Raw genomic sequence first — 114,588 nt, forward strand, 5'->3', positions numbered from 1 at the left:
CGTCGTGCGCGATCACGTCGACCTGTCCGCCGACGAGGCCGATCTTCAGCTCGCGCAGCGCGTCGATGTCGATGACGCGCGTCTCACCGGGGTGGATGATCCATTTCTCCATGACGAGTCTCCTCACTCGCGATATATCGCGTTGCACCCGAGTATCGCGATATATCGCGTTATCGTCAACCCTCCGTCGGTGCACGCCGTTCCGTGGCATCCGGTCCTCTTGTCAACCCCGCGGACGCGTGAGGATGCGCGCCCGTAGCGTCGGACTCCCGGCGGAAGGAGACGGTCATGCCCCAGGGACGAGGATCGAACAGCCTGAAGGACCCCGACCTCTACGAGGAGTTGCGCAAGCAGGGCGACTCGAAGGAGAAGGCGGCCCGCATCTCGAACGCCGCCGCCGCGCAGGGCCGCGACAAGGTGGGCGAGAAGGGCGGTCACGCCGAGAACTACGAGGACCGCACCGTCGACGAGCTGAAGAAGCGCGCGAAGGAGCTCGGGATCACCGGGTACTCCGGCAAGAAGAAGGCGGAGCTGATCGACCTGCTCCGCAACCACTGAGGCGATGCCGCGACTCATCCGTGTCCGGCCCTACGAGGATCCGGGCTACCGTCGCGTGCGCTCCGGGTCGGGCTTCCGCTTCGTCGACCACGCGGGCGACCCCGTCCCCGAGCGCGAGGCCGAGCGGGCGCGAGGACTGGTCATCCCGCCCGCGTGGCGCGAGGTGTGGATCGCGAAGGAACCGAACGCGCACATCCAGGCCGTCGGGACAGATGAGGCCGGACGGCGGCAGTACACGTACCACGCCGACTGGTCGAAGCGGCAGGACAAGGGCAAGTTCGCTCGCGCCCTGCAGCTCGCCGAGGCGCTGCCGCGGGCGCGCGCCCGCGTGACCCAATCGCTGCGGCGCGCCGAGAACGATCGCGAGCGGGTGCTCGCGGTATCGTTCCGCTTCCTCGACCTCGTCGCCCCGCGCGTGGGCAACGCCCGCTACTTCGTCACGAACGGCAGTCGCGGCCTCACCACGCTCCAGCGGAGGGATGCCACCGTCGAGGGCGACCTGATCCGCCTGTCGTTCCCGGCGAAGAGCGGCAAGCGCGCCGAGCTGTCGGTGCGCGACGGGGAGCTGGCATCCATCGTCGAGGAGCTCGCGCTCGGCCGCTCTCGCGCGGCGCTGCTGAGCTACCGTCGCGGCCGGCGACGCGTGCCGCTCACTCCCGGGGACGTCAACGGCTACGTGCGCTCGCTCACCGGAGGTCCCTTCAGCGCGAAGGACTTCCGGACGTTGCGCGGCACGATCCTCGCGGCCGAGTCGCTCGCGAAGGTCGGTGCGGTCGGCGGCAAGAACGAGCGCAAGAAGGCCGAGGTCGCGGCGGTCCGGGCGACCGCGGAGGCCCTCGGCAACACTCCCGCGGTCGCGCGCGCCAGCTACATCGACCCGCGGGTGTTCTCGCTGTACCGGCGGGGTCGCACGATGGAGCTGGGCGGGTCGAAGGACGCCGCGATCAGGCGCCTGATCCTGGGGGAATGACCGCCTCCACCACGTCGGGCAGCTCGGGGACCGGCACGATGACGACGTCCTGCACCTTCCAGTCGAGGGCGACGCACCCCTCGCGGGCGGCCTCGATCGCGGCGAGCGGCACGGTCTCGTCGCGGGGGACGACGAAGGCCTCGATGTGGAAGACATGTCCCTCGTCGCGGATGCGACTGCCGGCGCGGTCGACCCAGTCGAGTCCCGCGAGGTACTGGTCGACGCGGCCGGCGAGCGGGTGCGGCTGCCGGTCGTCGAACGTCGTCGCTCGCGCGTCCATGAGGTCGACGATCGCGGCGCGGAGGTTGCTCACGCCGTCGTGCACGATGCTCGCGGCGATGAAGATCGCCGCCGCGGCATCCATCCACCACAGGCCGACGCCGATGCCGAGCACACCGACGATGGTGCCGAGCGAGGTCATCCAGTCGGCCTTGTTCATGTCGGCGTCGGCGTAGAGGACCTTGTCGTGCAGCTCCCGCGCGAGTCCCAGCTTCATGCGGCCGACGATCACCGGCGGCACCGCGGTGACCGCCATCACCCCGATCATCAGCCACCCGAGCCAGACGGTGATGCCGAAGAGGTTCAGCGTCCCGATCGTGGGGTGCTCGGCCGTCACCAGGCCGATGCCCGAATCGACGATGAGGAAGAGGCCCATGGCCGTCAGCGCCACCGCCGCGACGAGGTGACCGACCGCGACGGAACGGTGCAGACCGTACGGGTGGCGCACCGTCGGCGGGCGCCGCGCGAGACGGACGGCGATGAGGAAGGCCAGGGGCGGGATGAACGACAGCAGGTCCTCGATCCACGCGGCCTTCATCGCCTGCGAGTTGCCCAGCACGAGAAAGACCAGCGTCGCCGTCACGACGAGGAAGCCGATCGTGATCCACTCGAGCCGGATCGCGCGCCGCAGCACCTCGACCTGCCGGTCGGGAAGCTGCGCGCGGCCGAAGCGCACCGACTCCGTCGTCATCGGGACGCCTCCTCGTCGGTGAGGAACGTCTCCAGCCGCGAGACGAAGGCGTTCTCGCCGAGCGGCACGAGCATGACGAGCTTCGCCGTCGACCCGTCCTCGAGCGTGGTCTCGGCGTAGGGCCGCGTCATCCCCGCCTTCTTCGTCCACGGGGTCTGGTCGGTGAGCCCCGCGGCGACGACGTCGAGGTCGCCCTCCTCGAGACCGCGCACGAGCGCCTCCTCCGAACCCACCGTCCACTCGACATCGGCGTCGAGCGATCGCGCGAACGCCGTCAGGGCGTCGATTTCGATCCCGGTCGGTTCGCCCTCGTCCCATCGCACCCACTCGCCATTGGGGGAGACCCCCGCCCGCAGCACGCCGCCCTCGACCGCGTCGAGCGTTCCATCGGGATCGGAGGGGATCCGGATGCCGCAGCCGGCGAGCATCAGCATGGTGACCGCCGCGGTGGTCACAGCCCACAGAAGCCTTCGCATGGTTGTCCCTTCCCGCCGCGATCCTGCGGCCTTTCGCGGTGCGGTGTCGCGGGGGTTGCGGAGCGGGGTCGGGTGCCCGTATTCAGTCGGCAGGTCTCTCTGGCCGAGGAGCGAAACGACGCGCCTGCGGGCGCTCCCCAGGCTGAGAGGATCGACGCGTGACGGATGATCTCTCGCGCTCCGACGAATCACGTTCGACGCGCGCTCGAAGCCGGGGAGAGCGGTCCGGCACCCACCTCTACAGCCTCCTGACCCCGGAGGCGCGTTCCCTGTACGAGGTCGTCCCCGGCGCGCAGGAGCTCTTCCGCCCCACCCACGCTTCGCAGGGAGCGGCGCGTCGGGGACTGCGCCAGGACGACGCCTTCCGCAACCTGCTCCGAGCGGCGATGCAGGGGTCGGCGGAGCCGCGCGGGTGGCAGCGCCACGAATGGTCCGACGAGGAGGTCGCTCGCGCGGCCGCCGACCCGCAGCTGCTCGCGACAGCCCGGGCGGTGTCGAAGAGAGACAACCCGATCGACTGGCGGGCGACCTGGAAGAAGCGCCGGCAGCGCGAGACGGCGGTGCTCGCGGTCTTCACGTACTCGTTCCTCGCCATCCCCGCGGCCTTTGTCATGAGCGTCCCGTGGCTCGCGCTCGTCGGCGCGGCGGGGGTGCTCGGAGTGGTGGCCTCCCTGATCCGGCGTCGCTACCGAGAGAACCGGCCGGGGCGTGAGCCGGAGCCCGCCGTGCGGAGGGAGAGCGCCCCGTCATCGGATGACGGCATCCCTCGGCCCCTCTTCGTCGTCGAGCGCGCCCCCTCTCAGCATCTGATCGCGCGCGGCACGGGCCTGGTGTTCCTGGCGGGCGCCGTCGTCCTCGCCGTCATGGAGCTCGTCGAGGGCGGCCCCCTCGCCGCCGTCGGTGTCACCGTGTGGTTGAGCACCCTCGGTGCTCTTGGTGCGGTCATCTTCGTCTGGGCCCTGGCCATCGGGCGTGCGCGCATCACCGGGTTCGACGACCACCTGGTCGTTCGCCCCGGATTCGGCCGCTCGCGGATCGTCCCCGCCTCGGAGATCGCGTCGCTCGCGTCTCTGTCCGCCGGGCGGCTGCGGGGCAGGGACGCGCGCGGCCGCACACTCTTCGAGGCGATGAGCGTCTACGACGACTTCCCCGACTTCGTCGCCTGGTTGGAGGCGAAGGCCCCGCAGCAATGGGCCGACCTGACGTGACACCGACGCGCGGCGGCGCCGGGCGTAGGGTGGCGCGGTGAGCATGTGGCGCGACGTCGTCCTCGTCGCCGTCGGTGGCGCGATCGGCACCGCGCTGCGGGCGGGCCTCTCCCTGGGTCTCGGTGACGACCTCGGTCCGGCTCTGGTGCCGCTGATCAACGTGGCCGGAGCGTTCGCCATCGGCATCCTGTTCGGATGGCGGGCCCGGATGCCGCACTCCTCGCGCCGGCAGCGGACGCAGCTGTTCCTCGGCACCGGGGTGCTGGGCGGCTTCACCACCTACAGCGCGCTCGCCGTGGAGTCCGCGGATCCGGGGCTGCTGTGGTGGGGTGCGGCGACCGTCCTGGTCGGGACGGCGGCGGCGTGGGCGGGCGTGCTGCTCGGCCGCGGAGGGCGTCCCGCGCGCTGACCCTTGTCGCACCCGGCGAGAAAGTGGTACAAATGTGCCACTTGCCGTCGTGGGTTCGCCACGCCGGTCACCCGACCCGGAGGTTCGTCGATGAACGCCGCCCCCTCGATCGTCACGCTCGGAGCCCATGTGCTCGACACGATCGTCCAGCCCGTCGATGAGATCCCCGAGGGACAGGGCTCGCTCCTCGTCGACGAGATCGTGATGTCCGCAGCGGGACCGGCCGGGGGCACAGCGCTGGTACTGAACAAACTCGGCGCGCGCGTGATCACGAGCGGGGCCGTGGGCGACGACGTCGCGGGACGCGTGCTGGTGGGCCTGCTCGGTGATGCCGGCATTGACGTGTCGAACCTGCGAACCGAGGAGCTGCCGACCTCGGCATCCGTCCTCCCCATCCGCTCCGACGGGTCGCGGCCGGCGCTCCATGTGGTCGGAGCCAACGCGCTCGCGGCCGACGTCGTGCCCTGGGACGCGCTCGCCGCCGCCGATCATGTGCACGTCGGAGCGCCCGAGCTGCTCGGCCCCGAGAACGTCATCGAGATCCTGGAGTACGCCCGTCGGCACGGGGCGACGACGTCGCTCGACTTCCTCATCGGCGGCGACCCCGCCTTCTACGCGCTCATCGAACCCCTGCTCGCGTACACCGACTACGTGCTCCCCAACGCCGAGCAGGCCATCGGGTGGACCGGCGCCGACGACCTGCCCACCGCCGCCCGCGCCCTGCACGCGGCGGGAGCGGCGGTCGTCGCGGTCACCAACGGCGGTGGCGACATCGTGGTGGTCGACGGCGGCGACCTCGAGCTCGTCCCCATCGTCCCCGCCGAACCCGTCGACACCAGCGGGGGTGGAGACGCGTTCTCTGCCGGCTTCGTCTTCGCCAAGCTCCGCGGGCAGTCGTCGCGCGACGCCGCGCGCTTCGGATCGGCCACCGCCGCGCAGGTCGTCGCGGGCGTCGGCACCGATCACGGCGCTTACGACGCGGCATCCATCGACGCTTTCCTCTCGGCGGGAGCGCTGTGATCGCGGGTGTGCGAGAAGCCGTGGCAGGCGCTTGCCGTGCGCTCGCCGCGCAGGGCCTGGTCAAGGGGACTGCGGGCAACGTCAGCGTGCGCGTGGACGGCGGGATCGCGATCACCGCGACCGGGGTGGTGTTCGCCGACGCGATCGCCGACGACGTCGTGATCGTCGACGACGAGAAGAAGGTCGTCGAGGGCGCGCTCGCTCCGAGCTCCGAGCTCGACCTGCACCGCGCGGCCTACGCCGACGAGGCCGTCGGGGCCGTCGTGCACACGCACGCCCCCGCGGCGATCGCCCTCTCCCTCGTCGCGGACCGGCTGCCGTGCGTGCACTACCAGCAGCTCGCCCTCGGGGGCGGGATCGAGGTGGTGCCGTTCTCGGTTTTCGGCTCCGCCGAGCTCGCCGCGGACACCGGGAACGCCCTCGCCGCGGCCAACGCCGCGATCCTCGCCCACCACGGCGCCGTCACCACGGGCCGAGACCTCGCCGATGCCGTGACGAACACCGCCCTGCTCGAGTGGGCCTGCGACATCTATCTGCGCGCACGAGCGGTGGCGGTTCCCGCCGAACTCAGCCCCGATCAGCAGGCTGCGGTGCTCACCGCCGCGGTGTCGACCGGGTACGGACACAAGCACGGAGCGTGACATGGATGCCGTGACCACCGACATTTTCGACTCGCTGAGCCCGCTCGATGGACGCGTCGTCGACACGTTCCCGGTACGCAGCCCCGCCGAGGTGGCATCAACGGTGGACCGTGCGCGGCGCGCGGCGCGCGGGTGGCGGTCCCTCGGCTTTGACGGGCGCCGGCGCGCGCTGCAGGCCTGGCGGCGCGACATCGTGGCGCACCTCGACGACCTCATCGCCGTGGTGCGCGCCGAGACCGGCAAGCCCCGTGGAGACGCCCGGCTCGAGATCATGCTCGCCCTCGACCACCTGGCCTGGGCGGCGACCCACGCGCGTCCGGTCCTTCGTCGGCGCCGTGTGGGCGCGGGCGTGCTCATGCTCAACCAGTCGGCGAGCGTCGGCTACACCCCGTACGGCGTGGTCGGGGTCATCGGCCCGTGGAACTACCCGGTCTTCACCCCCATGGGCTCGATCGCGTACGCGCTCGCCGCGGGCAACGCCGTGGTGTTCAAGCCCAGCGAGTACACCCCCGGCGTGGGCGTGTGGCTGCAGCGCTCCTTCGTGCGCGCGGGCGGGTCGGCCGATGTCTTCGCCGTGGTGACCGGTCTCGGACCCACCGGCGCCGCCCTCTGCCGCGCGGGTGTCGACAAGGTGGCCTTCACCGGCTCCACCGCGACGGGCAAGGCCGTCATGGCCGCGTGCGCCGAGAGCCTCACCCCGGTCGTGATCGAGGCGGGCGGTAAAGACGCCCTCCTCGTCGACGAGGACGCCGATCTCGCGGCGGCGGCCGAGGCGGCCGTGTGGGGCGCCTACTCGAACGCGGGTCAGACATGCATCGGCATCGAACGTGTCTACGCGCACGCGAAGATCTACGACCGCTTCGTCGAGGCCGTCGCCGAGCGCACGCGCGAGCTCCGCGCCGGCGCCGACGACGCCGCGACGCTCGGCCCGCTCACCATGCCGAGCCAGGCCGACGTGGTCCGGGCGCACGTCGCCGACGCGCTCATGCGGGGCGCGACGGCGCGCGTCGGATCGGCCCCGGCTTCCGGGACCACTCTGCAACCCGTCCTCCTCACCGACGTCGACGAGGAGGCGGATGCCGTGCGGGAAGAGACCTTCGGCCCGACCCTGGTCGTCAACCGCGTGGCATCCATGGACGAGGCCGTCGAGAAGGCCAACGCCGTGCGTTATGGACTGTCGGGGGCGGTGTTCTCCAAGAAGCGGGGGAGCGAGCTCGCCCTGCGTCTCCGGGGAGGCATGATCGCGATCAACTCGGTCATCTCGTTCGCCGCGGTCCCCGCCCTGCCCTTCGGCGGGGTGGGAGATTCCGGGTTCGGACGCATCCACGGGGCGGACGGCCTGCGCGAGTTCGCGTACCCGAAGGCGCTGACCCGCCAGCGCTTCCCGCTGCTGACGTTGACCACGATGCGGCGCACCGCGAAGGTCGACCGTCTCGTCGAGCGCATCATCCGGCTGCTCTACGGCTGAGCCGGAACGTCGCGGATGCCGCGGGCTTCCGGCATCCGTCGACGATCACCGCACCGAGCGCACCCGCATGATGATGACCGAACCCAGAAGGCCCGCCAGTCCGCTCGCGAGGAACAACCCAGAGAACCCGCCGAACAGTACGACCGCCCCCGCCCCGAGCAGGGGACCGAACGCCTGTGGGCCGGCGAGGGCGATGTTCATGATCCCGACGTCCTTGCCGCGCGTCTCGGCCGAGGGCAGCACCTGCGTGGCCAGGGCCTGGTCGACGGCGAAGAAGCAGCCCTGACCGAGCCCGAGCAGCACGGCCCCGATCACCGCGGTCGACTCGGCCGGGGCGACGGCGAGCAAGAGTGCGGAGACGGCTTGGGCGACTCCCGAGGCGAGCACGAACACCCGACGGCGCTGAACGACGTCGCTGAGCTTGCCGAGGGCGACGGAGGCCACGATCGTCACGGCCATGTAGATGACGGTCGTGAAGACGAGGAAGCCGGTCGGGTCGGCCACGCCGAGGGCGAAGGTGAAGAAGTACAGCAGCATCGTCGTGGCGATCGCGTTGCCGAGGTTGATGAGGACGCGGCTCGCGACGGTCCATGCGAAATCGGGGTGGCGTCGGGGGTCGACCCAGATCGAGGAGAGGATCGTCCGGACGGTGAGCGGGCCGAGCAGTGCCGCCTCGGACGCCGTCAGCGGAACGTCGCGCAGAACGAGCAGGAACGGCACGGCCAGGGCCACGCAGCACACGGCCAGCGCGAGGTAGCCCGACGCCGTCGTGGTGAACACCGCCGTCACGAGCACGATCCCGAGCAGGATGCCGATCGCGTTCGGCGCCGAGATCCATCCCGACACGAGCCCCCGCTGCCCCGCGGGCACGCAGTCGGCCATGACGGCGGTGAGGGCGGCCGACGCCATGCAGAAGCCGAGCATCACGAGAGTCCATGTGACCACCGTGCCCAGCGTCTCGGTCTGAATGCCGAGCAGGGCGAGCCCGACGGCCGCCAGCACGACACCGGCCGAGATCCAGGGGCGACGCCGCCCGAACCGCGACCGGGTGCGATCGCTCAGTGCCCCGACGATCGGGTACGCGATGATCACGAACGCGCCCGCCACGGCGCTGACCAGGCCGTACGCGACCAGCGAGACGAGCCAGTCGTCCGATGCGTGCTGGTAGGCGATCTGCAGGGGCAGCAGGACCTGTACGGGAACGAGTTGCGCCATCCACAGCCCGAGCCACACGCCGGCGAACGCCGCGATCCACCCCGCGCGGACGGGACGGGTGGGCTCGGCGTAGGCGGTCGGGGCGGCGGGCGTCGGGTCGGCGGTCATCGGACACCGCCCGTACGCCGCGCCGCCAGCGTCGCCACGGCCCACCGGCCGGCATCCGCCATGGCGTCGCGCGCGTCGCGCAGCGCTCCGCACGCGTTGAAGAATCCGTGGATCTGGCCGGTGTGGGTCACGAGATGCGTTGCGACGCCGGCGGCTTCGAGACGCTCGGCGTAGGCGACACCCTCGTCGCGGAGCACGTCGAAACCCGACACCGCGACGTATGCCGGGGCCAGGCGCGAGAGGTCCTCGGCCCGCAGGGGCGAGACCAGCGGATCATCGGCGCTTCCGCCGCCGCTCAGGTAGTGCGCTGCGTACCAGTCCATCTGCGCCTCCGTGAGGAAGAAGCCGTCGGCGAACAGCTCGTACGAGCGACGCTTGCGCGAGAGGTCGGTGACGGGACAGAACAGGATCTGGAACGCCGGCGCCCCCTCGGCATCGTCGCGCGTGACCGCGGCCACGACCGCCGAGAGGTTGCCGCCCGCGCTCTCGCCGCTTACACCGACCGCGTCAGCGGTTCCGCCGAATCGCGAGGCGTTGTCGCGGACCCACCGGAAGGCGTCGACGCTGTCGTGGAGCCCCGCCGGGAACGGCGCTTCGGGGGCCAGTCGGTAGCCGACCGACACCACCGTCATGCCCGAGGTCTTCGCGAGGGTGCGGCACGTGGCATCCGCGCTATCGACCGATCCGAGCACCCAGCCGCCGCCGTGGAAGTACACGATGATGCCGGATGCCGCTCGGTCGAGGCCCGCGCGATACACGCGCCCTGGAACCCGCCCGGCACGGGTGGGGATCTCGATGTCGTCCCTCTGCGCGAGCTTCGTCGTCCCGGCGAACGTCCACGCTTCGAGTTCGATGTGCGCGCGGGCCTCGTCGAGGGGGAGCCGCTCGAACCGGGCGCCGGGAGAGTCGTTCATCACGCGCAGAGACGTCTGCACCGCGGGGTGCAGGGTCTTGCCGTCGATCACGACGGGGCGGCCGTTCACCGCGCGGAGGACTGCGGGGGGAAGCGCCCCGAGGGCGCGCGCGCCCCAGCGGAGCAGGTGGTCCTGAGGACGGGGACGGAGCATGACGGAACCCTTCTGTCGATCACGGCGATGGGATCGACTATCGGGTCACTTTATTGCACACGCGTACCGTTTTATGTGACGAAAATGTGAACTTACTTCCCGAAGAAGGCGAAGGGCGCGAGAAACATGTACGTTTGTGCCAACTAAACGGGAGAACGATCTCCCTCGCCCAGCGAAGAGGTCGCAGCGAGGGTCACGAACCCCACGATGGCGGCGCGCAGGGCGTGCGCCAACGACTGGAACTGGACTTCTTCGGAACGGGCGATGCGATGCAGGGCGAAACCGTCGATCAGGGCGACGACTGCAGCGGCGGCGTGCGGATCGGCCACGCCGTTCGTCTGCAGGACGGCCGCCGCGAGCGCCCGCGTCTCGTCGAGGATCTTCTCGACGTGCACGCGCAGCGCGGGATGACGCGAGGCGAAGAGATAGATCTCGAACTGCGCGACCGTGTGATCCTGCGATTGGCTGCGCACGATCTCGACGAACTCGTCGATCGCCGCCCCGGGGCTGTTGGTGCCCGAGACGAGCACGGAGCGGAACTGCTCGAGCCGCTCGAGCTCGGCGGCCATCGCATGAGCGACGGCCTCGCCGATCATGTCGTCGAGCGAGTCGAAGAAGTAGGTCGTCGACGAGTGCGGCACTCCCGCCGCGGCCGCCACCGCCCTGTGAGTGACGGCCGCGATGCCGCCCTCGGCGATGATCGCGATCGTGGCATCCAGCAGCAGCTCGCGGCGCGCTCGACCGCGCGCCCGCATCGGCCGGCTCGTCGTCTCGCTCACGCTGTCCTCCTCGCCGACCGGCGTGGTCGGTGTCGCCTTCAGAACGGAGTAAGCCTATGACCGCCTCCTTGCCCCCCGCAGACCGAGTCCCGGCACCCGACGTCGACGTGGTCGTGGTCGGCGCCGGGCTGTCGGGCCTGACCGCCGCTCACCGTCTTCACCAGTTCGGTGCGACGGTAGCGGTATTCGAAGCGGCGCCGCGCGTGGGCGGACGCGTGTCGTCGGCGGAGGTGGCGGGGGTGCACGTCGACCTCGGGGGCACATTCGTCGGCCCCGGTCAGGATCGCATTCTGGCCCTCGCCGACGAAGTGGGCGTCTCGCGATATCGCACCTACGCCGCGGGGCGCAACGTCATCCGGTGGCGCGGCGAGCGCCGGCACTATCGCGGCACGGTGCCTCCGGTCGGCGCGAGCCTGCTCGACGTGGGGCGCATCCAGCTCACCCTCGACCGCCTGGCGCGCACCGTTCCCCGGGGGAACCCCGCCGCCGCCCCGCAGGCCGCGACCTGGGATGCCGAGAGCCTCGGCTCGTGGCTGCGTCGCTCGCACGCCTCTCCCGCGGCGCGAGAGCTGATCGCGATCGCCGGCCGGACGACGTGGGGGTGCGAGCCCGACGAGATCTCGTTCCTGCACGCTCTGCACTACATCCACCAAGCGGGTGGGCTGTCGTCGATGCTCGACACCGAGGGTGGCGCTCAGGAGGAGCATTTCGTCGAGGGGTCGCATGCGATCGCCGTGCGTCTCGCCGACGCGCTCGGGCAGGCGCTGCGGGTGAGTGCTCCGGTGCGACGCATCGAGACCGTCGCCGATGTGGTGCACGTGTCGACGGTCGATGAGACGGTGACCGCCCGCGCGGTCATCGTCGCCGTGCCGCCGGCGCTGCGCGGAAGAATCGATTTCGCACCGGCCCTTCCCCCCTTTCACGCCCAGATGGCCCAGCGCTGGCCGGCCGGGGTTCTGTCGAAGGCTTACGCCGTGTACGAACGGCCGTTCTGGCGCGACCACGACATGTCGGGTCAGGGGCTGTCCGACACCGGCCCGGTCTTCATCACCTTCGACGCCGGTCCCGCTCGCGCCGAAGCCCCGGGAGTGCTCCTCGGCTTCATCGGCGGGGTCTACGCCCGCGAGTGGGACGAGCTGGCGCCCGCCGAGCGCCGAGCGCGAGCGCTGTCGTCCTTCGCCGACCTGTTCGGCCCCCGGGCGATGGATGCCATCGGCTACATCGACCAGCGTTGGGGGGCCGAGTCCTGGGTGGGCGGCGGCCCCACCGCGGTTCCGGGGCCGGGAGCGGTCGTCGCCTATGCCGGTGCCCTGTCCGCCCCTGTCGGGTCGATCCTCTGGGCCGGTACCGAGACGGCCGATCGCTGGACCGGGTTCATGGACGGAGCTGTTCGCGCCGGTGAGCGCGCGGCGCTCCAGGCCCGCGGCATCCTGACATCCACTTCGACAGATCACGAACAGATGGGAGTCGCCCGATGACCTGGAGCCGCGAGTACACGCACCTCACCACCGCCACCACCGACGCGGTGTGGAAGAGGTGGACCACCCCCGAGGACTGGGCCGTCGACGATCCCGACCTGCGCGAGGCCATCTTCCTCGCGCCTCCGCGCGTCGGTGACTCCGGCCGCGTGGTCAACCACGGAACCCCCGCACAGCGCTTCACCTTTACCGAGTTGCAGCCGGGGGTCGCGATGAACTTCCGCATCGGGTTGCCGGGGGCTGTACTGTCGTTCCCGCACCGCATGCGCCAGACGCCGCACGGGCTGTCGGTGACGCACGCCGTGCAGATCTCCGGGCCCCTCGCCATGGTGCTCGGTCCCCTCGTCGGGCGCAAGATCGCCGCGGGACTGCCGGCCGTCGTCCGGCTAATGACGACGAACGCGCTCGCTGACATGGCGGATGCGCGCGAGGAGTAGTCGGTGTCGCTGTCGATGATGCTCACGACCGCGGCGATGTGGGTGAACGCGCGGCCGATCCGCCTTGCACTGACCCGTGACGACTACCTCGAGACGCTCGACCCGGGCCGGCGCCCGGCCGAGCCGCCCGCGCGCCTGCGCCGCTCAGGCCGTGTGGTCGTCTCGCGGCAGGACGGGCTGCCCGTCTATCGTTACGAGCCGGCTACGCGGACCCCCGGGCTCGAGCTGATGTACCTGCCCGGTGGGGGACTCGTGAATCCGCTCGTCACGGAGCACTGGTGGATCGTCGAGCGTCTTGCTCGGGCGACCGGGGCCGCGATCACCGTGGTCTGCTACCCCCTCGCGCCCGAGCGCGGGGCCGACGACACCCTCACCGTGATCGACGCGCACTACGAACGCCTCGCCGCGCGGGCGGGAACTTCCCGCCTCCTCGTGGCGGGAGACTCGGCGGGAGGGGCTGTGGCGGTGGGCCTCTCACTGCGCGCTGCGCGTCGACCCGACGGACTCGTGTTGTTCTCGCCGTGGCTCGACCTCGCTCTCACCAACCCGGCGATCGCTCGTCGGGTGTCGCGGGACCCCTCACTGCGTGTCCCCGGCCTGCGGGCGGGCGCGGAGGCATGGGTGGGTGACCGGGGGCTGGACGACCCGGCGTTGAATCCCGCGCGGATGGGGCTCGCCGGGTTGCCGCCGACCCTCGTGTTCCAGGGTGGTCGTGACATCTTCTTCGACGACGCCGTCGCCTTCTCGCGACGGGCGCGTGCCGAGCGGGCGTCGGCGCGTCTGGTGACCGGCGGGGCGGGGTTCCACGTCTACGCGGGGGCGTTCTGGACGCCAGAGGCGCGCGCGGCCTACGCGCTCGTGGGGGCTTTCTCGTGCGACCCCGCACGAGTGAGTCATAGTGGGACATATGTGCAATAATCTACCGAGGGCGCGACGGTGCGCCCCATTCAAGGAGGACCGATGACCGCTCGCTACGACCTCACCAAGATCAAGCTCGGCAAGCTCATGACCGACCCCGATGCCGAGGGCATCATCCTCGACGTCATCCCCGACCTCAAAGCGAGCCCCACCTACCTCGTGGCCCGCACGCTCACCGCGAGCGCTGCGCTCAAGCTCGCCGAGGCTCAGATCGGCGCCGAGAAGGCCGTCGAACTGCGTCGTCGCATCGAGGCGCTCGAGGCGTGAGTCGCCGACGCGGCGACGAGTAGATTGACGGCGTGACGCCGCTGCTCTTCCTCGCCGTGGCGCTCGCCGGCGGCGTCGGCGCGGCGCTGCGGTACCTCCTCGACGTCGCCGTGCGCCGCCGGACCGGGGAGCGCTTCCCGTGGGGGATCCTCGCCGTCAACCTCACCGGGGCGCTCGCGCTCGGCATCCTGAGCGCCCTTCCGACCGACGAGGCGTGGCGGGCGATCCTCGGTACGGGGCTGCTCGGCGGCTATACGACCTTCAGCGCGGTGGCGGTGACGACGGTGCTGCTGGCCGAGGAGGGGCGCACGCGCGCCGCCGTCGCCTACGCGGTCGCGTCGTTCGTCGGGTCGGTTCTCGCCGCCGTCCTCGGGCTGACTGTGGGTTCGCTGGTCTGAGCGCCAGCCCGGACTCCGCGGGCGGGGCGCATGGGATACTGGCGTTCGATACAGACTTGTATCCAACGGCCGCGTCGCGGCATCCACCCCCTGATCCCGGAGGGTCCTCCCGTGTCGTACCTGGCCGTCCTCAGTCTGAAGAACCGCGCGCTCATCGCGCTCGTCACGATCGTCGCGGCGGTCTTCGGCGGCCTCGCGCTGACGAGCCTCAAGCAGGAGCTCATCCCGTCGATCGAGTTTCCGCAGCTCGCCGTCGTGACGACGTACCCGGGCGCCTCTCCCGAGGTCGTCGAGGCCGACGTGTCGACCCCCATCGAGAACGCCATCCGCGGCGTCGAGGGGCTGGAGTCCACGACCGCGACCAGCACGACGAACTCCTCGATCGTGTCGGCGTCGTTCACCTACGGCACCGACCTCGCCGGTGCCCAGCAGAAGATCCTCGCCGCGATCGCGCGCATTGACGATCAGCTGCCCGACTCGGCCGACACGACCGTCGCCTCGGCGAGCATCGACGACTTTCCCGTCATCCAGCTCGCCGTCACGGGGTTCGCCGATGCCCAGGCGACGCAGTCGATCCTCGAGAACAGCGTCGTGCCCGACCTCGAAGACGTCGACGGCGTCAACGGCGCGCAGGTGGTCGGCGGCACCGGTCAGCGCGTCACCATCACCCCCGACTCGACGAAGCTCGCCGAGCGCGGCTTCAGCCAGCAGGCGATCACCGACGCCCTTGACGCGAACGGTGTGCTGTTCCCCGGCGGCTCGCTGACCGAGGGCGATCAGACCCTCACCGTGCAGACGGGGGCCAAGCTCACCAGCGTCGACGAGATCTCCGCCCTCCCGCTCGTGCCGACGGATGCCGCCCAGGCCCGGGTCGGCAACACCACCATCGCCGACGTCGCCTCCGTCGAGCTGCAGAGCGACCCCGTGACGACGCTGTCGCGCGTGAACGGCGAGCCGGCGCTCACCATCGCCGTCACGAAGCTCCCCGCCGCCAACACCGTCGACGTCTCGCGCGGCGTGCTCGCCGCGCTCCCGACGCTCGAATCCGACCTCGGCCAGGGCGCCACCTTCACGGTCGTGTTCGATCAGGCGCCGTTCGTGCAGCAGTCGATCGAAGCGCTCGCGCAGGAGGGCCTGCTCGGGCTCGTCTTCGCCGTGATCGTCATCCTCGTCTTCCTGCTGTCGGTGCGCTCGACGCTCGTCACCGCCATCTCGATCCCGACGAGCGTGCTCATCACCTTCGTCGGGCTGCAGGCCTTCGGGTACTCGCTCAACATCCTCACGCTGGGCGCGCTGACGATCGCGATCGGCCGCGTCGTCGACGACTCGATCGTGGTGATCGAGAACATCAAACGGCACTACGTGGGCGACGCCGACAAGATCCCCACTATCGTCCGGGCGGTGCGCGAGGTCGCGGCCGCGATCACGGCATCCACGATCACCTCGGTCGCGGTGTTCCTGCCGATCGCCTTCGTCGGCGACGTCACCGGGGAGCTGTTCCGCCCGTTCTCGCTCACCGTGACCATCGCTATGGCCGCCTCGCTCCTGGTGTCGCTGACGATCGTGCCGGTCCTGGCGTCGTGGTTCCTCAAGCCCGGGAAGGTCGTGCGGGATGCCGCGGGCGAACCGGTCGACCCCGAGGCGCCGGACGCGCCCCCCTCACGTCTGCAGAAGGCGTACGTCCCCATCCTCAGTTGGACGCTGAAGCACTCCTGGGTCACGCTGACCCTCGCGGTGCTCGTGCTCGGCGGGACGCTCGCCTCGGTGCCGCTGCTGAAGACGGACTTCCTCGGCGACTCCGGGCAGAACACGTTCACCGTGACCCAGAAGATCGGTGCGGCGCCCAGCCTCGACGCCGAGGATGCCGCCGCCCAGAAGGTCGAGGAGGTGCTGTTGAGCACCCCGGGCGTGCAGACCGTGCAGACCTCGATCGGCTCGAGCGGCTCCGCCCTGCGCGACGCCTTCTCGGGCGGCGGCACCGGGATCACGTACTCGATCACCTCCGACTCCGGCACCGACCAGGTCGACCTCCGCGAGCGCGTGCGCACGCAACTGGAGGGGCTGACGGATGCCGGCGAGATCGAGGTGGCCGCCTCCGGCGGAGGCTTCGGCTCCACCGACATCACCGTCGACGTCACCGCTCCCGACTCCCAGGCCCTGCAGCAGGCGAGCGATGCGGTCGTCGCGGGCCTCGAGGGACGCGACGGCGTCGGGCAGGTCACCAGCAGCCTCTCGGCATCCCTCCCCTTCGTCTCGGTGCGCGTCGACCGCGACGCCGCCGCCGAGCGCGGCCTTTCGGAGCGTGCGGTCGGTGCGCTCGTCTCCGGCGCGCAGCAGCCGCGCCAGGCAGGGACCGTCGAGCTCGACGGACGCGGCGTGACCGTGTACCTCGCGACCGCCAATCCGCCGGCCACGATCGACGACCTCCGCGCGCTGGAGATCCCGACCGCGAGCGGCGCCGTCCGCCTCGACGAGATCGCCACGGTCGAGCAGAGCCAGACGCCGCCGTCGATCACGACGTCGCGCGGCCTGCGCACGGCTTCCATCACCGTCACCCCCACCTCCGACGACCTCGGCAGCTCGTCGGCCACCGTCACCCAGGCGCTGCGCGACGTGCAGCTGCCCGACGGGGCGACCGCGGAGGTCGGCGGCGTGGTCACCGACCAGCAGGACGCGTTCGGCCAGCTCGGGTTGGCGCTTCTCGCGGCGATCCTCATCGTCTACGTCGTGATGGTGGCGACCTTCAAGTCGCTGCGTCAGCCGCTCGAGCTGCTCGTCTCGGTGCCCTTCGCCGCCACCGGCGCGATCCTCATGCTCCTGATCACGGGGGTGCCGCTGGGCGTCGCCGGCATGATCGGCGCGCTGATGCTCGTGGGCATCGTGGTGACGAACGCGATCGTGCTGATCGACCTCGTCAATCAGTACCGCGCGCGGGGGCTCAGCGTGCACGACGCCACGATCGTCGGCGGGGCGCGGCGTCTGCGGCCCATCCTCATGACGGCGCTCGCCGCGATCTTCGCGCTCGTGCCGATGGCCCTGGGCATCACCGGTCACGGCGGGTTCATCTCGCAGCCGCTCGCGGTCGTGGTGATCGGCGGTCTCGTGTCGTCGACGTTCCTGACCCTGCTGGTGCTGCCGACGCTCTACAACCTCATCGAAGGGGCGAGCGAGCGCCGTCGCGCGAAGCGGGCGGCGCGGCAGACCGACCCGGTCCCGACGTCGACCGACGACGGGCATCCGCTGAGCCGCCGCGAGCTGCGCGAGAAGCACTGACGAGCCCGCCCCGCCGTCGCGGCGGGCGACACGACGGGGCGTCGGCGCCACGCCGCCCGGCAGAGGTGCGCAGGAGCGGCGGAGCGACCGGTCGCGCGATCGGCGGCGCCGCTTCGGCTCGGCGTGCGCGGGGTCCCGAAGCGGTGGTCGCCGCGGGCGCGCGGAAGGCGCGGACCGGTGCGCCGGCCGTCGGGGGGATGCCGCCGCCCGAGCGGATCGACATGTTCGAGCCCTCGCCGGTCCGGGATGCGGGGGCGATGCGGGGACGCACCGACCGGGCACCCGCAAAAAGCTCGTACGGGTGGGTGGCAGCGGCGAGGGGAGTGCGGGAGGGGCGGGCGCTCAGCGGGCGCTGCGCGCTCACCGGCCGGGCAGCGCTCGAGCGGTGAGCGAGCAGCGGACGGCGGGCGCGGCGGGGCACCGCGTGGGCGGGGGCGGCGGGGGTCGCGGCATCCGTCGTGGTCGGCAGGGCCCGCGCGCGCAGGGTCCAGGTGAACACGCCGGACCACGCGAACATCGCCGAGCACGAGATGGTCTCGAAGAGGGCGAGGTTGATCGTGGCGGTCACGAAGAGCGCGATCGAGGCGACGAGCCAGGCGATCGCCACGACCGTGCAGAGGGTCATCTTGACGCCCAGCCGGTGGAACACGAACGGCGCGCACACGATGAGCGCGAGGAAGCCGAGCACCATCAGCGCGGCGACGCGGTCGTGGAGGTCCTTGTCGGTGTTGAGGGGGATGCAGCCGACGAGCGCGAGGTTGACGCCGACCATGCTGTAGCAGACGCCGGCCAGCGTCGCCGAGCCGCGGCGCGCCGGTCCGCGGCCCATCGCGCGCACGTCGCGGCGCACGCAGAACGCGAAGAACACCACAACCAGGCCGCTGACCTTGAGCGTGGAGTTGAAGACGGCGCTGGAGAAGTCGCCGAAGATCCCGAGCTGGCTGAAGTGCAGCTGCCACCACAGGGGGTCGCTCGTCGTCGCAATCGACAGCAGCAGCCCGCCCACCAGTAGCACCAGAGCGGCGGCGCCCGCGTGCAGCGAGGGCACGGCACCGAGGCGGCGGGTGAGGGCGGACGGTCGGGGCGCCGAGACGGAGAAGGGGGCGGCGGAGCGGAGCGCGGTGCTCATAGTGGGGGATCTTTCCTCGTGACGGAACGAGACTCCCCCCACAGAGCGGGACCCTCGGCCCCCGTCGGCTCATTCGGGTATCGACCGGAGGAGCCGTGGTCCTCGCCACCCCCGGCCTCGACGGAAACCGTCAGCGCACATGGTACCCTCCGTGGCCGAGCGAAAGGAAAGGGATTGCCTCGGCTTTCCCCAGGTCATACGCCCATTCGCTTGTCCCCCAAATGGGGGACAAGCGACCCCGGTTCAGTCGAAGTGCAGTCCCCATTCCCGAGACATCCCGACCCCCGGTTCGAGCACGTCGAGGTCGGTCCCCGTCGCAAACGCGTTCGCCGGAGCCGTCATCGGTTCGATCGCCACGGCCAGCTGCTGACCCGGATAACGGTCGGTGGTGAACACCTGCGCCCAGCGGAACCCCTCGTCCTGCCACAGCGTCAGGCGCCGGCCATCGGGGGCGGTGAGCGTGTGCCGCGCACGGCCGTCGGCATCCCGCTCCAGCCCTCGGTAGCCGTTGTCGAGTGCCGCGGCGCCGAGGCGCACGCCCCCGCGCAGGTCGGTGCGACCGTCGACCGGCACCTCGTCCACCGGGATATTGCGCTCGTCGAGCACCAGGGTGCTCGTGCCCGTCGAATGCAGGACGAGATCCTCGGTCGGCACCCCGCCGATCTGCAGGTACGGGTGGACGCCGAGGGCGAGCGGGGCCGCCTTCGCGCCGACGTTCTCGATGCGATGGGTCACGTGCAGGCCGTCGTCCTCGAGGGCGAACTCCACACGGGTGCGCAGGTGGAACGGGTACCCCGTCTGCGGCACGACGTCCGCGCCCAGCACCAGCCGGTCGTCGGTGTGCTCGACCGGCTGGTAGCTGCCGAAGCGCAGGAGCCCGTGGCTGGCGTTGCCGAACTTCGGCTCGCTGATCGCCAATTGCAGGTCTTCGCCGTCGAAGGTGTACTTCCCGTCGCGGATGCGGTTCGGCCACGGCACGAGCACGACCCCGGATGCCGCGGGAGTCGGCACGTCGTCGGGGTAACGCGGCACGAGGTCGACGCCGTCGACGGTGAGAGCGCGCAGCGCTGCGCCCACCTGGGCGATCTCGGCGGAGGAGCGGGGTCCGCGCAGGTGGAAGCGCTGACCGGTGAGATCGGCGGTCATGACGAGGCCTTTCGGGAACGGGGCGGACGCTGCAGCCACGGGCGCAGCAGGCGGGTGACCCACGGGAGCACCGCGTAGGTCATGACGGGGGTGAGCAGGAGCGTCGTCGCCAGCACCCGCAGCACCAGGGGCACCTCGGCGAAGCCGGGGAGGAAGCCCAGCAGCCACGACGCGAGCAGGTTCGTCGGGAAGAAGCCGACCCAGATCGTCACGGCCTGCTTCCACCGCGGCGGCGCGGGCGGCACGGGCTGCTGGATCGGCGAGGTGGTGGCACCCGCTCGCTCGACGACGGAACCGAATGCCGCGTCGAACCATCCCTCGATGCCGGTGCGCCGCTCGACGCGCTCCTCGCGGGCGAACGGGCGGCCCGAGTCCAGCCACCACTGCCGCTGCGACGAGGTCTCCCAACCCTCGAGCGTGGTCATGTCGCGGAAGCGGTACAGCATGTACCAGAGATCGCTCTCCTCGCCCGCGCGCACCCACCCCGAGCCGAGGAAGCCCGGGAAGGCGGTCGCGAGGTCGGTGCCGGCCTGCATCCAGGAGGTCGCTTCGGCGGTGCGCGTCGGGTCGATGCGCCGCTCGATCGCCACCGTGATGGGGTGGGCGTCGGTGTCTGCCATGCGTCTATCTTCCGTCCTCGCGCGTGCCCGCGTGGCGCGCGCGAGGGGCGCCTGCCGGGGTCGGACTGTGCATGTCCCACTTCGTGCTGCTCTGCTGCGTCGAACCTGCTCTGTGTGGGACACGGGTGTGGGTGTGTGGGCGTGGGGGTGGGGGGTGTCCCACTTCGTGCGATTCGGCGGCGGTGGAGTCGCACGGATGGGGACATGGATGCCATTCCCAGGCGTGCCCTGTAACGTGGGGCGGTCGGCTCTGGACACCGCGTGTGATGCGCGGATGGGTTTGTGAGTCCAAGGGGCCGATGGACAGGACGCGATCGCGGCCTCGACCATCATCAGTGAATGGCCCCCGGCCGACGACAGTCCGGGTTTCGCGCCGCTTCGATCGGCGCCGCTGTTTCGCGCGAACAGAACCCAGGAAGTCCCCCATGCCCAAGAACAAGAAGCCCGCCGGCGGCCGCGCCGCCAAGAACTTCGAGCCCCGCTACGGCGCCAAGACCTCGTTCCAGGACCGCAAGCGCCGCCCCGGCGCCGAGGCGCCCGCCAAGCCCGGCAGCAAAAGCCCGAACCACCGCGGCTACCGCCCCGAGACCGAGGCCGCGCCCGACAAGCGCCGCTGGAGCGCGTCGGACCGCGCCGGTCGCGACGAGGCCCGCAGCATCCGCACCTCGGCGCGCGACGACCGCTTCGGCCGTTCGGATCGGGATGCCAGCGCCGGCCGTCGCGACGACCGTCCGGCCCGTTCCTTCGGGGAGCGTCCGGCTCGTTCCTTCGACCGGACCGATCGTCCCGCCCGTTCGTTCGATCGTGACGATCGTCCGCGTCGGTCGTTCGAGGACCGTCCCGCGCGGTCGTTCGATCGCGACGAGCGTCCCCGCCGCGACGCCGGGGACCGTCCCGCCCGTTCGTTCGAGCGGAACGATCGCCCCGCGCGTTCGTTCGATCGTGACGAGCGTCCGCGTCGGTCGTTCGAGGACCGCCCCGCGCGGTCGTTCGACCGTAGCGAGCGTCCGGCCCGTTCGTTCGATCGCGACGAGCGCCCCCGCCGTGACGCCGGGCAGCGTCCCGCCCGTTCGTTCGAGCGGAACGACCGTCCCGCCCGTTCGTTCGATCGCACCGATCGCCCCGCGCGTTCGTTCGATCGTGACGAGCGTCCGCGTCGGTCGTTCGAGGACCGTCCGGCGCGTTCGTTCGATCGTGACGAGCGTCCGCGTCGGTCGTTCGAGGACCGTCCGGCGCGTTCGTTCGACCGTGACGATCGTCCGCGTCGGTCGTTCGAGGACCGTCCGGCTCGCTCGTTCGACCGAGACGACCGCCCGCGCCGCAACGACGGCCCGAGCCGCAGCGATTGGAACGGGGCTCCCCAGCGCTCCGCCGAGCACGAGCAGCGCGTCGACGTCGTCCACGAGCGTCTTCAGGCCGAGGCGGTCGATGCCGCGACCGTAACCGGCGCCGGCTTCGCCGAGCTGGGTCTGGGCGAAAACATCGTTCGCGCCCTCGCCGGTCTCGGCGCCGAGAAGCCCTTCCCGATCCAGGCGGCGACCGTCGCACCGATCCTCGAGGGTCGCGACGTCCTCGCCCGTGGCCGCACTGGCTCGGGCAAGACCATCGCCTTCGGCGCTCCGCTCGTCGAGAGCATCCTGCGCGCCCAGGCCGGCAAGCGGCGCGAGTTCGGTCGCGCCCCCAAGGCGCTGATCCTGGCTCCCACCCGTGAGCTCGCTCTGCAGATCGACCGCACCGTCCAGGTCATCGCCCGCAGCGTCGGCCTGTTCACCACCCAGGTCTACGGCGGCGTGCCGCAGGCCCGCCAGGTGGGCGCGTTGAAGAAGGGCGTAGACATCGTCATCGGCACCCCCGGCCGCATCGAGGACCTCCTCAACCAGGGCAAGCTCGACCTGTCCGATGTGCAGGTCGCCGTCCTCGACGAAGCCGACCACATGTGCGAGCTCGGATTCCTCGAGCCGGTGCAGCGCATCCTGCGCGCCACCGCCGAGGGCAGCCAGAAGCTCCTCTTCTCGGCCACGCTCGACCGCGAGGTGGCGGCGCTGGTCGACGAGTTCCTCGTCGACCCGGCCGTCTACGAGGTCGCCGGCGAGGACCAGGACTCCAGCACCATCGAGCACCGCGTCCTGGTGATCGAGCACCGCGACAAGGCGCAGATCCTCGACTCGCTCGTCGACCGCGAGGGCAAGACGCTCGTGTTCGCCCGCACCCGCGCCTACGCCGAGATGCTCGCCGAGCAGTTCGACGACGCCGGCATCGCCGCGGTCGCCCTGCACGGTGATCTCAACCAGCAGAAGCGCACCCGCAACCTTGAGAAGCTCACCTCGGGCCGCGTGAACGTGCTCGTCGCCACCGATGTCGCCGCTCGCGGCATCCACGTCGACGACATCGACCTCGTCATCCAGGCCGACGCCCCCGACGAGTACAAGACGTACCTGCACCGTTCGGGTCGCACGGGCCGCGCCGGCCGCAGCGGCACGGTCGTCACGCTGATCACCCGTCAGCGTCGCCGTCGCATGACCGAGCTGCTCGACCGTGCCGAGATCGAGGCGCCGTTCGAGGACACCCAGCTCGGCGACGACGTGCTCGAGGAGATCTCGGGCCGTCAGCTCGCGAACGTCGACGCGTAACCCCGGCCCCACAAGGCCCCCGCCCGCGATATCGCGGGCGGGGGCCTTTCACGTGCAGAGGATCGGGCCGTTGTCATCGCTCGAGCCTCAGAACAGCGTCGGCTCGCTTGCCGGGGCCACGCGGGGGCGGGCTGGTGCCGCGCCGCCGGTGCCGCGGACCGGTCCGAGGCTGCTCGTCGGCGGTGTCCGCGCCGCCAGCCCGGGCTGGGGGCGGCCGCGGGGGTGGTCGTCTTCGTCCCACCCGTCGAGGCGGTGCATGCGCAGCAGCGGCCGCATGCGCTTGCCGAGCCAGGCGCGATACGCCTTGGGCGCCTGAGTCGAGACGCCGGGGTACAGCCCGCGGTACGACGACAGGAGATGCGGGTGCTCGCGCTCCAGCCACTGCAAGAACCACTGCTTCGCGCCGGGGCGCAGGTGCAGCGCGCCGTAGACCACTCGCGCGGCGCCCGCCGCGCGGATGCGGCCGAGGGCGTCGTCGAGCACTGGAATCGAGTCGGTGAGGTGCGGCAGGATCGGCATGAGGAACACCGTGACGCGGAAGCCCGCGGCGGTCGCGGCGCGGACGGTCTCGAGTCGTGCTTCGGCGCTCGGGGTGCCGGGCTCGATGGAGTGCTGCAGAGCGTCGTCGAACACCGCGATCGACATCGCCAGCGTCACCTTGACCTGTGCGGCCGCCTCGGTCAGCAGCGGCAGATCCCGCCGCAGCAGAGTGCCCTTCGTGAGGATCGAGAACGGCGTTCCGGTATCGGTGAGCGCGCCGACGATGTCGGGCATGAGTCGATAGCGGCCTTCCGCCCGCTGGTACGGGTCGGTGTTGGTGCCGAGCATGACCGGTTCGCGCGCCCACGAGCCACGGCGCAATTCGGTCCGCAGCACCTCGGCGACGTTGACCTTGACGACGATCTGCGAATCGAAGTCGGCCCCGTAATCGAGGTCGAGGTACTCGTGGGTCTTCCGGGCGAAGCAGTTGTGGCTGACGACCCCGTTCGCGATGAAGTCCCCGGTTCCCGTCGTGATGTCGATCATGTCGATCTCGTGACCGACGTCATCGATCGCGACGACTCGGAGATCGGCGCTCGTTTTGACGGCGGCGCCTGTCACGGTGAGCTTTCGCGTGATGGCCGGACGAGCGATGTCGAAGAACCGTTGCCGCGCGGACAATCCACCGCGCAAACGGATCGACGCCACTCCGTTCAATTTCACCGGCTCGCGGACGGCGTGGAAACCGAGGGCGGCGAAAGCTTGTTCCGTCAGCGAAAGCAACTCTTCGTTCGCGTTGGCGATGCGGAGCACACCCCGCGAGCAGGAGCCTTCGGCGTCGAAGATGCCCCCGAGGAAGCCCGCGAACCATTCGCGTGATCGGTCATCCGGCGCCGCGATGTGCTGCTCGAGCCGTGCGATGTCGGCGCGTCGGGCCGTGTGGATGGCGGTCATCGGACGCCGACCCGCGGGGACGGCGAAGGGGCGAACCAGGGTTGGCACGCCGATCCCTTCCAGCAAGTTTCGCGAAAGCTCGAGAGCCTCGTGGTCGATGAGAGCGAGACGGAATCGGTGAACCTCACGGACGCGGATGCCGTCATCGTAGATCTTGTGCAGGATCATGCCGTCGCCACGGATCATCCCCGTCAGGTACCCGCGCCGCCAGTCGGGGCTCGCGCTCGCGTCGACGGATCGAGGGCCCGTGCCGAATCCTTGGAGACGATTAGACGTCGTCAGATGTGGGCGTCGCTCCCCCGCAACCGGGGAGTCGGTCACGTGCTTCCACCCGCGTTCCGTCAAGAAACGGTGGTCACCGCTCGCCTCGATCTCGGTGCCATCGGCGAGCGTTACACGATGCAGTCGCTTGCGGGTCGACCACTTGGCCTGCACCGTGGTTCGCACGTAGTGGCGGTAGGTCGCGCCCCTTTCAGTGCCGATGATCTCGTCGCCGATGCGGATCTCCGAAAGGGGGACCTGTCGACCATCGGCCCTCAGGATGAGAGTGTCGGGTGACAGGCAGTAAGAACACGCATGACTGCAGCCACGGTATGGGTTCACCGTCCAGTCGAACGGCATGGCGGAGGCGCCGGGAACGCGGTTGAGAGCGCTCTTGCACAGCACTTCGTGGAACGTCATGCCGGCGAATTCGGGCGTCGTGACCGATCGAACCAGGCCGTCCATCTGTTCGAGGCCGGGCAGGGCGTCAGGGTTGTCCACACCCAGCTGCTGACCCTGCCATCTCATGGCTACAGTCGAACACATGTTCTATGAAACATCAAGGCGTGCCGGCCTCGAGTCGATCATCGCAGCGATGCGGGCAGCCGCGGCCGCGTGCCGGAGACATCCGCTCGGCCCGACCCGCGCGCCGGGGGTCGACCCGCGTCGGGCCGCGGGCGAGAATGGGTCGAGTGATACCCGATCCCGAGCTCTCCCCCCGCCGCGCCGCGCGCGCGGAAGCGGAGCGGCTCGCGACCGCGGCGCTCACCCTCCCGCAGACGCCGGTGACGGAGCAGAGCACCCCCGCCCCGCCCACCCGACGCGCGCTCAGAGCGGCGTCGGCCCCCTCGACGCGAAGCATCCGCACCGCCCTCGCCGATACCGCCTCGAACCCGACCTTCCGTCGTCGCCGCCTCGGCGCGGTGGTGGCCGCGGCTCTCGTCATCGTTGCGGGCGGCGTCGCGATCGGGGCGGCGGCCTCGGGTGCCGGCGGTGAAGCGGCGACCTCCGCCGTCGCCGAAGAGGCCGTCGCGACCGTCGCCGGCCCCCCGGCCGTTCCCGACGCGGGTCTGCCGGTACCGCAGCTCGCCGCGGTGGCGGCGACGGCGACGCCATGCGACGACCCGACATTCACCGCCGCGCTCTCCGCGGGCGATGACGGTGCGGCGATCGCCGCCGCCGGTGGGGGGAGCGCTTTCCGCGAGGCGGTGGCATCCGGGATCGCGCCCTGCGTGTCGCTGTCCGACCCCGACCGTCAGTGGGTCGTGGTCAACAAGCAGCGGCCTCTCGACCCGATCGACTATCGTGCCGGCGACCTCGTCATGCCCGACGCCGTCCGTGCCCTGGAGCAGTCCGCGCTCCGACAGGCCGCCGCCGGCGCCCTCACGACGATGGTGCGCGCCGCCGCCGACGCGGGCGCGGGAGAGATCGGCTACCTCAGCGCGTTCCGCTCGTTCTCGACGCAGCAATCGACCTACGCCGGGCGCGTCGCGATCGGCGGCGTCGACGAGGCCGATCGCGAGAGCGCGCGGGCCGGGTACAGCGAGCACCAGACCGGACTCGCGGTCGACATCGTGCCGTGCGACGGCTCGTGCGCCACCCTCGACGACGTCGCCGGCTCCCGTCAGGGGGCGTGGGTGCGGGAGCACGCGTGGGAGTACGGCTTCATCACCCGTTATGCCGAGGGGCGCGAGAGCGTCAGCGGGTACGAACCCGAGGCGTGGCACCTGCGCTACATAGGCCCGGAACTGGCCCGCGCCTACCATGAGGGCGGGTACTCGACCCTCGAGGAGTTCTTCGGGCTCCCGGCGGCGCCCACCTACTGACGCCGCGTTCCCCCCCCGTCCCGGGGCGGGTCAGGACGGTGCCCTCGTCCGCGCTTTCCCCCGCGCCGAGGCGCGACGACGCGGCGCACGACATCCGCTCGTCCCTCCCGCGCCGGGGCGGGTCAGGACGGTGCCCTCGTGCGCCCTTTCCCCCGCGCAACGGCGGGGCGGGACGTGGACTCCGTCCAGATTGAGTGTTGGTGATGAATCTGCCCTGAGCTATGTTTGTGCAACGCGCGCCGCCGATGTCGCGCAGATCGCTCAAATCATCCCCCCGTTTGGAGCGCACGATGGGTCGAACCCTGCGTTCGGTCGCGGCCATTTCCCTGGCCGGACTGTTCACCGTTGCCGGAGCCACAGCCGTTCAGGCTGCCGACGTGGGCGAGGGGGTGACGCCTCCCACACCCATCGAGTCCGCCACCGGGCGGTACATCGTCGTCCTCGACGAGGCGCCCGTCGCCACCTATGCGGGCGGCGAGCCCGGTCTGGACGCCACGAAGTCCGACGACGCGCGTCTCGACACCGACTCCCCGCAGGCGCGCGAGTATTCGGCCTTCCTCGAGGAGCGGCAGCAGAACGTCGCCGAGGAGGCGGGCGTGCGCCCCGACGCGACGTACACGATCGCCGTCAACGGCTTCAGCGCGACCATGGACCCGAACCAGGCCGCCAAGCTTGCCGCGACGAAGGGTGTGCAGAAGGTCGTCCCCGACGAGATCCGCCACCCCCACGCCGTTCCGTCGACCCAGTTCCTCGGTCTCGAGGGAGACAACGGCGTGTGGCAGCGCGTCGGCGGGATCGACGCCGCGGGCGAGGGCGTCGTCGTCGGCGTGATCGACACCGGCATCGCCCCCGAGAACCCGGCGTTCGCGGGCGACCCGCTGGGCACCACCCCGGGAGCTGCGCCCTACCTCGACGGCAACGACGTCGTCTTCCGCAAGGGCGACGGCACCGACTTCCGCTCCACCCGTGTGGCCGAGGGCAACGGCTGGTCGCTGTCGGACTACTCGACCAAGCTCGTCGGCGCCCGCTACTTCGACCAGGGTGCCGCGGCCACCGGCTTCACGTTCGAGGCTGACTACGTCTCCCCGCGCGACGGCGACGCACACGGCTCGCACACCGCCAGCACGGCCGCCGGCAACAACGGCGTCGACGCCAGCGTCGAGGGCGTCGACTTCGGCGCCATCTCGGGTGTCGCGCCGGCCGCGAAGGTCGCCGCCTACAAGGCGTGCTGGGCCGGCCCCGACCCGCTCGTGACCACCGACGACGTCTGCGCCCTGAGCGACCTGCTGAGTGCCATCAACGGCGCCGTGTCCGACGGCGTCGACGTCATCAACTACTCGATCGGCGGCGGCGCGGCCACCTCGACCCTCGCCCTCGAGGACCAGGCGTTCTTCAACGCGGCCGCGGCCGGTGTCTTCGTCTCGGTCTCGGCCGGCAACTCCGGCCCCGGCGCCTCGACCGCCGACCACGCCTCGCCCTGGTACACCACGGTCGCCGCCTCCACGATCCCCACGTACGAGGGCACCGTGAAGCTGCCCGACGGCTTCGAGGCCGCCGGTGCGTCGGTGTCGGTGCCAGCCGGCCAGGAGGTCACCGCGCCCGTCGTCTACGCGGGTGACATCGCGGCATCCGGAACCGATCCCGCCAACGCGGCGCTGTGCCTCATCGGCTCGCTCGACGCGGCCAAGGCCGCGGGCAAGATCGTCGTCTGCGACCGCGGGCAGAACGCCCGCATCGAGAAGTCGCAGGCCGTGAAGGACGCCGGGGGCGTGGGCATGATCCTCGTCAACGTCACGCCCGCCTCGGTCGACAACGACTTCCACTCCGTGCCGACCGTGCACATCGACGCGCGCTACCGCGACGCCCTGCTCGCCTACGTCCGCGGAACGGCGGATGCCACCGCGACCCTCGTGGGCGAGAACGTCACGGGCGTCGAGACCCCGACGCCGCAGGTGGCGGGCTTCTCGAGCCGCGGACCGATGCTCGCCGACGGTAGCGACATCCTCAAGCCCGACATCTCGGCGCCAGGCGTGGCGATCCTCGCCGCCGCCGCCAACGCCCCCGGTGCCGACCCGACGTTCGAGTTCCTCTCGGGCACGTCGATGTCGTCGCCGCACATCGCGGGTCTGGCCGCGCTGTACCTCGGTGAGCGGCCGCTCGCGACGCCGGCCGAGGTGAAGTCGGCGATGATGACGACCGCCTACGACACCGTCGACGCCGAGGGTGATCCCGCTCAGGACCCGTTCGCGCAGGGCGCCGGTCACGTCGACCCGACGAAGTACTTCGACCCGGGTCTGCTGTACCTGAACGGCCCCGCCGACTGGGCGGCGTTCCTGCAGGGCAAGGGCCTCGCCGACTTCGGCGTCGCCCCCATCGATGGAAGCGATCTGAACCTCGCCTCCATCTCGATCGGTTCGCTGGCCAAGCCGCAGACCGTGACCCGCACGGTCACCGCCACGCAGGCGGGCACGTTCACGGCATCCGTCGACGTCCCCGGAGTGGATGCCACGGTCGAGCCGTCGACGCTCGAGTTCGGCGCGGCCGGCGAGCAGAAGACGTTCACCGTCACCTTCGCCCGGACCGACGCCGCCGCCGAGCAGTGGACGAGCGGTTTCCTCACGTGGGCGAACGGTTCGACGCAGGTGCGCTCGCCGATCGCGATCCGTCCCGCCACGGCCGAGGCTCCGGCCGAGGTGTCGGGCACGGGTCTGTCGGGATCGACGACCGTGGAGATCCTGCCCGGTGTCGGGGGCGAACTGCCGCTGACGCTGTCGGGGCTCGCGGCGCAGACGCTGCTGACCGACGCCGACAACCCCGTCGAGGGTCACACCGGCGATCAGGACTCCGGTGACGCCGACGGGTACGTCCGGTGGACGGTCGAGGTGCCCGAGGGGACGACGCTCTCGCGCTTCGACCTGAACTCCTCGGACGACATCGGCAGCGATCTCGACCTGTTCGTGTCGCGCGTAGTCAGCCCCGACGACCTGCGGTACTACGAGCGGTTCACCTCCGCGACGGCCTCGGCCGACGAGCGGGTGACGCTGTCGGACCCCACCCCGGGCACGTACCTCATCGAGGCGAACCTCTACTCGTTCACCGGTCCCTTCACGTGGGACATGACGTACGCCAACGTCGCACCCGGCGGCGACGGTTCGCTCACCGCGACACCGAACCCGCTCCCCGTGGAGCAGGGCGTGGCGACCTCGTACGAGCTGTCGTGGCAGGGTCTCGCGGCCCAGACGCGCTACCTCGGAGTGGTCCGCTACGGCGACTCCGACGTGCAGACGGTGCTCACGGTCGACTCGGGCGAGGCGGCTCCCGTCTCCGTGGAGGCCCCGACGGTGTCGGGCACCGCGAAGATCGGCCGCCTCCTCACGGCGACGACCGGCACGTGGGACCCGGCTGACGTGACCACGGCCACCCAGTGGCTGCGCGACGGGGAGCCGATTCCCGGGGCCACGGCATCCACCTACCGCATCCAGCGCGACGACGTCGGTCGCGTGCTGAGCGTGCGGGTCACCGCCACCGACGCGGCGACGGGGCTCACGGGCACCGCCGACAGCGCCGGGGTCGCGGTCGTCACCGCCTCGCGCACGACGGTCGCGGTGACGCCCCGGACCGGGACGAGCACCGACACGTTCACGGCCACCGTCACGGTGCGCCCGACGTACGGTCCCGCCGCGCAGGGCGAGGTCACGGTGACCGTCGGCGGCAAGGACTACACCGCGACCCTGCAGAACGGCACGGCCACGGTCACGCTCGATCCGCAGCAGCGCGGCTCGCAGCGGGTGAAGGCGGTGTACGGCGGAAGCACCACGGTGGAGGGCTCCGAGGGGAGCGCCACCCTCGTCGTGCGACGCTGATCCTCGCCGACACGCACGCGGCGCCCGGGCTTCGGCTCGGGCGCCGCGTCCGTTCGCAGGCCCGGCTTCAGCGCCGCCGACGCGGGGTCAGCCGTACCGCGGGCAGCGGGGGCGCGGGGATGCGCTCGGGGCCGTGGTCGACGACCGCGCCGAAGCGGTCGGCGTGCGCCTCCCACGCCTCGCGCGCCTCGACGATCTCGTCGTGGGTGCGGCCGACGAAGTTCCACCACATGACGATGTCGGCCTCGAACGGCTCTCCGCCCAGCAGGAAGAGGCGCGCGCCCTCGTCGCTGCGGACCACCACGTGGTCGCGGCCCTTGCCGAGGTAGACGAGCCGGGTGTGATCGACGGATGCCGTGTGCCCCGGCTCGATCGCGGGGGCGGAGCGTCGCGCGGCGTCGGCGTCGACGGCATCCATCCCCGTCTCCACGACGGCGACGCCGGTGATGCCGGACAGCGCGTACTCCCAGTGCGGGTGCAGGGGGAGGCGGACGTCGACGCCGGCGGGGAGGCGCAGCTCGGCGCCCACGATCGGGGTGTGGACGGTCGCGGGCGAGACGACCCCGCCCAGATCGCCCATCACCACGACGGCGTCGGCACCGTCGCCGAGGTCGAGCACGGGGAGGTCCTCGTGCCGTTCGAAGGCGGGGGAGCCGTGGCGGCGCGCCTCGGGGAGGGCGACCCACAGCTGAAGGGCATCCAGGGGGATCGGTCCCTCGCCGACCGAGTACTCCGAGTGGGCGATACCGGCACCGCTCGTCATGAGGTTCAGCGCCCCCGGCCGTACGACCACGTCACTGCCGACGGCATCCCGGTGACGCACCTCGCCGACGATCGGCCAGGTCACCGTCTGCAGCCCGATGTGCGGATGCGGCTCGACGCGCATGAGCGTGTCCTGCGGTCCGAAGCGGTCGAGGAAGCACCACGCGCCCACCATCGGCAGGGCACGGTGGGGGAGGGTGCGATGCACCTCCATCCCGCGGACCCCGCCGAGTGGGACCTCGCGCGCCTCCACGACGAGGGCGCGCGGTCCGTCGCAGGCGACCGGGCCCTCCGACTCCGGGGGCGCGACGTCCAGGCGGGTCACGACGGTTCGCCGGACCCCGCGGAGTCGGCGGCGTCGTCCTCGTCGGGCCACTCGACCACGAGCCCCGGCACGTCGTGCTCGCGGAGGTAGTGCGCGACGAACGGGCACGAGGGGATGACGCTGCCCCCGCGGCGCGCGAGATCCGACAGGGCCTCGCTCGCGAGCGTCGAGCCCAGGCCCCGCCCCTTGAAGGCCGGGTCGACCTCGGTGTGCGGGAGGTTGACGCGATCCTCGCCCGCGGGGCGGAACTCGAGGAATCCGCCGAGCTCGTCGCCCACGTGGATCTCGTAGCGGCGTTCCTCGTCGTTACGGGTCACGGTCAGTTCATCGGCCATCGGCGTCTCCTGTCGTCGGTCTCCACAGCAACGTAGGCGGGGCGCGCCGTGTTCCGCCATCCCCTGCGCGCTCCCGTGTCGAGCGGGTAGGACCGCTCGTCGCACCGATCGCGCCGCTCATCGCACGCGGGAGGGATGCCGCGGGCTCGGGGCTCGGCATCCGCTTAGCCTTCCCGAGTCCGCAGTGGCGCGAACAGGAGACACCATGAGCGCATCCGTCGACGACGACGTCGTCACCGACCCGAACCTCCCCCCGGTCGCCGTCCCACCCGAGAAGCTCCGCAGCAGGTGGACACCCGCGAAGATCGCCCTGTGGATCGGCATCGCTCTCCTGGGTGGTCTCGGCTGGACCATGCTCGCGATCGTGCGCGGCGAGACGGTGAACGCCATCTGGTTCGTCTTCGCCGCCGTCTGCACCTATCTGATCGGCTATCGCTTCTACTCGAAGGTCATCGAGCGCTACATCACGCGCCCCGACGACCGCCGGGCGACCCCCGCCGAGCGCAAGCAGGACGGCAAGGACTACGTCCCCACCGACCGGCGCGTGCTCTACGGCCACCACTTCGCCGCCATCGCCGGTGCCGGTCCTCTCGTCGGTCCCGTGCTCGCCGCGCAGATGGGCTACCTGCCGGGCACCATCTGGATCATCGTCGGCGTGATCCTCGCCGGCGCGGTGCAGGACTACCTCGTGCTCTTCTTCTCGATGCGCCGCGGCGGCCGCACGATCGGCCAGATGGCGCGCGACGAGCTCGGCAGGATCGGCGGCACCGCCGCGATCCTCGCGAGCCTGCTCATCATGCTGATCATCGTGGCGATCCTCGCGCTGGTGGTCGTCAACGCCCTCGGCGAGAGTCCGTGGGGCGTGTTCAGCGTGTCGATGACCATTCCGATCGCGCTGTTCATGGGCCTGTACCTGCGCTACATCCGCCCGGGCCGCATCACCGAGATCTCGATCATCGGCTTCGTCCTGCTGATCGCCGCGATCGTCGCCGGCGGCTGGGTCGCCTCGACCGAATGGGGTTACGCGGCCTTCCACCTCGACCGCACCGTGATCGCGTGGGGCATCATCATCTACGGCTTCGTCGCCGCCGTGCTGCCGGTGTGGCTGCTCCTCGCCCCGCGCGACTACCTGTCCACCTTCATGAAGGTCGGCGTGATCGTCATGCTCGCCGGGGCCATCGTGCTCGTGCGTCCCGAGATCTCGGTGCCCGCGTTCAGCGAGTTCGCCGGCGGGCAGACCGGACCGGTCTTCAGCGGCCCGATCTTCCCGTTCCTCTTCGTCACGATCGCGTGCGGCGCCCTGAGCGGGTTCCACGCGCTGATCGCCTCCGGGACGACCCCGAAGCTCGTCGAGAAGGAGCGTCAGACGCGCTTCATCGGTTACGGCGGCATGCTCATGGAGTCCTTCGTCGCGATCATGGCGCTGGTGGCGGCCCTGTCGATCGACCGCGGCATCTACTTCGCGATGAACTCCTCGCCCGCCGCGACCCTCGGCACCGTCGAGGGGGCCGTCGCCTTCGTGAACGGCCTGGGCCTGGCGGGCGTCAACCTCACGCCCGACATGCTCACCTCCACCGCCGCCGCGGTCGGCGAGAGCTCCATCGTCTCGCGCACCGGCGGCGCCCCGACCCTCGCGCTCGGTCTCGCGCACATCATGCAGCAGGCCCTCGGCGGTCAGGCGATGATGGCGTTCTGGTACCACTTCGCGATCATGTTCGAGGCCCTGTTCATCCTGACGGCGGTGGATGCCGGCACCCGCGTCGCCCGCTTCATGCTCCAGGACTCGATCGGCACCGTCCTCCCGAAGTTCAAGGACCTGTCGTGGCGGCCCGGCGCCTGGATCTGCACGGCGATCATGGTCGCCGGTTGGGGCTCGATCCTCATCCTCGGCGTGACCGACCCGCTCGGAGGCATCAACACCTTCTTCCCGCTGTTCGGCATCGCCAACCAGCTGCTCGCCGCGATCGCGCTCGCCGTGGTGCTCGCGATCGTCGCCAAGCGCGGCCGCTCGTACTTCCGCTGGCTCTGGATCGTCGCGGTGCCGCTCGCCTTCGCCGCGGTCGTGACGATCACGGCATCCATGTACAAGATCTTCTCGCCGGTCCCGGCGGTCGGATACTGGGCCAACCACTTCGCCTTCCGCGGCGCGTTGGCCGAGGGCAAGACCGAGTTCGGCACGGCGAAGAGCGTCGCGGCGATGGAGGCGGTCGTGCGCAACACCTTCGTGCAGGGCGTGCTGTCGGTGATCTTCGTGACCCTGGCGATCATCGTGATCGTCATGGCGGTGATCGTGACGGTCAAGGCGCTGCGCGCCGGAGGCGGCGACAACCTCGAGGACGCCCCGGTGCCCTCGCGCCGGTTCGCCGCCGCGGGCTTCCTCGCCACGGCGGAGGAGCGCGAGATCGAGAAGCAGTGGGAGGCCCTGCCCGCCGACCACCCCGACCGTCCGACCACCTCGGCGCACCACTGATGCAGCGCACGTCGATCCCGGATGCCACGGCCCCGCGCGCGCGGAAGAGCTTGGGGGCGCGCCTCGCGCGCGCGGGCCGCGGCGTCCGATGGTACGTCACCACCCTCATGGGCGATCGCGCCTACGACGTCTACGTCACGCACCTTCGGGCGCATCATCCGGAGGCCGAGCCCCTCACCGAGCGGCAGTTCTGGCGGCAGCGCGCCCGGGAGCAGGACCGCAACCCCGGCGCCCGCTGCTGCTGACTAGGCTTCCCCCATGCTCGATGCGCCGTTGCTCGCGGGAGCCGCGGGTGCGGTCGTCGGGGCCGCGGTGACGCTCGCTCTCGTGTTCGCGCGGCGCTACGCCCTGGGCTCACGCGATCTGGGGAGCGACGCCGAGCGGGCGACGCACCGTACGCTGCACGTCGCCGCCGCCGCCGCCGCGGCGCTGCGCGGCGGGCGCGACGAGCCAGACACCGCTCGCGCGGCCACGCACCTGCGCACGCTGCTCGCGGCGGATGCGGTGGCGATCGTGGAGTCGGCGGCCGACCGCGTGGCCCTCGACGGGCCCGAGGCGCTCGCAGGTGCCGCCCGGCGGGTGGCCGGACGAGTCTACGAGTCGGGACGGCGTCAGGTGTTCTCCGAGGCGGGCGGGGCGGCCGTCGGCGCACCGATCGTCGTCGACGGGCGGGTCTGGGGCGCGGTCGTCGCCTTCGCGGCCCAGGCTCGCGCCCCGCTCGTACGGGCCACCGGCGACGTCGCCGATTGGTGCGCCGCGCAGATCGAGCTCACCGGCCTCGACGCCTCGCGCGCGGCCCTCGCCGAGGCGGAGCTGAAGGCGCTGCGGGCCCAGATCAGCCCGCACTTCATCTACAACGCCCTCACCGCGATCGCGTCGTTCATCTCCACCGACCCTCCCCGGGCGCGCGACCTGGTCCTGGAGTTCGCGGACTTCACGCGCTACTCGTTCCGTCGGCAGGGGGAGTTCACGACCCTGTCGGAGGAGTTGCGCAGCATCCACTCGTACCTCGAGCTGGAGCGCGCGCGCTTCGGCGATCGACTCACGGTGCGCCTGCGCATCGCGCCCGAGACCCTGTCGACCGTCATCCCGTTCCTCTCGGTGCAGCCGCTGGTCGAGAACGCCGTGCGCCACGGTCTGGAACCCGGCGAGCGCGGCGGGGTGCTGACAGTGTCCTCGATCGACGACGGCACGCACACCGAGGTGATCGTCGACGACGACGGCGTCGGGATGGACCCCGAGCAGCTCGCGGCGCTGCTCGATCTCGACGCGCCCTCGCCGCACGTGGGGCTGCGCAACGTCGACGCCCGCCTCCGCCAGCTCTACGGCGCGGGCGGGGGTCTGGTGATCGACACCAACGTCGGCTCGGGGATGTCGGTCCGTGTGCGCGTCCCCAAATCGCAGCCCCGACACGAGACGGCGCGCGCGTGAGGGTCGAGGTGCTGGTCGCCGACGACGAGGCCCCGGCGCTGCGCGAGTTGTCGGCGTTGCTGTCGGCCGATCCGCGCGTCTCGGTCGTCCATGCGGCGAGCGGGGGAGCCGAGGCCCTGCGCGTTCTCGAGCGAGGCGGGGTGGCCGTCGCGTTCCTCGACATCCACATGCCCGGGCTCAGCGGTTTCGACCTCGCGCGCGCCCTGGGCGGTCTGCGCGTGCGTCCCGCGGTCGTGTTCGTCACGGCCGACGACTCCGGCGCCGTGCGCGCCTTCGATCTGGAGGCGGTCGACTACGTCTTGAAGCCCGTGCGCACCGAACGGCTGTACCGCGCGCTCGGCCGTGCCCTGGCGGCCGGGACCGACACCGCAGGCGACGAGACGATCCCCGTCACGGTCGGCTCGACCACCCGTCTCGTGCGGCGGGCCGAGGTGCGCTGGGTGCAGGCGAACGGCGACTACTCGCGGCTGTACACCGCCGGCGGCGACCACCTCGTGCGGGTCCCCCTGTCGGAGCTCGCGGACCGCTGGGCGGACGCCGGGTTCGTGCGCGTGCACCGCTCGTACCTCGTGCACCGCGACGCCGTCACGGAGGTGCGCCTGGCGGGGGCCGCGCCCACCGTCATGCTGGCCGAGATCGAGCTCCCGGTCAGCCGGCGACTGGTGTCGTCGGTCCGCGAGGCGCTGCTGCGGTGAGCGACGTCGACCCGGCGGCATCCGGATGCCACGATGGGATGCCATGACCCCGGAACCGCGTCCGCTGCCGCGCGTGCGGGTCACGGCATCCACCGCGGGGAGGGTGTCGCGACCGGCGACGCGGGGGCTCGCCCTGCCCGGCCGGGCGGCGGATGAGGCCGACGCGGTGTTCTCTAGGGGACTGGTGCGCGCGCAGCTGCGGTTGGCGGTGGGCTGCGTCTCGGCGTTCCTCGTGGTCGCGGGGGCGCTCACGGGTGTCATCGCGGCCCTGCCCGCGCTCGGCGACCCGGTGGTGGGGGCGGTGCCGCTGTCGTGGCTGCTGCACGCCTACGGCTTCTACCCGGTGATCCTCGCCTTCGGTCTGATCTACGCGCGCGCCGCGGCTCGCAACGAGCGGCGCTACCGTCAGCTGGCCGACCCGGGGAAGGGGCCGTGAACCCGCTGTTCGACCTCGCCGCGGTGGGGGCGCTCGTGGTGACGACCGCCGTCCTGGGCTTCGCCGGCATCCGTTCGTCGCGGACGCGGAGCGATTTCTTCGTCGCGTCCCGCAGCGTCGGCAGCGTCTGGAACGCCTCGGCGATCAGCGGCGAGTACCTCTCGGCCGGGACCTTCCTCGGGCTCGCCGGCCTCGTCCTGTTGTCGGGGGCGGAGGGGTTCTGGTTCCCGATCGGGTACGCGGCCGGCTACCTGCTGGTGCTGCTGTTCGTCGCGGCGCCGTTGCGGCGCAGCGGTGCCTACACGATCCCGGACTTCGTCGAGGCGCGTCTCGAGTCGCGCGGCGCGCGGCGGGTGACCAGCCTCGTGGTGCTCGTCATCGGGTGGTTGTACATCGTCCCGCAGCTGCACGGGGCCGCCCTGGCGCTCGGCGTGGTCGCCGACGTCCCGCCCTGGACCGGGGGAGTGGTGGTCGCGGTGCTCGTGGCGGGGATCGTCGCCGCCGGCGGTATGCGCGCGATCACCGCGGTGCAGGCGTTCCAGTACTGGCTGAAGCTCACGGCCCTGCTCGTGCCCGCCGTGTTCCTGCTGGTGGCGCTGTCGGGCGGGGCGCGCGAGGTCGACCCCGTCGCCGTGTTCCCGGTCGACGCTGGACCGGGCGCGGTCGACGCCTACGCGACGACGTCGCTCGTGCTCGCGCTGCTGCTGGGCACCATCGGCCTCCCGCACGTGCTCGTGCGGTTCTACACGAGCCCGAACGGTGCGTCGGCACGCCGCACGACGGTCGTCGTCATCGCGCTGATCGGGGCGTTCTACGCGGTGTCGTCGACCATGGCCCTGATCGCCCGCGTCGTCGCCCCCGACCTCGCCGTCCCCGGGGTCGCCGACACGGTGGTCCTGGCCCTCCCCGCGCGGGTGTTCCCCGGGCTGATCGGCGAACTCCTTACGGCGCTGCTCGTGGCGGGGGCGTTCGCGGCGTTCCTCGCGACGTCGTCGGGGCTCGTCGTGTCGCTGGCGGGGGTCATCAGCCAGGACGTCTTCGGCGGCGGGGTCCGCTCGTTCCGCCTCTCCGCCGTGCTGTGCACCGTCGTGCCGCTCCTCGTCGCCCTGATGACCGAGCCCGCCGGTCTCGTCGCGAGCGTCGGTCTCGTCTTCGTGTTCGCCGCGTCGACGCTGTCGCCGGTGCTGCTCCTGGGCGTGTGGTGGCCGCGGTTGACGGCCCGGGGCGCGGTGGCGGGCATGGCGGTCGGCGCCGTGGCCTGCGGGGCCGCGCTGCTGGCGGGTGGTGCCCTGCGCGGAAGCGGCGGCTGGAGCGTGATCTTCGCCCAGCCTGCGGCATGGACGATCCCGCTGACGACCGCGGTCATCGTCGCGGTGTCGCTGCTCGACCGCGGTGGGGCCCCCGTCCGCGTCGAGCGGTTCCTCGCGCGGCTGCACACACCGGACGTGTGAGGTTCCGGCGAGGCGGGGTCGTGCCGCGGCCATTCGTCCGGTTGTCTCCGTCGCGTGCTCGGGCGGCGAGGCCCGCGCTCGTGCCGCGGACAGGCGGGCACCCGCCTGGATCAGCTCCGAGCCCGATGCCGCCGCACGGCCGCGCGATTCGCGCAGCGCACCGAGCAGTAGCGCTGCCGTCCGTTGCGGGTGACGTCGACGACGACGCGTGTACAGGGCGCGGCGGCGCACCGTCCCAGACGATCCATGCCGCGGGTGACGAGGTGCAGCGAGGTGCCCACCGAGATCACGGCCGCGAGCACGCGGGGCAGAGCCTCGTCGCTGTCCCGGTAGTGGAGGTGCCAGCCCTCGCCGTCGTGGTCGGTCAGGCGGGGATACGCCGTCACCGCCGCCATCTGCGTGTTCAGCAGTGCAGCGCGCGCGGCCGGGTCCGTCTCGTCGACCACGCGCAACCACTCGTCGACGACGCCGCGCGTGCGTTGGTGATCGTCGGCCGCCACAGGGAAGCGCATCGTCATCCCCATTTCGATCGTGCGCTCCTCGATCCCCGCGCGGTCGACCGGCCAGTCGTTCGCGAGCGAGGCGGCGAGGAGGACCGCGTACTCGCCGTAAGGGTTGAGATGCATAACGGCATTACATCACGCTGAATCCATGAGCATCCCCCGGACCCTTCCCCACCTCGTCTGCGCCCCGCCGCACGAGCACGCCTGGCGCACCGAGTCCGCGCACACCACCGCCGAGGGGCGCATTCGCTACGTTCGCTGCGTCGGCTGCGCAGCACGTCGCGTCGACCTCGACCCTGCGCCCGCGGCACCGCCCGTCCCCCTGACCCGGGCCGTCGGCTGAATCCGCGCGCGCCGCACGGTAGCGTCGAGGGCGACCGTCGACGGAGGACGCATGCTGGTTCTGAGCCTGATCGCCGCGATCGCGGGGGCGCTCCTCGTGCCGGCCGTGGCGCTGCACATCTGGTACGCCATCGGTCTCGCGCGGGTGTTCGACGCGCGCGGCGTCGAGACGTGGCGGGCGTGGGTGCCGGTGGTGAACGACGCCGAGATCTTCCGCCTCGGACGCATCGATCCCGTCCGCGCCGTGCTGCTGCTCGTGCCGTTCGTCAACGTCTACGCGCTCGTGCTCAAGGTGCGCGCCGCCCACCGGATCGGCACCGCCTCCGGCCGGGGCGCCGGCACGACCGCGCTCGCCGTGCTCTTCCCGCCGGTCTGGTCGACGCTGCTCGCCTCCGGGCCGAAGGCAATGGATGCCGCCTCTCCCGCGCCGACCGCCCCGTCGCCCGCCGAGGCGCAGGTGTCGGCCGAACCCGCGGGTCCGATCGCCGCGGTGCCGGGTATCGCCGCGGCGGCGGCCGGGTCGCGCTCCTCCGTACCGGAACCGGAGGCCCCGGCGGTCGTCCCCACCCTCCCCGGCCCCGTCGAGATCGCGCCCGAGTTGGAGCACACCTCTCTGCGCCGGTCCGCGCGCGCCGCCGACGACGTGCCGCCCTCCGCGGTGGCGGGTGAGCCCGTGCCGTCGCCCGCGGATGCGCCGGCGCCATCCCCTGTGACCGCGTCGGCTCCGGCCTCCGCGTCGCCCGGGCCTGCTCCGGCCCCCGTCGCATCGACTCCGGCCGCATCCGGCTCCGAGCTCCGGTCCGACTCCACAGCGGGCCCCGCCCGTACCGACCCGCTCGAGGCCGCGGATCCCGCCGCACCCGACGGGGTGATCACCCGTGCCCCCGGATCCGACCCCGCGGCCGGGGTCTCGGCATCCGCTCCCGCCGACCCGCCCTCCGCGGTCACCGCGCCCCCGACCCTCGAACGGGTGGAAGAGACCACGGATGCCACGGGCGCGCCCTCCGCGGAAGCCGCGGCGGCCGCCGCGCCGGTCGACGAGCAGACGCAGCTGCGTCCGCGTTCGCGCCGCCGCGGCGAGTGGACGCTCGGCCTGCCCGATGGTCGTCAGGTGCCGCTGACCAGCCGCACCGTCGTGCTGGGCCGGAAGCCCGCGGCATCCGATGAATCCGTCCAGGCGATCGCGGTGGTCGACTCCACGCGCACGGTCTCGAAGCAGCACGCGCGTCTCGACTGGACGGTCACCGGCTGGACCGTGACCGACCTCGACTCCACCAACGGCGTGACCCTCGTGCACGACGACGGCCGCGCCGAGCGCATCGGCGCGGGTGGCACGGCGCCCGTGCCGGGCCGGTTCCGCCTCGGCGACGCGCACCTCGAGCTGCGTCCCGCCGGTCCGTCCGCGTAGGACGCCCGGGCTGGATCGCCCCGCGGGAGGAGAATCGGCGGGGGGAGGGCGGTTCCGCCGGTTCCGGTCCTCCGGTGCCGGATTCCCCTCCGCTCCCGACGCACCCGCCAACCCGCGGCCGCCCGATGGCCCCGGCGCACCAGCCCCCGCGAGGTTCATGCGCACCCGCAAACCCCGGGCCACGCGCGAGCGCCGCCCGTCTACTCGGCGGTCTCGTCCCGGTACAGGCCGCGCCCGGTCGGGGCGGGGCGACGCGGGGCAGCGTCGTCGCGGCGTCGGCTGACGAAGATCGCGAGAGCGCCGATCGCGCCGAGCGCGACGAGTCCCGCAAGACCGATGCCGGTCGCGGTGGTGAGGGCGGCGGCATCCGGTCCGGGACCGACGACGATCGACACCGCCGCGGACGTCGACGTTGGGGAGGGTGAGGGCGAAGCAGACGTGAAGGGACTGGCGGGTCCGCGCAGCCCCGTCCCCGGGACGAGAACTAGCGCGTCGTAGGGCTGCACGACGCCCCAGCCCGACACGTCGGAACGCTCGTCGGGCTGCGGGCGCACCGCGGTCGCCTCGAGACGGTACGCCCACTGCGCGGGGGTCTCATCGGGGTGCGCGGAGGCGACGAGAGCGGCCGCCGCCGACACGTACGCGGCGGCCCAGCTGGTCGCCGGCTCGCTCGCCGCCACCACGCAATCGCCGCCGAGGGGCCAGGCCGACGCGATCTCCTGACCAGGCGCGGCCAGGGTCACGTGGGGTCCGAAGATGCTGGCCTCGGTCACGGATCCGCTGAGGTCGGTGGCGGTCACCCCGATCGCCTCGGCGAAACCGGCCGGGTAGCGTGCACCGTCGGTCTCGTCGGTCTCGACCGCGGCCACGGAGCTGCGGTTCCCCGCGCTGCCGACGACGAGGCTGCCGCGTCCGGTGGCGTACGCGACGGCGTCGGCGAGAGCGGCGTTGCGCTCGGTCGTGCTCATCGAGACGTTGATGATCTGAGCGCCGCGGTCGGCGGCGGCACGGATGCCGTCGGCGATGCGCTGCGTGTTCGGACCGAAACCGGCGTCGACGAGCTCCTTCGAGTCGCCCGCGTAGACGCGCACGGGCAGGATCTTCGCCGCCGGCGCGAGCCCCTGCACCCCGGAACCCGAGATGACCTGTGCCGCGATCTGACCGGCGATGACGGTGCCGTGCCCGAGCTGGTCGGTGCGGCCCGAGGCGTCGGTGCCGTCGGGCACGAGGTTGACGCCCGGGACGACCACCGCGTCGAGGTGCGGGTTCGTCGCCACACCCGAGTCGACGACAGCGACGGTCACCCCTTCGCCGCGCGTGAGCGCCCACGCCGAGGTGCTCTGCAGGCGATCGAGCGCGGGCGGCGCCTGCGGCACGCGCGTGGTCGCCGTGCACTGCGTGTCGGTGGTGGCGGTCAGGATCGGAGTCTCGGCGTGCGCGGGGGAGGGTACGACGCTGAACAGGATGCCGAGGCCGAGCGCCGCCGCGAGCGCACGTCGCCGAGGGCCGCGACGGGTCACTTCGCCTCCGGCGTGCGCTGCGCGGCGTCCTCGCTCAGCGACGGGCCGGTGGGCAGCAGTGCCGTCCAGCCGTCGGCGATGGCGCCGATCTGATCGGAGGTGTAGCCGAGGCGCGCGATCGTCTCGTCGGTCGCTCCCGGGAGCGGGAAGGCGGTGCCGGTGGCATCCACGAGCGTGAGGATGCTCGCGTTCTGGTCGCCGCGCCCTCCGGAGCGCACGAGCGCGCCGTGGCTGGGGTCGACGCGGACGCCGGCGGTGACGGCGGTCGAGGTCGGCTGGGTCGCGAGCGCCGTCTCGGCCCCGCTGTCGCCGGTGGTGAGCACCGCGCACGGGCGTTGGCCCGCGGCGACCGTCTCGAAGCCGGTGTCGGGCCATTCGTCGCCGAGGCCCTGCGTCGCGGTGGGGAGGCTGCGGATCTCGTCGGCGGTGACCTCGGTGACCTGGCCCCCGAGGGCGCTGCCGCTGCCGAGCTGGTACAGCTGCCAGGCCAGGGGAGAGAGCGACTCGAGCACGCCGCCGGTCTGCACGAGGAACCGTTCGTCTTCGGGGGCTCCCGCCTGCCGCACCACCTGTCCGGCGCGCAGAGAGGTGCCCGGGACGGCCTCGCCGTAGTTCTGCAACGTGATGGGGGTGAGCGCGGTCCCCGCCGTGAAGAGGTCGAGCCACGAGGCGGGCACCGGGATCGGATCGAGCGACGAGATGCCGGCCGCGCGCAGTACAGCGTCGGCGTCGGTGCTCGAGACGGCGAAGCTGCGGTCGCCCTGGACGACGTGCAGGATGCCGTCGACCGACACCACCACGGCGCGGTCGGTCGCGGGGGTGGGGCCGCTCGCCGTCGACAGGCGAACGTCGACGCCGACGTCGTCGGAGACGCACGCGCTCCATCCCGTGTTGATGAGCCCCGACGTCGGGGGCAGTTCGTCGGGCGCCCCGGTGATGCCGAGCGTGTCGCCCACCGGTGTCCCGGCGAGGGTGGCCTGATCGGTGGAGATCACGCCGTACTGGTTGGCCGGGAGGAGGAGGCGGGCGCTCGCCGTGTTGATGACGGGATGCAGCACCCCCTCGACGGTGACGAAGCGCGCCCCCGTGTCGGAGACGAGCACCAGCTTGCCGTTCTCCCAGCCTGTGGGCAGGCCCGGACGGATGAGGCCGTAGAAGACGCCGACGAGCACCACGAGGACGGTCAGGGCGATCGCGGCGATGACGGCGCGCAGCGGCGAACTCGGCTGCAGTTCCTTGCCGCCCGGGGCGCCGCTGACGAAGGCGGTGAGCAGACGACGGCGCGAGAAGTTCTGCGCCTCGATCAGGTCGCCCTTGGTGGCCATGTCAGGCCAGTCCGGACGAGATGACCGCCAGGGGGAGCAGCGACGCCAGCACCAGCAGCTCGGCGGTGTCGGCGAGGCGGATGAGCCGGAGGCGGGTCTTCGGCGCCAGCAGCGTGACGGTGACGACGCTCACCGTCGCCACGGCGAGCACGATGAGGATGCCGATCCGCAGTCCCGGCTGCGCGAGCGACGCCGCGACTCCCGCGACCACCAGACCCAGGATGCCGGTGGCCATCACCGTGAGCACGCCGGAGCGCGCGAAGGTCTGGCGCGAGGGGAACATCATGCCGGCGAACGCGAGGGCGCAGACGAGCGCACCGGTGGCGTTCTGCGCCGCGACCAGTGGGGTGGCGACGAGGACGACCGCGGCGAGGGCGAGGCGCAGCGCGATGAGGATGCGTTTGCCCTGCGCGACGCGCGCGGCGACGTCGTCGGCGTCGATCGGCTCGGGATCGGCGAACATCTCGGCGTCGCTCTGCGGCGAGACGACGCGCAACCGGGTCGTGCCCAGCGCGAGCCACGGCAGGGCGCCGCCGAGCGTGGCGACGACACCGATCATGAGCGTCCAGATCATCGCCGGCGGGAAGAACGCGGACATCGTGCCGGTCACGCCGATCGCGCCGCCCGCGATCAGCGGGGCGAGCTGCACCTCGGCGCGGTCGCGCGACAGGGCCAGCGCGACACCCGCGATGACAAAGGCCGCGCCGCCGGCGGCGGCCATCGGCCAACCCCACAGCTCGTAGGCCGTCGGGACGGCCAGGTAACCGGCGACGGCGGCGAAGACGGATGCCGCCATCCCGAGGCCCTGGCCCGCCTCGCCCTGGCCGAGCCGGGAGATGACGGATGAGACGACGAGGAGCACGATCGCGCCGCCGGCGGCCACGAGCGCGCCGAAGGGGAGGGCGCGTCCGGCGGCGAGGAGGAGGATCGCGCACACGCCCAGGAGGGCGAGGCTGACGGCGAGAGCGGTGCGCGCGTTGTCGCGCGTGGTCCAGGGGCGGTTCTGCTGCGCGGTGGCGTCGATGACGGCTTCGACGATGTCGTCGTAGACCCGGGGCTGGGCGACGAGCCCGCCGCGGACGAGCGTGAGCACCTCACCGTCGATGATGCCCTGGGCGGAGGCCCCGCGGGCGACGTCGACGACGGTGCCGTCGGCGCGGTGGAGGGCGTATCCCGACGACGTCATCGACGGGTCGAGGACACCCAGCGAGCGCGCGAAGCCGGGCAGGAACTCGATGACGGGCACCTGAGCCGGAATGGCGATGTCGAGACGGCGACCCTCGCTCTGCACCGACAAGCGCAGCAATGCACGCGTCGCGTTCATGACGTCAGCCATCCGCGGCCCCCTCTCCCGGACCGAAGCCCCCAGCGGTCAGACCTCGAAATCCTATCGTCGCCGGGGAGGTCGCCCCGTGCCGGACGCCCTCGCTCAGTGGAATCGCGTCGCGGACGCCCGGTCGGTGCTCACGTAGTCGTCGGCGATGCCGTCGGTCGCGTTCGCGATGCGGCTGAGGACGTCGCGCATGTGCTCGAGGGTGGTCGTCCACTGGCGCTGCGCGGTGTCGTACGCCGACTGCGCGGCGCCTTCCCACTGCCCGCGCAGGCGGGTGACCTCGGCGTCGAGGCCGCCGAGGGCGGCGTCGATACGCGCGCTCTCGGAACGCAGGCGCGCGGCCGCGGCATGGAGCGATTCAGGGGTGACGCGAAGGTCTTCCATCTCACTGTCCTCCCAGCAGGCTGTCCAGCCCGCTGATCGTCGTGCGGTGCGCGTCTTCGACGGCGGCCTGATCGCGCGCGGTGGCCTGGAGCGCGGCGCTCAGGGTGAGCAGCACGTCGTTCAGCCGGTTCGCGCCCGCCGTCCACTCGTTGACGAGAACACCGTACGAGGTCGCGGCTTCGCCCACCCATCGTCCCTGCAGCTCGTCGAGCTCGGCGAGCACGCGTCGCGTGCTGTCGGCGATGTCGGCGTGCGCGCCGTTCACCGCCTGGGAGCCTCGAGCGAGGGCTCCCTCTTCCGCGGAGATGCGGTCGGTCATCGTGGTGTCCTCCGTCGGGGCCGCACCGGTCGCGCTCGTGGCGCGCCGGAGGCCCGGTGATCTCGGGCCGGTGGTCCGGCTGCTCAGTCGTCTCGTCCGCCGGCCTGCGCGTTCTCGGAGCGGGGGCCGATCTCTTCGTCGTCCTCCATGCGCGGGGCGATGGGGCCGCCGAGGCCGCGGGCGGCTTCGTTGCGGCGATCCGAGCGCGAGCCCGGTCCGCCCATGCCTCCGACGCCGCGGCTGCCACCACCGGCCGCACCCGTGGCGCCGGTCGCGCCGGTCCCGCCCGAACCACCCGCGCCTGCTGGACCGCCCGCGCGCATGCCTGCGCCGCGAGCTGCCGAGGAGCCGCCGGTGCCGCTCCCGGCCGTGCCGCCGCCGGCCAGTCCGCCGCCCGCGAGTCCGCCGACGCCGCGCGCACCGAGGCCCGATCCGCCGGGCGCGGTCTTGCCGAGCAGGCCGCCGGAGCGGGCCGCGGTGCCGGAGGTCGCGGTGCCGCCGCCGAAGAGGCTGCCGCCGGAAGCGCCCGCACCGCGGGCGAGGTTGGCCAGGGCCGCGGCTCCGCCGCCGCCGGCGACCAGGCCGGCGGTGAGGCCGGATCCCAGGCCGGCACCGGCGCCGCCGGTCAGGCCGCCCGTTCCCGGAGCCGCCGGGATGACGCCGGGCAGCGTGGGAGAGCCGTTGAGCGGGCCGTCCGGCGTCGGGGTCGGCGGGATCGAGCCGAGATCGATGGGGGGCCGCGGTCCCAGATTGGCCTGCGGGACGTCGACGTGGAACGGGCCGTACTCGCCGGGGCCTTCGCCGCCTCCGGGAAGCTCGCCTCCGCCGCCACCGCCGGGCGTGAATCCGGACGGCCCACCGATCGGGGCGGGCTGGAACGTGGGCGTGCCGGAGCGACCGCCGCCGCCACCGCCGCTGTTGAACGTCGTGCCGTCGGTCGCTGGGTCGTCGGAGCTGGTCTGTCCGGAGCGATCGAGCTGGAACCTCGGCGGGGCCTTGAGCGTGATCTCGTCCATCTCGGCGGCATGGGTCGACATGGCCTGCGCGGCGGCCTCTTCACGTTGGTTCGAAAGGTATCCGTTGATCGCGGCTGCGGCTCCCTCGCCCGCGAGGAAGGCGACGGGTCCGAGGACGAGCGTCGCCCCGACGGTCGCCCCTCGGACGGCCGCTGCTTGCCCCTCGGTCATCGACCCCTGCGGCAGATTGGCCAGGGATTCGCGTGCGCGCTCGCGAACGGAGTTCGCCTGGGAGATCACGATCGCCGCGTTGACCTGGACCCAGGTGATCTGCTCCTGCACCTCGACGGCCGCCGCGCCGAAGAGCTTGCTCGCCGCGTCCCCGGTCTGTCCCATCACACCGGGGTTCTCGGCGATCTTTTGCAGCACCTGCTTCATCGACTGCAGCCCGGTGACGAGCGGGAGGTTCCCCGGCATGTCCCAGGCGCTTCCGGTGTCGGCGAAGTCGATGAGACGCTGTTCGTTGGGCCCGGTCATGGTGTGGTCCCTTCTCGGGTCTGGCGACGTTGGCGAGTGATGACGAAGACGGTGACCGCCCCGGCGATGAGGACGAGAACGATGAGGAGGCCGATGACCCACGGCACGAAGGTCATGATGCTGACCGGTGCCTCCTGCATGTCATCGCGGTCGAACGTGTTCCGGCGCTGTGTCTGGGAGGGGGGAGCGACGAATCCTTGCGCTCGGGCTTCGGCGATCTGATCGGCTGTGGGCGTGCCGAGCGGTTTTCCCATCAGGGGTGTCTCGTCGGGGTACTGCAGCGGATCGACCGTCAGGAGCGTCGGCAACCAGGCGGCGCCGTACCCGTATCCGTTTTCCGTGCGCACGGGCTCGTGCACGGTCCCGTTCGTGCTCGCGATGAGTGCGTGCACCAGCTGATTCCCCGTCGCTTCAGGGTATTTCTGCGCCGCAAGCGCGAGCATTCCCGCGACGAGGGGCGCGGCGAACGAGGATCCGGAGCCGTTCTCGGTCGCGGACCAGTCGCTGGGCGCACCCACGGTGGGCAGATTGGCCCCGGCGGCGACGACCGTGGTCTCCGGCACGACGAAGGGGTCGCCGTCGAGTTTCTTCTGGAGTTCGCCGGCGCGGTTCACCTCGCTGACGCCCACGACACCGTTCATGGACGCGATGTCGGTAGCGCTCGCGGCGATCTCGAACGAGTTCGGCTCCGAGATCACGACGGCCACCCCCCGTGCCAGGGCGTATGCCATCACGGGGACGTCGTAGTCTCGGGTCCCCGATCCGTACGACATGCTGATGACCTGGGCGCCGTCGTCGACGGCCGCCTTCATGAGAGTGCCGATGTTTCCCAGCCGATCATCCGTCGGTTCTTCGCAGTCCGGTCCGTTCTTGGGCCCGAGGCCATAGAACGTCAGGTCGACGTCCGGAGCGATTCCGCGGACCTCTCCCGCCCCCGTGCCGTTGCCGATGATCATGGCCGCCATCGTCGTCCCGTGGATGGTCCCCGAGTCGGCGACGTCGGACACCGGTTCGGATCCGGTCGCGCAGACGCGCGTCTCGGAGACCGAGAGGTTCCGGCCGGCGAAGACGGGCAGGTTCGGGTTGATCTGCGAGTCGATGACAGCCACTTTGACGCCTGCGCCCGTGAACCCCGCGGCGTGCGTCGCATCGACGCCGTACGCGTCGGCCCACCATTGCGCGTCTGTGTCTTTGGCGAATGCGGGTGAGGGCGCAAAAGGGATGAACAGCGCGGCGATGACCGCCATCGCGGTCCAGACCGCTCGGCGATTGCGGGCCCGCGTCATCGGGGAAGCCCCGAGAGGAATGCTTTCGTACCGTCGGCGCCTGCCGGCGAGGAACCCCCCGACGAGGCCGGCTGCGACGCCGAGTCGATGACCGACAGCGCCTGCTGCGCGTCGGTGGCGTTGATCATGTCGCGTTCCTGCAGGGCGGCCACCGCCTGGGCGAGGTTCTGGGCGTTGAGAAGCACCCACCCGCGGAGATTCTCGATCTCCGCCGCCAATTCTCTCGCTCGCTGCTCCAGGTGACGGGTGAACTCGGCGGAGGTGTCCTCCGCGGAGTTGCCGTCGACCTGCCGGATGATGTCGGCGGCCGGGATCTCTTCGGGAACCTCGGTCAACAGCACGACGTTGTGCTGCGCCTGATCGCCGTCGTAACCGATCTGACCGTTCATCAGACTCACTCGTTTCTCGAAGCGCGGATGTGTGCGCGTGACGCAGAAGTGGGGAGGCCCGGGCGGGCCGCAGAAACCGGCGGCCGCCGCAGCGACCGCCGGCTTCCGGTGACTCAGACGAAGCGGCCGGCGGCGGACTTGTCGGTCGAGGTGTAACCCTGGGCGATCTCGTCGGTCTTGCCCGCGATCTGCTGGAGCAGCTCGTTCAGGCGGGTGATGGACTGGGTCCACTGGGCCTGGGCCTGGTCGTAGGCGGTCTGCGCCTCACCGTCCCAGGAGGCGCGCAGGGCGTTGACCTGCGACTCGAGCTCGTCGAGACGGGTGCGGATGCCGGCGGCGCCGTTGCGGATCTGACCGGAGAGGGCGATGACCTGCTCGGGACGAACGGACATGGACTGCATGGGAGTTCCTTCTTTCGTGTCGAGCGGGGTCAGCCGAGCAGCGAGCCCAGGTTGCCGATGGTCTGCTGGTGCGACTCTTCCGAGGCGGCCTGGTCGCGCTCGGTGCCGCGCAGCGCGTCTTCGAGCGTGACGAGCACGTTGTTGAGCTTGGTCGTCTCTTCGTTCCACCGCTGCATGAGCTGCGTGTACGAACCGGCCGCCGCCCCGGTCCAGAAGCCGGCCACCTGGTCGAGCTCGGAACGGACCTTGCGGACCTGCTCGTCGATGCCGCCCTTGGCGGTGTTGACCGCCTCGGCACCGCGACGAAGCGCACCCTCCTGGGCTGCGATGAGATCTGCCACGACTGTCTCCTCGTTGTTCCTCCGGGCGCGCCCGGGCATAGGGGAATCGGATGTCCGCCCCGGGACTGAGGCCCGTCAGCGGCATCGGTGGAGGAGCCGGAGCCCCCCACCGGACTTCGAACCTACGTAATGGCGACCCGGATCGACAACCCCGGAACCCATATTCAAAGATGACAATTCTCTCATCTTTATCCCCGGTGGCGGATCGAAAGACGAACCGCCCGGTGCCGGACGGATACGCTGGTGCGGACGCCGGCCCGTGGGCCGTCGTGGCGCGAGAGCGAGGGGGACCGTTGAGCGCAGAGGTGGTGCACGGGCGCCGTGTCGCCCTCATCGATGGCGATTCGCGCTTCGACCTGGTTGTTCCCCTGCAGGCGCGCGTCGATGACGTGCTGCGCGCGGCGGGCTCGGCGCCGACGCGCCATACGCGCGTCGTGGGCATCTCGGGGCGCGAGATCCTCCGCTCCACGCCGATGACCGGTCTCGACGACGGTGCGGTGCTCGTGCTCGTCGACCCGACGGCATCGCTTCCCGGCGCGACGGTGCGCTCGGTCGAGGCTCGGGCGGCCCGGGTCGCGTCCGCATGGTGGGTCCTGGCGGCGGGGGGCGGCATCCTGGCCCTGCTCAGGTTGCAGAGCGCCGACGCCCTCCCGGAGCAGGTCCGCGCGCCCGTGGGGGTGCTGGCCCTCGTCGCGGCGCTGCTCGCCGCGGCGGTCTTCGGGCTCCGCGCCCGCACGCGCACCGCCACGCTCGCGCCGGTCGTGGGCGTCATCGCCCTCGCGTTCGGCGGCGGCGTCGCCGTGGTCGCGGACCTGCCCGCCTCCGCCGACCTCGTCGCGGTCTTCACCGGAGTGCTGAGCGCCGCGATCGTCGCCGGGGTGCTCGGCGTTCTCGGCTCGACCGACGCCCTGCGCGCGCAGAGCCGCACCGCGACCATCGTCCTGGCGATGCTCGCCGCGGTGTGGGGGGCGGCGCTGCTGCTGCACCTCGACGTGTCGGCGCCGGCGGCCGTGACGCTCGGTCTGGTCCCGGTCGCGCAGCGCATCCTCCAGGCGAGCCTGGTCGATGTGGCCCCCGGCACGTTCATCGACTACGGCCGCTTCCAGAGCACCCGGTGGACGGTGCGGCAGAACCTGCCCGACGAGGTCCGCACGATCGAAGCCGACGACGCCGACGCCCTCGTCGAACGCTCCACGGCGCGGTTGTCGATCGGCACGGTGCTGCTCATCGCCGCCGGTGCGGCGAGCGCCTTCGCGGCTCTGCCATCGTTCCCCGCGGGTGAACCGGTCGTCCTCGGCGGACGCATCGCTCTCGCGGTCACCGTGGTCCTGGCGCTCCTGCTCGGTTCGCGGCGCAGCACCGTGCCCTCCCTGCGGTGGGTGGCGCGCGCGGGTGCGGTGGTCGTCCTCGCCGCCGTGCTCTGGGCCCTCCTCCCGGCGTTCTCGCCCGAACTGCTCGTCGCGATCGCCGGCATCCTGCTGCTGGTCGGCCTCGGCGCGGCCCTGCTCGTCATCCCCGTGGGCCGCGGACTGCGGTCGCTGGGATGGTCGCGGACGGGCGACGTCTTCGAGGCGCTCGCGACGGCTCTGTCGCTTCCGGCCGGCATGCTCGCCGCCGGGGCGATCGAGATCGCGCGTGCGATGATGGCGACATGACGCAGACGCCGCCCTTCGGCGCGCCCGCGCCGGTCGGGACGCGCGTGGGCGCCTTCAGCGTCGACGCGGCCCTGGTCGTGATCGCCGCGGGCGTGGCATCCCTTCTCGGCTCTCCCGTCCTCGGGATCGCGGTCGCCTCGGAAGCCCTCCTCGGGCTCTGGATCCTGCAGGCGCGACGGGGACTCACCCCGGGGGCGCTGCTGTTCGGTCTGCGCGCCGCGCGTGCCGAGTCGCCGGTCGTCCCCGGTGCGGGGCGCGCGTTCGTTCGCGGCGGCCTGGTGGTGCTGGGCGGGCTCGTGCTCGTCGCCGGTGCTTGGGTCGTCGTCGCCTCCGCCGCTTTCGACCGCTCGGGCCGTCGACGTTCCTGGGCCGACCGCGCCGCCGGTACCGTCCTGCTCTCCGTCCCCCGCGGGCGGGGAGACGGAGACGCCGCGGAGGCCCGCGACCTGGCCGAACCGACGGTGCACGCGCGCTCCGCTGCGACCCGGGACCCGCTGCGCATCGACGCCGCCCCCTCCCTTCCGGCCGCCCCCGCCTGGGACGCGCCGATCGTCGCGCTCGCCGCACCGGTCCTCGCCGGTGAGCGTTCGGCATCCCCCGTCCCCGAGACGGCGGCGCCCGTCGCGATCGCCGCGCCCCCGGCGGGGCGCGACCAGCTGCTCGTCATGTTCGACACCGGCCAGCGCGCGCAGTTCGAGCTGCCGGCCGCGGTGAACTTCGGCCGTGCGCCCGTGGCCGATCAGCCCGGCGACGTGTTGATCGCCGTGGACGATCCGGACCGCCTCATCTCCAAGACGCACCTGCGTCTGGAGCACGACGGCGACGTCATCTGGGTGACCGACGCGGGATCCACGAACGGGTCGGAGCTCATCGACGACGACGGCACCGTCCACCCGCTGCGTCCCGGAGCCCGCACTCTTCTCGAAGACGGCACGCGCGTGCGTCTGGGCGAGCGCGTCTTCACCCTCAGTCGTCTCATCGGAGGTCCCGCGTGAGCACCGGTCCGCGCATCGCCCCGCCGTCGCTTCCGAACGGCCGCATCGTCGTCCAGCCGCCGCCCGAGCTCGTGCCGAACGAGGGCGGGAGCGGCATCCTGACCTCCCTGCTGCCGATGCTCGGCAGTGTGGGCGCCATCGTCATGGTGACCATCTCGAACAGCGGACCGACGGGCTTCCTCATCGGCGGCATGTTCCTGCTGTCGTCGCTGGGCTTCGTCGCGGTCAACGGCTGGCGACAGCGCGCGCAGCGCAACGCCCAGGTCCTCGGCAACCGCCGCGAGTACCTGGCGTACCTGGCCGACCTGCGCGACACCGTGCGGGTCGCGGCACGCAAGCAGCGCCGCCACGGCGGATGGATCATGCCGGCGCCGGCCGCCCTTCCCTTCATCGCCGAGGAGCGCTCGCGGGTGTGGGAGCGGCAGCCGGGGGACGAGACCTTCCTCCTCGCGCGCGTCGGGGTGACCGACCAGCCGCTGAGCCTCTCGCTCGAGGCGCCCGAGCTGCCGCCCCTCGCCCAGCTCGACCCCGTCGCCGCCTCGGCCGCGCACCGCTTCATGCTCACCCACGAGGTGCAGCGCGATCTGCCGCTGGGGTTCCCGCTCGCCGACTACGCGCGCGTCGAGGTCGTCGGCTCCGACGACGAGGCGGTGCGCAGTCTCGCCCGAGCGGTGGTCGCGTCCGCGGCGACGCTGCACGATCCCGAGGACGTCCTGATCGCGGTCCTCGCGGGACCGGGGCAGCTCGCGGCGTGGGACTGGATCAAGTGGCTCCCTCACGCGATGTCGTCGCGCGTGCAGGACAAGCTGGGTCCCGCCCGCATGATCTCGGCATCCGTCGACGACCTCATCGACATGCTCCCCGAGCAGGTCACCTCGCGCCCGCGCTTCGCTCCCGGCGGCGGGATCACCCCGCACATCGTGATCGTGGTCGACGGCGTCGAGACCCCCTCGAACAGCCCGCTCGCGGGACTCGAGGGCGCCCAGGGCGTCACCGTCGTCGATCTGCCGAGCCGCTGGGCCGAGCTCGACGACCCCACCACGGCCCGCATCGCTCTGGCCGACGCCCCCGTCGTCCCGGCCCGCTCCCGCCGGTCGGACGCCCCCGTCGTCCCCGCCTCCGCCGAGTTCATCGACGGCGCCGGTCGCGCTCAGGCCTTCGTCCCGGATGCCATGAGCATCGCCGAGGCGGAGGCCACGGCGCGGCGGCTCATGCCGCTGCGTCCCGCACCCATGGTGGTCGTGGACGCGCCGACGACGCAGGGTCAGGCCGAACTGACCGAGCTGCTGGGGCTGCCGGACGTGCGGGCGGTCGACTTCGACCGGGCGTGGACGCCGCGACTCGAGCGCGACCGTCTGCGGGTGCCGATCGGCCAGGAGTCGTCGGGCGCGCCGCTCGTGCTCGACCTGAAGGAGTCCGCGTCGCAGGGCATGGGCCCGCACGGGGTGATGGTAGGGGCCACCGGTTCCGGCAAGTCCGAGGTGCTGCGCACCCTCGTCCTCGCCCTCGCCATGACCCACTCGCCCGAGCAGCTGAACTTCGTGCTCGTCGACTTCAAGGGCGGCGCGACCTTCGCCGGGATGGCCGAGATGCCGCATGTCTCGGCGGTGATCACCAACCTCGGCGCCGAGCTCGCGCTCGTCGACCGCTTCCAGGACGCCCTGCAGGGCGAGGTCGTACGCCGCCAGGAGCTGCTGCGCGCCGCGGGCAACTTCGCCAACGTGGGCGAATACGAGGCCGCGCGCCGCGGGGGCCGCACCGACCTCGCACCCCTGCCGGCGCTGCTCATCGTCGTCGACGAGTTCTCCGAGCTGCTCACCGCGAAGCCCGAGTTCGTCGACAGCTTCCTCAACATCGGTCGCGTCGGCCGCTCCCTGCACGTGCACCTCCTGCTCGCCTCGCAGCGGCTCGAGGAGGGCAAGCTCCGCGGGCTCGACACCTACCTCTCGTACCGGATCGGTCTGCGCACCTTCTCAGCCGCCGAGTCGCGCACGATCATCGGCACCGCCGACGCCTACACCCTCCCGCAGGAACCGGGCGTGGGCTTCCTCAAGAGCGACACCGAGAACCTCGTGCAGTTCCGCGCGGCCTACGTCTCCGGGCGCCCCCGCGGCACGGCCGGTCTCGCCGTCGACGCGATCGAGGCCGCGGCATCCGGACCCGCCCGCGTCGAGGTGTTCACCGCCGCCGCCCAGCCCGACGAAGACTCGGCGGACGATCGGGATGCCGCGGTGTCCGAGACCGCGGCCCCCGTCGCCGAGAAGCGGTCGACGTTCCAGATCGCCGTCGATCGGATGAAGGATCGCGGGCCGGAGGCGCACCAGGTGTGGCTGCCGCCCCTGGCCGAGCCGACGCCGCTCGACGAGCTGATGCCCGACCTCGCCGAGGACCCGGAGCTCGGTCTCGTCTCGCGGCGCTGGCGCGACGCCGGCGCCCTCACGGTGCCGGTCGGCATCGTCGACATCCCCCTCGAGCAGCGCCGCGACCACCTCACGGTCTCGCTCGGCGGTGCGGCCGGTCACGTCGCGATCGTCGGGTCGCCGCTGAGCGGCAAGTCGACGCTGGCCCGCACGCTCGTCTCCGCGCTCGCGCTCACCGGCACGCCGCTGGAGCTGCAGTTCTTCGTGCTCGACTTCGGCGGCGGCGGGTTCACGGCGATGCAGCGGCACCCGCACGTCTCGGGCGTCGCCACCCGCACCGAGCCGGAGGCGGTGCGCCGGACCATCGCCGAGGTCGAGGCGGTGCTCGACGCGCGCGAACAGTACTTCCGCCGCAACGCGGTCGACTCCATCGACACGTACCGTTCCCGCCGCCGCGAGGGGCGCCTCGACGACGGGTTCGGCGACGTCTTCCTCGTCGTCGACGGGTGGTCGACCCTGCGCGCGGAGTTCGAGCCGCTCGAGGCGCGCGTGCAGACGATCGCCGCCCGCGGTCTCAGCTTCGGCGTGCACGTGGTCGTCACAGCGAACCGGTGGCTCGAGATCCGCGCGAACCTCAAGGACCTCATCCAGACGCGGCTCGAGCTCCGGCTGGGTGACCCGACCGACTCCGACGTCGATCGCAAGCAGGCGGCCAACGTGCCCGTCGGCCAGCCCGGTCGCGGCCTGAGCCCCGCCACGCTCCAGATGCTCACCTCGGTTCCGCGCATCGACGGCTCCGACGACCCGACGACGATCGCCGACGGCGTGACCGACATGATCGGTCGGGTCACCGCGGCGTGGCGCGGGGAGCCCGGCCCGAAGCTGCGGCTGCTGCCGGAGAACATCTCGCTCGACGAGGTGCGAGCGCTCACCGAGCCCGCGGAGACCCGGTTGCTGCTCGGCCTCGAGGAGGCCCAGCTGTCGCCGTTCGGCGTCGACCCCCGGGTGGAGCCGCACCTCTTCGTCTACGGCGACTCGGGGATGGGCAAGTCGTCGTTCCTGCGGGGCGTGGCCCGGGAGATCCAGCGGCTGTACACCCCGGCCGAGGCGAAGATCTTCGTCGTCGACTACCGTCGTGCCCTGCTCGGCGACATCCCCGACGACTACCTCGGCGCCTACCTCACCTCGCACGACCTCGCCACCGGTGGGATGAACGACCTCGCGCAGTACTTCTCCACGCGCATCCCGGGTCCGGACGTCACCCCGACGCAGCTGCGCGAGCGCAGCTGGTGGAAGGGCGCCGAGGGCTTCATCCTGGTCGACGACTACGACCTCGTCGCCACGAGTCAGGGAAACCCGCTCGCGGTCCTGCAGCCGTTGCTCGCCCAGGCCGGCGACCTGGGTCTGCACGTCATCCTCACCCGTCGATCGGGCGGGGCCAGCCGTGCCGCGTACGACCCGATCATCCAGCGCTTCACCGACCTCGGCGTGACGGGAATCCTCCTGGGCGGGAACCCTGAGGAGGGGGCGCTCATCGGGCGCGTCAAACCCGAGCGGGCCGCCCCCGGGCGTGCGCAGATCGTCAGCCGCGAGCACGGCCTCGTCGCCGCGCAGCTGGCGTTCGCGCCGTCGACGCACTGACGCACGGCTCCTCCACAGCCGCCCCGGTATCCCCCGCGGATGCCGGGGCGGTGTCGGTGTCGGTGGCCGGGGTTACCGTGGAGGGGTGACATATCCCGGCGCCGCTCCCGACTCGTACGCCGCCGCCCCGCCCGAGCCGTACGACGTCCCCGAAGACCCCTACGCCGGTGCCGACTGGGACCCCGACCTCCTGTCACCGCCCGACGACTTCGACGCGCCGCCGCCGCCCCTCGACCCGTCCTCGCCCTTCGCCCGTGCCGCCGCTGCGACGGGCACCGCCCGCGAGCTGCCCGCCGTCCGTGACTTCACGGGTCGCGATCCGCGGGAGGTGCTGCACGAGGTCTACGGGTACGACGCCTTCCGTGGTGACCAGGCCGACATCGTCCAGCACGTCGTCGACGGGGGAGACGCCGTGGTGCTCATGCCCACGGGCGGCGGCAAGAGCGTCACCTACCAGGTGCCGGCGCTCGTCCGGCCCGGAACGGGTCTGGTGGTCAGCCCGCTGATCGCGCTCATGCACGACCAGGTCGAAGCCCTCATCGCCAACGGCGTGCGAGCGGGCTACCTCAACTCCACGCAGGCCCCCGCCGAGCGTCAGGCGGTCGAGCAGGCCTACCTCGCGGGCGAGCTCGATCTGCTGTACGTCGCGCCCGAGCGGCTGAACGGCGCGCAGACACTGGGCCTGCTCTCCCGCGGGCGCCTGAGCGTCATCGCCATCGACGAGGCGCACTGCGTGTCGCAGTGGGGCCACGACTTCCGCCCCGACTACCTCGCCCTCGGCGACCTCGCCGACCGCTTCCCGGGCGTTCCGCGCATGGCCCTCACCGCCACCGCGACCCCGGCCACCGCTCAAGAGATCGTGGAGCGGCTGCGTCTGCGCGACGCGCGCGGCTTCGTCGCGAGCTTCGACCGCCCCAACATCCAGTACCGCATCGATGCCAAGGTCGACCCGCGTCGCCAGCTCGTGCAGTTCATCCGTTCGCAGCCCGAGGGGTCGGCCGGCATCGTCTACGCGCTCAGCCGCAAGAGCGTCGAGCAGACCGCCGCCTACCTGTGCACCCAGGGGCTCGATGCGCTGCCGTACCACGCCGGACTCGACACCTCGGTCCGCGCGGCCAACCAGTCGCGGTTCCTGCGCGAAGACGGCGTGGTCATGGTGGCGACCATCGCGTTCGGCATGGGCATCGACAAACCCGATGTCCGCTTCGTCGCCCATATCGATCTGCCCAAGTCCGTCGAGGGCTACTACCAGGAGACGGGTCGCGCCGGCCGCGACGGCGACCCCTCGGTGGTGTGGATGGCCTACGGCCTGGGCGACGTCGTGCAGCAGCGTCGCATGATCGACCAATCGCCCGGAGATCGCTCCTACAAGATGCGTCTCGGTCAGCATCTCGACGCCATGCTCGCCCTGTGCGAGACCGTCGGATGCCGCCGCCAGAACCTCCTCGACTACTTCGGGCAGCGCTCCGAGCCGTGCGGCAACTGCGACACGTGTCTGACTCCGCCCGACACGTGGGACGGCCTCATCGCGGCGCAGAAGCTGCTGTCGACGATCGTCCGACTGCAGCGCGAACGCGGACAGGCGTTCGGCGCGGGCCACCTCATCGACATCCTCCGGGGGGCGAAGACCGAGCGCATCGCGCAGCAGGGCCACGACCGGCTCAGCACCTACGGGCTCGGCGCCGACCTCAGCGATCAGGACTGGCGCAGCGTCATCCGGCAGCTGTTGGCCCGGGGCATCATCGTGGCGCAGGGCGACTACGGCACGCTCGCTCTCAGCGAGGCGTCGGCGGGTGTGCTGCGCGGCGAGACGCCCGTGCCGCTCCGCCGCGACGTGCTCGGGCGTTCCGGCGGCGGCGGGTCGAGCCGTCCCCGCAAGAGCAGCGCCGACGACGTCGCACCCGACGACCGCGACCTGTTCGAGGCCCTCCGTGCGTGGCGGGCCGAGAAGGCACGAGAGCAGGGCGTTCCGGCCTACATCGTGTTCGGCGACGCGACCCTGCGTGCGATCGCCGCGGCGCGCCCCGCCTCGGTCGGCGATCTCGACGGCATCACCGGCATCGGCGCCAAGAAGCGCGAGGCGTACGGCGACGGCATCCTGACGGTGGTCGCCGCGAACTGACCGCCCGTCGCAACGGCGCCAGGGCCCCGTTCAGCCCGCTCCCGGGAATGTTGACCGTCCACAACGACCCCGCCGCACGTCACCCGCGGCCCTTGTGTGGACCTCACACAATGATTGCCCGGTCGTTGTGGGACACCTACCGTGGTGGCATCCCTTTGCAACGTCGAAAGGTGCCGAAATGACCGACGCCGCCGTCCGTCCCACTACGCCCGCCACCAGCACGCGCACACCCGTCGGGGGTGCACCCACGGCCCCGCACTCCGCCGCCGAGGCCGCGGAAGCGCGCATCGACACGGAGAAGGTCACCGATCTCCTGCTCGGCACGTGGGCCGACACGCGCCGCGAGGCGCGCGAGATGATCAAGGACCCTGCGCTGTGGCGCGACGACAGCCTGGGCATGGACGCGCATCGCGAGCGCACCCTCAGCCAGCTCCACCTGCTCGTGCAGAACAAGGCCGTGCACCGCGCCTTTCCGAAGCGTCTCGGGGGCGAGGAGAACAACGGCGCGAACATCGCCGGCTTCGAGGAGCTCGTCGCGGCCGACCCGAGCCTGCAGATCAAGTCGGGCGTGCAGTGGGGCCTGTTCGGCTCGGCCGTGCTGCAGCTGGGGACGCGCGAGCACCACGACAAGTGGCTCCCGGGCATCATGAGCCTCGAGATCCCCGGCGCATTCGCGATGACCGAGACGGGACACGGCTCCGACGTGTCGGCGATCGGCACGACCGCGACCTACGACCCCGAGACCGAGGAGTTCGTCATCCACACACCGTTCCGCGGTGCGTGGAAGGACTACCTCGGCAATGCCGCCCTCCACGGCAAGGCCGCGACGGTCTTCGCCCAGCTCATCACGAACGGCGTCAACCATGGCGTCCACTGCTTCTACGTTCCGCTCCGCGATGACGACGGCGCCTTCCTCCCCGGCATCGGCGGTGAGGACGACGGCCTCAAGGGCGGTCTGAACGGCATCGACAACGGCCGGCTGCACTTCGACCAGGTGCGCGTCCCGCGGACGAACCTCCTCAACCGCTACGGCGACGTCGCCGCCGACGGCACCTACTCGAGCGACATCGCGAGCCCCGGCCGCCGCTTCTTCACGATGCTCGGCACGCTCGTGCAGGGCCGCGTCTCGCTCGACGGAGCCGCTGCGTGGGCGTCGGCGATCGGCCTGACCATCGCCATCACGTACGGCAACCAGCGCCGGCAGTTCGACTCCGGCAGCGGCACCCCCGAGGTGACGCTGCTCGATTACGGCAAGCACCAGCGCCGGCTCCTGCCGCGCCTGGCCACGACCTACGCGGAGATCTTCGCTCACGACGAATTCCTGCAGAAGTTCGACGGCGTCTTCAGCGGCGCCCTCGACACCGACGCCGACCGCGAAGACCTCGAGACGCTCGCGGCGGCGCTCAAGCCCCTCTCGACCTGGCACGCGCTCGACACGCTGCAGGAGTCGCGCGAGGCCTGCGGCGGTCAGGGCTTCCTCTTCGAGAACCGACTCGTGGGGCTGCGCGCCGACCTCGACATCTACGTCACGTTCGAGGGCGACAACAACATCCTGCTGCAGCTCGTCGGCAAGCGACTGCTCGCCGACTACGCAAAGCAGTTCAAGGGCAAGGATGCCAAGCAGCTCGCCGCCTTCGCCGTCGGTCAGACCGCGGGCAAGCTCTTCCACGGGGCGGGCATGCGCCAGCTCGGTCAGGCCGTCAGCGACTTCGGGTCGACCGCCCGCTCGGTCGAGAAGGGGCTCCGCGCGGAGCAGCAGCACGAGCTGCTGGCCGGCCGGGTGCAGCAGATGATCACCGACATCGCGGGCCGCCTGCGGCCGGCATCCAAGCTGTCTCGGGAGGACGCGGCCGCGCTGTTCAACGAGAACCAGTCGCAGCTGATCGAGGCGGCGCGCGCCCACGGCGAGCTGCTGCAGTGGGAGGCGTTCACCGACGCGATCAACCGCGTCGCCGACCGCGACACGCTGAAGGTGCTCACGTGGCTGCGCGACCTGTTCGGCCTGCAGCTCATCGAGAAGCACCTGGCCTGGTACCTGATCAACGGGCGCCTGTCGACGCAGCGCGGCGCCGCGGTCTCGAGCTACATCGACCGTCTGTGTGCGCGACTGCGTCCGCACGCGCAGGACCTGGTCGACGCCTTCGGCTACGGCCCCGAGCACATCCGCGCCTCGATCGCGTCGGGCGTCGAGGACGACCGCCAGAACGAGGCGGCCGCCTACTACGAGGCGCTGAAGGCGTCGGGGAACGCACCGGTGCCCGAGAAGAAGCCCGCGAAATAACGGCATCCCCCTCGCGAGAACAGGGGGCAGCGTCGAGAACAGGCCGATCCTCGCCGGGTCGGCCTGTTCTCATGGCATGGCCTGTTCTCGTGACCGGCTCGGTGGTGGCGGACAGCCGTAGCCTGGGGCGATGAGCGATCTCGTGACAGGTGCCGACGGCGTGACCCGCTGCGCGTGGGCGGGCACCGATCCCGAGTACCAGCGCTACCACGACGAGGAGTGGGGCACGACGCTGCGCGGCGATCGTCCACTCTTCGAGAAGCTCAGTCTCGAGGGCTTCCAGGCGGGCCTCGCCTGGATCACCATCCTGCGCAAGCGTCCCCGGTTCCGCGAGGTGTTCCACGGCTTCGACCCCGCGGTCGTCGCCCGGTTCGGCGCCGACGACGTCGAGCGTCTGCTCCAGGATGCCGGCATCATTCGCCACCGCGGCAAGATCGAAGCGGTGATCGGCAACGCCGCCCTCGTCGCCGGCATGCGGAAGGGCGAGTTCGACGCCCTCATGTGGTCGTTCGCGCCCGCGGCCCACACGCCGCCGGCGACCTTCGCGGAGGTGCCGGCCGTGACGCCGGAGTCCACGGCCATGAGTAAGGAGCTGCGCCGTCGCGGCTTCCGCTTCGTCGGCCCGACCACGATGTACGCCCTCATGCAGTCCTCCGGCATGGTCGACGACCACGTCGCGGGGTGCTGGCGCGCGGCGGGCTGACGGCGAGCGGGCGCGGAACCGATAGACTGGTCACTGGAGCTTCTCGCTCCGAGCGTCGTCGAACGCACCGGCCCCCTCTTCTCGGGCCTTTGACCTTCACGGCGAACGGATGCGCCACCCGGCGCCTTCGCCCATGCAGCCGCAGCATCGCGGCATCCCGAATCGCCGTGTGCTTCCGCGCCGCGGCAGGAGTTATTCCATGACGTCCCAGACTTTCGCCGACCTCGGCGTGCCCGCCCCGCTCATCGACGTTCTCGCCGCCCAGGGCAAGAACGAGCCCTTCCCGATCCAGGCCGACACCCTGCCCGACACGCTCGCCGGTCGCGACGTGCTCGGCCGCGGCAAGACCGGCTCGGGCAAGACCCTCGCGTTCTCGCTGCCGCTCGTCGCGCGTCTCGCGTCCCGCACCGACCGCCGCCGCGGTCGCAAGCCCCGCGCGCTCGTGCTCGCCCCGACCCGCGAGCTGGCGAACCAGATCGACGAGGTCATCAAGCCCCTCGCCGCCGCCTACGGCCTGGTCACCACCACCGTCTACGGCGGCGTGAACCAGAAGCGTCAGGTCGACGCGCTGAACGCGGGCGTCGACATCCTCGTCGCGTGCCCCGGCCGTCTCGAAGACCTCATCGGTCAGGGCTTCGCGAACCTCGGCGACGTCGAGATCACCGTTCTCGACGAGGCCGACCACATGGCCGACCTCGGCTTCCTGCCGGGCGTCACGCGCCTGCTCGCCCGCACGCCCGCCGACGGGCAGCGCCTGCTGTTCTCGGCGACGCTCGACAACGGCGTGGACAAGCTCGTCAAGCGGTTCCTGCGCAACGAGGTGCTGCACTCGGTCGACGAGGCGCACTCGCACGTCGCGGCGATGACGCACCACGTCTTCGCCCCGGCCGACGCGGATGCCAAGAAGGACCTCGTGCAGACGCTCGCCTCGGGCACCGCGCGCCGCATCCTTTTCATGCGCACCAAGCACCAGGCCAAGAAGCTCGCGAAGCAGCTGACGGCGTCGGGCATCCCCGCCGTCGACCTGCACGGCAACCTCTCGCAGCCCGCTCGTGACCGCAACCTCGCCGCGTTCGGCGACGGCCGCGCCAAGGTGCTCGTCGCCACCGACGTCGCCGCCCGCGGCGTGCACGTCGACGGCGTCGAGCTGGTCGTGCACGTCGACCCGCCCGTCGAGCACAAGGCGTACCTGCACCGCTCCGGCCGCACGGCCCGCGCGGGCTCGGCCGGCGACGTCGTGACGATCATGCTCCCCGAGCAGCGCCGCGACACCCTCGACATCCTCCGCAAGGCCAAGATCTCGGCGACGCCGCAGCCGGTCACCCCCACCTCTCCCGAGGTCGTGGCGCTCGTCGGCGAGGTCGCCCCGTACGTCAAGCCCGAGCCCGTCGTCGCGCAGCCCCAGGGCGGCGGACGCTCGCAGGGTGCCAACGCGCAGCGCAAGCGCGCCGAGCGCGCCCAGGGCGGCCAGGATGCCGCGTCGGCCGGCGGCGGTCGTCGTCGTCGCGGCCGCGGTGGCAACGGGCAGTCGTCCGAGACCGCCGCCGCAGCCGGTCACGCGCCGCAGGGCGGTCGCGGCCAGGGCCAGCGCTCCGGAGCCGGCCGTGGCCAGGGCGCCGGCGGCGGACAGCGTACCGGTGCGGGCGCCTCGCGTTCGCAGGGCGCGGGCCGCTCGGCATCCGGCGCCCCCACGACCGGGATGGTCGTCGGCGCCCGCAACCCCCGCACCAACCGCCGCGCCCAGGGCTGATCGTCTCTTCTCCGGTGCCCCCGTGGGTTCGTCCACGGGGGCACCGTCGCGTCCACGGGCGTCCGGCGTTTCGGTCGCGGCTCGCGCCGTTCCGCGGCGTGGCGCGCCGATGCGCCGATTCGGGGATGCCGCGCGCACACGCGCGGGGCCCGCACTGCGCGGGTGCGCGCGGAACGTCGCGGATGTCGGTGGTGTCCGCCACACTGGGGGACGACCCGAGGAGCAGCGCATGAACGGTCCCGACACCCACGACGTCATCCGCGTGCGCGGCGCGCGCGAGAACAACCTGAAGAACGTCGATCTCGACGTCCCCAAGCGCCGGCTGACGGTGTTCACCGGCGTGAGCGGCTCGGGCAAGTCGTCCCTGGTGTTCGGCACGATCGCCGCCGAATCGCAGCGGCTCATCAACGAGACCTACCCCACGTTCGTGCAGCAGTTCATGGGGGAGCTCTCGCGGCCCGACGTCGACGCGCTCGAGAATCTCAGCGCGACCATCCGCGTCGATCAGGAGCGCATGGCGGCCAACGCCCGCTCGACGGTCGGCACGGCCACCGACGTGCACGCCATGCTCCGCGTGCTCTTCAGCCGGCTCGGTCGACCGCACGTCGGGTCGTCGCAGGCGTTCTCGTTCAACGTGCCCTCGATCTCGGGCGCAGGTGCCGTCACGCACACGACCGGCGCGAAGAAGGGCACGAAGGAGCGACGTTCGTTCGAGATCACGGGCGGCATGTGCCCCGAGTGCGAGGGGCTCGGGCAGGTCAGCGACATCGATCTCGACCAGCTCGTCGACACGACGCTGTCGTTGCGGGCGGGCGCGATCCTCGTGCCCGGCTACACCGCCGACGGCTGGATGGTGCGCATCTACAGCGAGTCGGGCTTCGTCGACGGCGACAAGCCCGTGCAGGACTTCACCGCGCAGGAGCGCCACGACTTCCTCTACAAAGAGCAGACGAAGGTGCGCATCGCCAACACCAACATGACCTACGAGGGTCTCGTGCCCAAGGTCACCAAGAGCATGCTGCAGAAAGACCGCGACGCCCTGCAGCCGCACGTGCGCGCCTTCGTCGATCGCGCGGTGACGTTCGTCGCGTGCCCTGCATGCGCGGGCACCCGCCTGAACGAGGGGGCGCGCTCGTCGCGCATCGGCGAGGTCAACATCGCGGATGCCGCGGCGATGCAGATCACCGATCTCGCCGCCTGGGTGCGCACGATCGACGACCCCACCGTCGCCCCGCTCATCCAGGGACTGCGCGACACCCTCGACGCCTTCGTGCACATCGGTCTCGGATACCTCTCGCTCGATCGCGCGAGCGGCACGCTGTCGGGCGGCGAGGCGCAGCGCACGAAGATGATCCGGCACCTCGGGTCGAGTCTCAGCGACATCACCTACGTCTTCGACGAACCGACCGCGGGGCTGCACCCGCACGACATCCAGCGCATGAACGAGACGCTGCAGCAGCTGCGCGACAAGGGCAACACGGTCCTCGTCGTCGAGCACAAGCCCGAGGTCATCGAGATCGCCGATCACGTGGTCGATCTCGGACCGCGCGCCGGGCGCGACGGCGGCACCGTGCAGTACGAGGGAGACGTCGCGGGTCTGCGCGCCTCCGATACCTTGACCGGCCGCTTCCTCGACCACCGCGCTCGCTTGAAAGACACCGTGCGCGCGGCCACCGGCGCGCTGCCCATCCGCGACGCGCGACAGCACAATCTGCGCGGGGTCGACGTCGATGTGCCGCGCGGACTGCTGACGGTCGTGACGGGTGTGGCGGGGTCGGGGAAGTCCTCGCTCATCCACGGCAACCTGCCCGCCTTCGACGACGTCGTGGTCGTCGACCAGACCGCCATCAAAGGCTCACGGCGCAGCAGTCCCGCGACCTACACCGGCATCCTCGACGCGGTGCGCGCCGCGTTCGCGAAGGCGAACGGGGTGAAGCCGGCCCTCTTCAGCGCGAACAGCGAGGGCGCCTGCCCCGCCTGCAAGGGTCTCGGCGTCATCGTCACGCAGCTCGGTTTTCAGTCGACCGTCGAGACGGTCTGTGAGCTGTGCGCGGGGACGGGCTTCTCCGACGACGTGCTCGAGTACACCCTCGACGGCAGGAACATCGCCGAGGTGCTGGCGATGTCGGTCGTCGAGGCGTCGGAGTTCCTCACGAAGGGGCCGGCCGTCGCAGTGCTCGGTCGCCTGCGCGACGTCGGTCTCGGCTACCTCACGCTCGGGCAGTCGCTCAACACGCTCTCGGGCGGAGAACGCCAGCGACTCAAGCTCGCGATCTCGATGGCGAAGTCGGGGGCGGTGTACGTGCTCGACGAGCCCACCACCGGACTGCATCTCGCCGACGTCGACACGCTGCTGCGCCTGCTCGATCAGCTGGTGGATGCCGGCAACACCGTCGTCGTGATCGAGCATCACCAGGCGGTCATGGCGCACGCCGACTGGATCATCGATCTGGGCCCCGGTGCGGGTCGCGACGGTGGTGCCGTGGTGTTCGAGGGCACGCCCGCCGACCTCGTCGCCGCGCGGTCGACCCTCACCGGCGAGCACCTCGCGCGGTACGTCGGCGCCTGATCGCTTTCGGTCACGGGAGGCGCCGCTCGGACGGACACCGCCGTCCGCGCGGGAGTGCGCGGTCCGGCGAGGACGACGCCGCTCCGCAGCGTGCCGCTCGGCGTCGACCGCCACGCACCAAGCGTGCCGCCCGGCAACGACGGCGCTCGGTCCGCGGCGACGCCCCGACCCGAGGCGTCAGGCGCGACCGGTCGGGCCCGCGTCGTGCAGGTGCCGGTCGCCGTGGGAGAGCACCTTGACCATCACGCCGCGTCGGCGCAGGTCCGCGACGGCGCGCGTCTCGTCTTCGCGGGTCACCCCGAGGGCGTGCACGCTCGCCACGACGAGCACGTCGCCGCGTGTGAGGGTGCCGAAGAAGCGGTCCAGGCGGTTCGCCCACCCCTCCATCGTTTCGGGGGCGGGGTGCCGGAAGCCCTCGATCGGCACACCGAACCGGGTCAGGTCGTCGCGCTGCTGCACGACGGTCGGCATGTCGGGGCGAGCGACGACCAGGCCGACCAGACGCGAACCCGCCGGACGGGCGCGCCACCAGTCACGGTCGCTCTGCAGCTCGGTGAAGCATTTCGGGCACTCGGCCGCGGCGTGCACGAGGGGCACGGGGCTGGTCCCGGCGGCATCCGCGGATGACGGCATCGTCGGGATCGGATCGCTCATGGAAACCTCCGCGTCCATTGTGCCCCACGACCCTGCGAGAGCGCCCCGCGGCGTCGGCCCCGCCCCGGCGCGCTGCGCGCAACGGGCCGGGGCGATGGGCTCAGTGCGCCGAGTAACCGCCGTCGACGAGGTGGTAGCTGCCCGAGATGAACGAGGCGGCGTCGCTGAGCAGGAACAGCGTCAGGGCCGCGACCTCGGTGTCGGTGCCCAGGCGGCCCGTCGCGTGCTCGCGCTCGAGGTGCGACAGCGCCTCGGGGCTCAGGCTCGAGCGCACGAGGGGCGTGTCGATGAAGCCGGGACCGACGGCGTTGGTGCGAACGCCCTGGGAGGTGTACTCGAGGGCGGCGACCTTGGTCAGGCCCACGAGGGCGTGCTTGGCGGCGACGTACGCCGAGCTCTGCGCGATGCCGACGGACCCCAGAACGGATGCCATGTTGACCACCGCTCCGCCACCGGAGGCGACGATAGCGGGCAGCTGGAACTTCAGGCCGTAGAACACGCCGTCGAGGTTGATCGCGCGCACGCGATCCCACGCGTCGACGTCGTAGTCGCCGATCGTCGCGGCGGGGCCGCCGATGCCGGCGTTGTTGACGGCGAGGTGCAGTCCTCCGTAGGTGGTCTTCGCGTGCTCGACCGCCGCCTCGGCATCCTGCCACTTCGCCGTGTTCTGCGTGAAGGCGGAGGCCGTCCCGCCGGCGTCGGCGATCTGCTCGACGACGCGCGCAGCGGCATCCGGATCGATGTCGGTGACCACGACCGAGGCGTCCTCCGCGGCGAGTTCTCGCGCGATGGCCGCGCCGATCCCGCTCCCGCCGCCGGTGACGAGGGCGACCTTGCCGGTGAACCTGCTCATGGTGACACTTCTCTCCCGCAGGCGGACGGCCGCGGATCTCGCGGGGACCGCATGCGCACGGAAGGAAACGACCGGCGGAGCGGGGGTATTCCGCTCAGTCGTCCTCGCCGTCGTCGATGCGCAGCTCCAGGCTGAGCTCGTCGGCGTCGAGCTCTGCGAGCGCGTGGCGCAGTGCGGCGGTGCTGTACCGCCCGTCGCGCGAGACGTCTCCCAGGCGGCGGCGCATAGCCCCGATCGACGCCAGCCGCAGCTCGAGCAGATCGCGGACCCGTTCCGAGGCGTCCTCGTCGGGTGGCCGCACCAGCCGCGCCCCGGCGCGCTCGACGAGTTCGGCGGGGAAGGCCCGCCCGTCGCGGCGACGGAGCGAACCGGACTGCACCGCCGCCGAAGCGGCATCCCGGAGCTCGGCGTCGAGGGCACGTTGCTCCTCGCGCGAGGGCCCCTCGCCGCCCTCGCCGGCGAGGCCGACGCCGCGCACCACCGCCGACAGCGTCAGCCCCTGCAGCACGAGGCTGAACAGCGCGACGAGGAAGGCGACGAAGATCAGCAGGGGACGCTGGGCCGTGCCCTCGGGCAGGGTCTGGGCGGCGGCGAGGGTGACGACGCCGCGCATCCCCGCCCACACGATGATCGAGCCGTGTCGCAGGTCGAGCGGGGTGTCGCGGTAGTAGTTCAGGTCGGCGACGGTCCGCGAGATCCGCGAGCGCATCCAGCCGATCCGGCGCCGGGTGCGTTCGGGGTCGTCACTGCGCGGCGGGCGGGCGAGCGTCCCGTCCCGAAGCTGTCGCTCGAAGGCGTCGAGGCGTTCGCGAGCGTCGTCGACGCGGCCCTCGTGCCGGTCGAGCGAACGGCTGCGGCGGGCCTGGACGGCGATGAGGCCCGTCACCCACGCGGCGCGCACGAGCAGCGCGATGGCGAGGGCGCTGAGGGCCAGCCACGTGCCGTGCCACAGTCCCTCGTGCTCCTCCAGGTTCGCGCGGACGATGTCTTTGAGTTCGAGCCCGAAGACGAGGAAGACGGCGCCCTCCAGAATCAGCTCGATGGTGCGCCAGTTGAGGCGGTCGCTGATGCGCTGCTCGGGCGTGAAGCGGCGCGCCGCGCCCTGGCCGGTGACGATGCCCGCGACGACCGCGGCGACCAGACCCGATCCGCCGAGGTGCTCGGTGGGGAGGTAGGCGATGAACGGCACGGTGAAGCTCAGCGCCGTGTTCGCGGCGGAGTTGGCGATACGCTCCCGCACCCGCAGATTGGCCCAGCCCACCGCCGCGCCCAGGACGAGGGCGAGGATCACGGCCCACGCGAAGTTCAGCAGGGCGTCGCCGAACGCGAACCCGGATGCCACGGCCGCCACCGCCGTGCGCAGCAGCACGAGCGCGGTGGCGTCGTTGAGCAGGCTCTCGCCCTCGAGCATCGTCACCACGCGGGGCGAGATGCCCAAGCGCTTGGCGATCGAGGTGGCCACGGCATCGGTCGGGCTCAGGATCGCGCCCAGCGCGATGCCGAGGGCGAGACCGAGCCCCGGGATCACGGCCCAGAAGAACAGGCCGAGCAGCACCGAGCTGACGACCACGAGCAGGACGGAAAGGCCGGCGATGGGGGCGAAATCGCGGCGGAACTCGATCGCGGGCAGTTGCACGGCCGCGGAGTACAGCAGCGGGGGGAGCACCCCGACGAGGATGACCTCGGGGTTCACGGCGAAGGGCGGCACGAACGGCAGCAGGCTGACGCCCGCGCCGACCGCGAGCAGCACGAGGGGTCCTGCGACGTTGAAGCGCGGACCGATGACGGTGGCGAGGGCGATCACCACCACCCCGGCGAGGACGACGAGGAGCGGATCGATCACCCTTCGAGGCTAGACTTCCCGGTGCCCCGCGCTCTCGGCCCGCACCGCGTCGGCGACGGCGCGCAGGCCGATCAGCGTCTCGGCGAAACTCGTCGACAGGGGCGAGAGGCCGATGCGCAGCCCGTGCGGGTCGCGGTAGTCGGGGATCACGTCGCCTTCCCATAGCCGGGCGGTCACCGCGCGCATCGCCGGGTGCGAGAGCGTCACGTGTCCGCCGCGCTCGGCCGAGTCGCGCGGGGAGGCGAGGGTCACACCGAGGGGGGCCAGGATGCCGTCGGCCACCCGCGCCGCGAAGTCGGTGAGCGCGATCGACTTCGCCCGCACCGCCGCGATCCCGGCATCCTCGAGCAGATCGAGGGTGTCCTGCATGGCGACCATCGCCAGCACCGGCGGGGTGCCCGACAGGAAGCGGCGCATGCCATCGGCGGGGCGGTACACCGGGCCCATCGAGAAGACGTCGGCCGCCCCCATCCACCCCTGCACGGGCTGGGTCAGCGCCGCCTGCTGGCGGGCGGCGACGTAGGCGAAGGCGGGGGATCCCGGCCCGCCGTTGAGGTACTTGTAGGTGCAGCCGACGGCGAGATCCGCCTCCCACGCATCGAGCTCCACCGGCACGGAGCCCGCCGAGTGGCACAGGTCCCACAGCACGAGGGCGCCGGCGTCGTGCGCGACGGCGGTGAGCGCGGGACCGTCGGCGAGGTAGCCCGAGCGGTACGACACGTGGCTGAGCAGCACCACCGCGGTGCGCGGGCCGACCGCGGCGCGGAGGAGGTCGGCATCCACCCCGCGGGAGGTGTCGACGTCGATCCAGACGACGCGTCCGCCGCGCTCGGCGGCGATGCCCTCGACCAGGTAGCGATCGGTGGGGAAATCGTCGCGGCCCACGACGATCTCGATGCGCTGCGGGTCGCGGCCCATCTGGGCGTCGAGAGCGGCGCGCAGCAGCTTGTACAGCAGCACGGTCGTGGAGTCGCCGATGACGGTCTGACCGGATGCCGCGCCCAGGGTGAGAGCGCCGATGCGGTCGCCGATGGCGAAGGGCAGATCCATCCACGCCTCGTCCCAGCCGCGGATGAGCCGGCCGCCCCAGTCGTCGGTCACGAAGCGCGCGAGGCGCTCGGCGGTCGCCCGCGGCGGACGGCCGAGGGAGTTGCCGTCGAAGTAGACCAGGGGCGTCTCGGCCCCGACGAAGGCGTCGCGGTGATGCCGGAGCGGGTCGGCGGCGTCGAGGGAGGCGGCCTCGTCGTCGAAGGCGCGATGCGGGACCTCGAGCCGGTCGACGGATCCGAAGTCGGGGGAGGGGTCAGTCGACACGGGTGAGCTCCTCGGTCGGGACGACCGTCCCCCGGCTCAGCCAGGTGGGGACGGCATCGGTATCGGTGGGCGCGGGGCCCGCGACGAAGGTCGAGACGGCCCCGTCGGTCTCTTCCGCGGGCCAGGGGTCGCTGAGGGCGCTCACCAGCGCGTCACCGCGGACACCCGCCTCGTGGAGGGCCAGCAGCTCCCGCCGGTTGAGTCCCACGGGTAGAGGCCCGTTGCCCAGGTCGGTGCCGTAGAGCACCCGCCCGCCACGGGCCGCGAAGGCCCGCAGGTTCGCCACGGCCCGGTCGCGCGCCGCCCCGCGGTGGATGTCGAGGGTCGAGATCCACGCGTGGCCGGAGCCGACCGCGAGCGTCAGCGTCCGCCGTGACACGGGGGCGTCGAACGGGGTGTGCGCCAGCGCGTGCACCCCCGCCTCGAGGGCGCGCTCGACCTGGCCGGGCCCCTGTGCGTGCGCGACGACGGGGAGGCCACGCGCCGTCGCGGCGGCGATGATCGCCTCGAGCAAGACGTCGGAGAGCACGGGACCCGCGTCGGCGTGCAGGGCGATCTTGATGACGGAGGCTCCGGCATCCGCCTGCTCGTCGACGGCCGTGCGCGCGCCGCCCTCGACGCCGGGGTGGGCCGAGGGATCGGTCACCTCGCGCACGATCGCCGCGGGCGCCCACGACCGGCCCTGCGGATAGCCGCCGGGCGCGGTGAGGAAGGCCCCCGCGTAGGCGACCCGGGGGAGGCCGCGCCCGCGACGGGCCAGCGCCGCGGGGTCGCCGCCGAGGTCGACGACGCCGGCGATCCCGCGGGCGGGCATCGACGAGGCGTCGATGAGGTGCAGATGCACGTGGTGGTCGACGAAGGCGGGGAGCGCCGTGCCGACCTCGGCGGTGAGCGCCCGGCGGACGGCCCAGGCGGCGTCGAGGGTCACACCGACCCGGTCAGATCAGCGAGAGCTCGCGGAGCTTGGCCTCGACGTCGGCGTTGCTCGGCTCGACGTGGTGGCTGGAGTCGGGGTAGACCACGACGGGGATGCTCGTGCGGCCCGAGATCTCCTTGGCGACGTCGGCGGCGGCGGGGTCGGCCACCAGGTCGACGTATTCGTAGTCGATGCCGAGCTCGTCGAGCTGCTTCTTCGTGCGGATGCAGTCACGGCACCAGTCGGCGCCGAACATACGGATGGGTGCGTCGGAGGACATGTCTCCAGCGTACGCCGCCGCAAGCGGGGTGCGCTCAGGCGGTGACTTCGTCCTCGAGGGGCTCGATGGCGCGGACGGCTTTGCCGACACGGCTCTTCTTGGGGGCGTAGACCACGAGGGCGTGGAAGACGAAGCGCACCACGAACGCGGCGATCAGCGTGAGGGCCGCCGCGACGACGCTCTGGATGTGCGCCTGGTTGACCAGCAGCCAGATCACGGGGATGCGCACGATCGCCTCGACGCCGTTGAAGGTGAACGACTTGATGAACCGGTGCCGCATGAGCCCGGACTCCTCGCGCATGTCGGCGAAGACGAGGTATTCGAGGGCGAGGAAGTTCGCGACGATCGTGATGACGCTGGCGATGATGGCGGCGACGATGTACTGCACGCCCACCGTGGTCAGCGCCCACATGATCGCGAGGTTCGCCACCGCGCCGAGCCCGCCCACCAGGGCGAACGCCGACATGCGACCGAAGCGCAGCATGGTCAGCTGCAGCAGGAAGCGCATGCCCTGGTTGAACGACGCCTTGGACTCGCCGGCGAAGCGGGGAGCGAACGAGAACGGAACCTCGGCGACGCGCATCTGCTTGCGGGCGAGGATCTCGAGCAGGATCTTGAATCCGCGCGGCTGCAGGGTGTCGATGTCGAGCGAGGTGCGCTCCACGAGGAAGAACCCGGTCATCGGGTCGGAGCAGTTGTGCAGCTTCTTGGGGAACATCGCCTTGGTCAGCAGCGTCGATGCGCGCGACACCGTCGTGCGCACCGCGTTGGCCAGACCGTCCGAGGTGCCTCCGGCGGTGTACCGGGATGCCACGACGACGTCGGCATCGCCGACCTCGGCGCGCGCGAGCAGATCGGCGATGACCTCCGGCGGGTGCTGCAGGTCGCCGTCCATGACGACGCAGCGATCGGACGCCGCCGCACGGATGCCCTCGACCACCGCACCGCCCAGGCCGCCGACCGGGTCGTCGCGGTGGATGAGACGCACGGGGATGTCGCTGGCCGCCGCGACCGCGCGGATCACGTCGGGGGTGTCGTCGGTGGAGTCGTCGACGAAGACGACCTCGACCTCGCGGCCCACCAACGCCGCCGCCGTGCGCCGGACGAGTTCGGCGACGTTCGGACCCTCATTGAAGGTCGGAACGATGACAGAAAGGTCCATGCACACTCGCGTTTTCGTCGGTGGGGTAAAAGAACAGCGTAAAGGGGCCACGCAGGCTCAACCTGAGATTGTGGCGCACGTACCTGTGAGCTCGCATTCCCCTTGCACAGCGGTCCGCGAGACGTCGGCCGCGGGACGGTTCACCCGATCTTCGCGCGGAGGGCGTCGACGCTCATGCCGTAGTCCACGCGCACCACCGGCAGGGCGAGCTTGTCGGTGCCGATGCGCACGTAACCGGGTTCGATCGAGCGGCCCAGCTCGAAGCCCGCCTGGCGCACGCCCTCTTTCGTCCTGTCGTCGTAGTGGCCGAAGGGGTAGGCCACCACCTCTTTCGCCCCAAGGATCCGCGCCGACTCCTCGAGGTCGGCGGCGATGGTCGCCGGGTCGTCGTTGACCATGCGCCCCTTGCCGTTCGCGCCGGCGCGGTGCATGTCGTGGGTGTGCGAGCGCTGCAGGACGAAGCGATTGGGGGTGGACTCGGTGCGCGCCGAGGTGATGACGAACGACGTCGTCAACAGGTGGCGCGCGTCGACGATCGGGGCTGCCAGCTCGAGCCAGGTGCTGTCGGCGTCGTCGTCGGTGATGACGACCGAGTGCTTCGGCAGGAACAGCTTCCCGTCGATGAACGCGCTCAGCTCATCCCAGGTGGGCAGGTAGAAGCCGCCCTCCTGGATGTGGGCCATGTGCGCGTCGAAGTCGCCGATGTAGGCGTAGTTCCCCTTCAGCCAGGTGTCCTCACCCTCGGGCTTCCGCGTGAACTGGTGGTACATGAGGATCGGGATGCCGGCATCCTCCGCCGCATTCGCCTCGGGGGTCGTCCACGCGGCGTACAGCGTGCGCTCGCGCCCGGTGCAGGTGACCAGGTCGGCGCCGTTCACGCGGGCGGCGATCGTGGGGGCGCTCGCCGAAGCGGCGTCGGGGAACCACCCGGCGAAGACCCGACCGTCGGCGGAGGGGATCGGCAGTGCCCGGTAGAGCTGGTCCTGCGTCTGCAGCTGTGGGTCGATTGCGATGCCGTCGCCGGCGAACGACACGGCGCACGCGAGCGGATCGGCCGTGGTCGCGAGGAGCTGTTGCGCGGCGGTAAGCGGGGTGGGGGTGGGTGTCGGCGTCGTCTCCGGCGACGTCGTCGGGAAGGCCCGATCCGCCTCGGGGGCCTCGGCGCCGGCCCGGGTGAGGGCGAACGCGCCGACCCCGCCCACGATGAGGGCGACCGCGAGGCTCGCGGCGAGGGCGCGGCGGCGGCGGACACGGCGGGAGAGGCGGCGGCGGTGTTCGGCTCGAGTACTGATGGCGAGACCTCGGGTCGGGTGGCGAGTCGGCGCGATCCTATCGGGACGATTCGCGCGCGTTCGGGACGCCCCGCGCAACGGTGAAGGATCGCGAGAGGATGGAGCCATGCTCCGCATCGGTCTCGTCGGCACCAGTTCCATCTCCGAGCGTTTCGCGGAGGCCGTCGCCGGGGTCGACGGCGTCGAGGTCGCGCGTGTCTGCTCCCGTGACGAGCAGAGGGCCCGGGCGTTCGCCGCGCGCATCGGCGCGCCAGGTGTCGCGGTGGGTCTCGACGCGCTCCTCGCGGCTGCCGACGTCGACGCCGTGTACCTCGCCAGCCCCAACTCCGCGCACGCCGAACAGGTGCGCGCGGCGGTGGATGCCGGCATCCCGGTGCTCGTCGAGAAGCCGGCCGTGCTGACGGCGGATGAGTGGGTTGCTGCGGTGTCGCACGCGCGCGATCGCGGCGTCGTGCTGCTGGAGGCCATGCGCACGGCGTACGACCCGGGGCTGGCCGCCGTGGCCGCGGCCATGGCGCGGGTGGGGACCGTGCGCCGGGTGGCGCTCCGGTACGAGAAGCGGTCGGCGCGCTACGACCAGGTGCTCGCGGGCGAGCAGACGAACATCCTCGACCCCACCATGGGCGGCAGCGCACTGCGCGACCTGGGCGTGTATCCGCTGCACGCGCTGGTGCGCCTGTGCGGTGCGCCGCGGTCGGTGCACGGCGCGCGGGTGGGCATCGCCTCGGGCACCGACGGGGCCGGCAGCGCGCTCGCGGTGTACAACGGGTTCGTCGCCGACATCGCTTGGTCGAAGATCACCGACACCGCGCTGCCGAGCGAGATCCAGGGCGAGGAGGGTTCCCTCGTCATCGACGCGATCGACGCGCCGCGACGCCTCGTGCTCAGCCCGCGCGGCGGGGAGCCCGAGATCATCGAGGTCGAGGCCGCGGAGAACGTCATGGTCGGTGAGGTCGAACGCTTCCGGGACGCGGTGGCCGGCGCCGACATCGCCGAGGACCAACGGCTCACGGGGCTCACGCTGCGCCTCGTCGACGAGATCCTCGGTGTCCCCCTGACGTGACGGAGTTCACCCGTCGTTTCCCGCGCGCCGGGATGATGGGCTGATGCGCAGAGTCGGCCGTGTGAGCGAAGTCTTCCGGGCGTTCCTCCGCCTGGGCGTGACGAGCTTCGGCGGGCCGGTCGCCCACCTCGGGTACTTCCGCGACGACCTCGTCGTGCGTCGGAAGTGGATGGACGATCGCGCCTACGCCGACCTCGTCGCGCTGTGCCAGTTCCTGCCGGGGCCCGCCTCGAGCCAGGTGGGCTTCGCGATGGGGCTGCAGCGCGCCGGGATCGCGGGGGCCCTCGCGGCGTTCGTGGCGTTCACCCTCCCCTCGGCGGCGCTGCTGGTCGCCTTCGCCGGGGGAGCAGCGCTCGTCGACGGGCCGATAGGGGAAGGCCTGATCGCCGGGCTCAAGATCGTGGCCGTGGCCATCGTCGCCCACGCGGTGCTCGGTATGGCGCGCACGCTCACGCCCGATGCTCCCCGCGCCGGGATCGCGGTGGCCGGGCTCGCTCTCGCTCTCCTGCTCCCGGGCGCCCCGGGCCAGCTCGGCGCTCTCGCGGTCGGCGTCGTCGCGGGACTGTTCCTGCTCCGGGGTAGGGCCGAGCCCACCGGCCCGTCCCTGCCCCCGTTCGGCGTCCCCCGGGGGGTCGCGGTGGCCTGTCTCGCGGTGTTCCTCGGCCTCCTCATCGCGTTGCCGGTGCTGGCGGCGGTGACGGGCTCGGGGGCGGTGATGCTCGGCGACGCCTTCTACCGTGCGGGGGCGCTCGTGTTCGGCGGAGGCCACGTCGTGCTGCCCCTGCTGCAGGGAGGTGTGGTCGAACCGGGGTGGGTGGCGCCTGACACGTTCCTCACCGGTTACGCTGCAGCCCAGGCCGTCCCCGGCCCGCTGTTCACCTTCGCCGCCTACCTCGGTGACGTCTCGACCGTCGGCCCCGGGGGCGTCGCCGGCGCGGGCATCGCGCTCGCCGCGATCTTCCTGCCCGGGTTCCTCGTGCTGGTCGGCGTCCTGCCCTTCTGGGATGCCGTGCGCGACAAGCCCCGCATCCGCGCGGCGATGCGCGGGGCGAACGCGGCGGTCGTCGGCATCCTCGCCGCCGCCCTCTACACGCCCGTGTTCACCACCGCCGTCACGGGGCCGGGGCCGTTCGTGCTGGCCGCGATCGGATTCGTGCTGCTCACGGCGTTCCGCGCCCCGGCGTGGGCGGTCGTGCTCGTCGGCGCCGCGGGCGGGGTCGTGCTCGCGGTCACCTGAGACGCGGCCGAGATTTCAGTGACACCCGGTCTCACCGGTGTCAGGATGAGCGCACGGCATGATCGCCGCCGGCATTTCGAGGGAGAAACCCGTGTTCCAGAGCCCGTTCCCGCCCATCGAGATCCCCGATCAGAGCATCTACGATTACCTCTTCGGCTCGCTGGACGACACCGATCTCGGACGGGTCGCGCTCATCGACCCCGCCACCGGCGCCGAGACGACCTACGGCGCCCTCCGCGCGCAGGTCGACGCGTTCGCGGGCGCGCTCGCCGCCCGGGGCGCGGGGGTCGGCACGGTCGTCGCCGTGCTCTGCCCGAACGTCCCGGCCTTCGCGACGGTGTTCCACGGCATCTTGAGGCTCGGCGCGACCGTCACGACGATCAACTCGCTGTACACCGCCCGGGAGATCGGCGGGCAGTTGCGCGATGCGGCCGCGACGTGGCTCGTCACCGTTTCGCCGCTGCTGCCGCAGGCGGCCGAGGCTGCGCGCGCGGTCGGCATCCCGGACGACCGCGTCATCGTGCTCGACGGTGCCGAGGGGCACCCCGACCTGCGGTCGCTCCTCGGCGAGGGGCGCACCCCGCCCGAGGTCTCGATCGACCCGGCGACCCACGTGGCGGTGCTGCCGTACTCGTCGGGCACAACGGGCGCGCCCAAGGGCGTGATGCTCTCGCACCGCAACCTCGTCGCGAACGTTCACCAGTGCCGGCCGATCATCGAGATCGTTCCCGACGACCGGGTGCTCGCGGTCTTGCCGTTCTTCCACATCTACGGCATGACGGTGCTGCTGAACCTGGCTCTGCGTCAGCGGGCGACGCTCGTGACGATGCCGCGCTTCGACCTCACCGAGTTCCTGCGCATCATCCAGGACCAGCGGTGCACGTTCCTCTTCATCGCGCCGCCGATCGCGGTTGCGCTCGCCAAGCACCCCGCGGTCGCCGATTACGACCTGTCGAGCGTGCACAGCGTGTTCTCGGGGGCCGCGCCGCTCGACGGGGAGACGGCCGAGACGGCCGGCCGCCGCATCGGCGCCCGCTTCTATCAGGGCTACGGCATGAGCGAGCTCAGCCCGGTCTCGCACGCGATCCCCGTCGGCGGAGGGATGCCGGTCAGCTCGGTCGGCGTGCTCATCCCGGGCTGCGAGGCCAAGCTCGTCGACCCCGAGACCGGTGCGGAGCTCGAGGAGCACGGCGACGACGGGCTGACCGCGCCCGGCGAGATCTGGGTGCGGGGTCCGAACGTCATGCTCGGCTACCTCAACCGCCCCGACGCGACCGCCGAAACCCTCGACGACGACGGTTTCCTGCACACCGGCGACATCGGGGTGCACCACGTCGACGGCTCCTTCACGATCGTCGATCGCCTCAAGGAGCTCATCAAGTACCACGGCTATCAGATCGCTCCGGCGGAGCTCGAGGCGCTGCTGCTGTCGCACCCGCAGATTCAGGATGCCGCCGTCATCGGCGTGCGCGGCGACGACGGCGAGGAGATCCCGAAGGCGTTCGTCGTGTCCGTGCCCGACTCCGGGTTGAGCGCTGACGACGTGATGACTTTCGTCGCGGGCGAGGTCGCGCCGCACAAGAAGGTGCGTCGCGTCGAGTTCATCGACGTTATCCCCAAGTCGACATCGGGCAAGATCCTGCGCAAAGATCTGCGGGCCCGCGAAGCGGTCTGAGAACGACGAAGGGCGGGGCGTCGTCGCGACGGCCCCACCCTCCCTCACCTCACGGCGTGAGCAGAGCGCCGGTCTGCGTCGCCGCCTCGGCGGCGCGCTTCTCCTCGTCGTCCGTGCCGCGTCGCTCGTCGGCGGCCTCCTGCAACGCCGACTTCGAGCGCAGCGGCGGGGTGCGGAAGAACAGCGACAGCACGAACGCCAGCAGCACGACGCCCATCGCGGTCCAGTAGACCGTCGTCGCCGAGGAGTTGAAGCCGACGAGGAACGGCTTGGTGAGCCGCGCGTCGGCGCCCACGAGGAACGAGGTGTCGTCGAGCGTGGAATCACCGATCGAGGTGTTCTCGTCTCCCGCGGAGAACCGGTCCTCGATCGTCGTCGCCGCGGTGTCCACGAACGCCGCGCGCTGAGCGGCATCCGAGAAGTCCAGGCTCACGGTCCCGTCGGATGCGACGCGCGCGACCGGTACCTGCTGCTGGATCTGCGTCGTGGCCGCGGCGACGGCCTGCGCGACGGCCGTCTGCGTGGCGGCGGCCTGCGCCGACGCCGGGATACGACCTGCCGCGACCTGTTCGGCGACGGCCTGGGTCGCGGCATCCTGAGCCTGCTGCACCCCGGCCTGCAGCTGCGACGTGGTCCCGTCGACGATCTGCGACACGATCGGGGTGTAGATGCCGGACATGATCTTCTCGTTCGCCGGGGCCGAGGCGACGGTGGGGTCGAGGGCCGCATCGAGAGCATCGGTGAGGGTCGTGCGGTCGGAGAACGAGCCGATGATGTTCGTCGGCATCAGCGTGAACAGCAGCGACAGCAGCACCGCGGTGCCGAGCGTTCCACCGATCTGACGGAAGAACGTCGAGCCGCTGGTGGCCACGCCCATGTCGCGCAGGCCCACCGAGTTCTGGCTCGCGATCGTCAGCGTCTGCATGAGCTGCCCGAGACCGAGGCCGATGACGAGCATCGCCAGGGCGACGTGCCAGTAGGGGCTGTCGTACTTCAGGAACGTCAGCAGGAAGAAGCCGACCGACATCAGCGCCGTCCCCAGGATCGGGAACATGCGGTACCGCCCGGTGCGGGCGATGATCTGGCCGCTGGCGATCGAGGCGATCATCAGGCCAAGGATCATCGGCAGCATCTCGAAGCCGCTCTGGGTGGGCGAGGAGCCCAGCACGAGCTGCAGGTACAGCGGCAGCGTGAGCATCGCGCCGAACATGCCGAAGCCGACGAGCACACCGATGATCGTGGCCATCGAGAAGGTGGGCGAGCGGAACAGCTTCAGCGGGATGAGCGCGTCGTCCTTCATCTTCGTCTCGGCGATGACGAAGGCCAGGATGCCGAGTGCCCCGACGACGTAGCAGGCGAGGGCGATCGGCGAGCCCCAGCCCCACTCGCGCCCCTGCTCGGCGACGAGCAGCAACGGGACGAGCGCCACGATGACCGTGGTCGCACCCCACCAGTCGATGCGTACGGAGTGGCGCGGCTGCTTCGGGATGTGCAGGAACCGCCACACGATCGCGAGGGCCACGATGCCGATCGGCACGTTGATGAGGAAGACCCACCGCCAGCCGGTGATGAAGAGGATCTCGCTGGCCCCGGCGAACAGGCCGCCCACGAGCGGGCCGATCACGCTGGAGATGCCGAACACGGCGAGGAAGTAGCCCTGGTACTTCGCCCGCTCGCGCGGAGCGAGGATGTCGCCCATGATCGCGAGCGGCATCGACATGAGGCCGCCGGCGCCCAGGCCCTGGATCGCGCGGAAGGCGGCGAGCTCGGCCATCGAGGTCGAGAAGCTGGCGAGCACCGAGCCGATGATGAAGATGAGGATCGCCAGGAGGAACAGCGGGCGTCGCCCGAAGATGTCGGACAGCTTGCCGTAGATGGGCGTCGAGATCGTCGAGACGATCAGGTAGGCCGTGGTGACCCACGCCTGCAGGCTCAGACCCTGCAGGTCGTCGCCGATCGTGCGGATCGAGGTGCCCACGATCGTCTGGTCGAGGGCGGAGAGGAACATGCCGGCCATGAGGCCGAAGATCACGAACATGATCATGCGGTGCGTCATGACCGTGTCGGTGGCCGCGGTGTGCGCGCGGCGGCTGCGGGTGATGTCGGACATCGGTGCCTCTTCGGAAGAAGGCCCGGCGGACGGCTCGATGGCTCGGTCGGGCGCCAGGTGTTTGCTAAAAGTCAACAAATAGTAGCGCTGTCCGGCGGCGATGCGTAACCACCCCGGCTGGGGGATGGCTATGCAGGGGGATGCGGAGGCCCGCTCGCGTCACGGGAATGGGGGAAGCCACGGGAGCAGGTCGAGATGGCGGCGTTCGGCCTGTTCTCGGCGCCCCGGCGCGGCGGGGCGCGTGCGTCGCGCCGAGGTCCCTGGGCCTGTCGAAGGGACCGGGAGCCGGAGAGCGGCGATGGTTCACGCGGCATCCGGGAACGAAAAAGTCCCCCATGAGTAGAAGCCTCATGAGGGACCGTGGCTCCGACGGGCGTCGATCCCGTGACCTCACGATTTTCAGTCGTGCGCTCTACCAACTGAGCTACAGAGCCGAGCGGCATGTCTGCCGCTTCCTAGACGAAGGGCCTTCCCGAAAGAAGGCCCGTCGCTGTGGAGCGACCCTGACGGGACTTGAACCCGCGACCTCCGCCGTGACAGGGCGGCACGCTAACCAACTGCGCTACAGGGCCATGCATTTTCAATTATGTACCGGGAAGTGACCCCAACGGGATTCGAACCCGTGCTACCGCCGTGAAAGGGCGGCGTCCTAGGCCGCTAAACGATGGGGCCGGATGAGCTGGAAACCTTTCGATTTCCACCTCGCTTGCCGACGACCGAGCCTACTTCACAAATCTCGAGATTGCCAATCGAGGGCGTGGCGTCCTCCTCCCGCGCGTGTCGAGGGGGCAGGATGGGCCCGCCAGCGGGAACTCGCCCTGTTGTGCGTGAGACTCCTGTTGCTACTGTGAGTCGAGTTGCGACCGGTGAGATGAGGTAGTCCCGTGACGCTCGAGCGCCCCGACGAAACAGAAGATTGCGGCTGCGCGCCCACAGCGGCGGAGCAGAGACGGCTCTGGCCGACGTTCGACCGTCGCAGCGCGCTGAAGATCGGCGCTCTCGGCGCCGTCGCCCTCGGCGCGTTCGGGTCGGTGGCATCCGGGTTCACCACCCCCGCCCTCGCCGCGGACTACCCCTCCTGGGCAGACGTCGAGGCGGCGCGCGCGAACGAGGCCGCCAAGGGCGCCGAGATCACGCGCATCCAGGGCCTCATCGCCGGGCTGCAGTCCGAGGTCGCCCGCACGCAGGCCGAGGTGCAGGCCCGCTCCGACGAGTACTTCGCGGCCCAGCAGGCCTACCAGGACGCCGACTACCGCGCGCAGCTGCTCCAGCAGCAGGCGGACGCGCAGGCGGCAAAGGCGACGGATGCCGCGAACAAGGCCGGCAAGGTCGCCGCGCAGCTGTACCGCTCGGGCGGTGACGACACCTCGCTGGACCTGTTCTTCTCGGGCTCGGCCGCGACCGCCGACGACCTGCTCGCCAAGCTCGGCACGATGGACAAGCTCCTCGAGCGCAACCGTTCGGTGTACGCCGCCGCCGTCGCGGCGCGCGACAACGCCAAGAACCTCAGCGGCCAGGCCACGGACGCCGCGGCCGAGCGCGAGCGCCTGCGCGTGATCGCCGAAGAGAAGATGGCCGCTGCCCAGCAGGCCGCCCAGGCCGCGCAGGAGGCGCTCGCCGCGCAGCAGGCCAACCAGGCCGTGCTCGAGGCACAGCTCGCCGCCCTGCAGGACACCACCGCGAAGACCGTCGCCGACTACCAGGCCGGCGTCGAAGCCGAGCGCAAGGCCCGCGAAGAGCGCGAGCGTCAGGCCCGTGAGGCCGCCGCCGCCCGCGACGCGGCGGAGCGCGCGCGCCGCGAGCAGGAGGCCGCCGCCCGCGCCAACAGCGGCGGTGGCGGAGGTGGCGGCGGTGGCGGTGGCGGTGGCGGCGGTGGCGGCGGCGGCGGCGGAAACGTCGGCGGCGGCGGCTGGGCCCGCCCGTCGAACGCCTACACGTCGTCGGGATACGGCCCCCGCTCCGGTCAGTGCAACTCCAGCTACTGCGCGAGCACCTGGCACCTCGGCCTCGACTTCGGCGCGAGCTGCTGGTCGCCCATCTACGCCGCGGCCGCGGGACGCGTCACCTACGCCGGCCGCAACGGCGGCTTCGGCAACTACATCCGCATCCAGCACGACGACGGCTCGGGCACCGGCTACGGACACATCGTCGACGGCGGCATCTACGTCTCGTCGGGGCAGCGCGTCTCGGCCGGTCAGCAGATCGCCGCGACGGGCCAGACGGGCAACTCGTTCGGCTGCCACCTGCACTTCGAGGTCTACCCGCCGTGGGGCGGCACGACCGATCCCGCGCCCTGGCTGCGCGATCGCGGCGTCTCGGTCTGACCTCGCGACGAGAAAACCCCCGGTCCTCGGACCGGGGGTTTTCGTTCGACGCGGTGCGTCAGAGCGTGTTGGGCGCCTCGCCCGAACCCTGCGTCTTGGTCTGCGCGTCGTGCTCGTCGAAGCGCGTGAACGCCTCGGACACCAGACGCTCGGCCTCAGCGGCATCCGCCCACTCGTCGACCTTGACCCACTTGTTGGGCTCGAGGTCCTTGTAGTGCTCGAAGAAGTGGGTGATCTCCTTCTTCGTCCACTCGTCGATGTCGCTCACGTCCTGGATGTGGTCCCAGCGCGGGTCCTTGGCGAGAACCGCCACGACCTTGTCGTCGCCGCCGGCCTCGTCGCTCATCTTCAGAACGCCGACGGGGCGGACCTTGGCCAGGATGCCGGGGTGCAGCTCGCGGTCGAGCAGCACGAGCACGTCGAGCGGGTCGCCGTCCTCGCCGAGGGTGTTCTCGAAGAAGCCGTAGTTCGCCGGGTACCCGAAAACCGTGTAGAGGATGCGGTCGAGGTAGACGCGGCCGGTGCCGTGGTCGACCTCGTACTTCACGCGGCTGCCGCGGGGGATCTCGATGACGGCGTCGTACGCGCCCATACTCGTGCTCCTTAGATCTGTGGATTTCCGCGGCCCAGCCTAGCCGGAGCGCTCCGCGCCGCCGATGCCCGGCACGGTCCTGCACCCCGCCGGGCGTCGACCCGTCCCCTCCCGTGATGACCGGCCGCCGCTAGCGTGGATGCCATGCCCCACCGCCCCGGACTCGACCCCGCCGTCGCCGACGTGCGCCGCGCGGTGCGCACGGCCCTGACCGATCGAACGGGGTCGGTGGTCGTGGCGCTGTCGGGCGGACCGGATTCGCTCGCTCTCGCGGCCGCGACGGCGTTCGAGGCCGGGCGTCTCGGCATCCGGGCCGAAGCCGTCGTGATCGATCACGGACTGCAGGAGGGCTCGGATACCGTCGCTCGGCGCGCCGCCGATACGGCCCGCGCCCTGGGGCTCACCGCGCGCGTCGTGGCGGTCGAGGTGGGGCGGGGTGACGGGCCCGAAGCCGCGGCGCGCGAGGCGCGGTACGCGGCGTTGGCGCGCGCCGCCGCCGAGATCGGCGCCGACGCCGTGCTCCTCGGTCACACCCTCGACGATCAGGCCGAGACGGTGCTGCTGGGTCTCGCCCGCGGATCCGGCACGGCGAGCCTGTCGGGTATGGCCCCCGAGAGACGGGATGCCACCGGCCCGGTGTGGCTGCGCCCCCTCCTGGGCGTGCGGCGGCGCACGACCGTCGCGGCGTGCGCGGCCGAGGAGCTCGAGCCCTGGACGGATCCGCACAACGCCGACGCCGCCTTCGCGCGCGTGCGGGTGCGCGAGCGGGTGCTGCCCGTGCTCGAGGCCGAGCTGGGACCCGGCGTCGCCGAGGCGCTCGCGCGCACGGCGGAGCAGCTGCGCGAGGACGCGGCCGCCTTCCAGGACATGATCGACGAGACCATCGAGGACATCGTCGAGCACGCCGAGGCCGGCATCTCGATCTCGGTCGCCGCCCTCGCCGCCAACCCCGCGGCGCTGCGCAACCGCATCATCCGCTACGTCGTCGAGAGCGAGTTCGGGGTCTCCCTGACCCGCGCGCAGACGCTCGAGGTCGCCCGTCTCGCCACGGACTGGCGGGGGCAGGGGCCGATCGATCTGCCCTCGTGCCTGGCCCGCCGCGTCGGCGCGCGCATCGAGGTCGTCGCCGCGCAGACGCGCGCTTAGACTCGTGTGATGCGCGCGGCCGACATCTCCGACGACATCAGCGAAGTCCTCCTCACCGAGGAGCAGATCCACGAAAAGCTCGCCGAGCTGGCGACGCAGGTCGCCGCCGACTACGCCGACCGCGAGGTCGTGCTGGTGGGCGTGCTGAAGGGCGCGGTCATGGTCATGGCCGACTTCGCGCGTCACCTTCCCATGCACGTCTCGATGGACTGGATGGCCGTGTCGTCGTACGGTGCCTCGACGCGCTCGAGCGGTGTCGTGCAGATCCGCAAAGACCTCGACACCGACATCACGGGCAAGCACGTGCTCATCGTCGAGGACATCATCGACTCCGGTCTCACCCTCAGCTGGCTGCTCGAGAACTTCGCCTCGCGCGGGGCCGAGTCGGTCGAGGTGCTGGCGCTCCTGCGCAAGCCCGACGCGATGAAGGTCGAGGTCGACTGCCGGTACGTCGGATTCGACATCCCCAACGACTTCGTCATCGGGTACGGCCTCGACTACGCCGAGCGCTACCGCAACCTGCGCGACGTCGCCGTGCTGGCGCCGCACGTCTACTCCTGACACGCGCGCCGGGGGCTCGGCATCCGTTCTCCGTACGCCCTCGACGAACGCACAGGCCCGGCATAGTCCACGCGCGTTAGCCTGATGCGACCGCATTTCTGCGGAGGATCACGAAAGGGCTGGGCTCGCCCACCATGAATTTCAAGAAGATCACGCGAAATCCGATCGTCTACGTTCTGCTGGTCGGTCTGCTCCTGGTCATCGGTTTCTCCCTCATCTCCAACCTCAGTGGCGCCCGCCAGGTCTCCACGAAGGAGGGGCTCGACCTGCTCAAGGGCGGCACCGTGAGTCAGGTCGTCACGAACGATCCCGACCAGCGTGTCGATCTGACGCTGTCGCAGCCGTTCGAGGGCGCGAACAACGTGCAGTTCTACTTCAGCCAGGCCCGCGCCGACGAGGTCGCCACCGCGATCGACGCCGCGAACCCCTCCGACGGCTTCAACGACGTCGTGCCCAAGCCCAGCTGGTTCGACGGGTTCCTCGGCCTGATGCTTCCGCTGGTGCTGCTCGGCCTGCTCTTCTGGTGGCTGCTCTCCAGCGCCCAGGGCGGCGGCAGCAAGGTCATGCAGTTCGGAAAGTCGCGCGCCAAGCTCGTGACCAAGGAGACCCCCACCGTCACCTTCCAGGATGTCGCGGGCTCCGACGAGGCCATCGAGGAGCTCGACGAGATCAAGGAGTTCCTCAAGGATCCGAAGAAGTTCGAAGAGGTCGGCGCCCGCATCCCCAAGGGTGTGCTGCTGTACGGCCCTCCCGGAACCGGTAAGACCCTTCTCGCGCGCGCCGTCGCCGGCGAGGCCGGGGTGCCGTTCTACTCGATCTCGGGTTCCGACTTCGTCGAGATGTTCGTCGGTGTCGGCGCGAGCCGCGTGCGCGACCTGTTCAACCAGGCCAAGGAGAGCTCGCCCGCCATCATTTTCATCGACGAGATCGACGCCGTCGGTCGCCACCGCGGCGCGGGCATGGGCGGCGGTCACGACGAGCGCGAGCAGACCCTCAACCAGATGCTCGTCGAGATGGACGGCTTCGACCCGAAGGTCAACGTCATCGTCATCGCGGCGACCAACCGCCCCGACATCCTTGACCCTGCGCTGCTGCGTCCGGGCCGCTTCGACCGTCAGATCGGCGTCGACGCTCCCGACCTGAAGGGTCGCCAGCGCATCCTCGAGGTGCACGGCCGCGGCAAGCCGCTGTCGGACTCGGTCGACCTCGAGGTCGTCGCTCGCAAGACGCCCGGCTTCACCGGTGCCGACCTGGCGAACGTGCTGAACGAGGCGGCGCTGCTGACGGCCCGCTCGAACGCTCAGCTCATCGACAACCGCGCCCTCGACGAGGCCATCGACCGCGTGATCGCGGGGCCGCAGCGTCGCACGCGCGTGATGAAGGACAAGGAGAAGCTCATCACGGCCTACCACGAGGGCGGTCACGCTCTCGCGGCGGCGGCGATGAACCACACCGACCCCGTCACGAAGGTCACGATCCTGCCGCGCGGCAAGGCGCTCGGCTACACGATGGTGCTGCCGCTCGACGACAAGTACTCCGTGACCCGCAACGAACTCCAGGATCAGCTCACCTACGCCATGGGCGGCCGCGTCGCGGAGGAGATCGTGTTCCACGACCCCACCACCGGGGCATCGAACGACATCGAGAAGGCCACGAGCATCGCGCGCAAGATGGTCACCGAGTACGGCATGACCAACGAGGTCGGACCCGTCAAGCTCGGCTCCTCGTCGGGCGAGGTGTTCATGGGCCGCGACATGGGTCACGGTCGCGACTTCTCGGAGCGCATCGCCGAGCGCGTCGACGCCCAGGTGCGCTCGCTCATCGAGCAGGCGCACAACGAGGCCTATCAGGTCATCAACGACAACCGCGAGGTGCTCGACCGGCTCGCTCTGGCGCTGCTCGAGAAGGAGACGCTCGACCACATCGAGCTCGCCGAGATCTTCAAGGACGTCAAGCGTCTGACCCCGCGTCCGCAGTGGCTGTCGTCGGGTGACCGCCCCGTGTCCACGCTGCCGCCGGTCGATGTGCCGCGTCGTACGCAGCCCGCCGGTGTCGCTGCCTCCACCGAGGCCGAGGCGCAGGCCCAGGCCACGGCGCAGCAGCGTCCGAGCGGACACACGCGACCGGCCACCGCCTGAGGCGCCGTGCCGGTCGATCGAGAGCGCGTCGCCGCTCTGGTGCGTGAGTTGCTGGAGGCGATCGGGGAGGACCCCGATCGCCCCGGCCTCCGCCAGACCCCGACGCGCGTCGCCGACTCCTGGGCCGAATTCTTCTCCGGGGTGGGCCAGGATGCCGGAGCCCCGCTGCAGCACACCATCTCGGTGTCGCGAGGACCGGCGCCCGACACCCTCCCCTCGGGTGCGGTGATGCTGCGCGACATCGCCTTCCGATCGATGTGCGAGCACCATCTGCTGCCGTTCCGCGGCCGCGCCCACGTGGCCTACCTTCCGGGCGAAGAGGTCGTGGGCCTGGGCGCCCTGCCCCGGGTCATCGACATCCTCGCCGCACGCCCGCAGGTGCAGGAGCGGTTGGGGGAGCAGGTCGCCGACGCGATCGCCTCCGCCCTGGACGCCCGGGGCGTGCTCGTCGTCCTCGACGCCACCCACGAGTGCGTCACGATGCGCGGCGGACGTCAGCCCGACGCCTCGACCGTCACGATCGCCGCGCGCGGGGTGTACGCCGACCCCGCCGCCCGCGCCGAGCTGGTGGCGCTGATCGGGGCGCGGCCGTGACCCTCGTCATGGGCATCGTCAACGTCACGCCCGACTCCTTCAGCGACGGCGGTCGGTATCTCGACCCCGACGTCGCCCTCGCGCACGCCCGCAGCCTGCGGGCGCAGGGCGCCGACCTGCTCGACATCGGTGGCGAGTCCACCCGACCCGGAGCCGAGCGGGTGGCGTCGCGGGTCGAGCAGCAGCGTGTGCTGCCGGTCGTGGAGGCGTTGGCATCCGAGGGGGCGGTCGTGAGCATCGACACGATGAACGCCTCGACGGCGGCGGCGGCGGTGCGCGCCGGGGCGCGCCTGGTCAACGACGTGTCGGGGGGTCTGTCCGACCCCGAGATGCTGGCCGCGGTCGCCGAGACCGACGTCGACATCGCTCTCGGGCACTGGCGGGGGCCCTCGAGCGAGATGTACGCCCGCGCCGACTACGCCGACGTGGGTCGCGAGGTCGCCGCCGAGCTCGAGGAGAGGGTCGGCGCGGCCGTCGCCGCGGGAATCGCCCCGACCCGCATCGTGCTCGACCCCGGGATCGGCTTCGGCAAGCGCGGCGTGCAGAACTGGCGCACGCTCAACGCCCTGCCCGCCCTCGGGGCTCTCGGGTATCGCGTTCTGGTGGGTACGAGCCGCAAGCGGTTCCTCGCCGACGCGCTGGGGGACGACGCCGACCTCGCCCGCCGCGACCTCGCCACCGCCGTCACCAGTGTGCTCGCTGCGCGCGCCGGGGTGTGGGCGGTGCGGGTGCACGATGTACCGACCACCCGCGACGCGCTCGCCGTCGCCCGCGCTTGGGAGGCCTGATGGACACCACCGACCGGATCACGCTCACGGGGGTGCGCGCCTTCGGATATCACGGCGTGTACCCCGACGAGAAGCGCGAGGGTCAGGAGTTCGTGGTGGATGCCGCGCTCTCGCTGTCTCTGCGTCGCGCGGCCGAGACCGACGACGTGGTCGACACCGTGCACTACGGCGAACTGGCCGAGCGTCTGGTCGCCGTGGTCGAGGGCGAGCCCGTCGACCTCATCGAGACGCTCGCTCAGCGCCTGGCCGACGCGGCGCTCGACGACGTTCGCGTCGACGCGGTGACCATCACCGTGCACAAGCCGCAGGCGCCCATCGCGGTGCCCTTCGGAGACGTCGCCGTGACGATCACGCGGGGCAGGGCATGAGCGTCCGCCTGGCCCACGGCATCGGCGAGGCGCCCCGAGCCCGGCCCGTGCCGGCGGTGATCGCCTTGGGCGCGAACCTCGGCGACCGCGCCGAGACGCTCGCTGCCGCGGTCGACGAGCTGCGCCGTCTGACGCTCACGTCCGACGTGCGCGTGTCGGAGCCGATCGAGACCGTGGCCGTCACGCTCGCGGGCGAGGACGACGACGCCCCGCGTTACCTCAACGCGGTCGCGCTCCTGCAGACCCGCCTCGCCCCGCGCGAACTGCTCGCCTCCCTGCACCGCATCGAGGCGCGTCATGGTCGCGTCCGGCGCGAGCGCTGGGGGGACCGCACGCTCGACCTCGACCTCATCGCCTACGGTGACGAGACGATCGACCGCGACGACCTCGTCGTCCCGCACCCGCGCGCCCACGAGCGCGAGTTCGTGCTCGCGCCGTGGCATGCGGTCGACCCGGATGCCGTGATCCCCGGCCGGGGACGCGTCGCCGACCTGCTCGCCGGGCTGCGCGGAGGTGCTCGATGAAGCGCACGGGTGCCGGCATCCTGATCATCGCCCTCGTCGTCGGCGCGGTCGTCGGCTTCGTCCTCGACACGATGCTGACGTCGATGGGGCGGGCGACCTTCACCCCGGCGGCGAGCCTGCCGACGATCCTGGCGTTGCTCGGCGTCGTGATCGTGGCGCTGGCGGTGCCGGTCTTCCGCGCCAGCCGGGGGCGCAGCGCCCGCCGCATCGACCCGTTCCGCGCCCTGCGCATCGCGATGCTCGCGAAGGCGTCGTCGCTGGTGGGGGCCGCAGCCCTCGGGTTCGCCCTGGGGCTGCTGGGCTTTCTCGCGACCCGGCCGGTGACCCCCTCGATAGGCTCGATGGGATCGATCATCGCGACGCTGGTGTGCGCAGTCCTCCTCGTCGTCGCGGGACTCGTGGCCGAGCAGCTGTGCACCATCCGGAAGGACGACGATGACGACACCCCCGGAAACACCCCCGCAGGACCCGTCGGGGCCTGACCCCGAGCGCTCAGCCGGCGTGCTCGACGCCGGAACCTACGACCGCATCCTCGAGCCGCGCTCCGAACGTCGTCTGCCGCTCGGCGACGGCACCTGGCACCAGCTCGCACGGGCCTACGTGCGGGTGCAGCTGATCACGCAGGGAGCGGTCTTCGTGCTCGTGCTGGCGGCCGCCGTCGTGGCCCAGGCGATCACCGGTGTGCAGTGGCAGTGGATTCCCGCGGGCGTCATCCTCGTGGTGACACTGGTGGGCCTGCTCATCACCCCACGGCAGGCGCGCTCGTTCGGCTATCAGCTGCGCAGCGACGATCTCGTCTTCCGTCGCGGCATCCTGTGGCAGCGCGTGGTGGCCGTGCCCTACGGCCGGATGCAGCTGGTCGACATCACCCACGGTCCCCTCGATCGCGGTTTCGGCATCGCGCAGCTCAAGCTCGTGACGGCCGCCGCGTCGACGGGCGTCACCATCCCGGGGCTGACCCAGGATGCCGCCGAGCAGCTGCGCGACACCCTCGTGGCCGTGGCCGAGACCCGCCGGACCGGCTTGTGAGCGAGCCGGAGCGGGCGGGCCGCGAGCCCGACGGGGCGGGGCACGTCCCGGAGCCGGCGCGTGAGGCGGATGCCGCGCGAGCGGCGGCGTCCGCCGTTCCGCCGCCTCCAGCGTTCCCGGGGCTGGAGAAGCCAGCCGTTGTGCCCCCGACGGACCCTGCGGGGCCCGAGACGTCGGCCGTTCCGCCGCTGACGGTTCCCGCGGAGCACGGGACGCCCGCCGTCCCGGCGTCCCCGCGCGGAGTGGGCGCGGCGGCGCGCCCCGCGGTGCGCTCGCCCTACAGCGACGGGGAATGGCATCGGCTGCACCCTCTGACGCCGCTGCTGCGCGGCGGCCTGACGGTGCTCGTGATCATCGGTGTGCTGATCGCGAACCTCCGTGAGCGCTTGATCGAGCTGTTCTTCCCCGTGTTCGGCGACCTGCCGCCGGGGGAGCTTCCTCCCGACCCGGTGGACTTCCTCTTCGCGAACAACCTGCTGCTGATCGCCGGTGGGGTGACGGTGGTCGTGCTGATCGTCCTGTTCGTGCTCTTCCGGCTGTCGTGGCGCTTCCACCTGCTGCGCATCGGCGACGACGACGTGGAGGTGCGCTCGGGCGTGCTGTTCCGCACGCATCGCCGCGCTCCCCTCGACCGGGTGCAGGGGGTCAACCTGACGCGGCCCATGATCGCGCGACTCCTCGGTCTGGCCAAGCTCGAGGTGGTCGGCGCGGGCCTCGACGCCAACGTCAAGCTCGAGTACCTGTCGGGCAAGGATGCCGAGGCCATCCGCGGCGACATCCTGCGTCTCGCCTCGGGGCGGCGTTTGGCCGAGGCGCGCGCGCTGGCGGGGACGCGCGCCCCGCTCGCCCGCCAGGCGGTAACGGCCGTGGGCTCGGGCCTGCAGAACCTCGTCGACGGCGAGGACTTCTCCGACACCGAGCCCGAGAGCATCGTGCGCATCCCCCTCGGGCGCCTCGTGGCGTCGCGGGTGCTGAGCGGTTCGACCCTGGTGCTCGTCGCCCTCGTCGTGGGGATCGTCGTGGCGGCCTCCGTATCGACGCTGTGGCTGCTGTTCACCGTGGTCCCCATGTTCCTCGCCTTCGGCGCCTACTACCTCCGCTCGATCGCTCGGGGCCTGCGGTACTCGATCGCGCCCACCGCGGACGGCGTACGCGTGACCTTCGGGCTGTTCACGACGGTGTCGGAGATCGTGCCTCCGGGACGGGTCCACGCCATCGAAGTGCGCCAGCCGCTCATGTGGCGTCCATTCGGCTGGTGGACCGTGTCGGTGAATCGCCTGTCCGGCCGGTCGTCGACCGACACCAGCACCGATCAGTTCGCCGCCGTCCTGCCCATCGGCACCCGTGGCGACGTGGAACGCGTCCTGCGGATCCTCGCCCCCGGCCTCTCGGGAGGTGACTGGACACTCGTTTTCCGCAACGGCATCCTGGGTCCGGTGGAAGACGATCCCTATGTCACGACGCCCGCGCGCGCCCGGTGGCTGCGGCCGCTGTCGTGGCGCCGCAACGGTGTGCTGCTCACCGACGATGCCCTGCTGATGCGGCGCGGCTGGGTGTGGCGCACCCTCAGCATCCTGCCGTTGGCGCGTCTGCAGTCCGTCGGCCTGCACCAGGGGCCGTTGGCCCGGGCCTTCGGCGCCGCGACCGTCACCGGTCACGTCATCGCGGGCAGCGTGCAGACCTCGGTCGGCGCGCTCGATCGCGACGACGCGCTCCGGGTGTTCGAGGGCACCGCACGGGCCGGCGTCGCCGCGGCGGCGAGCGACCACACCCACCGGTGGGCCGGATGAGCGGCCGCGACGGCCGCCTGGGCGTCGGCATCATCGGGGCGGGGCGGGTCGGTCCTGTCGTCGGCGCCGCTCTCGCCGGCGCGGGACACGCCCTCACCGGGATCACCTCCGGCTCCGACGACGACCGGGTCGAGGCGATCCTGCCGGGCCTCCCGCAGCTCACGGCCGACGAAGTGGTGCGGCGCAGCGAGCTCGTGGTGATCGCCGTGCCGCACGACCAGCTCCCCGGCCTGGTGGCGGGGCTCGCCGACCTCGGCGTCTGGCAGCCGGGGCAGCTCGTGCTGCACACCGACGCCGCGTACGGTGCGCGTGTGCTCGACCCCGCGGCCCTCCGCGGCGCCATCCCGCTGGCGATCCACCCCGCGATCGTCTTCACAGGCGCGTCGTCGATCGACCTGCGGCAGCTGGCGCAGGCGTACGCCGCGGTCACCGCTCCGGCGCCGGTGCTGCCGATCGCCCAGGCGCTCGCCGTGGAGCTCGGCTGCGAACCCGTCGTGGTCGCCGAGGACGACCGGGCGACGTATGCGGAGGCGATCGCCACGGCGACCGAGTTCTCGCGCTCGATCGTGCGGCAGTCCTCGGAGCTGCTCGCACGCGTGGGCGTGGAGAACCCGGGCGGATACCTCTCGGCCCTCGTGCGGTCGAGCGTCGACCAGGCGCTCGTCGAGGGCAGCGGCCGCGGGCCGCTCGACGCCGACGCTACGATCGACGGATGATCCGCACCCTCGAGGATCTGCGCACCCGACTCGGCGAGATCCGAGGCGCAGATCGATCGCCCGGCGGCCCTCGCGTCGCGCTCGTGTCGACGCTCGGCGCCCTCCACGACGGCCACGCCGACCTCATTCGGGAGGCGCGCGAGCGCGCCGACGCGGTGGTCGTGTCGACGTTCGTCAATCCGCTGCGCTTCCGCACCGCGGACGAGACCGCCGCGTACCCGCGCTCGCCCGAGGCCGACGCCCGGGTGCTCGACGACCTGGGCGTCGACGTCGTGTTCGCACCGACCGCGGCGCAGTTCCTGCCCGCCGGGACGGCGACCACGCGGGTGTCGGCCGGCGATGTGGGGCTCCGCTACGAGGGGCGCGTCCGCCCGTTCTACTTCGACGGCGTGCTGACGGTGGAGGCCAAGCTCTTCCACCTCGTGAACCCCGACGTCGCGGTCTACGGCGAGCGCGACCTCCAGCGCATCTTCCTCGTTCGGCGGATGGTGCGCGATCTCGATTTCGGCATCGAGATCGCGACCATCCCGACCGTGCGCACCGACGACGGCCTGCCGGTCTCCAGCCGCGTCGGCCTGCTGGACGACGCCGACCGCCGCGCGGCCGCCGCCCTCCCGCGGGCCCTCGAGGCCGCGGCATCCAACGCCGACCTCGGCGTCGACGCGTGCATCGCCGCGGCGCAGTCGTCGCTCATGGGGGAGCAGCGCATCACGCTCGAGTACCTCAGCGTCGTGGATCCGGCGACGTTCCTCCCGGTCGATGACGGGCATCGCGGTCGGGCCTTCGCGTTGATCGCCGCCACCGTGGGCGGGCACCGGTTCATCGACAACGCCGAGATCTCGCTGCGCTGAGGGCCCGCGCGCAGCGACCGGTCGCGCCGGTCCACCCTCGGGCGTCCCGCGGCGCGGGCGAGCGCGGCGAATAGACTGGACGAAACCCCGAGGAGCCTCACGATGACCGACGCGCCCGCGAACGACGCCGCCGAACCCACCGAAGACGAGGTCTTCGAGCAGAAGGCGGTACGCCTGGCCAAGCGCGAGCGCCTGCTCGCCGAGCGCGCGGACGCCGCGGGTGGGGCGTACCCGGTCACCGTGCCGATCACGACGACCATCCCCGAGCTGCGCGCGCGGTTCGGCGATCTCGAGGCCGGGGCCGAGACCGGCGAGACGGCCGGCGTCGCCGGCCGGGTCGTGTTCAGCCGCAACACCGGGAAGCTCTGCTTCGCCTCGCTGCAGGCGGGCGACGGCAGTCGGATCCAGGCGATGGTCTCGCTGGCGGCCGTGGGCGAGGACTCGCTGCAGGCGTGGAAGGAGCTCGTCGATCTGGGCGACCACGTCTTCGTCTCGGGCGAGGTCATCTCGAGCCGTCGCGGCGAGCTGTCGATCATGGTCTCCGAGTGGCGCATCGCCGCCAAGGCCGTGCTGCCGCTGCCGAACCTGCACAGCGAGCTCAGCGAGGAGAGCCGCGTGCGCAGCCGCTTCCTCGATCTCATCGTGCGCGATCGTGCCCGCGAGACGGTCCTGGCGCGCGCGAAGGTGAACGCGAGCCTGCGACGCACCTTCACCGAGCGCGACTTCGTCGAGGTCGAGACCCCCATGCTGCAGGTGCAGCACGGCGGCGCCAGCGCCCGCCCGTTCGTGACGCACTCCAACGCCTTCGACACCGAGTTGTACCTGCGCATCGCCCCAGAGCTCTTCCTCAAGCGCGCGGTCGTGGGCGGCATCGACCGGGTGTACGAGATCAACCGCAACTTCCGCAACGAGGGCGCCGATTCCACTCACAGCCCCGAGTTCGCGATGCTCGAGGCGTACCAGGCGTACACCGACTACAACGGCATCGCCGATCTGACGCAGACCCTGATCCAGGATGCCGCCGTCGCGGTGGCCGGCTCGACCACCGTCACGTGGGCCGACGGCACCGAGTACGACCTCGGCGGGCAGTGGGACCGCATCTCGATGTACGGCTCGCTGTCGGAGGCGGCCGGGCGCACGATCACTCCCGAGACGACGCTCGACGAGCTGCGCGCGCTCGGGGCCGAGAACGACGTGGACGCCCCGCCGCACGAGACGCACGGCAAGTGGGTCGAAGAGCTGTGGGAGCACTTCGTCAAGGGCGGGCTCACCCGCCCCACCTTCGTCATGGACTTCCCCGTCGACACCAGCCCGCTGGTGCGCGAGCACCGTTCGATCGCGGGGGTCGTGGAGAAGTGGGACCTGTACGTACGCGGCTTCGAGCTGGCGACGGGGTACTCCGAGCTCGTCGACCCGGTGATCCAGCGTCACCGCTTCACCGAGCAGGCCAAGCTCGCCGCGCGCGGCGACGACGAGGCCATGCCGATCGACGAGGAGTTCCTGCGTGCGCTCGAGCACGGCATGCCGCCGACGGGCGGGATGGGCATGGGCATCGACCGCCTCCTGATGGCGATCACCGGGCTCGGGATCCGCGAGACGATCCTGTTCCCGCTGGTGAAGTAGGGCGCTCGAAGACCCACTCCGGCAGTCGTCCGCTGTCGACGAGCTCGAGCATGATGCCGCTGAGGCCGTGCTGGGGATCGATGGCGAGCGCCTGCTCGGCGTACGCCGCCGAATGGGACGCGCGGCCGGACGCCCAGGCGAGCCAGGCGCACGCCGCGAGCGGCCCGGGCCGGCGCTCGGGCGGCAGGACGGCGGCCACGCGCCGGCAGACGTCGAGACCGGCGGAGAGCCTCGCGGGCCGGGGTCGGGCGCCCTCGCCCCACATCGGCCGCGCCAGGTCTTCCGGGACGGGGACGCCGGCTCGGTAGGCCGTCTGCGCCTGGAACACCGCGTCGCCGGTGGCGAGGTCGCCGGTCCACTGCATGAGCGCGACGTCGCGCAGCGAGGGGCGCTCCAGGCAGAAGGCCATCGCGGCAAGGCGGGTCAGGTCGCCCTCGGTCCAGGGGACGGTCACCGCGCTCTCGAAGAGCGCGGGCGGGTCGGCGAGACCCGCCACGACGGCCTCGGCGCTCCGCCGACGGGCGGGGGACAGCCGCCGCCGGTCCCGTGTCGCCCGCAGGGCCAGCTCGGCGTCGTCGAGAAGGCGCACGATGCCCCGCGACGTCTCCTCGTCGCCGGGCGGGAGCGCGGCCGCCGCGACCTGGTCGCTCCGCACGTCGGGTTCGAGCCCGGGGGTGGCGGCATCCTGGATCTCCCACAGCGGGTGCGGGGTGCGCTCGGGGTCGAGGTAGCTCGCCCACCCGTCGGGGGACACGACGAGGGCGTCGATGATCCGGATGCCGCAGATGCCCGCGCGCGAGCGCACGGCCTCGACGAGAGCGGTGCTCGGGAGCGGCGCACCCGGGGCGAGGCCGTCGTCGGTGTAGACGGCGACGGCGATCGCGTCGGTCCTCGCGACCTTGCACGCCATGCCCAGGACGGTCGAGGCGACGCCTTCGGCGAGCGCGCTGTCGCCCTCGGGCGGAAGGTCGACGCGCATGGCGCCCAACGACCGCCCCTTCGCGAAGGGGACGACGGCGAGGCTCCGCCGGGGCGTGCATTCGAGCAGGTGCGGGACGAGGGCGAGGAAGGACGGGGACGAGACGGCGCGGACGACGGTGGTGGTCATGCGTCGAGGGTGCCGAGAACGAGAGGTCTCCCGCGGCGAGGATTGCCTCGATGGTGGACAACTCGACGAATCCGCAAGGTGGGGAGGAGGGGTCTGCGGGCGTTCGTCCAGCCACCGCGGGTATCCTCGAAACCATGGACGAGACCTGGACCGCGATGCTGTGGGCGATTCTTCCCACTCTCGTCGTGTCGGTCGTCTTCTTCTTCATCCTCCGTAACGTCATCCGGATGGATCGCACCGAGCGCAAGGCATACTCCCGCATCGAGGCGCAGGAACGCGCCAAGCGCGGGCTGCCGCCGGTGGCGTCCACGGGCGACGGCTCCGCGAACTGACGCCCGGGCGGCCCCTGTCGGGGGCCCTCGCTACGCTGGGTGCACAACCCGCCCAGGAGGATCCGTGATCAACGCCACGTTCGACGCGAGCTGGCTCGTGATCACTCTCTTCGTCGTCGACCTCGTGGTGCGCATCGCGGCGATCATCATCGTGCCGCGCAACCGTCGCCCCACCGCGGCGATGGCCTGGCTCCTGGCCATCTATTTCATCCCGTTCGTCGGCGTCTTCCTGTTCCTCCTGATCGGCAACCCGCGCCTCCCGCGCAAACGGCGGCGCAAGCAGGCGGCCATCAACCAGTACATCCACGACACCAGCGCCTCGCTCGAGTTCGGCACGCTCCGCCCCAACGCACCGCAGTGGTTCCGCTCGCTCGTGCAGCTCAACCGCAACCTGGGCGCCATGCCGATCGCCGGCGACAACGCGGCCACCCTCATCGCCGACTACCAGCGCAGCCTCGACGCGATGGCCGAGGCGATCCGCGCCGCGAAGCGGTACGTGCACGTCGAGTTCTACATCCTGCAGTCCGACGACTCGACCGACAACTTCTTCCGCGCCCTCGAAGAGGCCGCCGCGCGCGGGGTCGTGGTGCGCGTCCTGCTCGATCACTGGGCCAACCGCGGGAAGCCGCACTACCGGCGCACCCTCCGCCGTCTCGACGCGATGGGGGCGCACTGGCACCTCATGCTCCCCGTGCAGCCGCTGCGCGGGCGCTATCAGCGACCCGACCTACGCAACCACCGCAAGCTCCTCGTCATCGACGGCGACGTGGCCTACATGGGCTCGCAGAACGTCACCGACTCGTCCTACAACCTCCGCAAGAACATCCGCCGTGGATTGCACTGGGTCGACCTCATGGTGCGCGTCGAGGGTCCCGTCGTCGCGAGCATCAACGCGGTGTTCCTCTCCGACTGGTACAGCGAGACCGACGAGACGCTGGGCGATGAGATCGACCTGTTCTCGGTCACCTCTGGACCCGGGGACCTCGACTGCCAGATCGTCCCCTCCGGTCCCGGGTTCGACTTCCAGAACAACCTCAAGCTGTTCCTCGGCCTGCTCTTCGCCGCGCAGGAGCGCATCATCATCGTCAGCCCCTACTTCGTCCCCGACGAGGCGCTGCTGCTGGCGATCACGACCGCCTGCCAGCGCGGGGTGCACGTCGAACTCTTCGTCTCCGAAGAGGGCGACCAGGCGATGGTGTATCACGCGCAGCGCAGTTACTACGAGGCCCTGCTGCGCGCGGGCGTGGTCATCTGGATGTACCGCAAGCCGTTCATCCTCCACAGCAAGAGCGTCACGATCGACGACGAGGTCGCGGTGATCGGCTCGAGCAACATGGACATGCGCTCCTTCGGTCTCAACCTCGAGGTGTCGATGCTCGTGCGCGGCGGCGAGTTCGTGCGCGACATGCGCGCGGTCGAGCACACCTACCGCACGCTGAGCCGTCAGCTCACGATCGAGGAGTGGCGTCGTCAGCCGCTGCGCTCGACGATCCTCGACAATCTCGCACGCCTCACCTCCGCCCTCCAGTGACTCCCGCGCGCCCGCGATGGTGGCGGGACGGTTCGCCGGTGGCATCCAGGATTCTTCGCCATCATGGGTCGACCCCATCCCCCCTGGAGGTTCGCATGTCCCGTCGTCGTCTCACCGTGCTCGGCCTGCTCGGAGCGGGTCTGATCGCCGCCGGCGCCCTCGCCGGGTGCGCGTCCGGAGCGTCCTCGTCGCCCGATCCGTCCACGCCGGTCCCGGATGCCACCGACACCGCGCCCACGAGCGAGGTCGGCGCCGCCTGGCTCGATGCGGGTCGCGCTATCGCCGTCGTCACCTACGGCAGCTCGACGTGCGTCCCCGTCGTCGCGGGGGAGCTTCGGGCGGCGGACGGGACACTGACCGTCGACCTCGCCGATCCGCAGACCGACGTCTGCAGCCGCGACATGGCGCCACGCGCGACCTTCGTACCGCTTCCCGCGGGCGTCGACGCCTCCCAGGCTCTCGAGGTGACCGTCACCGGAGCGGCCGAGGGTCAGGCGCGCCTCGCGGGTCTCGCCGGCGCGCCCGCGACGTCCGACGACATGGCGCCGAGCGCCGGGTGGGCCGGCGCCTCGACGGTCGCGATCGTGACCTACGGCAGCTCGAGCTGCGTGCCCCGGGTCGAGTCGGCCACGGTCGACGGCACCCGGATCGCCGTGCGGTTCGCGGCGCCGCCCGCCGACCAGGTGTGCACGATGGACTACGCCCCGCGGGTGACCCTGGCCGACGTCGACGGCGAGGTCGCCGAAGGCGAGGCGACCGTCACCCTCTCCGGCGGCGGTGTGGCGGACGCCGGCCCGGTCCCCGTGCTCGGCACCCGCTGACCGCCCCTCAGCGCTCGACGACCAGCAGGTCGCCGACCTCGCAGTCCAGTACGCGGCAGATCGCCGAGAGCGTCGAGTAGCGGATCGCCCGCGCGCGGTCGTTCTTCAGCACCGACAGGTTGACGACCGAGACGCCCACCAGCTCGCTGAGGCGCGTCAGCGTCATGCCCCGCGCCTCGAGCAGCTCGTCGAGTCGGCAGTGGATGCCGGTGGGTCCGTCCTCCGCGGTCGCCGGGCTCATACGAGACCCTCGGTGTCGCGCTGCAGACGGTCGCCGACCGCGAAGGCGGTGCCGGCCAGTCCCGCCACGAAGGCGATGCCGATGAGGGAGGGCAGGTCGATCAGCTGCACGGTGCCGCGGTCGACGGTGCGCTCCGAGATCCAGGCGATGGCGCCGTTGGCGACCATGTTCTGGAAGAACGGCACCCCGGCCGCGCCCACGAGGGTGACGACCCCGGCGGTGGAGACCAGGGCGGTGTTGCGGCGGGAGAAGATGCGTCCGCGCAGGATGCTCGAGGTCAGCAGCAGCAGAAGCGTCACCACGGTGACGACGACGACGGCGAACAGGCCCTCCGCGATGAACAGCGCCCACAGCGACGCGGCGGGGAGGGAGGGCGCGGTCACCACGCCCCCGGTGAGCTCGATGGTGACGGCGCTCCCGCCGGGTCCGAGGGGGGCCTGCGCCACGGTGTCGACGAAGGGGGTGACGACGCGGACGTTCTGATTGGGGGCGGCGGCCGCGATGTTCGCGACGCTGCGGACGACGGCCCAGATCGCGATCGCGACACCGGCCACGACGAAGAACCAGAACGAGGCGGCGTCGCCGCGGGAGAGGACCGGGGAGGTCGGACGGGGGGAGGTCATGACAGCTCCTTATCGAGGATCGTTGTTATTGACAGTCGATAAAGTAACGATGATCGATATGTTCCGCAAGGTCTCGAGCGGTCGCGGTATGCCCACGGCGAACACGGGGCTCCGGCATCCGACCGCTGGTTACTCTCGATGTACGGCGCGCGGAGGCGTGCCTGTCAGCCCATTTCTGGAGGGACTGAGATGTTCGAGAGATTCACCGACCGTGCCCGTCGTGTGGTCGTCCTCGCCCAAGAAGAGGCGAAGATGCTCAACCACAACTACATCGGGACCGAGCACATCCTGCTCGGCCTGATCCACGAGGGCGAGGGTGTCGCTGCCAAGGCGCTTGAGTCGCTCGGCATCTCGCTCGACGCCGTGCGCGAGCAGGTGCAGGACATCATCGGCCAGGGTCAGCAGCAGCCGACCGGTCACATCCCCTTCACCCCGCGTGCGAAGAAGGTGCTCGAGCTGTCGCTGCGCGAAGCGCTGCAGCTCGGCCACAACTACATCGGCACCGAGCACATCCTCCTCGGCCTCATCCGCGAGGGCGAGGGCGTGGCCGCCCAGGTGCTGGTGAAGCTCGGCGCCGACCTCAACAAGGTGCGCCAGCAGGTGATCCAGCTGCTCTCGGGCTACCAGGGCAAGGAGCCCGCGGGTGTCGCCACCGGCGCCGGCGAGCAGCAGTCCTCGGGTGCCCAGGGCGGCTCGGCGGTCCTCGACCAGTTCGGACGCAACCTCACCCAGGCCGCGCGCGACAACAAGCTCGACCCCGTCATCGGGCGCGAGAAAGAGATCGAGCGCGTCATGCAGATCCTGTCGCGCCGCTCCAAGAACAACCCCGTCCTCATCGGCGAGCCCGGTGTCGGAAAGACGGCGGTCGTCGAGGGTCTCGCCCAGGCCATCGTCAAGGGCGACGTCCCCGAGACGCTCAAGGACAAGCAGGTCTACTCGCTCGACCTCGGCTCCCTCATCGCCGGTTCCCGCTACCGCGGCGACTTCGAGGAGCGCCTCAAGAAGGTCACGAAGGAGATCCGCACGCGCGGCGACATCATCGTCTTCATCGACGAGATCCACACGCTCGTGGGTGCCGGTGCCGCCGAGGGTGCGATCGACGCGGCATCCATCCTCAAGCCCCTCCTCGCCCGTGGCGAGCTCCAGACCATCGGCGCCACCACGCTCGACGAGTACCGTAAGCACTTCGAGAAGGATGCCGCGCTCGAGCGCCGCTTCCAGCCGATCCAGGTGGCCGAGCCGAGCCTGCCCCACGCGATCAACATCCTGAAGGGCCTGCGCGACCGCTACGAGGCGCACCACAAGGTGCAGATCACCGACGGCGCGATCGTGGCCGCGGCGAACCTCGCCGACCGGTACATCAGCGACCGCTTCCTGCCCGACAAGGCCATCGACCTGATCGATGAGGCCGGCGCTCGCCTGCGTCTGTCGATCCTGTCGTCGCCGCCGGAGCTGCGCGAGTTCGACGAGAAGATCGCCAAGGTCCGCGAGCAGAAGGAGCAGGCCTCCGAGGAGCAGGACTTCGAGAAGGCCGCGTCGCTGCGCGACGAGGAGAAGTCGCTCCTGGCCGAGCGTCTGCGCCTCGAGAAGCAGTGGCGCTCGGGCGACGTCGCCTCCCACGCGGTGGTCGACGAGGGCCTGATCGCCGAGGTGCTCGCCCAGGCCACCGGCATCCCGGTGTTCAAGCTCACCGAGGAGGAGTCCAGCCGCCTCATGTTCATGGAGAAGGCCCTGCACCAGCGGGTCATCGGCCAGGAAGAGGCGATCGCCGCTCTGTCGCGCACGATCCGTCGTCAGCGCGCGGGCCTCAAGGACCCCAAGCGCCCCTCGGGCTCGTTCATCTTCGCAGGCCCCACGGGTGTCGGAAAGACCGAGCTGGCGAAGGCGCTCGCCGAGTTCCTCTTCGACGACGAGGGTGCGCTGATCTCCCTCGACATGTCGGAGTTCGGTGAGAAGCACACGGTCTCTCGTCTGTTCGGTGCCCCTCCCGGATTCGTCGGGTTCGAGGAGGGCGGCCAGCTCACCGAGAAGGTGCGCCGCAAGCCGTTCTCGGTCGTGCTCTTCGACGAGATCGAGAAGGCCCACCCCGACATCTTCAACTCGCTTCTGCAGATCCTCGAAGAGGGTCGCCTGACCGACGGTCAGGGCCGCGTCATCGACTTCAAGAACACCGTGATCATCATGACGACCAACCTCGGTTCGTCGGCGATCGCCGGTGGTCCGGTCGGTTTCCAGGTCGAGGGCAGCGCGCAGACCTCGTACGAGCGGATGAAGGGCAAGGTCGACGAAGAGCTCAAGCGGCACTTCAAGCCCGAGTTCCTCAACCGCGTCGACGACGTGATCGTCTTCCCGCAGCTCAACAAGGAAGAGCTCCGTCAGATCGTCGGTCTGTTCGTCAAGCGCCTGGCCGACCGTCTGCTCGACCGTGACATGACGGTGGAGCTCTCGGACGACGCCAAGGACAAGCTCATCGAGATCGGGTTCGACCCGACCCTCGGCGCTCGCCCCCTCCGCCGCGCCATGCAGCGCGAGGTCGAGGACCGCCTCAGCGAGAAGATCCTGCACGGCGAGCTCGAGTCCGGCGACCACGTGAAGGTCGGCGTCGAGAACGGACGCTTCACCTTCGCGACGAGCCCGCGCGGCGAGAAGGTCGCGATCGGTGTCGGAACGGCCGGCGAGATCGCCGCCACCCCCGACACGCTCGCCGGCAGCTGACGACGTAGCCGAAGAAGGGTCCGGATGCCATGGCATCCGGGCCCTTCCGTCGTTGCGGCGTACGCTGGTCCGATGACCTCTCCCGCGCCGTTCGTCGTCCGCCCCGCCGGAACCGCCGACGTCCGCCGCATCCACGAGCTCCTCGAGCCGTTCGTGCAGAAGCGCATCCTGCTCGGGAAGGATCTCGTCGTCCTGTACGGCTCGGTGCAGGAGTTCGTCGTCGCCGAGGCCGACGGTGCGGTCATCGGGTGCGGAGCGCTGCACGTGATGTGGGACGATCTCGCCGAGATCCGCACGCTCATCGTGCACGACGACTGGTTGCACCACGGTGTGGGCCGCGCTCTCGTGGAAGTGCTCGAGGAGCGCGCCCGCGATCTCGGGATCTCGCGGCTGTTCTGCCTCACCTTCGAGGTCGACTTCTTCACCCGTCGGGGCTTCGCGCCCATCGGCGAGCAAGTGGTCGACCCCGACGTGTACTCGCAACTGCTGCGCAGCCCCGACGAGGGCGTGGCCGAGTTCCTCGACCTCGCCCACGTGAAGCCCAACACGCTGGGCAACACCCGGATGCTCAAGCACCTCTGAGCGTGCCGTGAGGGAAGCCCCCGCCGGGGCGCCTACCCTGGAAGCATGACCGATGCCCCCCGTAGGCGGAGGCAGTCCCCGGCGGTCTACCGTCGACGTCGTCTCGCGGCGGGGCTCCTGGCCCTGCTCGTGATCGGCCTCGTCGTGTGGCTCGTCGCGGCTCCGCCGTGGCGCTCTGTTCCGACGGCCCAGACGACGCCCGATTACGCCGCTCCCTCGACCGCCGCAGCGCCGTCGTCGGCCGCGTCGACCCCGTCCTCCTCGTCGAGCCCCGTGCCGTCGGCGACGCCGTCGCAGAGCGCCGCGACCGGGCCGGTCGAGTGCAGCGCCGCCGACCTGACCGTCGAGGCGTTGTCGGACAAGAGCGAGTACGGCCAGGGCGAGAACCCGCAACTGTCGATCCGTCTGACGAACACGTCCGCGAACCCGTGCACCCTGAACGTCGGGACCAGCGCCCAGTCGTTCACCGTGACCAGCGGAACCGACGTGTGGTGGCGCTCCACCGACTGCCAGTCCGAGCCGAGCGACCTGGAGGTGACCCTCGCGGCGGGCCAGGTCGTCACCAGCGCCGCACCCCTGACGTGGGATCGCACCCGCTCGTCGGTGAGCACCTGCGACGCGGAACGGCCCTACGCGCCCACCGGCGGCGCGACCTATCACCTGAGCGTCTCGATCGGCGGCATCCCCTCGACCGGGACGGCGTCGTTCATCCTGCGGTGAACTCGATGAGGGGCGGATGCCGGTCGGCATCCGCCCCTCACCGTGCGACGGTTCAGGCGCCGGGGCTCTTGCCGAACACCTCGCCCTCCATGGCGTCGTAGCCCTCCTTCTGCGGGTCGCCGTGCAGGCCGCCGGACAGGGCGTACTCCTCCTCGGGGGAGAGCACGAGCCGGTGGCGCCCGTAGACCGCGAAGGCGATGAAGATCACGGCGTAGACCACGATGATCGCGACGATCGCGAGCAGGTACGCCGGGTTCAGGAGCAGACCGAAGAACACCACCGCCGCGATGATCGCAGCGGAGTACGCGCCGAACAGGCCCCAGGGGCTCCTGTACGGGCGCACGGCGTTCGGGAACTTCCGCCGCAGCACGATGAACGCCACCATCTGCAGGAAGTACGCCAGCACCGCGCCCCACACGGCGATGTTCAGCACGATCGCGCCCGCGGGGCTGGCGTCGCCACCGGCGGCCTGCACCACCACGAGGGCGAGGAAGCCGAGGACGGCGCCGAAGACGAGCGCCACCCAGGGCGTCTTGCGCGCGCCCGTCAGCGACAGCCAGCGCGGGTAGTAGCCGGCGCGCGAGAGCGAGTACATGTTGCGGCCGTAGGCGAACATGATCCCCATGAGGGAGGCCAGGAGGCCGACGAGGGCGAGGAGCGAGAGCAGGGCTGCGGCCTGATCGCCGACCATCGCGCGGAAGCCGTCGAGGAGGGGTTCGAGCGATCCGCCGGTCTCTTCGGCGCCGAGTACGCCCGTGTTGAGGAACAGCACGATCAAGCCCGTGACGATGAGCGTCCCCCGTGCCCAGAGTCCTGCGCGCGGGATGTCGCGAGCGGGGTCGTGCGACTCCTCGGCGGCGAGCGGCAGCTCCTCGATGCCGAGGAAGAACCACATCGCGAAAGGCAGGGCCAAGAGGATCGAGCCGACCCCGAAGGGGAGGAACTCGCTGTTGCCGTCGGTGGGTGCGATGTTCCACAGCGAGCCCCAGTCGAAGGCGCCGGTGAACAGCGACATCGCGCCGAACACCACGATGATGCCGATCGAGATGATCGACACGACGATCGCGAAGCCGAACGAGATGTTCGCCCCCGCGGCGTTCAGGGCGATGAAGAGCGCGTACAGGATGATCCACCAGACGAAGGCCGGCAGGCTCACCCCGGTCAGCAGCTCGAGCGCCGAGTCGGCGTACTGCCCCGAGAAGTAGACGACGACGGCGGTGGTGGCCACGTACTCGATGGTCTCGGCGAGGCCCGTCGCGAGACCGCCCCAGGGCCCCATCGCCGACCGCGCGAACGAGTAGGCGCCCCCGGTGTGCGGCATGGCGGCGGCCATCTCACCGATCGAGAACGTGAGGCCGTAGTACATCACCACGAGGATGACGAAGGCGATGAGCATGCCGCCGAAGCCGGCGAAGCCGATGCCGAAGTTCCAGCCCGAGAAGTCGCCCGAGATCACGGCGGCGACGGCGAGACCCCACAGCCCCCAGACGCCGGCCGAGCGTTTCAGCGTGCGTTTCTCGAAGTACGAGGCGTCGGTGGCCGTATAGGTGGCTCCGGCGACCTTTCTGCGGGAGTTGCTCGAGGTGGACATGGGACCTCCAGACGAATGCGGACAGGCTTCGGGCTTACCTTGCGGGAAATCATGGCCTTCCATTGGTCGACCTGTCTACCTTTGGCGTGTAAGTTCCTCGTTACGTCCTTCACCCGAGGCGACGTCGACACCGCGAGAGGGAGACCATGGCGGGCAATCTCAGCAGCGAAGACCTGGATGCCGCGATCGACGCGGGCGAGATCGACACCGTCGTCGTCGCCTTTCCCGACGCCCAGGGGCGACTCGTCGGCAAGCGCGTCGCCGCGCGCTTCTGGCGCGACGAGGTCCGGGGCCACGGCGCGGAAGCCTGCAACTACCTGCTCTCGGTCGACGTCGACCTGAACACAGTCGACGGCTACGCGATGTCGAGCTGGGAGAAGGGGTACGGCGACATGCTGCTCGTGCCCGATCTCGACACGCTCCGCACCCTGCCCTGGCAGCCCGGAACGGCTCTCGTCTTCGCCGACCTCGCGTGGGAGGACCGCGCGCACGTCGCGCAGTCGCCCCGCGGCATCCTGAACGCGCAGCGCGCGCGTCTCGCGGAGCGCGGACTCACCGCCTACGCGGGGACGGAGCTGGAGTTCATCGTCTTCGACGACTCCTTCCGCGACGCCTGGGCCAAGGGCTACCGGGGTCTGACCCCCTCCACCGACTACAACGTCGATTACAACCTGCTCGCCACCACCAGGCTCGAGCCGCTGCTGCGCGACATCCGCCTCGGCATGGACGGCGCGGGCATGTACTGCGAGGGCGTCAAGGGCGAGTGCAACTTCGGGCAGCAGGAGATCGCGTTCCGCTACGCCGAGGCTCTCGAGACGGCCGACAACCACACGCTCTACAAGAACGGGGCGAAGGAGATCGCCGACCGGCACGGCAAGTCTCTGACGTTCATGGCGAAGTTCAACGAGCGCGAGGGCAACAGCTGCCACATCCACCTCTCGGTGCGCGGCGACGACGGCTCGGCCGTGATGGCAGGCGAGCAGGAGCACGGGTTCAGCCCCTTGATGGGGCACTGGATCGCCGGCATCCTGGCGACCCTGCGCGAGTTCACCCTGCTGTACGCCCCCACGATCAACTCCTACAAGCGCTACGCGAAAGGGTCCTTCGCCCCGACGGGCGTGGCCTGGGGTGTCGACAACCGCACGTGCGCGCTGCGCGTGGTGGGCCACGGCTCGTCACTGCGCGTCGAGAACCGCGTACCCGGGGGAGACGTGAACCCCTACCTGGCGATCTCGGCGATCATCGCGGGGGGCCTGTACGGCGTCGAGAACGAGCTCGAACTGCCCGAGCCGCTCACCGGCAACGCGTACGCGGCGGGCGTCGACACCCTCCCGACGACGCTGCGCGAGGCCGCCCGGCTCTTCAGCGAGTCGACGATCGCCCGCGACGCGTTCGGCGACGACGTCGTCGAGCACTATCTCAACCAGGCGCGCATCGAGGTCGAGGCCTACGACGCCGCCGTGACCGATTGGGAGCGGGTGCGTGGTTTCGAGCGCCTCTGATCCGAGCAGGACCCCCGTCGTGGGGCTGACGACTTATCTGGAACGGGCGAAGCAGGGCGTGTGGGACGTGCGCGCCTCCTTCCTGCCGCAGCAGTACTTCGACGCCGTGACCGCGTCGGGCGCGACCGCCGTGCTGCTACCGCCCCAGCCGCGCCCCGAACAGGCGGCCGCCGCCGTGCTCGACGGTCTCGACGGGCTCATCCTCACCGGCGGTCTCGACGTGCAGCCCGAGCTGTACGGCGCCGAGCGCCATCCGCTCACCGACCCCGCTCGGGCCGACCGCGACGCGTGGGAGCTCGCGCTGCTCGCGGGAGCGCGGGAGCGCGGCATCCCGGTCTTCGGCATCTGTCGGGGGCTCCAGCTGCTCAACGTCGCGATGGGCGGCACGCTGCACCAGCACCTCCCCGAAGCCCTCGGCACCGAGCGCTACCGGATCGGTGGGGGCGTCTTCGCCGAGAACGTCGTCGAGGTGGATGCCGGCACCCGGCTCGCCGGTCTTGTCGGCGCCGGAGCTCTCACCGTACACAGCTACCACCACCAGGGCGTCGACCGGGTCGCCGAGGGGCTCCGGGTCACCGCGCGCACCGACGACGGACTCGTCCAGGCGGTCGAGATCGACGGGGACGATTATCTCGTCGCCGTGCAGTGGCATCCCGAGGAGAACGCCGAGGACCGGCGGCTCTTCCTCGGGCTGGTCGCCGCGGCGGCGCGCTACCGCGCCTCACGTTCCTCCGAGCAGCAGGGAGTGCCCGCATGAGCACGTTCACCGTCATCGACCCCTCGACGGGGTCGCCGATCACGACGCTCGAACGCGCCGAGGTCGATGAAGTGGATGCCGCCGTCGCCGACGCCGTGCGCGCGCAGCGCGCGTGGGCAGCCCTGGCGCCGGTCGCCCGGGCCGACGCGCTGCGCTCCTTCGCCCGGGTCGTCGAGGCACATGTCGAGGAACTCGCCCAGCTCGAGGTGAAGAACTCCGGCCACCCGATCGGGTCGGCGCGGTGGGAGGCGCAGCACGTCGCCCAGGTGCTCAACTACTACGCCGGTGCGCCGGAACGCCTGATCGGGTCCCAGATCCCCGTCGCCGGCGGGCTCGACGTGACGTACCACGAGCCCTACGGCGTGGTCGGGATCATCGTGCCGTGGAACTTCCCCATGACGATCGCCGCGTGGGGCTTCGCCCCCGCGCTCGCCGCGGGCAACGCGGTCGTGCTCAAGCCCGCCGAACTGACCCCGCTGACGGCGATCCGCCTCGGTGAGCTGGCGCTGGAGGCGGGGCTCCCCGAAGGGCTCTTCCGGGTCGTCGTGGGCTCGGGCTCGGTCGTGGGCCAGCGCTTCGTCTCGCACCCCGACGTGCACAAGGTCGTCTTCACCGGCTCCACCGAGGTCGGCACCGAGGTCGCCGCGGGCTGCGCCCGGATGCTCAAGCCCGTCACGCTCGAACTCGGCGGCAAGAGTGCGAACATCGTCTTCGCCGACGCCGACCTCGAGAAGGCCGCCGCGGGAGTCCCCGGTTCGGTCTTCGACAACGCCGGTCAGGACTGCTGTGCGCGCAGCCGGCTGCTGGTGCAGCGGAGCGTCTTCGATCGCTTCCTGGAGATGCTCGAACCCGCGGTGTCCGCGTGGAGAGTCGGCGACCCGACGAGCGAGGACACCCAGATGGGGCCGCTCATCTCGGCATCCCATCGCTCCACCGTGCAGGGCTTCCTCGACGGGGTCGACGTCGCCTTCCGCGGCTCGGCGCCCGAGGGTGACGGCTTCTGGTTCGCCCCCGCGGTGGTGCTCGCGCAGCCGGGCGACCGCATCGCGCGCGACGAGGTGTTCGGTCCGGTGCTGGCCGTGCTGCCGTTCGACGACGAAGCGGATGCCGTCCGCCTCGCCAACGACACCGCCTACGGTCTCGCGGGCTCGATCTGGACCGAGAGCCTGGGGCGTGGCATCCGGGTCTCGCGCGGGGTGCGAAGCGGCGTGCTGTCGGTGAACTCGCATTCGTCGGTGCGCTACTCGACGCCCTTCGGCGGCATGAAGGCTTCCGGCCTGGGCCGTGAACTGGGTCCGGATGCCGCCGAGCACTTCACCGAGACCAAGAACGTCTTCTACGCCACCGAGTAACGCCCGCCCCCTCACCCCCTCGTCCCACTTATGACGGTCCTCGTCCCACTTATGGCCGGTCTGAAGGCCCCGCACCAGCCATAAGTGGGACGAGGTCCAGCGCGAAAGGAACACCCGCACCATGACCATCGACCTCACCCAGCGCCTGCGCGATCGCGTCGCCATCGTCACCGGCGGCGCCAGCGGCATCGGCCTCGCCACCGCCCGCCGGTTCGCCGCCGAGGGTGCCCGCGTCGTGATCGCCGACCTCGACGAGACCACCGGCGCCGCTGCCGCCGCCGAGGTGGGCGGGGTGTTCCGGCAGGTGAACGTCGCCGACGAGGACTCCGTGAACGCCCTGTTCGACGGCGTCGCCGCCGACCTCGGCAGCGTTGACATCGCCTTCAACAACGCGGGCATCTCGCCCGCCGACGACGACTCCATCGAGACCACCGAACTCCCCGCGTGGGACAAGGTGCAGGACGTCAACCTCAAGAGCGTCTACCTGTGCTCGCGCGCGGCCCTGCGGCACATGGTGCCCGCGGGCAAGGGCTCGATCATCAACACCGCGTCGTTCGTCGCGCTCCTCGGCTCCGCCACCTCCCAGATCTCGTACACCGCCTCGAAGGGCGGCGTGCTGGCGATGACGCGCGAACTCGGGGTGCAGTTCGCACGCCAGGGCATCCGCGTGAACGCCCTGTGCCCGGGCCCGGTGAACACCCCGCTCCTGCAGGAGCTGTTCGCGAAAGACCCCGAGCGCGCGCAGCGCCGGCTCGTGCACGTGCCAATGGGACGCTTCGCGGAGCCGGAGGAGATGGCCGCGAGCGTGGCGTTCCTGGCATCCGATGACGCGTCCTTCATCACCGCGACGGCGTTCGTGGTCGACGGGGGTATCACCAACGCTTACGTCACGCCCCTGTGAACCGGTGACGTGACAGGCTGAGAGGGTGACCGAAGCACCGCTCGACGACCTGCGCCGGGCCGTGTACCGGCCCGTGCGCAGCGGCAACGCGCTCGAGGACACCACCGCGCGCATCGTGCAGACCGTGCGACTGGGCCTCGTCGCGCCGGGGGAGTCGCTCCCCGCCGAGCGCGAGCTCGCCGCCTTGTACGGAGTGAGTCGCGACACGGTGCGCGAGGCCCTCCGAGAACTCTCGGATGCCGGCTGGCTCGAGACGCGTCGAGGTCGCTACGGCGGGACCTTCGTCGTCGACCCGGTGCCCCGACCCTCGCAGCCGGCGGTCGTGTCGGCCGCCGAACTCTCGGACGTCATCGCGCTGCGCGGCATCCTCGAACCCGGGGCGGCGTGGGCGGCGGCGGCGCGAGCCCTGTCGGCCGAGGAACGCGACGTCCTGTGGGCGCGGCACGAAGCGGCCGCACACGCCGACGGGGAGGACTACCGCCGACTCGACACGCTCCTGCACCTGACGATCGCGGAGTTCGCCGGCATCCCCTCTCTCGTCCCGCTCGTGGCCGACAACCGGGCGCGCGTGAACGCCTGGCTCGACACGTTCCCCCTGCTCCCGCGCAACATCGAGCACTCCACCGCCCAGCATGCCGCGGTGGTGTCGGCGATCCTCGCCGGAAGACCGGATGCCGCCCACGCGGCCATGCGCGACCACCTCGCCGGGTCGGAGGCGCTGCTGCGGGGCTTCCTGGCGTAAATCGCGGCCGCGCCGGATTCCCGGCGGAGGAGATTCGGCGAGCGAAGGAGGCGTCTCGGCCCTTCGGCCCTCCGATCGCTGAATCCCCTCCCGTCGCCCCGTGCCACGGGGGCGGGCTGGGCGTCGCGCGGATAGGCTCGGAGGATGGCCGCCGGCAAGAAGCGCAAGGGGAAGAAGCTCGACATGGACTTCAAGAACACCGCGCTGACCGACGCCCTTCAGACCCAGGACATGGCCGCGATCGCCTTCGCCTTGCGGCACGGGCCGACCGTCGTGCCGCTGATGACGCCCGGCGACGCCGACAACCCGCTCAGCGTCGGCGAGGTATGGACCTACCGCGACCCGAACACGGGGCAGCTCGCCCTGCTGTTGTTCAGCGACGCGGCGCACAAGCCCGAGACGCTGCCGCCGCACGTGGCGTTGCAGTCGCCGCAGTGGCTGCGCACGTTCCTCGGGACGCACCAGGATGCCATCACCACGGTGTTCATCGACATCGCGGGGCCGCACCCGATCCAGGCCTCCCCGGCCGATCTGATCGCCGCACTCGACGCCTGACCCGCGTCCCGCCTGACCCCGCGTGGCGCCTGGCCCCGTATCGCGCGGGCCAGGCGTCGACGCGCGCTGCGCTGGCCGTTGAGTGTCCAGGACACGCCGCGCGGGGGTCTTCAGGGACGGCGTGTTGTGGACACTCGAACCCTTCTTGTGCGGTCCCGCCGGAGAGTGGTCGAGTGTCCAGGACACCCGGACGCGTCGGGGAACCATCCGGGTGTTGTGGACACTCGACGGGGTAGGCACCCGCCGGCGGCGGGGGCGACGCTGAAGAACGGATGCCGCAACTCGCGTGCGCGAGGCACGCGTGCAAGACTCGGGGCCATGGAGTACCTGATCGCCGGTGCCGTGTGCGCCGCCGGACTTGTCATCCCCGCTGTGCTCGGCATGACGTCGCCGCACCGCCGTCGCCGGTCGGCGCCTCCCGGTCGCTGAGCGAATTCGTCTCTCCCCGGCGCTGAGCGAGGTCTTGCGACGCGCTCGTGCGTGCACGCGCTGGTCTAGGCCGCGAGTCCTACAGACTCACGTGGTCGATCCCCCCGGCCCTCTCGGGTGCGTCGCGGCACGCGGCCGTCCGCGCCCGGTCGGGACGTCGCCCGCCGGGCCGGGTCAGAAGCCGGGCTCGCTGTCGTCGCGGGGGACCCCGCGCACCTGCAACTCGTTGAGGGCCTGAGCCAGCTTGCGCGACGAGGCATCGAGCACGGTGTGATACCCCAACCGTTTGGCCTCGGAGGCGCGCTGCGCCGCCTGCGTGACGTTGCGGATCTCGCCCGTGAGGGTGAGCTCGCCGATCGCAGCGAGGCGCTTAGACACCTTCCGGTTCTTCACCGCGTTCGCCACGGCGATCGCGATCGCGAGGTCGGCGGCCGGCTCGACCAGGCGGACGCCGCCGACGGTCGAGACGTACACGTCGCGGTCGGACAGTGTCAGCCCCATGCGGCTCTCGAGCACCGCGAGCACCATCGCCACGCGGGACGAATCGACGCCGTTGACGATGCGGCGCGGGTTCGGCGCGGTCTGCCGCACGGCGAGGGCCTGGATCTCGACGGGGAGCGCCCGCCGGCCCTCCATCGCGATGGTCACGCACGTGCCCGGCTCCGGCTCGCCGTGGCCGAGGAAGAGCGCGCTCGGGTCGGCGACCTCGGCGATGCCCGTACCCGTCATGTCGAAGCAGCCGACCTCGTCGGTGGGACCGAAGCGGTTCTTCAGCGCGCGCACGAAGCGCAGCGACGTCTGGCGGTCGCCTTCGAAATGGCAGACCACGTCGACGAGGTGCTCGAGGATACGGGGTCCGGCGATCGATCCGTCTTTGGTCACGTGACCGACGAGGATGATCGGCAGTCCGCGCTCCTTCGCGACCCGGATGAGGGCGGATGCGACCTCCCGCACCTGTGCGGGCTGCCCCGCCGCTCCGTCGCTGTGGGCGGAGGAGATCGTCTGCACGGAGTCGACGATCAGCAGGCCCGGCTCGACCTGATCGACGTGCCCGAGGATGGTGGCCAGATCGGTCTCGGAAGCGAGGAACAACTCGTCGTGCAGGGCCCCTGTGCGCTCCGCGCGCAGGCGCACCTGCGCGGCGGACTCCTCGCCGCTGGCGTACAGCACGCGCCGACCCGCGTGCGCGCTCTTGGCCGCAACCTCGAGCAGCAGGGTCGACTTACCCACCCCCGGTTCTCCGCTCAGCAGGATGGCCGCGCCGGGGACGATGCCCCCGCCGAGCACGCGATCGAACTCACCGACGCCGCTCGTGCGCCGAGGGGCGTCTTGCGTGTCGATCTCGGTGATGCGCCGGGCTGCGCGCGCGGCCCCGGGGGTCACGGGAACGATCGAGCGAACGATCCCCGTCTGCTCCGCCGCTTCGACGACCGTTCCCCACGACTGGCATTCGCCGCAGCGGCCGACCCACTTGAGCGTCGTCCATCCGCACTCGGTGCACCGGTACGGAGCGGGGGCGGAAGCGGGACGTCGGGATGCCATGGGCCCAGGCTACGCGGGGCCTCCGACATCGCCCGGCGCCTCACCTCCACGGCATCCGTTTACTCCGGCCGCCGCCGCGCGGAGCCCGGCGCCCCGGCGCCTCGCGCGGACCGGCGGTCGCGGCGGTGCCGCGCTCGCGTGCACGCGGGCGGGCCGCGCGTCAGCCGCGCAGCGAGTCGGCGACCGTCGTCAGCGCGTCGGCGGAGCGACGCAGCAGCGTCAGCTCGTCGGTGGAGAACGGGGTGCCGCTCACCGGAACGGCGCCCTTCGCACTCACGACCGACGGGACCGACAAGGCCATGCCGCTGATGCCGTGGAAGTCCTCGAGCACCGTGCTCACCGGCAGGATCGCGTGCTCGTCGCGCAGGATCGCCTCGACGATGCGCGCGCTCGACAGCCCGATGGCGTAGTTCGTCGCGCCCTTGCCCTTGATCACCTTGTAGGCGGCATCGCGGACGTCGACGGCGATGGCATCCAATTCGGCTTCGTCGAAGCGCGTGCCGTCGGGCCGCTCGAACTCGGTGATGGGCACCGATCCGATCGTGGCGGTCGACCAGAGGGGGAACTCGGTGTCGCCGTGCTCGCCGACGATCCACGCGTGCACGCTCGAGGTCGCCACCCCCGCGCGCTGGGCGATCTTCCACCGCAGACGTGAGGTGTCCAGCACCGTGCCCGAGGCGAAGATGCGCCGCGCGGGCAGTCCCGTCGACTCCTGTGCGAGCACCGTGAGCACGTCGCACGGGTTGGTGACGATGACGTAGACCGCGTTCGGGGCGACCTCCAGAAGCTCGGGCATCATGCGCCGGATGATCCCGGCGTTGGTCGAGGCGAGCTCGGTGCGCGTCTGGCCAGGGTTCTGCTTCGCTCCGGCGGTGATGACGACGACGTGCGAGCCCTCCGCGACCGACACGTCGCTGCCTCCGGTGATGTCGCTCGACCCGGTGAACTGCGTGCCGTGCGCCAGGTCGAGGACCTCGGCCTCCACCTTCTCGGCGGCGATGTCGTAGAGCGCGACGTGCCGCGCCGACCCGCGGATCAGCGACGCGTACGCGACGCTCGCGCCCACGCTCCCGGCGCCGACGACCGTCAGTTTCGAGTTCTCGATCACGCTCATGGCTCGATCCTGGCAGCGGCGCAGAAGCGCTTCCAGCGGGGTCGTTCGACGGTGGATGAACGGATCCCGCGGGCGAGCAGCCCGCGTAACTCCTGAGTTTCGCGGGGCGCGGGCGGGGGGCGCCGTGCCGGCCTCCGGAACTCCGGGGGTGTCCGGCCTGGTTCGGGGCGTGCGGCGGGCCGGCGCCGCGGAAACTCCGGAGTTCGGCGCGCGCCGCGCGGCCGACGCCGCCCGCCCGCCAGCCCGGGCCGACGCCGCCCGCCCGCCAGCCCGCCCCGCCACCGCCCCCGGCGCAGCAGACCGGACGAGAGGGATCTCCGGCCGTCGATTCGCGGCATCCGCTCCGGTGTCGTAAGCTTGTCGGCGGTGACGTGTCCGAGCGGCCGAAGGTGC

99 protein-coding genes, 4 tRNA genes and 1 pseudogene (2 of these 104 only partly in view) are annotated in these 114,588 nt (G+C 71.4%); 62 read left to right on the top strand and 42 right to left on the bottom strand.

Annotated features, from left to right (window positions below; translation table 11 throughout):
* On the bottom strand, positions 1-112 hold the start of the coding sequence (locus Q9R20_RS07455; protein ID WP_311248742.1) for a DUF4097 family beta strand repeat-containing protein. 734 nt of this gene lie to the left of the window's left edge; only the first 112 of its 846 coding nucleotides appear in the window; its start codon is at positions 110-112; its stop codon lies beyond the left edge, outside the window.
* Positions 113-288: 176 nt separating this feature from the next.
* Here Q9R20_RS07455 and Q9R20_RS07460 point away from each other — a divergent pair, with 176 nt between their 5' ends.
* Positions 289-558 (top strand): Rho termination factor N-terminal domain-containing protein, encoded by a 270-nt coding sequence (locus Q9R20_RS07460; RefSeq protein WP_295839393.1) that lies wholly within the window; start codon positions 289-291, stop codon positions 556-558.
* Positions 559-562: 4 nt separating this feature from the next.
* The gene (locus tag Q9R20_RS07465; RefSeq protein WP_311248743.1) at positions 563-1,528 is read left to right on the top strand and encodes a DNA topoisomerase IB; all 966 of its coding nucleotides are present in this window, start codon (positions 563-565) and stop codon (positions 1,526-1,528) included.
* On the opposite strand, the gene Q9R20_RS07470 is transcribed toward Q9R20_RS07465, so the two are convergent.
* Both Q9R20_RS07470 and Q9R20_RS07475 read right to left on the bottom strand, forming a co-directional pair.
* The gene (locus Q9R20_RS07470; protein ID WP_311248744.1) at positions 1,503-2,498 is read right to left on the bottom strand and encodes a cation diffusion facilitator family transporter; all 996 of its coding nucleotides are present in this window, start codon (positions 2,496-2,498) and stop codon (positions 1,503-1,505) included. The genes Q9R20_RS07465 and Q9R20_RS07470 overlap by 26 nt on opposite strands.
* Positions 2,495-2,974, bottom strand: a complete 480-nt coding sequence (locus tag Q9R20_RS07475; protein ID WP_311248745.1) for a transporter substrate-binding domain-containing protein — start codon at positions 2,972-2,974, stop codon at positions 2,495-2,497. Before Q9R20_RS07475 ends, Q9R20_RS07470 begins: the two co-directional genes overlap by 4 nt.
* A 158-nt stretch (positions 2,975-3,132) precedes the next feature.
* On the opposite strand from Q9R20_RS07475, the gene Q9R20_RS07480 reads away from it, so the two are divergent.
* From Q9R20_RS07480 to Q9R20_RS07500, 5 genes are all read left to right on the top strand, one after another.
* On the top strand, positions 3,133-4,182 hold the full coding sequence (locus Q9R20_RS07480) for a hypothetical protein (RefSeq protein WP_311248746.1): 1,050 nt from the start codon (positions 3,133-3,135) through the stop codon (positions 4,180-4,182).
* 43 nt (positions 4,183-4,225) lie between these two features.
* On the top strand, positions 4,226-4,591 hold the full coding sequence (locus Q9R20_RS07485; RefSeq protein WP_311248987.1) for a CrcB family protein: 366 nt from the start codon (positions 4,226-4,228) through the stop codon (positions 4,589-4,591).
* A 90-nt stretch (positions 4,592-4,681) separates the two neighbouring features.
* Positions 4,682-5,611 carry a carbohydrate kinase family protein gene (locus tag Q9R20_RS07490; RefSeq protein WP_311248747.1) on the top strand — a complete coding sequence of 310 codons (930 nt, stop codon included), beginning with the start codon at positions 4,682-4,684 and terminating at the stop codon, positions 5,609-5,611.
* Positions 5,612-5,631: 20 nt separating this feature from the next.
* The gene (locus Q9R20_RS07495; RefSeq protein WP_311248748.1) at positions 5,632-6,252 is read left to right on the top strand and encodes a class II aldolase/adducin family protein; all 621 of its coding nucleotides are present in this window, start codon (positions 5,632-5,634) and stop codon (positions 6,250-6,252) included.
* 1 nt (position 6,253) lies between these two features.
* Positions 6,254-7,720, top strand: coding sequence for an aldehyde dehydrogenase family protein (locus Q9R20_RS07500; RefSeq protein WP_396653669.1), 1,467 nt, complete (start codon positions 6,254-6,256; stop codon positions 7,718-7,720).
* A 45-nt stretch (positions 7,721-7,765) separates the two neighbouring features.
* Here the strand turns inward: Q9R20_RS07500 and Q9R20_RS07505 are convergent, their stop codons facing one another.
* From Q9R20_RS07505 to Q9R20_RS07515, 3 genes are all read right to left on the bottom strand, one after another.
* On the bottom strand, positions 7,766-9,043 hold the full coding sequence (locus Q9R20_RS07505; protein ID WP_311248750.1) for an MFS transporter: 1,278 nt from the start codon (positions 9,041-9,043) through the stop codon (positions 7,766-7,768).
* On the bottom strand, positions 9,040-10,110 hold the full coding sequence (locus Q9R20_RS07510) for an alpha/beta hydrolase (protein ID WP_311248751.1): 1,071 nt from the start codon (positions 10,108-10,110) through the stop codon (positions 9,040-9,042). Before Q9R20_RS07510 ends, Q9R20_RS07505 begins: the two co-directional genes overlap by 4 nt.
* A 143-nt stretch (positions 10,111-10,253) precedes the next feature.
* Positions 10,254-10,889: a TetR family transcriptional regulator gene (locus Q9R20_RS07515; RefSeq protein WP_311248752.1), complete on the bottom strand. Its 636-nt coding sequence runs from the start codon at positions 10,887-10,889 to the stop codon at positions 10,254-10,256.
* Between the two features lie 68 nt (positions 10,890-10,957).
* Between Q9R20_RS07515 and Q9R20_RS07520 the strand changes: the two genes are divergently transcribed.
* The 6 genes from Q9R20_RS07520 (at position 10,958) to Q9R20_RS07545 (ending at position 17,660) form a co-directional block, all read left to right on the top strand.
* Positions 10,958-12,367 (top strand): flavin monoamine oxidase family protein, encoded by a 1,410-nt coding sequence (locus Q9R20_RS07520; RefSeq protein WP_311248753.1) that lies wholly within the window; start codon positions 10,958-10,960, stop codon positions 12,365-12,367.
* The gene (locus Q9R20_RS07525; RefSeq protein WP_311248754.1) at positions 12,364-12,804 is read left to right on the top strand and encodes a hypothetical protein; all 441 of its coding nucleotides are present in this window, start codon (positions 12,364-12,366) and stop codon (positions 12,802-12,804) included. Before Q9R20_RS07520 ends, Q9R20_RS07525 begins: the two co-directional genes overlap by 4 nt.
* A 3-nt stretch (positions 12,805-12,807) precedes the next feature.
* Entirely contained in the window at positions 12,808-13,722 is a 915-nt protein-coding gene (locus Q9R20_RS07530) for an alpha/beta hydrolase fold domain-containing protein (RefSeq protein WP_311248755.1), read from the top strand.
* A 42-nt stretch (positions 13,723-13,764) separates the two neighbouring features.
* On the top strand, positions 13,765-13,989 hold the full coding sequence (locus tag Q9R20_RS07535; protein ID WP_311248756.1) for a hypothetical protein: 225 nt from the start codon (positions 13,765-13,767) through the stop codon (positions 13,987-13,989).
* Between the two features lie 32 nt (positions 13,990-14,021).
* Positions 14,022-14,387: a fluoride efflux transporter CrcB gene (gene crcB, locus Q9R20_RS07540; protein WP_311248757.1), complete on the top strand. Its 366-nt coding sequence runs from the start codon at positions 14,022-14,024 to the stop codon at positions 14,385-14,387.
* A gap of 111 nt (positions 14,388-14,498) precedes the next feature.
* Positions 14,499-17,660 carry an efflux RND transporter permease subunit gene (locus Q9R20_RS07545; protein ID WP_311248758.1) on the top strand — a complete coding sequence of 1,054 codons (3,162 nt, stop codon included), beginning with the start codon at positions 14,499-14,501 and terminating at the stop codon, positions 17,658-17,660.
* A gap of 499 nt (positions 17,661-18,159) precedes the next feature.
* On the opposite strand, the pseudogene Q9R20_RS07550 reads toward Q9R20_RS07545, so the two are convergent.
* From Q9R20_RS07550 to Q9R20_RS07560, 3 genes and pseudogenes are all read right to left on the bottom strand, one after another.
* Positions 18,160-18,789 (bottom strand): annotated as a pseudogene (locus Q9R20_RS07550) (DUF998 domain-containing protein); the annotation flags it as partial.
* A gap of 243 nt (positions 18,790-19,032) precedes the next feature.
* Positions 19,033-19,935 carry an aldose 1-epimerase family protein gene (locus tag Q9R20_RS07555; RefSeq protein ID WP_311248759.1) on the bottom strand — a complete coding sequence of 301 codons (903 nt, stop codon included), beginning with the start codon at positions 19,933-19,935 and terminating at the stop codon, positions 19,033-19,035.
* Positions 19,932-20,555, bottom strand: coding sequence for an antibiotic biosynthesis monooxygenase (locus Q9R20_RS07560; RefSeq protein ID WP_311248760.1), 624 nt, complete (start codon positions 20,553-20,555; stop codon positions 19,932-19,934). The genes Q9R20_RS07555 and Q9R20_RS07560 overlap by 4 nt, the downstream gene beginning before the upstream one ends.
* A 425-nt stretch (positions 20,556-20,980) precedes the next feature.
* Here Q9R20_RS07560 and Q9R20_RS07565 point away from each other — a divergent pair, with 425 nt between their 5' ends.
* On the top strand, positions 20,981-23,185 hold the full coding sequence (locus Q9R20_RS07565; protein WP_311248761.1) for a DEAD/DEAH box helicase: 2,205 nt from the start codon (positions 20,981-20,983) through the stop codon (positions 23,183-23,185).
* An 87-nt stretch (positions 23,186-23,272) separates the two neighbouring features.
* Here Q9R20_RS07565 and Q9R20_RS07570 read toward each other — a convergent pair whose 3' ends face one another.
* Positions 23,273-25,408: an intein-containing Rv2578c family radical SAM protein gene (locus tag Q9R20_RS07570; RefSeq protein ID WP_311248762.1), complete on the bottom strand. Its 2,136-nt coding sequence runs from the start codon at positions 25,406-25,408 to the stop codon at positions 23,273-23,275.
* 164 nt (positions 25,409-25,572) lie between these two features.
* Between Q9R20_RS07570 and Q9R20_RS07575 the strand changes: the two genes are divergently transcribed.
* On the top strand, positions 25,573-26,706 hold the full coding sequence (locus Q9R20_RS07575; RefSeq protein WP_311248763.1) for a M15 family metallopeptidase: 1,134 nt from the start codon (positions 25,573-25,575) through the stop codon (positions 26,704-26,706).
* 290 nt (positions 26,707-26,996) lie between these two features.
* Positions 26,997-30,569, top strand: a complete 3,573-nt coding sequence (locus Q9R20_RS07580) for a S8 family serine peptidase (RefSeq protein WP_311248764.1) — start codon at positions 26,997-26,999, stop codon at positions 30,567-30,569.
* Between the two features lie 67 nt (positions 30,570-30,636).
* Here Q9R20_RS07580 and Q9R20_RS07585 read toward each other — a convergent pair whose 3' ends face one another.
* Complete coding sequence (locus Q9R20_RS07585) at positions 30,637-31,656, bottom strand: pirin family protein (protein WP_311248765.1); 1,020 nt, start codon at positions 31,654-31,656, stop codon at positions 30,637-30,639.
* A complete protein-coding gene (locus Q9R20_RS07590) occupies positions 31,653-31,991 on the bottom strand; it encodes a GNAT family N-acetyltransferase (RefSeq protein ID WP_311248766.1) in 339 nt (112 codons plus the stop codon). Before Q9R20_RS07590 ends, Q9R20_RS07585 begins: the two co-directional genes overlap by 4 nt.
* Positions 31,992-32,196: 205 nt before the next feature.
* Between Q9R20_RS07590 and Q9R20_RS07595 the strand changes: the two genes are divergently transcribed.
* Genes Q9R20_RS07595 through Q9R20_RS07620 form a run of 6 tightly spaced genes read left to right on the top strand, consistent with a single transcriptional unit; the run spans position 32,197 to position 38,474 of the window.
* Complete coding sequence (locus tag Q9R20_RS07595) at positions 32,197-34,461, top strand: carbon starvation CstA family protein (protein ID WP_311248767.1); 2,265 nt, start codon at positions 32,197-32,199, stop codon at positions 34,459-34,461.
* On the top strand, positions 34,461-34,706 hold the full coding sequence (locus Q9R20_RS07600) for a YbdD/YjiX family protein (protein WP_311248768.1): 246 nt from the start codon (positions 34,461-34,463) through the stop codon (positions 34,704-34,706). Before Q9R20_RS07595 ends, Q9R20_RS07600 begins: the two co-directional genes overlap by 1 nt.
* Positions 34,707-34,719: 13 nt before the next feature.
* On the top strand, positions 34,720-35,892 hold the full coding sequence (locus tag Q9R20_RS07605) for a histidine kinase (RefSeq protein ID WP_311248769.1): 1,173 nt from the start codon (positions 34,720-34,722) through the stop codon (positions 35,890-35,892).
* Positions 35,889-36,587: a LytTR family DNA-binding domain-containing protein gene (locus Q9R20_RS07610; protein WP_311248770.1), complete on the top strand. Its 699-nt coding sequence runs from the start codon at positions 35,889-35,891 to the stop codon at positions 36,585-36,587. The genes Q9R20_RS07605 and Q9R20_RS07610 overlap by 4 nt, the downstream gene beginning before the upstream one ends.
* A gap of 43 nt (positions 36,588-36,630) precedes the next feature.
* Entirely contained in the window at positions 36,631-37,023 is a 393-nt protein-coding gene (locus Q9R20_RS07615; protein ID WP_311248771.1) for a heavy metal transporter, read from the top strand.
* Positions 37,020-38,474: a cation acetate symporter gene (locus Q9R20_RS07620; protein WP_311248772.1), complete on the top strand. Its 1,455-nt coding sequence runs from the start codon at positions 37,020-37,022 to the stop codon at positions 38,472-38,474. Before Q9R20_RS07615 ends, Q9R20_RS07620 begins: the two co-directional genes overlap by 4 nt.
* A gap of 110 nt (positions 38,475-38,584) precedes the next feature.
* Here the strand turns inward: Q9R20_RS07620 and Q9R20_RS07625 are convergent, their stop codons facing one another.
* Complete coding sequence (locus Q9R20_RS07625; protein WP_311248773.1) at positions 38,585-39,100, bottom strand: CGNR zinc finger domain-containing protein; 516 nt, start codon at positions 39,098-39,100, stop codon at positions 38,585-38,587.
* A gap of 25 nt (positions 39,101-39,125) precedes the next feature.
* Between Q9R20_RS07625 and Q9R20_RS07630 the strand changes: the two genes are divergently transcribed.
* Positions 39,126-39,320: a hypothetical protein gene (locus Q9R20_RS07630; RefSeq protein ID WP_311248774.1), complete on the top strand. Its 195-nt coding sequence runs from the start codon at positions 39,126-39,128 to the stop codon at positions 39,318-39,320.
* A gap of 51 nt (positions 39,321-39,371) precedes the next feature.
* Entirely contained in the window at positions 39,372-40,727 is a 1,356-nt protein-coding gene (locus tag Q9R20_RS07635; RefSeq protein WP_311248775.1) for a DUF5684 domain-containing protein, read from the top strand.
* A gap of 200 nt (positions 40,728-40,927) precedes the next feature.
* Here Q9R20_RS07635 and Q9R20_RS07640 read toward each other — a convergent pair whose 3' ends face one another.
* From Q9R20_RS07640 to Q9R20_RS07685, 10 genes are all read right to left on the bottom strand, one after another.
* A complete protein-coding gene (locus tag Q9R20_RS07640; protein WP_311248776.1) occupies positions 40,928-42,247 on the bottom strand; it encodes a S8 family serine peptidase in 1,320 nt (439 codons plus the stop codon).
* A complete protein-coding gene (gene eccB / locus Q9R20_RS07645) occupies positions 42,244-43,572 on the bottom strand; it encodes a type VII secretion protein EccB (RefSeq protein ID WP_311248777.1) in 1,329 nt (442 codons plus the stop codon). Before eccB ends, Q9R20_RS07640 begins: the two co-directional genes overlap by 4 nt.
* 1 nt (position 43,573) lies before the next feature.
* A complete protein-coding gene (gene eccD, locus Q9R20_RS07650) occupies positions 43,574-44,908 on the bottom strand; it encodes a type VII secretion integral membrane protein EccD (protein ID WP_311248778.1) in 1,335 nt (444 codons plus the stop codon).
* Positions 44,909-45,001: 93 nt separating this feature from the next.
* Positions 45,002-45,289, bottom strand: coding sequence for a WXG100 family type VII secretion target (locus Q9R20_RS07655; protein WP_311248779.1), 288 nt, complete (start codon positions 45,287-45,289; stop codon positions 45,002-45,004).
* A 1-nt stretch (position 45,290) separates the two neighbouring features.
* Complete coding sequence (locus Q9R20_RS07660; RefSeq protein WP_295839352.1) at positions 45,291-45,608, bottom strand: WXG100 family type VII secretion target; 318 nt, start codon at positions 45,606-45,608, stop codon at positions 45,291-45,293.
* Positions 45,609-45,691: 83 nt separating this feature from the next.
* Positions 45,692-47,101: a hypothetical protein gene (locus Q9R20_RS07665; protein WP_311248780.1), complete on the bottom strand. Its 1,410-nt coding sequence runs from the start codon at positions 47,099-47,101 to the stop codon at positions 45,692-45,694.
* Positions 47,098-48,387 (bottom strand): S8 family serine peptidase, encoded by a 1,290-nt coding sequence (locus Q9R20_RS07670; RefSeq protein ID WP_311248781.1) that lies wholly within the window; start codon positions 48,385-48,387, stop codon positions 47,098-47,100. The genes Q9R20_RS07665 and Q9R20_RS07670 overlap by 4 nt, the downstream gene beginning before the upstream one ends.
* Positions 48,384-48,776 carry a hypothetical protein gene (locus tag Q9R20_RS07675; RefSeq protein ID WP_311248782.1) on the bottom strand — a complete coding sequence of 131 codons (393 nt, stop codon included), beginning with the start codon at positions 48,774-48,776 and terminating at the stop codon, positions 48,384-48,386. Before Q9R20_RS07675 ends, Q9R20_RS07670 begins: the two co-directional genes overlap by 4 nt.
* A 113-nt stretch (positions 48,777-48,889) precedes the next feature.
* Complete coding sequence (locus tag Q9R20_RS07680; RefSeq protein ID WP_295839348.1) at positions 48,890-49,177, bottom strand: WXG100 family type VII secretion target; 288 nt, start codon at positions 49,175-49,177, stop codon at positions 48,890-48,892.
* 29 nt (positions 49,178-49,206) lie between these two features.
* A complete protein-coding gene (locus tag Q9R20_RS07685; RefSeq protein WP_295839347.1) occupies positions 49,207-49,518 on the bottom strand; it encodes a WXG100 family type VII secretion target in 312 nt (103 codons plus the stop codon).
* Positions 49,519-49,811: 293 nt separating this feature from the next.
* Between Q9R20_RS07685 and Q9R20_RS07690 the strand changes: the two genes are divergently transcribed.
* The 8 genes from Q9R20_RS07690 (at position 49,812) to Q9R20_RS07725 (ending at position 65,594) form a co-directional block, all read left to right on the top strand.
* Complete coding sequence (locus Q9R20_RS07690) at positions 49,812-51,173, top strand: hypothetical protein (RefSeq protein WP_311248783.1); 1,362 nt, start codon at positions 49,812-49,814, stop codon at positions 51,171-51,173.
* The gene (locus Q9R20_RS07695; RefSeq protein WP_311248784.1) at positions 51,170-52,168 is read left to right on the top strand and encodes an FHA domain-containing protein; all 999 of its coding nucleotides are present in this window, start codon (positions 51,170-51,172) and stop codon (positions 52,166-52,168) included. Before Q9R20_RS07690 ends, Q9R20_RS07695 begins: the two co-directional genes overlap by 4 nt.
* Positions 52,165-56,169 (top strand): type VII secretion protein EccCa, encoded by a 4,005-nt coding sequence (eccCa, locus tag Q9R20_RS07700; RefSeq protein WP_311248785.1) that lies wholly within the window; start codon positions 52,165-52,167, stop codon positions 56,167-56,169. The genes Q9R20_RS07695 and eccCa overlap by 4 nt, the downstream gene beginning before the upstream one ends.
* A gap of 85 nt (positions 56,170-56,254) precedes the next feature.
* A complete protein-coding gene (gene recQ / locus Q9R20_RS07705; protein WP_311248786.1) occupies positions 56,255-58,291 on the top strand; it encodes a DNA helicase RecQ in 2,037 nt (678 codons plus the stop codon).
* 178 nt (positions 58,292-58,469) lie between these two features.
* Positions 58,470-60,572 (top strand): acyl-CoA dehydrogenase, encoded by a 2,103-nt coding sequence (locus tag Q9R20_RS07710; protein ID WP_311248787.1) that lies wholly within the window; start codon positions 58,470-58,472, stop codon positions 60,570-60,572.
* A 130-nt stretch (positions 60,573-60,702) separates the two neighbouring features.
* Positions 60,703-61,275, top strand: coding sequence for a DNA-3-methyladenine glycosylase I (locus Q9R20_RS07715; protein WP_311248788.1), 573 nt, complete (start codon positions 60,703-60,705; stop codon positions 61,273-61,275).
* A 199-nt stretch (positions 61,276-61,474) separates the two neighbouring features.
* The gene (locus tag Q9R20_RS07720) at positions 61,475-63,025 is read left to right on the top strand and encodes a DEAD/DEAH box helicase (RefSeq protein WP_311248789.1); all 1,551 of its coding nucleotides are present in this window, start codon (positions 61,475-61,477) and stop codon (positions 63,023-63,025) included.
* A 229-nt stretch (positions 63,026-63,254) separates the two neighbouring features.
* On the top strand, positions 63,255-65,594 hold the full coding sequence (locus Q9R20_RS07725) for an excinuclease ABC subunit UvrA (protein ID WP_311248790.1): 2,340 nt from the start codon (positions 63,255-63,257) through the stop codon (positions 65,592-65,594).
* 177 nt (positions 65,595-65,771) lie between these two features.
* Here the strand turns inward: Q9R20_RS07725 and Q9R20_RS07730 are convergent, their stop codons facing one another.
* The 8 genes from Q9R20_RS07730 to Q9R20_RS07765 all read right to left on the bottom strand — a co-directional run bounded on the left by Q9R20_RS07730 (position 65,772) and on the right by Q9R20_RS07765 (position 73,818).
* Entirely contained in the window at positions 65,772-66,248 is a 477-nt protein-coding gene (locus tag Q9R20_RS07730) for a dehydrogenase (RefSeq protein WP_311248791.1), read from the bottom strand.
* 100 nt (positions 66,249-66,348) lie between these two features.
* Positions 66,349-67,101 (bottom strand): SDR family oxidoreductase, encoded by a 753-nt coding sequence (locus Q9R20_RS07735; protein WP_311248792.1) that lies wholly within the window; start codon positions 67,099-67,101, stop codon positions 66,349-66,351.
* Positions 67,102-67,195: 94 nt separating this feature from the next.
* Positions 67,196-68,944, bottom strand: a complete 1,749-nt coding sequence (locus Q9R20_RS07740) for a sodium:proton antiporter (RefSeq protein WP_311248793.1) — start codon at positions 68,942-68,944, stop codon at positions 67,196-67,198.
* 9 nt (positions 68,945-68,953) lie between these two features.
* Complete coding sequence (locus Q9R20_RS07745; RefSeq protein ID WP_311248794.1) at positions 68,954-70,258, bottom strand: aminotransferase class V-fold PLP-dependent enzyme; 1,305 nt, start codon at positions 70,256-70,258, stop codon at positions 68,954-68,956.
* A complete protein-coding gene (locus tag Q9R20_RS07750) occupies positions 70,248-71,186 on the bottom strand; it encodes a hypothetical protein (RefSeq protein WP_311248795.1) in 939 nt (312 codons plus the stop codon). Before Q9R20_RS07750 ends, Q9R20_RS07745 begins: the two co-directional genes overlap by 11 nt.
* Positions 71,187-71,196: 10 nt before the next feature.
* Positions 71,197-71,454 (bottom strand): glutaredoxin domain-containing protein, encoded by a 258-nt coding sequence (locus Q9R20_RS07755; RefSeq protein ID WP_295839326.1) that lies wholly within the window; start codon positions 71,452-71,454, stop codon positions 71,197-71,199.
* Between the two features lie 34 nt (positions 71,455-71,488).
* Complete coding sequence (locus Q9R20_RS07760) at positions 71,489-72,616, bottom strand: glycosyltransferase family 2 protein (RefSeq protein WP_311248796.1); 1,128 nt, start codon at positions 72,614-72,616, stop codon at positions 71,489-71,491.
* Between the two features lie 140 nt (positions 72,617-72,756).
* Positions 72,757-73,818: a polysaccharide deacetylase family protein gene (locus Q9R20_RS07765; protein WP_311248797.1), complete on the bottom strand. Its 1,062-nt coding sequence runs from the start codon at positions 73,816-73,818 to the stop codon at positions 72,757-72,759.
* Positions 73,819-74,014: 196 nt separating this feature from the next.
* Between Q9R20_RS07765 and Q9R20_RS07770 the strand changes: the two genes are divergently transcribed.
* From Q9R20_RS07770 to Q9R20_RS07780, 3 genes are all read left to right on the top strand, one after another.
* Positions 74,015-74,971, top strand: coding sequence for a Gfo/Idh/MocA family oxidoreductase (locus Q9R20_RS07770; protein WP_311248798.1), 957 nt, complete (start codon positions 74,015-74,017; stop codon positions 74,969-74,971).
* A 43-nt stretch (positions 74,972-75,014) separates the two neighbouring features.
* A complete protein-coding gene (chrA, locus tag Q9R20_RS07775) occupies positions 75,015-76,208 on the top strand; it encodes a chromate efflux transporter (RefSeq protein WP_311248799.1) in 1,194 nt (397 codons plus the stop codon).
* A 91-nt stretch (positions 76,209-76,299) separates the two neighbouring features.
* A complete protein-coding gene (locus Q9R20_RS07780) occupies positions 76,300-77,883 on the top strand; it encodes an AMP-binding protein (protein ID WP_311248800.1) in 1,584 nt (527 codons plus the stop codon).
* Between the two features lie 49 nt (positions 77,884-77,932).
* Here the strand turns inward: Q9R20_RS07780 and Q9R20_RS07785 are convergent, their stop codons facing one another.
* The 4 genes from Q9R20_RS07785 to Q9R20_RS07800 all read right to left on the bottom strand — a co-directional run bounded on the left by Q9R20_RS07785 (position 77,933) and on the right by Q9R20_RS07800 (position 80,665).
* On the bottom strand, positions 77,933-79,993 hold the full coding sequence (locus Q9R20_RS07785) for an MDR family MFS transporter (RefSeq protein WP_311248801.1): 2,061 nt from the start codon (positions 79,991-79,993) through the stop codon (positions 77,933-77,935).
* Positions 79,994-80,354: 361 nt separating this feature from the next.
* Positions 80,355-80,427 (bottom strand) — tRNA-Phe (locus Q9R20_RS07790).
* A 64-nt stretch (positions 80,428-80,491) separates the two neighbouring features.
* Positions 80,492-80,565, bottom strand: a tRNA-Asp gene (locus tag Q9R20_RS07795).
* Between the two features lie 27 nt (positions 80,566-80,592).
* Positions 80,593-80,665 (bottom strand) — tRNA-Glu (locus Q9R20_RS07800).
* 212 nt (positions 80,666-80,877) lie between these two features.
* On the opposite strand from Q9R20_RS07800, the gene Q9R20_RS07805 reads away from it, so the two are divergent.
* Positions 80,878-82,317 carry a M23 family metallopeptidase gene (locus Q9R20_RS07805; RefSeq protein ID WP_311248802.1) on the top strand — a complete coding sequence of 480 codons (1,440 nt, stop codon included), beginning with the start codon at positions 80,878-80,880 and terminating at the stop codon, positions 82,315-82,317.
* 58 nt (positions 82,318-82,375) lie between these two features.
* Here Q9R20_RS07805 and Q9R20_RS07810 read toward each other — a convergent pair whose 3' ends face one another.
* Positions 82,376-82,909, bottom strand: coding sequence for an inorganic diphosphatase (locus tag Q9R20_RS07810; protein ID WP_311248803.1), 534 nt, complete (start codon positions 82,907-82,909; stop codon positions 82,376-82,378).
* A gap of 144 nt (positions 82,910-83,053) precedes the next feature.
* Between Q9R20_RS07810 and tilS the strand changes: the two genes are divergently transcribed.
* The 13 genes from tilS to lysS all read left to right on the top strand — a co-directional run bounded on the left by tilS (position 83,054) and on the right by lysS (position 95,037).
* Entirely contained in the window at positions 83,054-84,055 is a 1,002-nt protein-coding gene (tilS, locus tag Q9R20_RS07815; RefSeq protein WP_311248804.1) for a tRNA lysidine(34) synthetase TilS, read from the top strand.
* Between the two features lie 9 nt (positions 84,056-84,064).
* Positions 84,065-84,616, top strand: a complete 552-nt coding sequence (gene hpt / locus Q9R20_RS07820) for a hypoxanthine phosphoribosyltransferase (protein ID WP_311248805.1) — start codon at positions 84,065-84,067, stop codon at positions 84,614-84,616.
* A gap of 134 nt (positions 84,617-84,750) precedes the next feature.
* Positions 84,751-86,754, top strand: coding sequence for an ATP-dependent zinc metalloprotease FtsH (gene ftsH, locus Q9R20_RS07825; protein WP_311248806.1), 2,004 nt, complete (start codon positions 84,751-84,753; stop codon positions 86,752-86,754).
* Positions 86,755-86,760: 6 nt separating this feature from the next.
* Positions 86,761-87,348: a GTP cyclohydrolase I gene (gene folE, locus Q9R20_RS07830; RefSeq protein ID WP_311248807.1), complete on the top strand. Its 588-nt coding sequence runs from the start codon at positions 86,761-86,763 to the stop codon at positions 87,346-87,348.
* Positions 87,345-88,136, top strand: coding sequence for a dihydropteroate synthase (gene folP / locus Q9R20_RS07835; RefSeq protein ID WP_311248808.1), 792 nt, complete (start codon positions 87,345-87,347; stop codon positions 88,134-88,136). Before folE ends, folP begins: the two co-directional genes overlap by 4 nt.
* Positions 88,136-88,504, top strand: coding sequence for a dihydroneopterin aldolase (folB, locus tag Q9R20_RS07840; RefSeq protein ID WP_311248809.1), 369 nt, complete (start codon positions 88,136-88,138; stop codon positions 88,502-88,504). The genes folP and folB overlap by 1 nt, the downstream gene beginning before the upstream one ends.
* Positions 88,501-89,028, top strand: coding sequence for a 2-amino-4-hydroxy-6-hydroxymethyldihydropteridine diphosphokinase (folK, locus tag Q9R20_RS07845; RefSeq protein WP_311248810.1), 528 nt, complete (start codon positions 88,501-88,503; stop codon positions 89,026-89,028). The genes folB and folK overlap by 4 nt, the downstream gene beginning before the upstream one ends.
* On the top strand, positions 89,025-89,510 hold the full coding sequence (locus Q9R20_RS07850; RefSeq protein WP_311248811.1) for a DUF3180 domain-containing protein: 486 nt from the start codon (positions 89,025-89,027) through the stop codon (positions 89,508-89,510). Before folK ends, Q9R20_RS07850 begins: the two co-directional genes overlap by 4 nt.
* Complete coding sequence (locus Q9R20_RS07855; RefSeq protein ID WP_311248812.1) at positions 89,464-90,057, top strand: PH domain-containing protein; 594 nt, start codon at positions 89,464-89,466, stop codon at positions 90,055-90,057. Before Q9R20_RS07850 ends, Q9R20_RS07855 begins: the two co-directional genes overlap by 47 nt.
* 140 nt (positions 90,058-90,197) lie before the next feature.
* On the top strand, positions 90,198-91,847 hold the full coding sequence (locus Q9R20_RS07860) for a PH domain-containing protein (RefSeq protein WP_311248813.1): 1,650 nt from the start codon (positions 90,198-90,200) through the stop codon (positions 91,845-91,847).
* Positions 91,844-92,563: a DUF2520 domain-containing protein gene (locus tag Q9R20_RS07865; RefSeq protein WP_311248814.1), complete on the top strand. Its 720-nt coding sequence runs from the start codon at positions 91,844-91,846 to the stop codon at positions 92,561-92,563. Before Q9R20_RS07860 ends, Q9R20_RS07865 begins: the two co-directional genes overlap by 4 nt.
* The gene (gene panC / locus Q9R20_RS07870) at positions 92,560-93,414 is read left to right on the top strand and encodes a pantoate--beta-alanine ligase (RefSeq protein ID WP_311248815.1); all 855 of its coding nucleotides are present in this window, start codon (positions 92,560-92,562) and stop codon (positions 93,412-93,414) included. The genes Q9R20_RS07865 and panC overlap by 4 nt, the downstream gene beginning before the upstream one ends.
* 102 nt (positions 93,415-93,516) lie before the next feature.
* Positions 93,517-95,037 carry a lysine--tRNA ligase gene (gene lysS, locus Q9R20_RS07875; protein ID WP_311248816.1) on the top strand — a complete coding sequence of 507 codons (1,521 nt, stop codon included), beginning with the start codon at positions 93,517-93,519 and terminating at the stop codon, positions 95,035-95,037.
* Here the strand turns inward: lysS and Q9R20_RS07880 are convergent.
* Complete coding sequence (locus Q9R20_RS07880; RefSeq protein ID WP_311248817.1) at positions 94,988-96,145, bottom strand: DUF4192 family protein; 1,158 nt, start codon at positions 96,143-96,145, stop codon at positions 94,988-94,990. The two genes, lysS and Q9R20_RS07880, sit on opposite strands and share 50 nt — an antisense overlap.
* A gap of 134 nt (positions 96,146-96,279) precedes the next feature.
* Here Q9R20_RS07880 and Q9R20_RS07885 point away from each other — a divergent pair, with 134 nt between their 5' ends.
* From Q9R20_RS07885 to Q9R20_RS07895, 3 genes are all read left to right on the top strand, one after another.
* Positions 96,280-96,477: a hypothetical protein gene (locus Q9R20_RS07885; protein WP_311248818.1), complete on the top strand. Its 198-nt coding sequence runs from the start codon at positions 96,280-96,282 to the stop codon at positions 96,475-96,477.
* A gap of 64 nt (positions 96,478-96,541) precedes the next feature.
* Entirely contained in the window at positions 96,542-98,008 is a 1,467-nt protein-coding gene (gene cls / locus Q9R20_RS07890; protein ID WP_311248819.1) for a cardiolipin synthase, read from the top strand.
* Positions 98,009-98,103: 95 nt separating this feature from the next.
* Entirely contained in the window at positions 98,104-98,829 is a 726-nt protein-coding gene (locus Q9R20_RS07895; protein ID WP_311248820.1) for a hypothetical protein, read from the top strand.
* 7 nt (positions 98,830-98,836) lie between these two features.
* Here Q9R20_RS07895 and Q9R20_RS07900 read toward each other — a convergent pair whose 3' ends face one another.
* Both Q9R20_RS07900 and Q9R20_RS07905 read right to left on the bottom strand, forming a co-directional pair.
* Positions 98,837-99,070, bottom strand: coding sequence for a helix-turn-helix domain-containing protein (locus Q9R20_RS07900; protein WP_311248821.1), 234 nt, complete (start codon positions 99,068-99,070; stop codon positions 98,837-98,839).
* Entirely contained in the window at positions 99,067-99,693 is a 627-nt protein-coding gene (locus Q9R20_RS07905; RefSeq protein ID WP_311248822.1) for a hypothetical protein, read from the bottom strand. Before Q9R20_RS07905 ends, Q9R20_RS07900 begins: the two co-directional genes overlap by 4 nt.
* Before the next feature lie 189 nt (positions 99,694-99,882).
* On the opposite strand from Q9R20_RS07905, the gene Q9R20_RS07910 reads away from it, so the two are divergent.
* The 3 genes from Q9R20_RS07910 (at position 99,883) to Q9R20_RS07920 (ending at position 103,710) form a co-directional block, all read left to right on the top strand.
* Positions 99,883-102,408 carry an ATP-dependent Clp protease ATP-binding subunit gene (locus Q9R20_RS07910; protein ID WP_311248823.1) on the top strand — a complete coding sequence of 842 codons (2,526 nt, stop codon included), beginning with the start codon at positions 99,883-99,885 and terminating at the stop codon, positions 102,406-102,408.
* A 72-nt stretch (positions 102,409-102,480) separates the two neighbouring features.
* A complete protein-coding gene (locus Q9R20_RS07915) occupies positions 102,481-102,990 on the top strand; it encodes an amino-acid N-acetyltransferase (protein WP_311248824.1) in 510 nt (169 codons plus the stop codon).
* A gap of 45 nt (positions 102,991-103,035) precedes the next feature.
* Positions 103,036-103,710, top strand: coding sequence for a hypothetical protein (locus Q9R20_RS07920; protein WP_311248825.1), 675 nt, complete (start codon positions 103,036-103,038; stop codon positions 103,708-103,710).
* A gap of 52 nt (positions 103,711-103,762) precedes the next feature.
* On the opposite strand, the gene Q9R20_RS07925 is transcribed toward Q9R20_RS07920, so the two are convergent.
* Entirely contained in the window at positions 103,763-105,301 is a 1,539-nt protein-coding gene (locus tag Q9R20_RS07925) for an amino acid permease (RefSeq protein ID WP_311248826.1), read from the bottom strand.
* Positions 105,302-105,447: 146 nt separating this feature from the next.
* On the opposite strand from Q9R20_RS07925, the gene Q9R20_RS07930 reads away from it, so the two are divergent.
* From Q9R20_RS07930 to Q9R20_RS07955, 6 genes are all read left to right on the top strand, one after another.
* Positions 105,448-106,803, top strand: coding sequence for a glutamine synthetase family protein (locus tag Q9R20_RS07930; RefSeq protein ID WP_311248827.1), 1,356 nt, complete (start codon positions 105,448-105,450; stop codon positions 106,801-106,803).
* Positions 106,784-107,560 (top strand): gamma-glutamyl-gamma-aminobutyrate hydrolase family protein, encoded by a 777-nt coding sequence (locus Q9R20_RS07935; protein ID WP_311248828.1) that lies wholly within the window; start codon positions 106,784-106,786, stop codon positions 107,558-107,560. The genes Q9R20_RS07930 and Q9R20_RS07935 overlap by 20 nt, the downstream gene beginning before the upstream one ends.
* A complete protein-coding gene (locus Q9R20_RS07940) occupies positions 107,557-108,912 on the top strand; it encodes an aldehyde dehydrogenase family protein (protein ID WP_311248829.1) in 1,356 nt (451 codons plus the stop codon). The genes Q9R20_RS07935 and Q9R20_RS07940 overlap by 4 nt, the downstream gene beginning before the upstream one ends.
* Positions 108,913-109,033: 121 nt before the next feature.
* Entirely contained in the window at positions 109,034-109,813 is a 780-nt protein-coding gene (locus Q9R20_RS07945) for a 3-oxoacyl-ACP reductase (RefSeq protein ID WP_311248830.1), read from the top strand.
* Between the two features lie 25 nt (positions 109,814-109,838).
* The gene (locus Q9R20_RS07950) at positions 109,839-110,555 is read left to right on the top strand and encodes a GntR family transcriptional regulator (protein WP_311248831.1); all 717 of its coding nucleotides are present in this window, start codon (positions 109,839-109,841) and stop codon (positions 110,553-110,555) included.
* Positions 110,556-110,699: 144 nt separating this feature from the next.
* Positions 110,700-111,110 carry a dehydrogenase gene (locus Q9R20_RS07955; protein ID WP_311248832.1) on the top strand — a complete coding sequence of 137 codons (411 nt, stop codon included), beginning with the start codon at positions 110,700-110,702 and terminating at the stop codon, positions 111,108-111,110.
* A 603-nt stretch (positions 111,111-111,713) separates the two neighbouring features.
* Here Q9R20_RS07955 and radA read toward each other — a convergent pair.
* A complete protein-coding gene (gene radA / locus Q9R20_RS07960; RefSeq protein WP_311248833.1) occupies positions 111,714-113,081 on the bottom strand; it encodes a DNA repair protein RadA in 1,368 nt (455 codons plus the stop codon).
* Between the two features lie 160 nt (positions 113,082-113,241).
* Positions 113,242-114,195, bottom strand: a complete 954-nt coding sequence (locus Q9R20_RS07965) for an L-lactate dehydrogenase (RefSeq protein WP_311248834.1) — start codon at positions 114,193-114,195, stop codon at positions 113,242-113,244.
* Between the two features lie 365 nt (positions 114,196-114,560).
* Here Q9R20_RS07965 and Q9R20_RS07970 point away from each other — a divergent pair.
* Positions 114,561-114,588, top strand: a tRNA-Ser gene (locus tag Q9R20_RS07970); it runs 62 nt beyond the window's last position.

The sequence above is a fragment of the Microbacterium sp. PRF11 genome, assembly GCF_031844085.1.
Classification (GTDB): Bacteria; Actinomycetota; Actinomycetes; order Actinomycetales; family Microbacteriaceae; genus Microbacterium.

What these genes read in the sequence shown, in the direction of transcription:
- Q9R20_RS07465 (WP_311248743.1), top strand. Translation starts at nt 563, where the DNA reads ATGCCGCGACTCATCCGTGTCCGGCCCTACGAGGATCCGGGCTACCGT.
- Q9R20_RS07695 (WP_311248784.1), top strand. Translation starts at nt 51,170, where the DNA reads ATGACGCAGACGCCGCCCTTCGGCGCGCCCGCGCCGGTCGGGACGCGC.
- Q9R20_RS07945 (WP_311248830.1), top strand. Translation starts at nt 109,034, where the DNA reads ATGACCATCGACCTCACCCAGCGCCTGCGCGATCGCGTCGCCATCGTC.
- Q9R20_RS07535 (WP_311248756.1), top strand. Translation starts at nt 13,765, where the DNA reads ATGACCGCTCGCTACGACCTCACCAAGATCAAGCTCGGCAAGCTCATG.
- Q9R20_RS07940 (WP_311248829.1), top strand. Translation starts at nt 107,557, where the DNA reads ATGAGCACGTTCACCGTCATCGACCCCTCGACGGGGTCGCCGATCACG.
- lysS (WP_311248816.1), top strand. Translation starts at nt 93,517, where the DNA reads ATGACCGACGCGCCCGCGAACGACGCCGCCGAACCCACCGAAGACGAG.
- Q9R20_RS07675 (WP_311248782.1), bottom strand. Translation starts at nt 48,776, where the DNA reads ATGAACGGTCAGATCGGTTACGACGGCGATCAGGCGCAGCACAACGTC.
- ftsH (WP_311248806.1), top strand. Translation starts at nt 84,751, where the DNA reads ATGAATTTCAAGAAGATCACGCGAAATCCGATCGTCTACGTTCTGCTG.
- Q9R20_RS07715 (WP_311248788.1), top strand. Translation starts at nt 60,703, where the DNA reads ATGAGCGATCTCGTGACAGGTGCCGACGGCGTGACCCGCTGCGCGTGG.
- hpt (WP_311248805.1), top strand. Translation starts at nt 84,065, where the DNA reads ATGCGCGCGGCCGACATCTCCGACGACATCAGCGAAGTCCTCCTCACC.
- radA (WP_311248833.1), bottom strand. Translation starts at nt 113,081, where the DNA reads ATGGCATCCCGACGTCCCGCTTCCGCCCCCGCTCCGTACCGGTGCACC.
- Q9R20_RS07600 (WP_311248768.1), top strand. Translation starts at nt 34,461, where the DNA reads ATGCAGCGCACGTCGATCCCGGATGCCACGGCCCCGCGCGCGCGGAAG.
- Q9R20_RS07570 (WP_311248762.1), bottom strand. Translation starts at nt 25,408, where the DNA reads ATGAGATGGCAGGGTCAGCAGCTGGGTGTGGACAACCCTGACGCCCTG.
- Q9R20_RS07965 (WP_311248834.1), bottom strand. Translation starts at nt 114,195, where the DNA reads ATGAGCGTGATCGAGAACTCGAAACTGACGGTCGTCGGCGCCGGGAGC.
- Q9R20_RS07560 (WP_311248760.1), bottom strand. Translation starts at nt 20,555, where the DNA reads ATGGCAGACACCGACGCCCACCCCATCACGGTGGCGATCGAGCGGCGC.
- Q9R20_RS07660 (WP_295839352.1), bottom strand. Translation starts at nt 45,608, where the DNA reads ATGACCGACCGCATCTCCGCGGAAGAGGGAGCCCTCGCTCGAGGCTCC.
- eccB (WP_311248777.1), bottom strand. Translation starts at nt 43,572, where the DNA reads ATGGCCACCAAGGGCGACCTGATCGAGGCGCAGAACTTCTCGCGCCGT.
- tilS (WP_311248804.1), top strand. Translation starts at nt 83,054, where the DNA reads ATGCCCCACCGCCCCGGACTCGACCCCGCCGTCGCCGACGTGCGCCGC.
- Q9R20_RS07910 (WP_311248823.1), top strand. Translation starts at nt 99,883, where the DNA reads ATGTTCGAGAGATTCACCGACCGTGCCCGTCGTGTGGTCGTCCTCGCC.
- Q9R20_RS07475 (WP_311248745.1), bottom strand. Translation starts at nt 2,974, where the DNA reads ATGCGAAGGCTTCTGTGGGCTGTGACCACCGCGGCGGTCACCATGCTG.
- panC (WP_311248815.1), top strand. Translation starts at nt 92,560, where the DNA reads ATGATCCGCACCCTCGAGGATCTGCGCACCCGACTCGGCGAGATCCGA.
- Q9R20_RS07900 (WP_311248821.1), bottom strand. Translation starts at nt 99,070, where the DNA reads ATGAGCCCGGCGACCGCGGAGGACGGACCCACCGGCATCCACTGCCGA.
- Q9R20_RS07625 (WP_311248773.1), bottom strand. Translation starts at nt 39,100, where the DNA reads ATGCATCTCAACCCTTACGGCGAGTACGCGGTCCTCCTCGCCGCCTCG.
- Q9R20_RS07485 (WP_311248987.1), top strand. Translation starts at nt 4,226, where the DNA reads ATGTGGCGCGACGTCGTCCTCGTCGCCGTCGGTGGCGCGATCGGCACC.
- Q9R20_RS07760 (WP_311248796.1), bottom strand. Translation starts at nt 72,616, where the DNA reads ATGGACCTTTCTGTCATCGTTCCGACCTTCAATGAGGGTCCGAACGTC.
- Q9R20_RS07920 (WP_311248825.1), top strand. Translation starts at nt 103,036, where the DNA reads ATGACCGATGCCCCCCGTAGGCGGAGGCAGTCCCCGGCGGTCTACCGT.
- Q9R20_RS07735 (WP_311248792.1), bottom strand. Translation starts at nt 67,101, where the DNA reads ATGAGCAGGTTCACCGGCAAGGTCGCCCTCGTCACCGGCGGCGGGAGC.
- Q9R20_RS07755 (WP_295839326.1), bottom strand. Translation starts at nt 71,454, where the DNA reads ATGTCCTCCGACGCACCCATCCGTATGTTCGGCGCCGACTGGTGCCGT.
- eccD (WP_311248778.1), bottom strand. Translation starts at nt 44,908, where the DNA reads ATGGCTGACGTCATGAACGCGACGCGTGCATTGCTGCGCTTGTCGGTG.
- Q9R20_RS07915 (WP_311248824.1), top strand. Translation starts at nt 102,481, where the DNA reads ATGACCTCTCCCGCGCCGTTCGTCGTCCGCCCCGCCGGAACCGCCGAC.
- Q9R20_RS07905 (WP_311248822.1), bottom strand. Translation starts at nt 99,693, where the DNA reads ATGACCTCCCCCCGTCCGACCTCCCCGGTCCTCTCCCGCGGCGACGCC.
- Q9R20_RS07630 (WP_311248774.1), top strand. Translation starts at nt 39,126, where the DNA reads ATGAGCATCCCCCGGACCCTTCCCCACCTCGTCTGCGCCCCGCCGCAC.
- Q9R20_RS07930 (WP_311248827.1), top strand. Translation starts at nt 105,448, where the DNA reads ATGGCGGGCAATCTCAGCAGCGAAGACCTGGATGCCGCGATCGACGCG.
- Q9R20_RS07605 (WP_311248769.1), top strand. Translation starts at nt 34,720, where the DNA reads ATGCTCGATGCGCCGTTGCTCGCGGGAGCCGCGGGTGCGGTCGTCGGG.
- Q9R20_RS07855 (WP_311248812.1), top strand. Translation starts at nt 89,464, where the DNA reads ATGACGACACCCCCGGAAACACCCCCGCAGGACCCGTCGGGGCCTGAC.
- Q9R20_RS07655 (WP_311248779.1), bottom strand. Translation starts at nt 45,289, where the DNA reads ATGGAAGACCTTCGCGTCACCCCTGAATCGCTCCATGCCGCGGCCGCG.
- Q9R20_RS07510 (WP_311248751.1), bottom strand. Translation starts at nt 10,110, where the DNA reads ATGCTCCGTCCCCGTCCTCAGGACCACCTGCTCCGCTGGGGCGCGCGC.
- Q9R20_RS07725 (WP_311248790.1), top strand. Translation starts at nt 63,255, where the DNA reads ATGAACGGTCCCGACACCCACGACGTCATCCGCGTGCGCGGCGCGCGC.
- Q9R20_RS07490 (WP_311248747.1), top strand. Translation starts at nt 4,682, where the DNA reads ATGAACGCCGCCCCCTCGATCGTCACGCTCGGAGCCCATGTGCTCGAC.
- Q9R20_RS07810 (WP_311248803.1), bottom strand. Translation starts at nt 82,909, where the DNA reads ATGGGCGCGTACGACGCCGTCATCGAGATCCCCCGCGGCAGCCGCGTG.
- Q9R20_RS07730 (WP_311248791.1), bottom strand. Translation starts at nt 66,248, where the DNA reads ATGAGCGATCCGATCCCGACGATGCCGTCATCCGCGGATGCCGCCGGG.
- Q9R20_RS07555 (WP_311248759.1), bottom strand. Translation starts at nt 19,935, where the DNA reads ATGACCGCCGATCTCACCGGTCAGCGCTTCCACCTGCGCGGACCCCGC.
- folB (WP_311248809.1), top strand. Translation starts at nt 88,136, where the DNA reads ATGGACACCACCGACCGGATCACGCTCACGGGGGTGCGCGCCTTCGGA.
- Q9R20_RS07500 (WP_396653669.1), top strand. Translation starts at nt 6,254, where the DNA reads ATGGATGCCGTGACCACCGACATTTTCGACTCGCTGAGCCCGCTCGAT.
- Q9R20_RS07770 (WP_311248798.1), top strand. Translation starts at nt 74,015, where the DNA reads ATGCTCCGCATCGGTCTCGTCGGCACCAGTTCCATCTCCGAGCGTTTC.
- Q9R20_RS07635 (WP_311248775.1), top strand. Translation starts at nt 39,372, where the DNA reads ATGCTGGTTCTGAGCCTGATCGCCGCGATCGCGGGGGCGCTCCTCGTG.
- Q9R20_RS07710 (WP_311248787.1), top strand. Translation starts at nt 58,470, where the DNA reads ATGACCGACGCCGCCGTCCGTCCCACTACGCCCGCCACCAGCACGCGC.
- Q9R20_RS07565 (WP_311248761.1), top strand. Translation starts at nt 20,981, where the DNA reads ATGCCCAAGAACAAGAAGCCCGCCGGCGGCCGCGCCGCCAAGAACTTC.
- Q9R20_RS07470 (WP_311248744.1), bottom strand. Translation starts at nt 2,498, where the DNA reads ATGACGACGGAGTCGGTGCGCTTCGGCCGCGCGCAGCTTCCCGACCGG.
- Q9R20_RS07850 (WP_311248811.1), top strand. Translation starts at nt 89,025, where the DNA reads ATGAAGCGCACGGGTGCCGGCATCCTGATCATCGCCCTCGTCGTCGGC.
- Q9R20_RS07665 (WP_311248780.1), bottom strand. Translation starts at nt 47,101, where the DNA reads ATGACCGGGCCCAACGAACAGCGTCTCATCGACTTCGCCGACACCGGA.
- Q9R20_RS07785 (WP_311248801.1), bottom strand. Translation starts at nt 79,993, where the DNA reads ATGTCCGACATCACCCGCAGCCGCCGCGCGCACACCGCGGCCACCGAC.
- folK (WP_311248810.1), top strand. Translation starts at nt 88,501, where the DNA reads ATGAGCGTCCGCCTGGCCCACGGCATCGGCGAGGCGCCCCGAGCCCGG.
- Q9R20_RS07595 (WP_311248767.1), top strand. Translation starts at nt 32,197, where the DNA reads ATGAGCGCATCCGTCGACGACGACGTCGTCACCGACCCGAACCTCCCC.
- Q9R20_RS07615 (WP_311248771.1), top strand. Translation starts at nt 36,631, where the DNA reads ATGACCCCGGAACCGCGTCCGCTGCCGCGCGTGCGGGTCACGGCATCC.
- Q9R20_RS07865 (WP_311248814.1), top strand. Translation starts at nt 91,844, where the DNA reads ATGAGCGGCCGCGACGGCCGCCTGGGCGTCGGCATCATCGGGGCGGGG.
- Q9R20_RS07925 (WP_311248826.1), bottom strand. Translation starts at nt 105,301, where the DNA reads ATGTCCACCTCGAGCAACTCCCGCAGAAAGGTCGCCGGAGCCACCTAT.
- Q9R20_RS07505 (WP_311248750.1), bottom strand. Translation starts at nt 9,043, where the DNA reads ATGACCGCCGACCCGACGCCCGCCGCCCCGACCGCCTACGCCGAGCCC.
- Q9R20_RS07580 (WP_311248764.1), top strand. Translation starts at nt 26,997, where the DNA reads ATGGGTCGAACCCTGCGTTCGGTCGCGGCCATTTCCCTGGCCGGACTG.
- Q9R20_RS07460 (WP_295839393.1), top strand. Translation starts at nt 289, where the DNA reads ATGCCCCAGGGACGAGGATCGAACAGCCTGAAGGACCCCGACCTCTAC.
- Q9R20_RS07680 (WP_295839348.1), bottom strand. Translation starts at nt 49,177, where the DNA reads ATGCAGTCCATGTCCGTTCGTCCCGAGCAGGTCATCGCCCTCTCCGGT.
- Q9R20_RS07885 (WP_311248818.1), top strand. Translation starts at nt 96,280, where the DNA reads ATGGACGAGACCTGGACCGCGATGCTGTGGGCGATTCTTCCCACTCTC.
- Q9R20_RS07670 (WP_311248781.1), bottom strand. Translation starts at nt 48,387, where the DNA reads ATGACGCGGGCCCGCAATCGCCGAGCGGTCTGGACCGCGATGGCGGTC.
- chrA (WP_311248799.1), top strand. Translation starts at nt 75,015, where the DNA reads ATGCGCAGAGTCGGCCGTGTGAGCGAAGTCTTCCGGGCGTTCCTCCGC.
- Q9R20_RS07525 (WP_311248754.1), top strand. Translation starts at nt 12,364, where the DNA reads ATGACCTGGAGCCGCGAGTACACGCACCTCACCACCGCCACCACCGAC.
- Q9R20_RS07895 (WP_311248820.1), top strand. Translation starts at nt 98,104, where the DNA reads ATGTCCCGTCGTCGTCTCACCGTGCTCGGCCTGCTCGGAGCGGGTCTG.
- Q9R20_RS07590 (WP_311248766.1), bottom strand. Translation starts at nt 31,991, where the DNA reads ATGGCCGATGAACTGACCGTGACCCGTAACGACGAGGAACGCCGCTAC.
- Q9R20_RS07955 (WP_311248832.1), top strand. Translation starts at nt 110,700, where the DNA reads ATGGCCGCCGGCAAGAAGCGCAAGGGGAAGAAGCTCGACATGGACTTC.
- Q9R20_RS07880 (WP_311248817.1), bottom strand. Translation starts at nt 96,145, where the DNA reads ATGACCACCACCGTCGTCCGCGCCGTCTCGTCCCCGTCCTTCCTCGCC.
- Q9R20_RS07720 (WP_311248789.1), top strand. Translation starts at nt 61,475, where the DNA reads ATGACGTCCCAGACTTTCGCCGACCTCGGCGTGCCCGCCCCGCTCATC.